This is a genomic window from Streptomyces sp. NPDC102278, assembly GCF_044766345.1.
Classification (GTDB): Bacteria; Actinomycetota; Actinomycetes; order Streptomycetales; family Streptomycetaceae; genus Streptomyces.
In genome coordinates this window covers 1-92,204 of sequence record NZ_JBIWLV010000004.1, presented here as the reverse complement: position 1 = coordinate 92,204, position 92,204 = coordinate 1, and the positions used below count along the sequence as shown (strand labels likewise).

At 72.1% G+C, this 92,204-nt stretch carries 75 protein-coding genes, 2 pseudogenes and 1 riboswitch; of the genes and pseudogenes, 38 read left to right on the top strand and 39 right to left on the bottom strand.

The features are described from left to right. Nucleotides 1-145 precede the first annotated feature (145 nt). The 7 genes from ACIRO3_RS12685 to ACIRO3_RS12655 form a co-directional block, all read right to left on the bottom strand. Nucleotides 146-1,540 (bottom strand): nucleobase:cation symporter-2 family protein, encoded by a 1,395-nt coding sequence (locus ACIRO3_RS12685; protein WP_365997466.1) that lies wholly within the window; start codon nt 1,538-1,540, stop codon nt 146-148. 371 nt (nt 1,541-1,911) lie between these two features. Beyond that, nucleotides 1,912-3,315: an 8-oxoguanine deaminase gene (locus ACIRO3_RS12680; protein ID WP_351919747.1), complete on the bottom strand. Its 1,404-nt coding sequence runs from the start codon at nt 3,313-3,315 to the stop codon at nt 1,912-1,914. 190 nt (nt 3,316-3,505) lie between these two features. Further along, nucleotides 3,506-4,429: a factor-independent urate hydroxylase gene (gene pucL, locus ACIRO3_RS12675; protein ID WP_365997465.1), complete on the bottom strand. Its 924-nt coding sequence runs from the start codon at nt 4,427-4,429 to the stop codon at nt 3,506-3,508. 5 nt (nt 4,430-4,434) lie between these two features. Beyond that, complete coding sequence (uraH, locus tag ACIRO3_RS12670; RefSeq protein WP_366149792.1) at nt 4,435-4,839, bottom strand: hydroxyisourate hydrolase; 405 nt, start codon at nt 4,837-4,839, stop codon at nt 4,435-4,437. Between the two features lie 7 nt (nt 4,840-4,846). Beyond that, nucleotides 4,847-5,353 (bottom strand): 2-oxo-4-hydroxy-4-carboxy-5-ureidoimidazoline decarboxylase, encoded by a 507-nt coding sequence (uraD, locus tag ACIRO3_RS12665; protein ID WP_361781900.1) that lies wholly within the window; start codon nt 5,351-5,353, stop codon nt 4,847-4,849. Nucleotides 5,354-5,506: 153 nt separating this feature from the next. Next, nucleotides 5,507-5,890 (bottom strand): helix-turn-helix domain-containing protein, encoded by a 384-nt coding sequence (locus tag ACIRO3_RS12660; protein ID WP_053676786.1) that lies wholly within the window; start codon nt 5,888-5,890, stop codon nt 5,507-5,509. After that, entirely contained in the window at nt 5,887-6,138 is a 252-nt protein-coding gene (locus ACIRO3_RS12655; RefSeq protein WP_361781904.1) for a hypothetical protein, read from the bottom strand. The genes ACIRO3_RS12660 and ACIRO3_RS12655 overlap by 4 nt, the downstream gene beginning before the upstream one ends. Nucleotides 6,139-6,263: 125 nt before the next feature. Between ACIRO3_RS12655 and ACIRO3_RS12650 the strand changes: the two genes are divergently transcribed. The 3 genes from ACIRO3_RS12650 to ACIRO3_RS12640 all read left to right on the top strand — a co-directional run bounded on the left by ACIRO3_RS12650 (nt 6,264) and on the right by ACIRO3_RS12640 (nt 9,749). After that, nucleotides 6,264-7,097, top strand: a complete 834-nt coding sequence (locus ACIRO3_RS12650; protein WP_404135501.1) for a TIM barrel protein — start codon at nt 6,264-6,266, stop codon at nt 7,095-7,097. A 75-nt stretch (nt 7,098-7,172) separates the two neighbouring features. Beyond that, nucleotides 7,173-8,072, top strand: a complete 900-nt coding sequence (locus ACIRO3_RS12645; protein WP_361781910.1) for a 2-hydroxy-3-oxopropionate reductase — start codon at nt 7,173-7,175, stop codon at nt 8,070-8,072. Nucleotides 8,073-8,291: 219 nt separating this feature from the next. Beyond that, complete coding sequence (locus ACIRO3_RS12640; protein ID WP_361782044.1) at nt 8,292-9,749, top strand: catalase; 1,458 nt, start codon at nt 8,292-8,294, stop codon at nt 9,747-9,749. A 395-nt stretch (nt 9,750-10,144) separates the two neighbouring features. On the opposite strand, the gene ACIRO3_RS12635 is transcribed toward ACIRO3_RS12640, so the two are convergent. From ACIRO3_RS12635 to ACIRO3_RS12605, 7 genes are read right to left on the bottom strand one after another with little or no spacing between them, the layout of a single operon-like run. After that, nucleotides 10,145-10,948, bottom strand: coding sequence for an ABC transporter ATP-binding protein (locus ACIRO3_RS12635; RefSeq protein ID WP_404135498.1), 804 nt, complete (start codon nt 10,946-10,948; stop codon nt 10,145-10,147). Continuing rightward, the gene (locus tag ACIRO3_RS12630) at nt 10,945-11,877 is read right to left on the bottom strand and encodes an ABC transporter ATP-binding protein (RefSeq protein ID WP_404135495.1); all 933 of its coding nucleotides are present in this window, start codon (nt 11,875-11,877) and stop codon (nt 10,945-10,947) included. The genes ACIRO3_RS12635 and ACIRO3_RS12630 overlap by 4 nt, the downstream gene beginning before the upstream one ends. Next, complete coding sequence (locus ACIRO3_RS12625; protein ID WP_404135492.1) at nt 11,874-12,734, bottom strand: ABC transporter permease; 861 nt, start codon at nt 12,732-12,734, stop codon at nt 11,874-11,876. The genes ACIRO3_RS12630 and ACIRO3_RS12625 overlap by 4 nt, the downstream gene beginning before the upstream one ends. Beyond that, entirely contained in the window at nt 12,731-13,696 is a 966-nt protein-coding gene (locus tag ACIRO3_RS12620; RefSeq protein WP_404135490.1) for an ABC transporter permease, read from the bottom strand. Before ACIRO3_RS12620 ends, ACIRO3_RS12625 begins: the two co-directional genes overlap by 4 nt. Beyond that, nucleotides 13,696-15,324 carry an ABC transporter substrate-binding protein gene (locus tag ACIRO3_RS12615; protein WP_404135487.1) on the bottom strand — a complete coding sequence of 543 codons (1,629 nt, stop codon included), beginning with the start codon at nt 15,322-15,324 and terminating at the stop codon, nt 13,696-13,698. Before ACIRO3_RS12615 ends, ACIRO3_RS12620 begins: the two co-directional genes overlap by 1 nt. Nucleotides 15,325-15,366: 42 nt before the next feature. Then, nucleotides 15,367-16,455 carry a nitrilase-related carbon-nitrogen hydrolase gene (locus tag ACIRO3_RS12610; RefSeq protein ID WP_404135484.1) on the bottom strand — a complete coding sequence of 363 codons (1,089 nt, stop codon included), beginning with the start codon at nt 16,453-16,455 and terminating at the stop codon, nt 15,367-15,369. Further along, complete coding sequence (locus tag ACIRO3_RS12605; protein WP_404135481.1) at nt 16,452-17,501, bottom strand: agmatine/peptidylarginine deiminase; 1,050 nt, start codon at nt 17,499-17,501, stop codon at nt 16,452-16,454. The genes ACIRO3_RS12610 and ACIRO3_RS12605 overlap by 4 nt, the downstream gene beginning before the upstream one ends. A gap of 228 nt (nt 17,502-17,729) precedes the next feature. Here ACIRO3_RS12605 and ACIRO3_RS12600 point away from each other — a divergent pair, with 228 nt between their 5' ends. After that, nucleotides 17,730-18,314 carry a TetR/AcrR family transcriptional regulator gene (locus tag ACIRO3_RS12600; protein ID WP_404135478.1) on the top strand — a complete coding sequence of 195 codons (585 nt, stop codon included), beginning with the start codon at nt 17,730-17,732 and terminating at the stop codon, nt 18,312-18,314. A gap of 212 nt (nt 18,315-18,526) precedes the next feature. On the opposite strand, the gene gcl is transcribed toward ACIRO3_RS12600, so the two are convergent. Then, nucleotides 18,527-20,305, bottom strand: a complete 1,779-nt coding sequence (gene gcl / locus ACIRO3_RS12595; protein ID WP_365999701.1) for a glyoxylate carboligase — start codon at nt 20,303-20,305, stop codon at nt 18,527-18,529. Nucleotides 20,306-20,570: 265 nt separating this feature from the next. On the opposite strand from gcl, the gene ACIRO3_RS12590 reads away from it, so the two are divergent. Continuing rightward, on the top strand, nt 20,571-21,470 hold the full coding sequence (locus ACIRO3_RS12590) for a hypothetical protein (protein WP_404135475.1): 900 nt from the start codon (nt 20,571-20,573) through the stop codon (nt 21,468-21,470). A 111-nt stretch (nt 21,471-21,581) separates the two neighbouring features. Next, complete coding sequence (locus tag ACIRO3_RS12585; RefSeq protein ID WP_361782050.1) at nt 21,582-22,070, top strand: glutathione peroxidase; 489 nt, start codon at nt 21,582-21,584, stop codon at nt 22,068-22,070. Between the two features lie 104 nt (nt 22,071-22,174). Here the strand turns inward: ACIRO3_RS12585 and ACIRO3_RS12580 are convergent, their stop codons facing one another. Both ACIRO3_RS12580 and ACIRO3_RS12575 read right to left on the bottom strand, forming a co-directional pair. Then, nucleotides 22,175-23,854, bottom strand: coding sequence for an AMP-binding protein (locus ACIRO3_RS12580; protein WP_404135472.1), 1,680 nt, complete (start codon nt 23,852-23,854; stop codon nt 22,175-22,177). Nucleotides 23,855-23,899: 45 nt separating this feature from the next. Then, a complete protein-coding gene (locus ACIRO3_RS12575) occupies nt 23,900-25,171 on the bottom strand; it encodes a winged helix DNA-binding domain-containing protein (RefSeq protein ID WP_404135470.1) in 1,272 nt (423 codons plus the stop codon). 322 nt (nt 25,172-25,493) lie between these two features. Here ACIRO3_RS12575 and ACIRO3_RS12570 point away from each other — a divergent pair. Then, nucleotides 25,494-26,624: pseudogene (locus ACIRO3_RS12570) on the top strand (magnesium and cobalt transport protein CorA); the annotation flags it as partial. Nucleotides 26,625-26,640: 16 nt separating this feature from the next. Here ACIRO3_RS12570 and ACIRO3_RS12565 read toward each other — a convergent pair. Further along, on the bottom strand, nt 26,641-27,123 hold the full coding sequence (locus ACIRO3_RS12565) for a barstar family protein (RefSeq protein WP_404135467.1): 483 nt from the start codon (nt 27,121-27,123) through the stop codon (nt 26,641-26,643). A 1,216-nt stretch (nt 27,124-28,339) separates the two neighbouring features. Between ACIRO3_RS12565 and ACIRO3_RS12560 the strand changes: the two genes are divergently transcribed. The 7 genes from ACIRO3_RS12560 (at nt 28,340) to ACIRO3_RS12530 (ending at nt 34,989) form a co-directional block, all read left to right on the top strand. Further along, on the top strand, nt 28,340-29,527 hold the full coding sequence (locus ACIRO3_RS12560; RefSeq protein ID WP_404135464.1) for an ATP-binding protein: 1,188 nt from the start codon (nt 28,340-28,342) through the stop codon (nt 29,525-29,527). Then, on the top strand, nt 29,524-30,366 hold the full coding sequence (locus tag ACIRO3_RS12555; protein WP_365999621.1) for a roadblock/LC7 domain-containing protein: 843 nt from the start codon (nt 29,524-29,526) through the stop codon (nt 30,364-30,366). The genes ACIRO3_RS12560 and ACIRO3_RS12555 overlap by 4 nt, the downstream gene beginning before the upstream one ends. Beyond that, entirely contained in the window at nt 30,359-30,751 is a 393-nt protein-coding gene (locus tag ACIRO3_RS12550) for a DUF742 domain-containing protein (RefSeq protein ID WP_404135461.1), read from the top strand. Before ACIRO3_RS12555 ends, ACIRO3_RS12550 begins: the two co-directional genes overlap by 8 nt. A 3-nt stretch (nt 30,752-30,754) precedes the next feature. Beyond that, a complete protein-coding gene (locus tag ACIRO3_RS12545; protein ID WP_330333380.1) occupies nt 30,755-31,315 on the top strand; it encodes an ATP/GTP-binding protein in 561 nt (186 codons plus the stop codon). Between the two features lie 10 nt (nt 31,316-31,325). Then, a complete protein-coding gene (locus ACIRO3_RS12540; protein ID WP_404135458.1) occupies nt 31,326-32,759 on the top strand; it encodes a cytochrome P450 in 1,434 nt (477 codons plus the stop codon). A gap of 104 nt (nt 32,760-32,863) precedes the next feature. Continuing rightward, nucleotides 32,864-34,111 (top strand): cytochrome P450, encoded by a 1,248-nt coding sequence (locus ACIRO3_RS12535; RefSeq protein ID WP_404135454.1) that lies wholly within the window; start codon nt 32,864-32,866, stop codon nt 34,109-34,111. Then, nucleotides 34,108-34,989 (top strand): enoyl-CoA hydratase/isomerase family protein, encoded by an 882-nt coding sequence (locus ACIRO3_RS12530; protein WP_404135452.1) that lies wholly within the window; start codon nt 34,108-34,110, stop codon nt 34,987-34,989. Before ACIRO3_RS12535 ends, ACIRO3_RS12530 begins: the two co-directional genes overlap by 4 nt. Before the next feature lie 165 nt (nt 34,990-35,154). Here the strand turns inward: ACIRO3_RS12530 and ACIRO3_RS12525 are convergent, their stop codons facing one another. The 3 genes from ACIRO3_RS12525 to tsaD all read right to left on the bottom strand — a co-directional run bounded on the left by ACIRO3_RS12525 (nt 35,155) and on the right by tsaD (nt 38,193). After that, entirely contained in the window at nt 35,155-35,724 is a 570-nt protein-coding gene (locus tag ACIRO3_RS12525) for a hypothetical protein (protein ID WP_404135450.1), read from the bottom strand. Nucleotides 35,725-35,923: 199 nt separating this feature from the next. Continuing rightward, a complete protein-coding gene (locus ACIRO3_RS12520) occupies nt 35,924-36,733 on the bottom strand; it encodes a tyrosine-protein phosphatase (protein WP_404135447.1) in 810 nt (269 codons plus the stop codon). Nucleotides 36,734-37,116: 383 nt separating this feature from the next. Next, entirely contained in the window at nt 37,117-38,193 is a 1,077-nt protein-coding gene (tsaD, locus tag ACIRO3_RS12515) for a tRNA (adenosine(37)-N6)-threonylcarbamoyltransferase complex transferase subunit TsaD (protein WP_404135445.1), read from the bottom strand. Nucleotides 38,194-38,366: 173 nt separating this feature from the next. Between tsaD and ACIRO3_RS12510 the strand changes: the two genes are divergently transcribed. After that, on the top strand, nt 38,367-39,347 hold the full coding sequence (locus ACIRO3_RS12510) for a trypsin-like peptidase domain-containing protein (protein ID WP_404135442.1): 981 nt from the start codon (nt 38,367-38,369) through the stop codon (nt 39,345-39,347). 252 nt (nt 39,348-39,599) lie between these two features. Here ACIRO3_RS12510 and ACIRO3_RS12505 read toward each other — a convergent pair whose 3' ends face one another. Beyond that, entirely contained in the window at nt 39,600-40,556 is a 957-nt protein-coding gene (locus ACIRO3_RS12505) for an oxidoreductase (protein WP_404135439.1), read from the bottom strand. Nucleotides 40,557-40,706: 150 nt separating this feature from the next. Between ACIRO3_RS12505 and cbiE the strand changes: the two genes are divergently transcribed. From cbiE to ACIRO3_RS12490, 3 genes are read left to right on the top strand one after another with little or no spacing between them, the layout of a single operon-like run. Then, the gene (cbiE, locus tag ACIRO3_RS12500) at nt 40,707-42,011 is read left to right on the top strand and encodes a precorrin-6y C5,15-methyltransferase (decarboxylating) subunit CbiE (protein ID WP_404135436.1); all 1,305 of its coding nucleotides are present in this window, start codon (nt 40,707-40,709) and stop codon (nt 42,009-42,011) included. Next, on the top strand, nt 42,008-42,757 hold the full coding sequence (gene cobM, locus ACIRO3_RS12495; protein ID WP_361781982.1) for a precorrin-4 C(11)-methyltransferase: 750 nt from the start codon (nt 42,008-42,010) through the stop codon (nt 42,755-42,757). Before cbiE ends, cobM begins: the two co-directional genes overlap by 4 nt. Beyond that, nucleotides 42,747-43,505 carry a cobalt-precorrin-6A reductase gene (locus tag ACIRO3_RS12490; RefSeq protein WP_404135432.1) on the top strand — a complete coding sequence of 253 codons (759 nt, stop codon included), beginning with the start codon at nt 42,747-42,749 and terminating at the stop codon, nt 43,503-43,505. Before cobM ends, ACIRO3_RS12490 begins: the two co-directional genes overlap by 11 nt. A gap of 135 nt (nt 43,506-43,640) precedes the next feature. Here ACIRO3_RS12490 and ACIRO3_RS12485 read toward each other — a convergent pair whose 3' ends face one another. Genes ACIRO3_RS12485 through ACIRO3_RS12475 form a run of 3 tightly spaced genes read right to left on the bottom strand, consistent with a single transcriptional unit; the run spans nt 43,641 to nt 47,106 of the window. Further along, nucleotides 43,641-45,143, bottom strand: coding sequence for a precorrin-2 C(20)-methyltransferase (locus ACIRO3_RS12485; protein ID WP_404135428.1), 1,503 nt, complete (start codon nt 45,141-45,143; stop codon nt 43,641-43,643). Beyond that, nucleotides 45,140-45,787, bottom strand: coding sequence for a precorrin-8X methylmutase (locus ACIRO3_RS12480; protein ID WP_366149806.1), 648 nt, complete (start codon nt 45,785-45,787; stop codon nt 45,140-45,142). The genes ACIRO3_RS12485 and ACIRO3_RS12480 overlap by 4 nt, the downstream gene beginning before the upstream one ends. Beyond that, complete coding sequence (locus ACIRO3_RS12475) at nt 45,784-47,106, bottom strand: cobalamin biosynthesis protein CobG (protein WP_404135424.1); 1,323 nt, start codon at nt 47,104-47,106, stop codon at nt 45,784-45,786. Before ACIRO3_RS12475 ends, ACIRO3_RS12480 begins: the two co-directional genes overlap by 4 nt. A gap of 243 nt (nt 47,107-47,349) precedes the next feature. Further along, a riboswitch (cobalamin riboswitch) is annotated at nt 47,350-47,428 on the top strand. Between the two features lie 52 nt (nt 47,429-47,480). Between ACIRO3_RS12475 and cobN the strand changes: the two genes are divergently transcribed. Together cobN and ACIRO3_RS12465 are read left to right on the top strand one after the other, a co-directional pair. Beyond that, the gene (gene cobN, locus ACIRO3_RS12470) at nt 47,481-51,089 is read left to right on the top strand and encodes a cobaltochelatase subunit CobN (RefSeq protein WP_404135421.1); all 3,609 of its coding nucleotides are present in this window, start codon (nt 47,481-47,483) and stop codon (nt 51,087-51,089) included. Between the two features lie 278 nt (nt 51,090-51,367). Beyond that, nucleotides 51,368-53,584 (top strand): germacradienol/geosmin synthase, encoded by a 2,217-nt coding sequence (locus tag ACIRO3_RS12465; protein ID WP_404135418.1) that lies wholly within the window; start codon nt 51,368-51,370, stop codon nt 53,582-53,584. Nucleotides 53,585-53,670: 86 nt separating this feature from the next. Here ACIRO3_RS12465 and ACIRO3_RS12460 read toward each other — a convergent pair whose 3' ends face one another. The 6 genes from ACIRO3_RS12460 to ACIRO3_RS12435 form a co-directional block, all read right to left on the bottom strand. Further along, nucleotides 53,671-54,909 (bottom strand): GNAT family N-acetyltransferase, encoded by a 1,239-nt coding sequence (locus ACIRO3_RS12460; RefSeq protein ID WP_404135415.1) that lies wholly within the window; start codon nt 54,907-54,909, stop codon nt 53,671-53,673. A 156-nt stretch (nt 54,910-55,065) separates the two neighbouring features. After that, entirely contained in the window at nt 55,066-56,229 is a 1,164-nt protein-coding gene (locus tag ACIRO3_RS12455; RefSeq protein ID WP_404135412.1) for an XdhC family protein, read from the bottom strand. 79 nt (nt 56,230-56,308) lie between these two features. Beyond that, nucleotides 56,309-57,772, bottom strand: coding sequence for an NCS2 family permease (locus ACIRO3_RS12450; RefSeq protein WP_361782008.1), 1,464 nt, complete (start codon nt 57,770-57,772; stop codon nt 56,309-56,311). A 361-nt stretch (nt 57,773-58,133) separates the two neighbouring features. Further along, on the bottom strand, nt 58,134-60,539 hold the full coding sequence (locus ACIRO3_RS12445) for a xanthine dehydrogenase family protein molybdopterin-binding subunit (protein WP_404135407.1): 2,406 nt from the start codon (nt 60,537-60,539) through the stop codon (nt 58,134-58,136). Between the two features lie 2 nt (nt 60,540-60,541). After that, a complete protein-coding gene (locus tag ACIRO3_RS12440; protein ID WP_361782014.1) occupies nt 60,542-61,150 on the bottom strand; it encodes a (2Fe-2S)-binding protein in 609 nt (202 codons plus the stop codon). A 2-nt stretch (nt 61,151-61,152) separates the two neighbouring features. Continuing rightward, on the bottom strand, nt 61,153-62,049 hold the full coding sequence (locus ACIRO3_RS12435; protein ID WP_361782017.1) for a xanthine dehydrogenase family protein subunit M: 897 nt from the start codon (nt 62,047-62,049) through the stop codon (nt 61,153-61,155). A gap of 253 nt (nt 62,050-62,302) precedes the next feature. On the opposite strand from ACIRO3_RS12435, the gene ACIRO3_RS12430 reads away from it, so the two are divergent. Both ACIRO3_RS12430 and ACIRO3_RS12425 read left to right on the top strand, forming a co-directional pair. Next, nucleotides 62,303-63,979: a PucR family transcriptional regulator ligand-binding domain-containing protein gene (locus tag ACIRO3_RS12430; protein WP_361782020.1), complete on the top strand. Its 1,677-nt coding sequence runs from the start codon at nt 62,303-62,305 to the stop codon at nt 63,977-63,979. A gap of 154 nt (nt 63,980-64,133) precedes the next feature. Continuing rightward, entirely contained in the window at nt 64,134-64,910 is a 777-nt protein-coding gene (locus ACIRO3_RS12425; RefSeq protein WP_366149809.1) for a hypothetical protein, read from the top strand. 87 nt (nt 64,911-64,997) lie between these two features. On the opposite strand, the gene ACIRO3_RS12420 is transcribed toward ACIRO3_RS12425, so the two are convergent. Next, a complete protein-coding gene (locus ACIRO3_RS12420; protein WP_404136276.1) occupies nt 64,998-65,687 on the bottom strand; it encodes a GntR family transcriptional regulator in 690 nt (229 codons plus the stop codon). Nucleotides 65,688-65,843: 156 nt separating this feature from the next. Here ACIRO3_RS12420 and ACIRO3_RS12415 point away from each other — a divergent pair, with 156 nt between their 5' ends. Next, nucleotides 65,844-66,710, top strand: coding sequence for a (2Fe-2S)-binding protein (locus ACIRO3_RS12415; protein ID WP_404135402.1), 867 nt, complete (start codon nt 65,844-65,846; stop codon nt 66,708-66,710). Nucleotides 66,711-66,902: 192 nt separating this feature from the next. Beyond that, the gene (locus ACIRO3_RS12410) at nt 66,903-67,964 is read left to right on the top strand and encodes a DUF2637 domain-containing protein (RefSeq protein ID WP_404135400.1); all 1,062 of its coding nucleotides are present in this window, start codon (nt 66,903-66,905) and stop codon (nt 67,962-67,964) included. A gap of 54 nt (nt 67,965-68,018) precedes the next feature. Here ACIRO3_RS12410 and ACIRO3_RS12405 read toward each other — a convergent pair whose 3' ends face one another. The 4 genes from ACIRO3_RS12405 to ACIRO3_RS12390 form a co-directional block, all read right to left on the bottom strand. Continuing rightward, the gene (locus ACIRO3_RS12405) at nt 68,019-68,399 is read right to left on the bottom strand and encodes an ATP-binding protein (RefSeq protein WP_404135398.1); all 381 of its coding nucleotides are present in this window, start codon (nt 68,397-68,399) and stop codon (nt 68,019-68,021) included. Between the two features lie 174 nt (nt 68,400-68,573). Continuing rightward, a complete protein-coding gene (locus ACIRO3_RS12400) occupies nt 68,574-70,316 on the bottom strand; it encodes a pyruvate dehydrogenase (RefSeq protein WP_361782033.1) in 1,743 nt (580 codons plus the stop codon). Between the two features lie 66 nt (nt 70,317-70,382). Next, nucleotides 70,383-71,948, bottom strand: a complete 1,566-nt coding sequence (locus tag ACIRO3_RS12395) for a protein phosphatase 2C domain-containing protein (protein WP_404135395.1) — start codon at nt 71,946-71,948, stop codon at nt 70,383-70,385. A gap of 102 nt (nt 71,949-72,050) precedes the next feature. Next, complete coding sequence (locus ACIRO3_RS12390; RefSeq protein ID WP_404135392.1) at nt 72,051-75,821, bottom strand: S8 family peptidase; 3,771 nt, start codon at nt 75,819-75,821, stop codon at nt 72,051-72,053. Between the two features lie 200 nt (nt 75,822-76,021). On the opposite strand from ACIRO3_RS12390, the gene ACIRO3_RS12385 reads away from it, so the two are divergent. Beyond that, the gene (locus ACIRO3_RS12385) at nt 76,022-76,999 is read left to right on the top strand and encodes a helix-turn-helix domain-containing protein (RefSeq protein ID WP_404136273.1); all 978 of its coding nucleotides are present in this window, start codon (nt 76,022-76,024) and stop codon (nt 76,997-76,999) included. Between the two features lie 24 nt (nt 77,000-77,023). Further along, entirely contained in the window at nt 77,024-77,506 is a 483-nt protein-coding gene (locus ACIRO3_RS12380; protein ID WP_361782041.1) for a DUF456 domain-containing protein, read from the top strand. A 229-nt stretch (nt 77,507-77,735) separates the two neighbouring features. Here ACIRO3_RS12380 and rsgA read toward each other — a convergent pair whose 3' ends face one another. Continuing rightward, nucleotides 77,736-78,842 carry a ribosome small subunit-dependent GTPase A gene (gene rsgA / locus ACIRO3_RS12375; protein ID WP_404135389.1) on the bottom strand — a complete coding sequence of 369 codons (1,107 nt, stop codon included), beginning with the start codon at nt 78,840-78,842 and terminating at the stop codon, nt 77,736-77,738. Between the two features lie 532 nt (nt 78,843-79,374). Here rsgA and ACIRO3_RS12370 point away from each other — a divergent pair. Continuing rightward, on the top strand, nt 79,375-79,788 hold the full coding sequence (locus ACIRO3_RS12370) for a VOC family protein (protein WP_365999652.1): 414 nt from the start codon (nt 79,375-79,377) through the stop codon (nt 79,786-79,788). A 230-nt stretch (nt 79,789-80,018) separates the two neighbouring features. Here the strand turns inward: ACIRO3_RS12370 and ACIRO3_RS12365 are convergent, their stop codons facing one another. Further along, on the bottom strand, nt 80,019-80,732 hold the full coding sequence (locus ACIRO3_RS12365) for a helix-turn-helix domain-containing protein (RefSeq protein WP_404135385.1): 714 nt from the start codon (nt 80,730-80,732) through the stop codon (nt 80,019-80,021). Between the two features lie 102 nt (nt 80,733-80,834). Continuing rightward, on the bottom strand, nt 80,835-81,950 hold the full coding sequence (locus ACIRO3_RS12360) for a YihY/virulence factor BrkB family protein (RefSeq protein WP_365999654.1): 1,116 nt from the start codon (nt 81,948-81,950) through the stop codon (nt 80,835-80,837). A 17-nt stretch (nt 81,951-81,967) separates the two neighbouring features. Here ACIRO3_RS12360 and ACIRO3_RS12355 point away from each other — a divergent pair, with 17 nt between their 5' ends. The 11 genes and pseudogenes from ACIRO3_RS12355 to ACIRO3_RS12305 all read left to right on the top strand — a co-directional run. Next, nucleotides 81,968-83,611: an acyl-CoA dehydrogenase family protein gene (locus ACIRO3_RS12355; RefSeq protein WP_361787053.1), complete on the top strand. Its 1,644-nt coding sequence runs from the start codon at nt 81,968-81,970 to the stop codon at nt 83,609-83,611. A gap of 359 nt (nt 83,612-83,970) precedes the next feature. Next, entirely contained in the window at nt 83,971-85,263 is a 1,293-nt protein-coding gene (locus ACIRO3_RS12350) for a GAF domain-containing protein (RefSeq protein ID WP_404136270.1), read from the top strand. Between the two features lie 5 nt (nt 85,264-85,268). After that, nucleotides 85,269-85,832: a GNAT family N-acetyltransferase gene (locus tag ACIRO3_RS12345; protein WP_404135381.1), complete on the top strand. Its 564-nt coding sequence runs from the start codon at nt 85,269-85,271 to the stop codon at nt 85,830-85,832. A gap of 148 nt (nt 85,833-85,980) precedes the next feature. Continuing rightward, nucleotides 85,981-86,064: a putative leader peptide gene (locus ACIRO3_RS12340; protein ID WP_323178918.1), complete on the top strand. Its 84-nt coding sequence runs from the start codon at nt 85,981-85,983 to the stop codon at nt 86,062-86,064. A gap of 227 nt (nt 86,065-86,291) precedes the next feature. Continuing rightward, nucleotides 86,292-88,004 (top strand): nitrite/sulfite reductase, encoded by a 1,713-nt coding sequence (locus ACIRO3_RS12335; RefSeq protein ID WP_404135378.1) that lies wholly within the window; start codon nt 86,292-86,294, stop codon nt 88,002-88,004. Next, the gene (locus ACIRO3_RS12330; RefSeq protein ID WP_361787062.1) at nt 88,001-88,180 is read left to right on the top strand and encodes a hypothetical protein; all 180 of its coding nucleotides are present in this window, start codon (nt 88,001-88,003) and stop codon (nt 88,178-88,180) included. Before ACIRO3_RS12335 ends, ACIRO3_RS12330 begins: the two co-directional genes overlap by 4 nt. After that, nucleotides 88,177-88,878: a phosphoadenylyl-sulfate reductase gene (locus ACIRO3_RS12325; protein ID WP_361787064.1), complete on the top strand. Its 702-nt coding sequence runs from the start codon at nt 88,177-88,179 to the stop codon at nt 88,876-88,878. Before ACIRO3_RS12330 ends, ACIRO3_RS12325 begins: the two co-directional genes overlap by 4 nt. 44 nt (nt 88,879-88,922) lie before the next feature. Then, nucleotides 88,923-89,468, top strand: a complete 546-nt coding sequence (cysC, locus tag ACIRO3_RS12320; RefSeq protein ID WP_361787067.1) for an adenylyl-sulfate kinase — start codon at nt 88,923-88,925, stop codon at nt 89,466-89,468. After that, nucleotides 89,465-90,403, top strand: a complete 939-nt coding sequence (gene cysD / locus ACIRO3_RS12315) for a sulfate adenylyltransferase subunit CysD (RefSeq protein ID WP_365999657.1) — start codon at nt 89,465-89,467, stop codon at nt 90,401-90,403. The genes cysC and cysD overlap by 4 nt, the downstream gene beginning before the upstream one ends. A 2-nt stretch (nt 90,404-90,405) precedes the next feature. Then, a complete protein-coding gene (locus ACIRO3_RS12310) occupies nt 90,406-91,746 on the top strand; it encodes a sulfate adenylyltransferase subunit 1 (protein WP_404135373.1) in 1,341 nt (446 codons plus the stop codon). A gap of 208 nt (nt 91,747-91,954) precedes the next feature. Further along, nucleotides 91,955-92,204 (top strand): annotated as a pseudogene (locus ACIRO3_RS12305) (sulfate ABC transporter substrate-binding protein); the annotation flags it as partial.

Genomic DNA, 92,204 nt, shown 5'->3' with positions numbered 1-92,204 from the left:
GCGGGCGGGGGGCCCCCCCGGGGCGGGGCGGGGGGGGGGGGGGCGGGGGGGGGCGGGGGGGGGGGGGGCGGGGGGGGGGCCCCCCCCCCCCCCCGGGGGGGGGGGCCCCCCCCCCCCCCCCCCCCCCACGGCCGGTGACCCGGCCTCAGTGCACGAACACCGGTTCCGGCGTGGCCTGTGCGGCCTCGTCCTTCTTCCTCGCGCCGAGGTGGTTGAAGGCCAGGTTGAGCAGGATCGCCACGACGCAGCCGGTGCTGATGCCGGAGTCGAGGACGACCAACAGGTCCTTCGGGAAGGCGTGGTAGAAGCCCGGGGCGGCGATCGGTATCAGGCCGATGCCGATCGAGGCGGCCACGATCAGGGCGTTCTCGCCCTTCTCCATGGCGGCGCCCGCCAGGGTCTGGATGCCGCTGGCGGCGACCGAGCCGAAGAGCACGATGCCGGCGCCGCCGAGCACGGGCAGCGGCACCACGCCGATCACGGAGGCCGCCACCGGACACAGGCCGAGCAGGATCAGGATGCCGCCGCCGGCCGCGACGACGAACCGGCTGCGCACCTTGGTCATGGCGACGAGCCCGATGTTCTGGGCGAAGGCACTGCACATGAAGCCGTTGAACAGCGGACTGATCGCGCTGCCGAGGGTGTCGGCGCGCAGGCCGCCCTCGATGGTCTTCGCGTCCGCCGGTCGACCCACGATCTTGCCGAGAGCCAGGATGTCGGCGGTGGACTCGGTCATGCAGACGAGCATCACGATGCACATCGAGATGATGGCCGCGACCTGGAACTGCGGTGCGCCGAAGTGGAACGGGGTGGGGAAGCCGACGATGTCCGCGTTGCGGATGGCGTCGAAGCTCGTCATGTGCAGCGGGATCGCGATGAGGGTGCCCACGACCAGGCCGAGCAGGATGGATATCTGCTGGAGGAAGCCGCGCAGGAACTTGCGCATGACCAGCACGATCGCCAGGGTGAGCGCGGCCATGCCGATGTTCTGCATCGACCCGTAGTCGGAGGCGGTGCTGTTGCCGCCCTGCGACCAGTTGAACGCCACCGGGAGCAGTGAGACGCCGATCAGGGTGATGACCGTGCCGGTGACGACGGGTGGGAAGAAGCGGACGAGCTTCCCGAAGTAGGGGGCGGCGAGGAAGCCGAGGAGCCCGGCGACGATGATCGCGCCGAAGATGACGGGGATGGCGTCGACCCCCTCCCCCTTGCCGATGGCGATCATCGGGGTCACGCCGGCGAAGGACACGCCGTTGACGAAGGGGAGCTTGGCGCCGATCTTCCAGAACCCGAGGGTCTGGAGGAGGGTGGCGAGGCCGGCGGTGAAGAGCGAGGCGCCCATCAGGAAGGCCGTCTCGGTGGCGGAGAGACCGACGGCGGGGCCGACGATCATGGGCGGGGCCACGACACCCGCGTACATGGCGGCCACGTGTTGGAGACCGCTCGTGAACATTTTCAGCGGAGGCAGGGTCTCGTCGACCGGGTGCGTCTCCTCCGGTACTGCGACTGCATCTTTGCGAAACCTGGGCGTTGCGGCCACGGCTTCCTCCGGTCGGGTAACACGTCGGCAGGGACGTGGGTGTCTGGGAGGTGGTGCGAAAGCTGTGCTAGTCGAGCCGTTGTGAAGTTGTGAGGTGCCGTCCCGAGGGGTGTGGGGGACGCACGGAGTGCGGAAACGATTCGCCCGAGTCGTTCCCACGGGATGCCGCGGTGCCTTGGAGCCCGCGGGGCCGTGGCGTGACGCCGTGGCGCGCCGATGGTGGTGCGCGCCGTGAGAGTGTCACGAGTCACCGCCCCCGGGGGCGCCCTCGGTGTTGACCTCGGGCGCTTCCCGGGAACGGCTGCCGCGGACCCCGCTCGGGTCCGCGGCCGCCGGTCGAGGGCCGTCCCCCTCGACCGGACTCCGGGGGATCAGGCCTGCGCGGAGAGCCGCGCGAGGCGCTGGGCCTCTTCCCGCGTGGACACGGCGATCGCGTCCTCGTCGGCGAAGAGCAGTCGGTTGTTCTCGACGATCTGCTTGCCGTTGACCAGCGAGAGGGTGACCGGGGCCGCCGCGCCGAAGACGAGCGCGGTGACCGGGTCGGCGATGGAGGAGTGGGCCAGCGTGCTGACGTTCCACATCACCAGGTCGGCGAGCTTGCCCACCTCCAGCGAACCGATGTTGTCGGCGCGACCGAGGACCTGGGCGCCACCGTACGTACCGAGGCGCAGGGCCTGGCGCGCGTTCAGGGCGCGCTCGCGGTGGACCGGGTTCAGGCGGTTGATCAGCAGCGCGTTGCGCAGCTCGGTGTGCAGCTCGCCGGACTCGTTGGAGGCGGTGCCGTCCACGCCGAGGCCCACCGGTACGCCGGCGGCCAGCATGTCCGGTACGCGGGCGATGCCCGCGGCCAGCCGGGCGTTGGAGGACGGGCAGTGCGCCACGCCGGTCTTGGTGCGGGCGAACGCGGCGATGTCGGAGTCGTTCATGTGGACGCTGTGCGCCATCCACACGTCCTCGCCGAGCCAGCCGGTCGACTCGAAGTAGTCGGTCGGACCCATCCCGAACAGTTCCTTGCAGAACTGCTCCTCCTCGACGGTCTCCGAGCCGTGCGTGTGCAGGCGCACGTTCAGCCGGCGGGCCAGCTCGGCGCCCTGCTTGAGCAGCTCGGTGGAGACCGAGAAGGGGGAGCACGGGGCGACGGCGACCTGGGTCATCGCGTCGAAGGAGTGGTCGTGGTGCTTCTTGACGGTCGCCTCGGTGTCGGCGAGCGCGCCTTCGAGGGTCTCGACGGCGTGGTCCGGCGGCAGGCCGCCGTCCTTCACGCTGCGGTCCATCGAACCGCGCGCCAGGGTGAAGCGGACACCCATCTCGGACGCGGCGCGGATGATCGAGCCGGAGAGGTCGCCGGAGCCCTTGGGGAAGACGTAGTGGTGGTCCATGGCGGTGGTGACGCCGCCCTTGGCCATCATCGCCAGGGAGCCCTGGGCCGCCGTGTACGTCATCTGCTCGTCGATGCGCGCCCACGTCGGGTACAGCGCGACGAGCCAGTTGAAGAGGTTGTGGTCGGTGGCCAGACCACGGGTGATCCACTGGTAGAAGTGGTGGTGCGTGTTGACCAGACCCGGGGTGACGAGGTGACCCGTGCCGTCGATGCGGCGGACCACGTTGGCGAGGTTCTCGGGGGCTTTGCCCGCACCGATCGACTCGATCTTGTTGCCGGCGACGACCACGTGACCCGAGGCGTACTCGGTGTCGTTCGCGTCAACGGTCGCGATGGCACAGTTCTCGATGACGATGCGCCGGACGGCGCTGTCCTGGGCTGCCGATGCTGCCATGGGACTTCCTCGTGCTTTCAGTGGCGGTACGGGCACGGCAAAACCCAGGGGATTTGAGTGCCGGAGCCGGGGGCCTTGACAGCTGACAGTACTGCCGCCCCGTGTGTTGCGTCCGGGTGCCGATTAAGGAAGTTGAAGAGTGTCGCGCCGATCCCGGGGCCACTGCGGAGCCCCGGGACGCGCGTGCTCGTCAGAGGTTGGTCATGTCCACGGGGATACGGGCGTCAACGCCGTCGCGGAGGACCGTCGCCTCGATCAGACCGTAGGGGCGGTCCGCGGCGAAGTAGACCTCGTTGTCGTTCTTGAGGCCGAAGGGCTCCAGGTCGACGAGGAAGTGGTGCTTGTTCGGGAGCGAGAAGCGGACCTCGTCGATCTCCGAACGGTGGTTGATGATGCGCGAACCCATCTGGTACAGGGTCTGCTGCAGCGACAGGGAGTAGGTCTCCGCGAAGGCCTGCAGCATGTGCTTGCGGGTCTCGGCGTAGGACTTCTCCCAGTTGGGCATCCGCTGCTCGTCGTCCGACCAGTTGAAGCGCCAGCGAGCCGACACCTGGGTGGCCAGGATGCGGTCGTAGGCCTCCTTCAGCGTCGTGTACTTGTCCTTCACGTAACCCCAGAACTCGGAGTTGGTGGAGTTCATGACGACGAGGTCCTTGAGGCCGGAGATGACCTCCCAGTTCTTGCCGTCGTACGTGATCTGGGTGACGCGGGTCTCCATGCCCTCGCGGACGAAGGAGTGGTTCACCTCGTCGGAGCCGATGAACTTGGAGTTGGCGTCCGAGGTGGCGATCCGGGACCAGGAGTACTCCTCGATCCGGATGCGCGCGCGCTGGATCGGCTCCTGGCTGTTGACGAACCAACGCGCCAGGTGGATGCCGAACTGCTCGGCGGACTCGATGCCGTGCTCCTTGGCGAAGGCGTACACCGTGTTCTTGGTGGTGTCCGTCGGCAGGACGTTGGCGTTCGAGCCGGAGTAGTGGACGTCGTCCATGTCGCCGGAGAGGGCGACCGAGACGTTGAGGTCCTTGATGTGGTGGGTGTCGCCGTCCCGCGTGATCTTGACTACGCGGTTCTCTGCTTTCCCGTACTGATTCTGGCCGAGAATCGTGGGCATGTCTGCTAGCTCCCTCGGTAAACGGAGTAGCCGAACGGGTTGAGCAGCAGCGGTACGTGGTAATGCTCGCCCGGGTTCACCGCAAAGGTGATGGTGACCTCCGGGAAGAACGCACCGCTGTCCCTTACGCGGGGGGCGTCCTGCTGCGCCTCGGCTTGCTTCTTCGAACTGTTCTTGTTCAAGAAGTACGTCTCGGTCTCGAAGTCGAGACGTACGTGGGTGGTGCCCTCCGGCAGGGCCGGCAGGTCCTTGCAGCGCCCGTCCGCATCGGTGGCGGAGCCGCCCAGGGCCGCCCACTCGCCGTCGAGCCCCGTACGGGCCGACAGCGAGATCGCGACGCCCTCGGCGGGCTTGCCGATGCTGGTGTCCAGGATGTGCGTGGACACCGACGCGGTGGTCTCGGTGCTCATCGGGGGCTCACTCTCCTTCTACGAGTCGGGTCAGGCGGATCCGGTTGATCTTGACGAGCTCGCCGCGGGCGATTTCCCGCTCCGCTTCGGGCGAGTTGTCGATCCGGACCTTGACCGCGTCCCGCATGAACTCACCGGTCGCACCGGTGGCGCAGATGAGGAAGACGTGGCCGAACTTCTCCTGGTAGGCCAGGTTCAGTTCGAGGAGCTCGTTCTTGAGGTCCTCCGAGGCGCCGGCCATGCCACGCTGCTCGCGGGCGGAGGTCGGGTCTCCCGGCTTCGGCCGGCCGATCGGCGCGTGGCCCCCCATCGCCTCGCCCAGGTCCTCGGCGGTGAGCTCCGCCATGGCGGACTCGTTGGCCGAGAACAGGGCATCGGCGGTGGTGAAGGGGCGCTGGGCGAGCAGCTTGCTCCCCCATGCCGAGCTGGCACAGACCTCGTGCAGTTCGGCCGTGGCCGCGCTGTCGTCCAAGGCGTTGAACCGGGTGAGACCCGGGGTCGGACTCGAAGTCACGGTAGGCCTCCGTGGCCTGTTGTTGCTTGACGGGCTGCGCATAGCTAACGCCCTCGACAACACCGCGTCAACACTTTGTTGAAACTTCGCGTACACAAAAGCCGCCGCCCGGATGAATTGGGCGGCGGCTCGTCACCGTGAGTCAGGCTGCGTTCACTCCTGGCTGTTCTTGTTCGGGTTTTCCCTGTTCAGGTAGTTGTAGACCGTGAAGCGGCTTACCCCCAGGGCCCCCGCGACCGTTTCCACTCCGTGCCGTACGGAGAAGGCGCCACGCGCCTCGAGTATGCGCACCACGTCCTGCTTGGACTTCCGGTCGAGCCGGGCCAGGGGGACGCCGTGGCGCCGCTCCAGCGCCGCCAGGATGTGGTCCAGCGAGTCGGACAGCTGGGGAAGGCGCACGGCCAGCAGGTCCTGCCCCTCCCAGGTGAGCACGACGTCGTCGGGCTGCGCCAGGGAGGGATCCATCAGCTCACCGCCGATGGCGTCGACCAGCGGCTTGACCGCGGTGACGAACGGGTGGTCGCGGGGCTCGGTCACGGGGTCTCCTCCCGGATCACGTTCACCTGGAGCGAGACGCGCGTGGCTCCGGCTTCCAGGGAATCGCGCAGGAGCGCGGAAACGGCGGTGAGCACCTCGTCGGATCCGCCCTCGGCGGTATTGCCGAAGGGGCCGACGTCCACCGCGTCGAGCCGCGCCTTCTGGATGACCTCGCGAGCGGCCACGGCATGGGCGGGGGCCTCTTCGAGATCGAAGGGCTCGGTCGTGAATTCCACTCTCAATCGCACGCGGTCAAGCTACCCCGCGCTCCTGAGGTTTCGGCAGTCCGCACTTGACAGCCACGCGAACCTCGATGCAGTCTTCCATCAAGCAGAAACTAACTTCCGCAATACGGAAGGAGCGCACACCCCTCATGGGATACACGGACCAGCGCTTCGATGTAAACCTTTCGATCCTCTACACGGAACTCCCGCTCCTGGAGCGTCCCGCGGCCGCCGCCGCGGCGGGCTTCACCGCGGTCGAGCTGTGGTGGCCCTGGATCGAGACCCCCACCCCCGCCCAGGCGGAGCTCGACGCCCTCAAGAAGGCTCTTGAGGACGCCGGCACCCAGCTGGTGGGTCTGAACTTCTACGCCGGCCGGTTGCCGGGTCCGGACCGCGGCGCGGTCTCGGTCCCCGGCGAGGAGTCGGAGCGCTTCAACGCCAACATCAACGTGGCCGCCGACTTCGCGGCCTCGGTCGGCTGCAAGGCGCTGAACGCCCTCTACGGCAACCGCGTCGAAGGCGTGGACCCCGCCGTCCAGGACGAGCTCGCCCTGCAGAACCTGGTCGTGGCCGCACGGGCCGCCGACCGCGTGGGCGCGATCCTCCTGATCGAGACCCTCAACAAGCCCGAGTCGCCGCTCTACCCCCTGGTGAGCGCCCCGGCCGGCATCGAGGTGGTGGACAAGGTGAACGAGGCCACCGGCCTCGGCAACGCCAAGTTCCTCCTCGACCTGTACCACCTGGCGATGAACGATGAGGACCTCTCCGAGGTCATCGAAAAGTACGCCGCCAAGACCGGGCACGTCCAGATCGCGGACAAGCCCGGACGCGGTGCCCCCGGCACCGGCGAGCTGCCCCTGGAGGAGCTGCTCGACCAGCTGAGGAAGGCCGGATACGAGGGCTACGTAGGCCTGGAGTACAAGGCCGCCGACGCTGCCGCTTCCTTCGCGTGGCTGCCGGCCGAGGCCCGCGCCGCGCAGTAGGCGGACCAAGTCCGGGCGATCAGCCAGGCACCTCACGAACTTTTCGTACAAAGCATTAAGAGAAGGACCCTCATCATGAGCAACCCCGCTGAGCTCCCGTCGATTGCCTGGGTCGGTCTCGGAATCATGGGCTCCCCCATGGCCGAGAACCTCCTGAAGGCGGGCTACTCCGTCACCGGCTTCACCCTGGAGCAGGACAAGCTGGACCGCCTCGCCGCCGCCGGCGGCACCGCGGCCGCCTCGATCGCCGAGGCCGTCAAGGACGCCGACGTCGTCATCACGATGGTGCCCGCCTCCCCGCAGGTCGAGGCCATCGCCTACGGCGAGAACGGCATCCTGGAGAACGCGAAGTCCGGCGCGCTGATCATCGACATGTCGTCGATCACCCCGCAGACCTCGATCGACCTCGCCAAGAACGCCGCCGAGAAGGGCATCCGCGTCATCGACGCCCCGGTGTCCGGCGGCGAGGCCGGCGCCATCGAGGCCGTACTGTCGATCATGGTGGGTGGCGAGCAGGCCGACTTCGACGAGGCCCTGCCGGTCCTCGAAGCCCTCGGCAAGACCATCGTCCTGTGCGGACCGCACGGCTCCGGCCAGACGGTCAAGGCCGCCAACCAGCTCATCGTCGCGGTGAACATCCAGGCGTGCGCCGAGGCCGTGGTCTTCCTGGAGAAGTCGGGCGTGAACCTCACCGCCGCCCTGGACGTCCTCAACGGCGGTCTGGCCGGCTCCACGGTGCTGACGCGCAAGAAGGACAACTTCCTGAACCGCGACTTCAAGCCCGGCTTCCGGATCGACCTGCACCACAAGGACATGGGCATCGTCACCGACGCCGCCCGCAATGTGGGTGCGGCCCTCCCGGTCGGCGCGGTCGTCGCCCAGCTCGTCGCCTCGCTGCGCGCCCAGGGTGACGGTGGCCTGGACCACTCCGCCCTGCTCCGCGCGGTCGAGCGCCTCTCCGGCGCCCAGATCTGATCACGGGTCTGAACGCCCTTCCCCCCAGGGGGACCTGAGTTTCCGGATGGTGCCGGTGCTGACACCTGTCCTGTCGCGCCCAAGTGCCGGCACCGTCCGGATTTCCTCTCCACACTCTTTCTTTCAACAAACTGTTGACGTCGAGTTCACGCCGAAATTAGGCTGTTCCGCATGACGGAAGATGCATTCCGTCAGCAGTTTCCCGTACGGAAGGTCACCATGTCGAAGCGCACGCTGACGACCGAGTCCGGCGCCCCGGTCGCCGACAACCAGAACTCCGCCACCGCCGGCGTCGGTGGCCCGCTCCTGGTCCAGGACCAGCAGCTCCTTGAGAAGCTTGCCCGCTTCAACCGTGAGCGCATCCCGGAGCGCGTGGTGCACGCCCGCGGCTCGGCCGCGTACGGCCACTTCGAGGTGACCGACGACGTCACCGCCTACACCAGCGCCGCGTTCCTGAACACGGTCGGCAAGAAGACCGAGACCTTCCTGCGGTTCTCCACCGTCGCGGACTCCCTCGGTGGCGCGGACGCCGTCCGCGACCCGCGCGGCTTCGCGCTGAAGTTCTACACCGAAGAGGGCAACTACGACCTCGTCGGCAACAACACCCCGGTGTTCTTCATCAAGGACCCGATCAAGTTCCCCGACTTCATCCACTCGCAGAAGCGCGACCCCTTCACGGGCAAGCAGGAGCCGGACAACGTCTGGGACTTCTGGGCGCACGCCCCCGAGGCCACGCACCAGATCACCTGGCTGATGGGTGACCGCGGCATCCCCGCGTCCTACCGCCACATGAACGGCTACGGCTCCCACACGTACCAGTGGACCAACGCCCGGGGCGAGGCCTTCTTCGTCAAGTACCACTTCAAGACGAACCAGGGCGTCCGCAGCCTCTCCAGCGACCAGGCCGCCGAGCTCGTCGGCAAGGACGCGAACTCGCACCAGACCGACCTGCTCCAGGCGATCGAGCGCGGCGTGAACCCGAGCTGGACCCTCTACGTCCAGGTCATGCCGGCCTCCGAGGCCGCGGACTACCGCTTCAACCCGTTCGACCTCACCAAGGTGTGGCCGCACAGCGACTACCCGCTGCAGCGCGTGGGCCGGCTGGTCCTCGACCGCAACCCGGACAACGTCTTCGCCGAGGTCGAGCAGTCCGCCTTCTCCCCGAACAACTTCGTCCCGGGCATCACCGCCTCGCCGGACAAGATGCTCCAGGGCCGCCTCTTCGCGTACGCCGACGCCCAGCGCTACCGCCTCGGCGTGAACCACACCGTGCTGCCGGTCAACGCCCCGAAGGCGACGAAGGCCGACAACTACGGCCGCGACGGCGTGATGGCGCTGCGCAACGGCTCGCGTCACGACAAGAACTACGAGCCCAACTCGTACCAGGGCCCGGCCGAGACCGGTCTGGCGCTCGGCGCCCCGAAGGCCGTCTCCGGCTACACGGGCACCCACGAGGCCCCGGCCCACACCAAGGACGACGACTTCTTCCAGGCCGGTGAGCTCTACCGCCTGATGTCGGAGGCCGAGAAGCAGCGTCTGGTGGCGAACATCGCCGGCGGCCTGTCCCAGGTCACCATCGAGGACGTCATCGAGAAGAACCTGGCTCACTTCCACGCCGCGGACGCCGACTACGGCAAGCGCGTCGAGGAGGCCGTTCGCGCCCTGCGCGACGCCTGAGCCGCTCAACTGTACCGGGGGCCTGACGGGAGGTCAGGTCCCGGGTGCTGAGCCCGCACCGCGGACCCGGATGAGGGGTGGTACGCGGTGAGGGCAGGACGAGGACCGCGGCGGGCGTGCGAGCCAGTGCGGTGGTAATGGGTTCCGAGGCCCGTCTCTTGACCTGAGGGAGACGGCGCCGGAGTTCTCGTCGCCGCCCGCCGCGGTCCCAGCCTCCTCCTTCCGTACAGGGGCCACGCACAGAGTCCCCTGTACCGGAAACACCCTCCCCCAACACTCCGCCCGGCGGTGCGAACGTCCTGTCGCGCCAGCCTCGCACCGTCGGGCGGTCACACTCGAAGCGCCGCGTCACGGACGGTCCCGTGACGCGGCGCTTCGTCATGCCCGGGCGCCGCTCAGCGGCCGACCGCCGACCGCCGCCGGGCCGCGATGGCGGCCGGGTCCCAGCCGGGCCGGGGCACGGAGTCCAACAGCAACCGGGTGTACGCGTGCTCGGGGGCGGACAGCAGCGTGGCCGTCGCGCCCTGTTCGACGATCCGCCCGGACCGCATGACGACCAGCGAATCGGTCACCACCCGTACGACACCGAGGTCGTGCGTGATGAACAGGTACGCGATGTCCGTGCGGGCGCGGATCTCCGCGAGCAGGTTCAGGATCTGCGCCTGCACGGAGACGTCCAGGGCGGCCACGGCCTCGTCCAGCACCAGCACCGCCGGCTCCACCGCGAGCGCCCGGGCGATCGCGACCCGCTGGCGCTGGCCGCCCGACAGTTCGCGCGGGCGGGCCGCCGCCTCCCGGTCGCCGAGGCCGACCTGTTCCATGAGTTCCGCGACCCGGCGCCCCGGATCGCGGTCGGGGAAGTGCAGCCGCAGCGTCTCGCGCACCGCCTCCCCCGCCGGGACCCTGGGATCCAGCGACAGAAGCGGGTCCTGGAAGACGAGTTGTACCTCGCGGGCCCGGTGCAGCCGGGCCGCCCGGCCGCGCACCGACGGGGCCCGCGGCCGTCCCCGTACGAGGACCTCGCCCGCGTCGGCCCGCTCCAGGCCGGTCACGATCCGGGCCGTGGTGGTCTTGCCCGAACCGGACTCGCCGACGATGCCGAGCGAGCCGCCCGCCGGGACGGAGAAGGAGACGTCGTCGACGGCGCGCACCGCGCCGTAGGAGCGACCCAGGCCCCGGACCTCCAGTACCGGCGTCACGAGAGCACCTCCGCGTGGTGACAGGCCACGCCCGAGCGCGGGGCCGGGACCTCGGCGCCGCACAGGTCGGTGGCGTGGGCGCAGCGCGGGGCGAAGGCGCAGCCGGTGACGGTCGTGCGGAGGTCCGGCGGGCGGCCGGCGATCGCGGCGAGGGGCCCGGGGGACGCGTCGAGGCGGGGGGTCGCCGCGAGGAGCGCCCTCGTGTAGGGGTGCCCGGGGTGTTCGAAGAGGGCGGCGGCGGGACCGGTCTCCACGATGCGGCCCGCGTACATGACGTGGACCCGGTCGCTGATGGCCGCGGCGAGTTCCAGGTCGTGGGTGACGAACAGGAGCCCGCAGCCCTCGCGTTCCCGCAGCCGGGCGAGGAGGGCGATGGTCTCGGCCTGGGTGGTGGTGTCGAGGGCGGTGGTGGGTTCGTCGGCGAGCAGCAGCCGGGGTCCGGGCAGCAGCGCGGCGGCGATCATGACGCGTTGGAGCATGCCGCCGGACAGTTCGTGCGGGTACTGGCGCAGGACGCGGTCGGGCAGGCCCACCGCGTCGAGGAGTTCGGCGAGCCGTCCGTCGGGGACCTTGACGCCCGCGTGCCGCAGCCCCTCGGTGAGGAAGTCGCCGAGGCGGCGCAGCGGGTTCATCGCGGCGCGCGGGTCCTGGAAGATCATCGAGGCGGTGTGGGAGCGGAGTTCGCGGAGCGCGGCGGGGGTCATCGTCAGCACGTCCCGGCCGGCGACCCGGACCGATCCGCGGACATCGGCGCCGGGCGGCAACAGCCCGAGCGCGGAGCGGGAGGTGAGGGACTTCCCGGAGCCGGACTCGCCGACGAGGGCGACGGTCTCGCCGGCCTCGACGGTCAGGTCCACTCCGGCGAGCACGGGGCGCGGGAAGCCGGGAAACGTCAGGCGGAGCCCTTCCACTTCGAGTACGGGGCTCATGCGGCGCGCCCCGAGACCCGGTCGGCGAAGCGCTCGCCGACGACGTTGAAGGCGACGACCGTGAGGATCACCGCGAGGCAGGGGGCGAGCGCGGAGAGCGGCGCCCCGTCGAGGATGGCGGACTGGCCGTCGTTGATCATGGCTCCCCAGTCGGGGGTGAGGGGCGGCACGCCCAGGCCCAGGAAGGACAGGGCGGCCAGGTCGAGGAGTGCGTAGCCGAAGTTGACGGTGGACTGGGCGAGGACGACGGGCGCGATGTTCGGCACGAGGTGGCGTACGCAGATCCACGCCCCGGAGAAGCCCTGCACCCGGTACGCCGCGAGGTAGGGCTTGCCGACCTCGGAGAGGGCGAGGCTGCGGGCGAGCCGGCTGACGAACGGCGTGTACGCCAGGGACAGCGCGACCACCGGGGCGATCAGCCCGCGCCCGTACAGCGAGACGAGCAGCATGGCGAGCAGCAGCCCGGGAAAGGCGAGCAGCAGTTCGCTGGTGCGGGAGAGCAGGGCGTCGACCCAGCCGCCGCGCCAGGCCGCGGTGACGCCGATGACCAGCCCGAGGAGGGTCGACAGGACGACGACGCCGAGCGGGCCGAGGAGCGAGGTGCGGGCGCCGACGATCAGACGGGAGAGGGTGTCCCGGCCGCTGATGTCGCCGCCGAGCGGCAGCGCGGGCGTGGGATTGGCGAGCGAGGCCCCGAAGTCGACGGCGTTCGGGTCGTGCGGGGCCAGCCAGGGGGCGGCGAGCGCGACCAGCACGACGAGGACGGCGAAGCCCAGGCAGATCCGGTGGAGCCGGGCGCCGCCGGCCTTGCGGGTCTTGGTCCGTGCGGTCGCGGGCCGGAGCAGGAGTGTGGTCATTCGCAGCTCCCGGTGCCGAGCCGGACCCGGGGGTCGATGAGCGGGTGGGCGAGATCGACGACGAGGTTGACCAGCACGAACAGCGCGATGGTCAGCAGGGAGATCGCCTGGACCACGGGGAAGTCCTTGACGGTCACGGACTTCGCGAGGAACTCGCCGAGCCCGCCGAGGCCGAAGGCGGACTCCACGAGGATCGTGCAGACCATCAGCCCGGACAGGGCCAGCCCGGCCTGGGTGACGACGGTGCCCAGCGCTCCGCGCAGCACGTGCCGGCGTACGACGGTGCGCTCCGGCACGCCGCGGCTGCGGGCGACGGTGACGTGGTCCTGCGCGAACTGCTCCAGCAGGGAGGCCCTGGTGACGCGGGCGAGCACCCCGACGAAGGGCAGGGCCAGGGCCACGGCCGGCAGGACGAGGTGGTGCAGCGTGTCGAGGAAGCCGTCTCCGCTGCCGAGTACGGGGAACCAGCCGAGCCGGACCGAGAACAGCGACAGCAGCAGGATCGCGGCGATGAAGGAGGGGGTGGCGACGGCGACCGAGGTGGTGATCAGGACGGCCTGGTCGGTGCGGCGCCCGCGCACGGCCCCCAGCAGGCCCAGCAGCAGTCCGCCCGCGATGACGAGGAAGGCCGACATCCCGATCAGGGCGAGGGTGACGGGCATGCGCGAGGCGACCAGGTCGAGGACGTCGGAGCGGTACTGGGCGGACGTGCCCAGGTCTCCGGTGAGGACGCCCCCGAGCCACTTCCCGTACTGGACGAGGAACGGGTCGTCGAGGTGGTAGTGGGTGCGGATCGCCTCCAGCGCCCGGGGACTGGCGCCGCGACCGCCGAGCAGGAAGGCCTCGGGCCTGCCCGGGGCGAGGCGGATGGAGGCGTGGACGAGGAACGAGGCGACGAGGAGGGTGGCGAGGAGTTCACCGGTCCTGCGCAGCAGGAAGCGGACCAGATCCGGTCTCGGCATCACGGGGCCCCCACTTCGGCCGCCCAGGGGGCGTACATGTACGAGATGCCGGTCGGCGCTCCGGTGATCCTCTTGTTGAGGAACAGGGGGCCGGGGTACTCGGCCACCGGCAGGCACAGGGCCGCGTCGGAGGCCATCCTGGCGAGCCTGGCGGTCAGCACCCCGCGGGTGGCGGGGTCGTACTCCGCCGTCGCCCGGTCCACGAGGGCGTCGTACTCCGGTGAGCTGTAGCCGGCGTAGTTCTCGAACTGGCCGGTGCGGAAGTTGCCGTACATGGCCAGCGGGTCGCCGAGCGAGAGGTAGTACGTGTAGGGGAAGAGGTCGAGGCCCTTGCGCGCCTCGGGGTCGGAGAACAGCGCGGTGAAGGCGTCCGGTGCGACGGTGCGGATCTCCATGTCGAGGCCGATGCGGCGACCGGCGTCCTGGACGGCGGTGGCGAGCAGGGCGACGTCCGGGCCGAGCGGGCTGGAGGCGACGGTCACCTTCCTCCCGCGCGCGCCGGCCTCGTCGACGAGACGTTTCGCCTCGGTCAGGTCCCGCTTCACCGGCGGCAGCCCGGCCAGTTCCCGGGCGACGGGTCCTTCGGGTATCCCGCGCCATACGTCCTTGACCACCAGGGAACCGGTGGGGGTGGCGGCACCGCGCATCGCGCCCTTGGCGAAGCCCTCGCGGTCGAGGGCCAGCATCAGGGCGCGGCGCACCCGTACGTCGGAGAGGGTGCCGCCGAGGTCGGACACGGCGAGGTTGACGGTGGTGAGGCTCTGGCCCTGGTGGACGGTGCCGTTGTCGGCCGCGCGCAAGCGGGAGAGCGACTCCGGCGGCACCGCGAACGAGCCGTCCACCTCGCCGGTGAGCAGGGCGTTGGTGCGGGCGGCGGAGTCGGGCAGGAAGACGAAGTCGACGTGGCCGGCCCTGGCCCGTTCGCCCCGGTAGCCGTCGAAGCGGTCCAGGCGCAGCGAGGCGCCCTGTTCCCACTTGCCCAGGGTGAAGGGGCCGGTGCAGTCGAGGCCCCCGTCGGCGGTGCCGAACCGCCGGCCCTGCTCGCGCATGGTGGCGGCGTTGGCGACGGTGCCGGCGGAGTTCGCCATGGCCTGGGGGAAGAGCGCGTCCGGGGTCTTGAGGTGCACGGTGACCTGGAGCGGGCCGGTCTTCTCGATCGAGTCGACGTTCTTGAAGTCCTCGACCCAGTACGAGCCGAGTTCGGGGTCGAGGTGCCGGTTGAGGCTGGCCACGGCGTCGTCGGCGGTCAGGGTGGCGCCGGAGTGGAAGCGCACGTTCGGGCGGAGGTCGTAGACCCAGGTGGTGGGGTCGGGGTTGGACGCCTTCTCGGCGAGCCCGGGTTCCACGGTGAGCTGCGGGGTCCAGCGCATCAGGGACTCGCAGACGTTGGCGAGGACGGTGTTCTGCGGGTAGTCGAAGGCGTAGAGGTAGTCGAGCACGGGCGGCTCGGCGTACAGCGCCCAGGTGAACCCGTCGATGTCGCCGCGCGCTGCGGGAGTGGTGGTGGAGAGGTGTATCGCGGTGGCGCCGGCGTCACCGGCCGGGGCCGCGCAGCCCGCGCCCGTGAGGATCAGGGCGAGGACCGCGGCGGCGGTACCGGCCGGGCGGCGCCGTGAGGGGATCGGCATGCACGCTCCTTGGCGGAGTTTGGCGCTGGGAGGACCTGCTGGTCAGTGGGACTGCGCGTCGAGTGGCTCGGTGAGCCGGCCGTACAGCTCGGGGCGGCGGGTCTGCATCAGTCCGAAGTCGAGCCAGTCGCGGCGCTGGTCGAGGTCCAGGTCGGCGACGAGCACCGCGGGCCGGTCGCGCGGGGCGCGCAGCATGACACGGCCGTAGGGGTCGGAGATGAAGGAGGAGCCGTAGAAGGTGGAGCGGCCCTCGGTGCCGACCCGATTGGGAACGATCATGAAGAGCGCGTTGGCGAGGCCGTTGGCGCTGATCGCGTGCTCCCACATCGGCCGGGTGTCGAAGTCCGGGAGGTCCACCTCGGAGCCGATGGCGGTCGGGTGGACGAGGATCTCGGCCCCGTGCAGGCCGTAGGCGCGCGCGAGTTCCGGGAACCACTCGTCCCAGCAGGTCGGGAAGCCGAAGCGGGCCCCTTCGAGGAAGGCCACCGGGAAGCCGCTGTCGCCCGGACGGAAACAGAGGTCCTCGCGGTAGCCGGGGAAGGCGGGGATGTGGTTCTTGCGGGTACGGGCGAGGAGCTTGCCGCCCTCGTCCACGCACACCGCCGTGTTGTAGCCCAGCCCGCCGTCCTCGGCGCGCTCGTAGAGGGAGGCGTGCACCGTGATGCCGAGCTCGCCGGCGAGTTCGGCGGCCAGGGCGACGGTGGGGCCGCCCTCCAGGTCCTCCAGGTGGCGGGCGGCGCCGTCGCCCATGGGGTCGTCGGTGTTGCAGAAGTAGGGGCTGCGGGTGAGCTCGGGCAGGCAGACCACCTCGGCGCCCTCGGCCGCGGCGATGCGCACGCCCTCGCGCAGGCGCTCGTCGTGCTCGTCCTGGTCGGCGTACCAGCGCATCTGCACCAGGCCGACGCGCAGCGGGACGCGCTCGGCGGGCTCCGTGCGGGCGGGGGACCCGAGCGGGGAACCGTCGCTGACGAGCAGCTCGTACGTGGTGGGGGCGGTGCGCACGAGGGTGCGGGTGGTGCCGGTGGTGCGGGTGGGGGTGGTGTCGGCGGTGCGGGTGGTACCGGTGGGCTCGTGCGCGGGGGTGCCGGGCGAGGGGGTGCCAGGCGCGGTGTGGGTGGTGTCGGTGCTCATGCGTTCAGGTCCTTCGGGAGTTGCTGGGTGATGCAGTGGACACCGCCGCCGCCGAACGCGAGGACGGGCGCGGGGACTCCGACCACCTTGCGGCCGGGCAGGGCCTCGGCGAGGACGGCGAGGGCGGCCTCGTCCTCGGGCGTACCGCCGACGGGCACCACGCAGCCCCCGTTGGCGAGGTAGAAGTTCAGGTAGCAGACCTCGACCGGGTTCCCCTCGACCTCGCCGTGGGTGGTCTGCGGGACGGCGACGACCCGCAGGGCGCGACCGCGGGCGTCGGTGGAGGCCTCCAGGACGGCGAGGTTGGCGCGCATCCGGGCGTGGTCGGGGTGGGCGGGGTCCTCGGGGAGGGAGACGACCACGGTGGCGGGGGCGACGAAGGCGGCGACGCCGTCGACGTGCCCGTCGGTCTCGGTGTCCTCCAGACCGCCGTACGGGAGCCAGATGATCTTCTCCACGCCGAGCCGGCGCTTGATCTCGTCCTCGATCTCCGCGCGACTCATGCGCGGGTTGCGGTTCGGGTGCAACAGGCACTGCTCGGTGGCGATCAGGGTGCCTTCGCCGTCGACGGTGACGGCACCGCCTTCGAGGATCATCGAGGAGTGCGCGCGCGGGATGCCGAGCCGGTCCAGGAGGAGCGAGGCGAGCTTGTCGTCGGCGGTCCAGGGGTAGTGCTTCTCGCCCCAGGCGTTGAAGCGGAAGTCGACGCCCACCCGGTCGCCCTGCTCGTCGTAGGCGAAGATCGGGCCGGAGTCGCGGAGCCAGGAGTCGTCGATCGGCAGCTCGATCACCTCGATGCCGGGATCGTCGCCGAAGACGGCGCGGGCCCCGTCCACCGAGTCGGCCGCGGCGATCATGACGACCGGTTCGAAGTCGGCGATGGCACGGGCCACCGCCGCGTACTCGCGCCGCGCCGCTTCGAAGGCCGGCCCCCACAGGGCGGGCCGGGTGGGCCACGCCATCAGGCAGGCCTCGTGCTCGGCCCACTCGGCGGGCATGCGGGGGTACGTCGGGGTCGGCGGACTCGGCGGACTCAGCGGACTCATGGGAGGTGCTCCTTTGGTGCGGGCTGGGCTGGTGGGGCTGATGGGACGGGTACGAGGAGGGTGATCGCGGCCGGCGTGCACCCCGGCGACCTCGCGAACGCATCCTGACTGAAATTTCAGTCAGGTGAACGGTGACTGAAAATCCGGTCAGTAACCTCGGTGGGAGCTATCGTGGGACCTGACTGAAAGGTCAGTCAAGAGGTAGGGACCCGAAAGGTGCGAACAAGAGTGGCCGATCGCCAATCGTTGATCTTGGAAGCAGCCGTACGCGTGATCGCCCGCAACGGCGTCAGGGGACTGCGCGTCGAGGAGCTGGCGTCCGAGGCCGGGGTGTCCACGGCGCTGATCTATTACCACTTCAAGGACCGGGCCGGCTTGATCCAGCGGACCCTCGCCTTCATCAGCGACCGCGCCACCGGCTACACCGACGAGGCGCTCGACGACTCCGAGGACGCCCGGGGCGTACTGCTCCAGTTGCTGCTGAGCGAGCTCCAGGACACCACCCGGGTCCGCGAGAACAGCATCGCCTGGGGGGAGTTGCGGGCCAGCGCGATCTTCGACACGGACCTGCGCGAGACGCTGGCGGACTCCACCCGCACGTGGAACCGGGACACCGCCGATTCGATCATGGACGCCCAGGTGGCGGGCCTCGCCGACCCCCGGGCGGTCCCGCTGGACGTCGCCGAGCGGCTGACCGCGCTGGTGGAGGGGTTGAGCGAGCGCTGGTTGAGCGGTTCGCTGGCCCTGGACCGCGCCCGCGACCTGATCGCGGGCGCGCTGGACGCGGAACTCGGCACGCATCCCGGAAAGTGACTCCCGCGCCGGGGCGTCCGGGTGGCCCCCCGAACGACCCCGGCGACCCCCGCGGCCCGGTGTCCGCTTGACCCGGCGCCCCCGCGGCCCCCGTGGCGGAACGCGGAACGGCCCCCGCCCCTCCTGCCGGAGGGACGGGGGCCGTCGGGGTCGTGGCGAACACGACCTACCGCTTCACGCCCAGACGCTCAGACGCCCAGACGGTCAGACGGTCAGACGGTCAGCGGGCGGATCGCGGTCGGGGCGTGGCCCGGCTCGGTCGCGAGCTCCTCGAACTCGGTGACGTCGCTCATGTCGACCGTCTTGCTCATCGAGATGTTGGTGACGCGCTCCAGGATCGCCTCGACGACCACCGGGACGCTGTACTCGGCGGCGAGCTTCTTGGCCTCCTCCAGGGCGGCACCCAGCTCGTTCGGGTCGGTGACCCGGATCGCCTTGCAGCCCAGGCCCTCGACGACCTTGACGTGGTCGACGCCGTAGACGCCCAGCTCGGGGGCGTTGATGTTCTCGAATTCGAGGTTGACCTCGAAGTTGATGCCCAGACCACCCTGCGCCTGACGAATCAGACCCAGGTAGGCGTTGTTCACCAGGACGTGGACGTACGGGATCTTGTGCTGCGCACCGACCGCCAGCTCCTCCAGCATGAACTGGAAGTCGTAGTCGCCGGAGAGGGCGACGACGGGGGTCTGCGGGTCGGCGGTGGCGACACCCAGCGCGGCCGGGATCGTCCAGCCGAGCGGGCCGGCCTGGCCGCAGTTGATCCAGTGGCGCGGCTTGAAGACGTGCAGCATCTGCGCGCCGGCGATCTGGGAGAGACCGATCGTGGTGACGTAGCGGGTCTCCGGGCCGAAGGCCTTGTTCATCTCCTCGTAGACGCGCTGCGGCTTCATGGGGATGTTGTCGAAGTGCGTACGGCGCTGGAGCGTGCCCTTGCGCTCCAGGTGCGAGGCGACCCAGCCGCTGAAGTCGGGCAGCTTGCCCTCGGCCTTCAGCTCCTTGGCGACCTCGATGAAGATCTCCAGCGCGGCCTTGGCGTCGGAGGCGATGCCGAGGTCGGGGGCGAAGATCTTGCCGATCTGGGTGGGCTCGATGTCCACGTGGACGAACTTGCGGTCACCGAGGTACGCGTCCAGGTTGTAACCGGTGTGACGGTTGGCCCAGCGGTTGCCGATGCCCAGGACGAAGTCCGACTCCAGGAACGTCGCGTTGCCGTAGCGGTGCGAGGTCTGGACACCGACCATGCCGGCGGCGAGCTCGTGGTCGTCGGGGATGACGCCCCAGCCCATGAGGGTGGAGATGACCGGGACACCGGTCAGCTCGGCGAACTCGACCAGCAGGTCGGAGGCGTCGGCGTTGATGATGCCGCCACCGGCGACGATCAGCGGGCGCTCGGACTCCAGCAGGAACTGGATGGCCTTCTCGGCCTGCTTGCGGGTCGCGGCGGGCTTGTGCACGGCCAGCGGCTCGTAGAGGTCGGGGTCGAACTCGATCTCGGTCAGCTGGACGTCGATCGGCAGGTCGATGAGGACCGGGCCGGGGCGGCCGGAGCGCATCAGGTAGAAGGCCTGCTGGAACACGCCGGGGACCTGCGCGGCCTCCAGGACCGTGGTCGCGGCCTTCGTGACGGGCTTGGCGATCGAGGCGATGTCGACGGCCTGGAAGTCTTCCTTGTGCAGCTTCGCGACCGGGGCCTGACCGGTGATGCACAGGATCGGGATCGAGTCCGCGATGGCCGAGTAGAGGCCGGTGATCATGTCGGTGCCGGCGGGGCCGGACGTACCGATGCAGACACCGATGTTGCCCGGCGTCGTGCGGGTGTACCCCTCGGCCATGTGCGAGGCGCCCTCGACGTGGCGGGCGAGGGTGTGGTTGATGCCACCGACGTTCTTGAGCTCGCGGTAGAACGGGTTGATCGCAGCGCCGGGCACGCCGAACGCTTGCGAAACGCCCTCGCGCTTGAGGATCTCCACTGCAGCGGCGGCGGCTGTCATACGAGGCATCGAGTTCTCCTGCGGGTCTGGCGGTCAGGCTTTTCCGTAATCCGGAAGTTTTGTTCTGCTATACGGAACAAGCTAAGCGGCCACTCCCGGGTGCGTCAAGGCGGTTCGCCACCCCGGAACCCACCAAAAGCCGCTTCTCGCTCGGTGACTTGTACGAATGACCATGGCGCGACGGAAAATCGAGGAGGTGCACGCCCCGACCGTCGCCGGTGGTGGAGCATGGACCCACGCACAGCGACGGAGGGGGTCCGGCCTCATGGCGGAAGCGGTACCGGTGCGCTGCCCGACGTGCCGGCGCGAGAACACGTACAGCGCGCCGGTCTTCCCCTGCGCCTGCGGGAGCCCGGTCACGCCACCGCTGAACCTGGCGGCGCCGACCGCGCCCCTGACCCGCCGCAGTTGGTCGGACAGCTGGGTGGCGGTGCGGTGCGAGGCCTGCGGCCGGGAGAGCGAGTGGCCGCGCCCGGAGGTGGGGTGCGCCGCGTGCGGGACCGTGGCGCTGATACCCGTCCATCCGCCGGGATCCGGTGATCCCGCCCCGCCCGCACCCGGACCCGTCCCCGAGGCGCGGGGAATGTGGGGGATGCGGGGGCCGAGGGGCGACATACGGTCCGAGGAGCCGGGGGCGGCGTCCGGGGCGGGGTGGTCCTCGTTCGGCGCGGATTCCGCGCCCGGGTCCGCGGTACCGGCGGACCCGCCCGCCGCGGGCCCACCCGTTGCCGAGCCTCCCGCCGCGGACCCGCCTGCCGCGGAGCCTCCCGCTGCGGATCGGGCGCCGTTTCGGCCGGTGACCATCCGGACCGGCCGGGACGCGGTGGTCACGGCCGCGTTGTACCTGCGCTGGCTCGGCTTCCGTGACGTACGCCGGCCCGACGGGCCGCCGACCCCCGCCGCGGCGGTGGACCTGCGGGCTCCCGGGGTGGTGGCGCAGGTGGACCCGACGACGGCGCCGGCCGGGCTGCGGGCGGTGGAGTGCGTGTGGCTGAACGGGCTCACGGTCTCGGCCGCGAGCGTCTACTTCTCCCTCGCCGGCTACACGACGGAGGCCCGCGAGCGGGCGGACCACCTGGGGATACCGCTGTTCGTCATGGACCTGACGGGCATGCCGCAGCCGGTCAACGATCCGGCGGACCGATTGATCGCGTCGGGGGCCTGAGCCGCGGGCGGCAGGGGCCGCCGTCGCCGCCGCTCGACCGGGAAGATCGTGATCAACGGCGTGGTACTAGGCTCGGAGGCCTTGACCGCCCTTCCCGCCGAGGAGAGCCCGATGAGCCTGTACGACATTCCGCTGACCACCCTGGACGACGAGCCCACCAGCCTCGCGGCGCACAAGGGCAAGGCGATCCTGCTGGTGAACACCGCCTCGCAGTGCGGACTCACCCCCCAGTACTCGGGCCTCGCCCGCCTGCAGTTCGCGTACGAGAAGAAGGGGTTCACGGTGATCGGCGTGCCGTGCAACCAGTTCGGCGGCCAGGAGCCCGGCACCGCGGACGACATCCAGACCTTCTGCGCGGCCGGTTTCGGGGTCACCTTCCCCATGCTGGAGAAGTCCGAGGTCAACGGCGAGAACCGGCACCCGCTGTACACGGAACTGGTGAAGACCCCGGACGCCGAGGGTGAGGCGGGGGACATCCAGTGGAACTTCGAGAAGTTCCTGATCTCCCCCGCCGGCGAGGTCGTCGGCCGCTTCCGGCCGCGCACCGAGCCCGAGTCCCCCGAGATCGTCGCGGCGATCGAGGCCCAGCTGCCCGCGTAAGGCCGACGCGAGGCCGGTGTCCGGAGTACCCGAAACCGACGCGAGGCCGGTGGCCGGCGCGCCCGACACGGACGCGAGGCCGGTGTGCGGCGCGCCGGCTCGGCTCAGTCCAGGTCGGCCTCGTCGTACTCCGTCCCGGACCCGGCCTCGGTGAGCTCGCGCAGCTCGACCCGGCGGATCTTGCCGGACACGGTCTTCGGCAGCTCCCCGAACTCGATGCGGCGGACCCTCTTGTACGGGGAGAGCACCGCCCGGGAGTGCTCGAACAGCAGCCGGGCCGTCTCCTTCCCCGGCTCCCATCCGGCGGCGAGCGTGATGTACGCCTTCGGCACCGCCAGCCGGAGCGGGTCCGGGGCCGGGACCACGGCGGCCTCGGCCACGGCCTCGTGCTCCAGCAGGGCGCTCTCCAGCTCGAACGGGCTGATCTTGTAGTCCGAGGCCTTGAACACGTCGTCCGCCCGCCCCACGTAGGTGAGGTAGCCGTCCGCGTCGCGCGAGGCGATGTCCCCCGTGCGGTAGAGGCCGTCCGCCATGGCCTCCGCGGTGCGGTCCGGGTCATCGCGGTAGCCGGTCATCACCCCGGCGGGACGGGTCCGCAGGTCCACGCAGACCTCGCCCTCCCGATCGGACTCCTTGCCGGTGACGGAGTCCAGGAGCACGATCTCGTAGCCGGGTGACGGACGGCCCATGGAGCCCGGCTTGACGGGCACCCCCGGGAAGTTGCCCACCTGGAGGGTCGTCTCCGTCTGACCGAATCCGTCGCGGATGGTCACGCCCCAGGCCTCGCGGATCCTCTCGATGACCTCCGGGTTGAGCGGTTCACCCGCGGCGACCGCCTCGCGCGGGGGGTTCCGGAGCCGGGTGAGGTCGGACTGGATCAGCATCCGCCAGACGGTCGGCGGGGCGCAGAAGGTGGTGACGCCGCCCCGGTCCATCTCGGCCATGAGCCGCTCGGCGTCGAAGCGCGCGTAGTTGTGGACGAAGACGGTCGCGCCGGCGTTCCAGGGTGCGAAGAGGTTGGACCAGGCGTGCTTGGCCCACCCGGGCGAGGCGATGTTGAGGTGCACGTCGCCGGGTCGCAGCCCGAGCCAGTACATGGTGGAGAGGTGCCCGATCGGGTACGAGGCGTGGGTGTGCTCGACGAGCTTGGGACGGGCGGTGGTCCCCGAGGTGAAGTACAGCATCAGCGGGTCGCCGGCCAGGGTCTCCGCGTCCGGGCTGAAGCTCCGGTCGGCGGTGTGGAAGTCGGCCAGTCGCAGCCAGCCCGCCGGGACCTCGGCGCCGGCGGCGATCCGGGTATAGGCGCCGGGCACCTCGGCGAACTTGCCCGTGTCCTCGGCGCGCGCGATGACGTGCCGTACCCGGCCCCGTTCGACCCGGTCGCGGAGGTCGGCGGCCCCGAGCAGCGGGGTGGCGGGGATGACCACGGCCCGCATCTTCATCGCGGCGAGCATGACGTCCCACAGTTCGCTCTGGTTGCCGAGCATGACCAGGATCCGGTCGCCCGCCGCGACACCTTGGGCGCGCAGCCAGTTCGCCGCGGCCGCCGAACGCGCGCTCAGCTCCTCGAAGGACACTCCCTCGCTCGTTCCGTCCTCCTCGACGATGCGCAGGGCGTCGGCCGTGTTCCCCCGGGCGAGGTGGTCGAACCAGTCGAGGGCCCAGTTGAACCGCTCGGGGCGGGGCCAGGTGAACCCGGCGTGGGCGGCGTCGTAGTCCCCGCGACGTTCGAGCAGGAAATCCCGCGCGGCCAGGAAGGTGTGGGTGGCGCTGTTCTCCGTCATGGGAGGCATCGTGCCGCGCCGGACACGGACACCACCAGGCCGCCGTCAGCCTCGGATTGACCCGAAGCGCACGGAGACGGTGCCGTTCGCGGGCGCGGCACCGGGCCCGGCCGAGGGCGCCGATCCGGGTTCGACCGAGGGCGGTGCTCCGGGTTCGACCGAGAACGCCGATCCGGGTGCGGCCGAGGGCTCGACCGTTCCACCGGTACCGGCACCGGCACCGGCACCGGCACCGGCCGGCGTGTCGGCACCCGCCGGCGTATCGGCCATGTCCGCGAGCAGCGCCTCCCCCTCGGCGACGATCTCCTCCTTCCGCGCCCGTGACGCCGGGCCGAAGAGTTCCACCGTGAGCACCCCGGCGTCCGCCTTCCACAGCCCGCCGAGGAAACCGTCGAGCAGCAGCACGCGGTGGGCCTGGTTGCCGCTCCAGGTACGGCCCTTCAGCTCCGGGGCGACCACGCGCGACCGGTCGGCGTGGGAGAGCAGCAGGTTGTCGAACTCGGGAAGGAAGCGTGGCGGGGCCGGCGTTCCGGGATCGGGCCGCGGCGCGTCGGGCAGGTCGAACAGCTCGACGCCGTTCTCGTCGCGGAAGGTGAGCAGCCGCGGCCGCAACCGCTCGAACGGCTCCTTCAACCGCGTCAGCCCGGCCCAGGTCTGCATGTCCTTCACCGAGGCGGGGCCGAAGGCGCCCAGGTACCGCAGCACCACGTCGTCGACGCTCTGCGCCTCCCCGACCGGCCGCCGGAGCCAGTTCTCCACGGTGGTGAGCCGTACCTGCCCGCCGCGCCCCCACACCCCGCGCGGGGTCACCTGTACGAGCGGCAACAGGCAGCGCGCGGCGACGGACAGGGACTGCGGGTCGGCGTCGGGCCACGCCTTGAGGAGCTCCTCCCGGATCTCCCCCATGGTGCGCGGTTCGGCCTCCACGAACGCGCGCGCGTCCAGGGCCAGCCGGTCCAGGTCCACCCCGACGAGGCCCTTGCGGAACTGGTTGACCTCACGGTCGCGAGCCGCCTGGACCAGCGGCCGCAGCGTCAGCGCGTCGTCAGCCGTGTGGGTGTGGATGGTGGAACGCAAGGTGACCATCCGGACCACCTGGCGGGCTTCCATCAGCCCGGCCAGCTCGGCGGGCCTGAACCCGGCGAGCCGGGCGTGCAGCTGGAAGTACGGCGGTTTGACGTTCTGCGCCTGGAGCCCGACGAGGTGCGCGACGGCGTCCCGCGCCGACGTCTCGGCGCGGCTCAGCAACAGCTGGCGGGCCAGCGTGGCACGGTTCAGTGCGCGGGTGTCGAGTACGGGATCGGTTCTGGAGGCCATGACAGCACGCTAGCCCGGCATGCGGACAGGAACGGTCCGCAACCTCCCGGCGCATTCCCCCCTATACCCTTCCCCTTGCCCCCAAACACACGTCCGACCGACCACCGGGAGCTGAGCCGCGATGCCGGAGCGCCCACACCGCCGCCCGTCCACGCCGTCGGGATCGCCGGGTTCCCATCCAGACTCGTCAGGCTTGTCGGGCTCGTCGGGTCCCTCGGGCTCGTCAGGCTTGTCGGGCTCCTCGGTCTCGGGCGGCTCGGGCGGCTCGTCGACCTCATCGGGATCATCGAGGTCATCGGGATCGTCAGGGTCATCGTCGCGGCGTACGGGGTGGCTCCGGCCCTCCTCACCGGCCGGCCCCCCGCCCACCACTCCCCCGGCATCGGCGTCCACCCCGGGCCCCGCGTCGCCGGAACCCACGCCCCCGAACCACCGCAGCGTGATCGACTCCGCCGTCTACCGCGACGGCCGGCGCGCCGCGTCCCCCGGCACACTCGCCGATACCTTCCGGCAACTGCGCGAACAGCCCGACGGAATGGCCTGGATCGGCCTGCACCGCCCGACGGAAGCAGAACTCCACTCCCTAGCAACCGAGTTCAACCTCCACCCGCTGTCCATCGAGGACGCACTGGAGGCACACCAACGTCCCAAGCTGGAGCGCTACGGCGACACCCTCTTCGTCGTCCTGCGCGCCGCCCGGTACCTGGACGCCCTGGAGGAGGTCGACTTCGGCGAGCTCCACGTCTTCGTCGGCCCGGACTTCCTCATCACGGTCCGCCACGGCGCGGCCCCCGACCTCTCCGCCGTCCGCCGCCGCATGGAGGAAACCCCCGACCTCCTCTCCCTCGGCCCGGAAGCCGCCCTGTACGCCATCCTCGACGCGGTCGTCGACGGGTACGCCCCGGTGGTCGAAGGCGTCCAGAACGACATGGACGAGATCGAGACCGAGGTCTTCCGCGGCGACCCCGAGGTCTCCCGCCGCATCTACGCGCTCTCCCGCGAGATGGTCGAATTCCAGCGCGCCACCCGCCCACTGGTCGGCATGCTCCACAGCCTGATGGCCGGCTTCGCCAAGTACGGCACGGACGAGGAACTCCAGCGCTACCTCCGCGACGTAGCCGACCACGTGACCCACACCAGCGAACGCGTCGACGGCTTCCGCCAAGCCCTGACCGAAATCCTGACGGTCAACGCCACCCTGGTCTCCCAACAACAGAACGCCGAGATGCGCGCCTTGGCCGAAGCCGGCTTCGAACAGAACGAGGAGATCAAGAAGATCTCCGCCTGGGCCGCCATCCTCTTCGCCCCCACCCTGGTCGGCACCATCTACGGCATGAACTTCGACACCATGCCGGAACTCAAGTGGGCCCTCGGCTACCCCTTCGCGGTCCTGCTGATGGCAGTGGTCTGCGTCAGCCTGTACGTCATCTTCAAGAAGCGCGACTGGCTATGACAGGCAGCCCGGTCGCCTAGGAGCTCGGTGGGGCCTGGAGTGCTCCAAGCCGTCTTGCGAGGCCGGAAGCGGACTCCTTGCCGCATGACAGGACGACGGAGAGTTTGCTGAGCGTGACGCCCTCGGGCCTCTTGACGTAGGACCACCGCTGACCGGCACGCCACAGGGTTCTGAAAAACTCCTCGCGAGCAACACCGTCCTCGGAAAGGACATTCTCAGCGGAGTCGACAACGAGGACATGATGGTCCGATGAAAGCCATTGAAGATCACGAAGGCAGTCATAGAACGCATTCCAGTTCCATCCGAAATACTTGGGAAACTTCAGCAATTCATCGAACTGCCGGAACGTTGATATCTCGTCGGTCATGTCCCGCCCATTCAGTCGGGCCACGTAAACACTACCCGACGTGGGCAGCAGTTCATCAAGACGTACGAAGCCGCCTGTTGTGATGACGTGCATCCACGGGGCGATGCGGATCGTCGGTTCCTCTTCTGTCATCAGTTCACCCATCTGGGACTTTCGCCCACAATGTACGTCTGTTGGCGAGTTGGCGCGTAGTAGGCGCTTTCCTGAAAGTTCGTGGGTGGGAAGCTGGTAGGCGTTGTTTCTGCCGCTGTTGTCAAATGGCTCAGTCCACCACTTCGGCCCGCAGAACCCGGGCCCGCCCTGCGGGATCGACCCACGTGCGGGGATTGGGAACGTAGGCCGCAGGGTTGGGCGCCGGAGTGAAGCCTGGGGGGCGTGGCTGAGGTAGCGGGCGGTTTCGGGGTCGTAGTGGCGGAACTAGTTGTAGTGAAGACCCGATTCTGGGTCGAAGTACTGACCTGGGAAACGAAGTGGTGTGTACGCCCTGTCGGTGGGCGCCCAGGCTGTGGTGCCCCACAGAGTGGTGTGGGTGCGCCAGGCCGGTGCGCCGGGCTCGTCGATCAGCTCTACGAGGGCGCCCACCAAGTCGGTGACGATGATGAAGAAGCGTGAATATACGACCCCTTGGGGAGCGTCCCGGTCCAGGAGGCGTTCTCGCTGGGTCAGGGGCGTCATGCCGTCGGCCGCGAGGCGTTGCGTGGACCTGCGGCGGCCGAGTGCGTCGTACGCGTACTGCCATGCGGCGCCACCGGGGGGGACTCGCGAGGGACCACGGCGCCGACGCTGCCCTTCAGGAAGCGCGACTGGCTGTAGTTGGCACATCAGCGCCGTTGAGTGAAGCCCCGCTCGCGAGCATCGAGTACCAGCCAATCGCGCCGGCTTGATCACGTCGGACCGGCGCTTGTCCCCCGGTGCGGCGGCACCTCAACACACGTATCGGCGTCGACGAACCGGGCGCGATCCGCCCGCCGATGAGGTCTGGTGAGGGTTTGGTCGGCGGTGTAGCGGTGCGATGTGAGGGATTGTCACCTCTCTCGTGAAGAACTGCCGGCGAATCGGCAACGGGAAGGGTGACCGGCGGCGGATGCGAGGTCGAAGGGCCACGACAACCCGCCTTTGCCACAGCCGGGTTGGGCGCGTGGGGTGCCGCGGAGGGCGTCCAGGGTGTCGAAGATCCGGTGATAGCATCCCCGCATCTGTGATCTTGATCCGTTTTGATGCAGATGCTGATGTGATCGGCACCGTGTTCTCCGCGTAACCGCAGGTGAACCGTGCCGATCAGCTGTGTTGCGGGGCCTCGCGAGGTGTATCTGCAGCCGTCCGCATGCCATGCGCCGGGAAGGTTTCCATGAATCGAGACGCACTTGTGTGGTGCTTGGTTGCGGTGGCGGCGATAGCCGTTGTCGCGGTCGTGGCACTCGCCGCCCGCAACAGGGCTTTGGGGGCGAAGAAGAAGCATACCGAGGCCGAACTGAGGGACCGGTTGCTCGCGGCGGACAGCCATCTGCACGCGGCGCGCGCCGAGTTGCAGAGGTTCCGGGGCGAGCAGGACGCCACGCTCCGCGAGGCCAAGGAGGCGGCGGAGGAGAACACCAAGGCCGTCCTCAAGGGCGCCGCCAGCCTCTTGCAGAGCCTCGCGGCCGAGCAGACGACGCTTTTGGACGGCATCCAGCGCAAGTACGGCGGACACGGCGTCCTCAGCGATCTGTTGGACGTCAACCACGCCAACGCCCAGATGGCGCGCAAGGCTCAGGGCATCGCCGTGATGTGCGGTGCGCCGCTCGGCCGGCGCAACAGGCCCGCCGCCGTCTACGACGTGGTGCGCAGCGCCCAGGGCCAGATCCGCAACTTCCACCGGGTCGCCATCATGCAGCAGACCAGTCTCGCCCTGAAGGCGTCCGCGGTCGCGCCCGTCGCCCTCGCCGTTGCGGAGCTGCTCGACAACGCCGCGAGTTTCTCGCAGCAGGACGCGCCGATCGAGGTGACGTTCCAGCGCGTGCAGAACAACCTGTGCATCGTCATCGACGACGCCGGTGTCAGCATGAACGACGAGGAGCGGCAGCGGGCGACCGCGCTGCTCTCCGGGGAAGTCGCCCCCCGACTGTCGCAGCTCGGGACCCAGCCGAAGTTCGGCTTCCCGGTCATCGGCCTGATCGCGCGTCAGCACGGTTTCAGGGTCGACGTCACCGGAGTCTCCCGGTACGGCGGCGTCAGGGCCGTCGTCCTCTTGCCCGAGGAGCTGTGGACCATGGAGGAGATACCGCCCGTCCAGGAGGCTCCGGTCAGCGACATCCGGCGCGTCACCGAGAGCCGGCCGCAGAGCGCGACGTCGCGGACGATGCACGGTCTGCCCAAGCGCGGCGCACGCCAGGCTCCCATCGCGAGCGTCCCCGATCCCGACACCGCCTCGCCGGCGCCTCGGATCCCGGGTGAGACGGGCCGCGCTTCCGGGCGCGGTCTGGGGGCCTTCCAGCGCGGCACGCTGTCCGGCCGCAACCTTGACGCCACCTCGTTCGAAGGGCCCAAAGAGGCATGACCGCAGACCTGTCGTGGATGCTCGAGGACATCGTGCACAACGTGCCCCATGCACGGCACGCCGTCCTGCTGTCCGCGGACGGCCTTCCTCGCGGGGCGACGGAGGGCCTGGCCGAGAAGGACGTGCGCACCATCTCCGCGGCCATGGCCGGGATGCAGTCGCTGAGCCGGGCGACGGCCCACTTCGCCGGGCCGGAGGAGGACCGGCAGTGGAACCAGACCATCATCGAGTTCTCGCACGGCTGGAGCTTCCTGATCGGGGCGGGGCAGGGCTCCTACCTCGCCGCCGCGGCCGCGCCCGATGTGGACATGCAGCAGATCTCCTTCCGCATGCACCGGCTGGTCGCCCGGCTGGGCAACAACCTCACCTCACCGCCGCGGGTGAGCGCCGAGGACGCGGGCGGTCCGCGCGGGAACGCCCACCGGCAGCAGAGTTCCGGTGACGCGGGATTCGCCCTTCGTGAGCTCGACCAGGTGATGTCCGAGGTCAAGGGCGCCCGCCACGCCGTGTTGCTGGGATCGGACGGCCTTCCCCGCGGGGCGACCAGCGGGATGAGTCGCGATCTCGCGGACACGATCTCCGCGGCCATGACGGGCATCCACGCCTACAGCCGGGTCACCTCCCAGTTCGCGGGGGCCGCCGAGGACGCCCAGTGGCGTCAGACGGTCATCGAGTTCCAGCACGGCTGGATCTTCCTGATGACGGCCGGACCCGACGCGTTCCTGGCCGCCGCCGCCGAACACGACTGCGACATAGAACAGTTCACCACGCGTCTGCACGAGGTGGTTCCCAGACTGACGGCGACGGCGATACCGGGGAAGGGGACGGGCCATGTCTGACGGGTTCGAACGGGATGAAGAGCTGGAGCTGACGTCTCCGTTAGTCCCCCTCTTCGTGATCACGAACGGACGAGGGCTGCCCCCGGACCACGAGTACGAGCACACGACGCTCGTGACGGCGGCCGCGGAGACCGGACAGGTCGCGGCGCGCACGCTGTCCCCGGAAGCGGCGCAGGTCATGGATCTGGTCGCGAACGGCTTCCTGTCGGTGGCCGAGGTGGCGGGGCACACGCACCTGCCCCTGGGCATCGTCCGCATCCTGCTGGCGCAGTTGGAGGAGGACGGTCTCATCCTCGCGAGGACACCGATACCGCGCGCCGAACGTGTCGACAGAGAACTGGTCAGCGCCGTCCTCGAGGGCCTGAAGAATCGATTCGGAGCGTAACGCGTGTACCTGGATCCAGATGTCTCCCACGCGGTGAAGATCCTCATAGTGGGGCACTTCGGGGTCGGCAAGACCACCTGCATCGGCAGTCTCTCCGAGATCGAGCCCCTGCGGACCGAGGAAGAGATCACCGAAGCCAGCGTGGGCTTCGATGACCTGTCGGGCACACCCGACAAGAAGACCACCACCGTCGCCATGGACTTCGGCCGGCTCACCCTCAGCGACACCCTGGTCCTCTACCTCTTCGGAACGCCCGGCCAGGAGCGCTTCAAGGAGATGTGGGAGGAGCTCTCCCGGGGCGCCCTGGGCGCGCTGGTCCTCGTCGACCCGGAGCGACTGCACGAGTCCTTCCCCGTCCTGGACCTCGTCGAACGGTTCGGCCTGACGTACGCCATCGCCGTGAACCACTTCGAGGGCACCACGCACTACCCGCTCGACGAGGTGCACGAGGCCCTGAACCTCACCGCCGACACCCCCGTCGTGGAGTGTGACGTACGGGACGAGAACTCCTCCGCGCGGGCCCTCATCACCCTCGTGAAACACCTCATGTCCCAACTCGGCTAGGAGCGCAGGAATGCAACAGCCACGTGAACCGCAGGAGATACCCCCCGGCTGCCCCGCGCACGGGAACGTCCGGATGTACGGCCCCTCGTTCGGAGCCGATCCCGACAGCCACTACGCACAGCTGCGGCCCTACGGTCCCAGTGCGCCCGTGGAGATCGCCCCCGACGTCCAGGCCGAGCTCGTCACGAGCTACGACGCCGCTCTGTACGTCCTGCAGAACCCCGCCTCCTTCGTGCGCGACTCCCGCCGCTGGAACGCCCTCAACGAAGGGCGCGTCCCGGCCGACAGCCCGGCACTGCCCATGATGGGCTACCGCCCCAACGCGCTCTTCAGCGACGGTGCGGCACACGCCCGACTGCGGCGGGCCGTCACCGACAGTCTCGCCACGGTCAACGAGCACCAACTCATCAGGCAGACACAGCAGTCGGCGAACTACCTGATCAGTCAGTTCAGTACCGACATCCGCGGCCAGGCGGAGCTGATGGCCGAGTACGCCCAGCCGCTGCCCCTGCTGGTCTTCAGCGATCTGTTCGGCTGCCCGCCCGAGATCGGCGACCGCGTGATCGCCGGTATCAGTGGCATCTTCGAGGGAACACCCGGGGCCGACGAGATACTCGGCGGGGCGCTCACGGAGCTGATCGCCCTCAAGCGGCGGCGGCCGACGGACGACCTGACGACGCGCCTGATGGAGCACTCGTCCCAGCTGAGCGACGAAGAGGTGCTGCACCAGCTGGTCACCCTGCTCTCCGGCGGCACCGCGCCGCTGGCCGCGGCCATCGGCACCAGCAGCGCCCTGTACCTCGGAGAGGACTGGCAGGTCGGCCTTCCGGTCGAGGACGCGGTCTCCCAGACCCTCTGGAACTACGCGCCGATCGCCAACTACGCGGCCCACTACCCGACTCACGACGTCGAGCTCGGCGGCAGGGTGATCCGGACCAACGACCCGATCCTCATCTCGTTCGCCGCGGCCAACACCGATCCGAAGCTGACCGAGCACCGCGAACAGCTCAGCGCCAAGGCGCACTTGGCATTCGGGGCCGGTCCGCACGCTTGCCCCGCCAAGGACCCGGCGTTCATGATCGCCGTGACCGCGGTCGAGACGCTGCTCAACCAGCTCCTCGACGTGGAGCTGCGCGTCCCGTTCAAGGCGCTCACCTGGGCGCCGAGCCCGTGGAGCCGCACGCTGGTCACCCTCCCGATCCGCTTCACCCCGAGGGCCGTTACCCAGGCGGCCGGCTCGGCCGGTTCAGCCGGTACGAACGGTGTGGCAGGAGCGGCCGGGCCGAACGGTGCGGCCGGATCGAGCGCTGCTCAGGCACCCCGGCAGCAGGCAGCCGCCTCCTCGTCCTCCCGCGCCGGCACCTCGCGGACGAACGCCGGTTTCGCGCCACAGCCCAAGGGCGGCCTGTTCAGCCGCTTTCTGGCCTGGACCAGGGGCGAGTGAGGCAAGTGTGATTCTAGTAACCTCCTGAGTACTCAGTGGTAGGGGATGCGCCAACGATCACCTGGGTATGCATGGCGGCTGGTTCTCAGAAAGGAGCCGCCATCATGGGGGTTGTCACAACTCCGTCGTACGACCGCCGGGCGTCCGCCTCCCTCTTCTCCCGTCTGCGGACGGCCGGAGGGCAGGCCGACCCCTTCCCGATCTACGCCGAGCTCCTCTCGCGGGGCGAAGTGGTGCCCGCCCCCTGGGGCGGCTTCGCCGTGACGGGTTTCGCCGCCTGTGACCAGGTCCTGCGCAGCCGCCAGTGGCTGGAGCCGGACAGGCGGTGGCGGGAGCGCCAGGGGCCCGGGACGCGCTGGAACGCGCCCTCCTCACGCGAGATGAGCAACACGCTCGCCGCGCTCAACCCCCCGGACCACACCAAGGTGCGACGGGCTGCGGGCTCGTTCGACCGAGCCACCGTGGAACGCATCGGCCGCAATGTGAGCCGGACCGCGGATCGGCTCCTCGACGCCTTCACGGAGCGAATACGCACCGGCGAGGCGGACTTCTCGGAACTTGTCTGCGAGGAGCTGCCGGTGGCCACCATAGGTGACTGGCTGGGGTTGCCGCAGGCAGACTGGCCCCGGCTCCGCGAGTTGACACACGATCAGGTCTTCACGCAGGAACTGCTTCCGTCGGCCAGCCAGCTGGCCCTGTCCGACGCGGCCACGGCCGAACTCCGCTGCTATTTCATGGCTTTGGTGCGCGACCGGCGCTCCCACCCCGGTGACGATCCCGTCACCCGGTGGATCCGGACGTGGGACGCGATCGAACCCGACCGGGACAAGGCAGACGAGGCCGTCTACTTCCTGGTGTTGTTCGTCCTGTTGGCCGCCCTGGAAACCACCGCGACCCTGCTGTCGACGATGACGCTCAGGCTCGTCGAAAGCCCGGAACGCTGGGACATGGTCGCCGACAACCCCGGGCTCGTACCCGGGTTCGTGGAGGAGACGCTCCGCTACGACCCACCCACCCACGTGATCAGCAGGGTCGCGTCGCAGGACTCCGTGCTGGGCGGCATCGAGATCCGCCGCGACGAGATGGTCCACCTCATGATCGGAGCGGCGCACCGGGACCCGGCCAGACATGGCGACGCGGACCGGTTCGACCCCGAACGCACCCCCGACCACCTGGCGTTCAGTGGCGGCATCCACTACTGCCTCGGCGCGCCGCTGGCCCGCCTCGAAGCGCAGACCCTTCTGCGCCGGCTGATCCGGCGCCTGCCCCGCCTCACCCTCGTACGCCCCCCGTCGATGGCGCCCCGCGTGGCCTTCCGGCGCCTGCTGAACCTGGACGTGGCACTCGCATGACCGACCTGACCCCCATCCCCACGCCGGGTCGGGCCCCCGCCCCGCCCGCCGCTCCCGCACACGCCCCCGCCCCTGCCCCTGCCCCTGCCCCTGCCCCTGCCCCTGCCCCTGCCCCCGTACGCTCCCGAACCGCCACCAAGGCGATCCGTACCGAACAGGACGGGCCCGTCCTGCACGTCGGCCTCAACCCGTGGGGGCAGGAGGACACGCTGGACTCCGCGGTCCTCGACGACCTCATCACCCTGCTCGACGACCTCCACGAGAGACCCGACGTCCGGATCCTCACGCTGTCCTCGCTGGGTACGGACTTCTGCCTGGGCGCCGACCGCAACGAGTACCAGGAGGCGTTGGCCGCCGACCCGTCCGGGGTGGCCCTGCGGCGCATCGCCGACAAGGCGCACCGCCTGTGCCAGGCCCTGGAGAACACCCACGCGGTCACCATCGCCCGACTGCACGGGCGGGTCATCGGCGCGGGTCTCGCCCTGGCCTCCTTCTGCGATCTGCGCGCCGGCGCCGACACCAGCCGCTTCCGCATGCCGGAGGTCGGCATAGGGCTGCCGCCGGCGTGGGGCGGGGCGATGGGACGCCTGGTCTCCGAGGCCGGCGCGTCCAGGATCCGCGAGCTCATGCTCACCTGCGACGTCTTCGACGCCGCCACGGCTGAGCGGATCGGTCTGCTCCACCGGTCCGCTCCGCTGGACCAGTTGGACAAGGTGATCGATTCCTGGACCAGACCCCTGGTCCGCCGCTCGCCCGAAGCCCTCGTCCTGACCAAACGGATGCTGGCCGGTTACGCGCGGGCGGACAGGACGGCGGACGTCTCCCTGCTGGACTCCCATCTCCTGGCAGCCACCCTCCACCAGCACGCGAGGGGCTGACCCGCCCGGGCCGCCCGGCGGTGCGCCACCCCGGGAGAGGGTGTAGGGGTCCGACTCGCCGGAGCAGGTGCGTGCGATCCCGGCGTCGGGGGGTGGACCTCTTCGCGCAGCCGGCCGTCCATGGCGAGGCGCGCCCCTTCCGGTCGGTCCTCAGCCGGCACGCGGTCAGGCGCAGTTGTCGCAGGTCCCGGTGGTGGGGAGTTGGACGAAGCAGGTGGGGCAGATCGGGGCCGGCGGCTCGGGTTCGCGGGCGCGGCGGCGGGCGAGGGCGGCTTGGAGACGGGGGGCGAGTGCGGGTTCGCCGCCTCCCGGGGGAAGGGTGGCGCCGAAGCGGCGGTAGCACTCCAGCCGTGACTCGGCCGCGTGGTTCTCGCGGTCGGTGGCTTCCGTCGTCACCTGTTCCCCGGAGAGTTCCAGGACTTCCCGGTAGCCCTCCCCGACCATCCCGTCGTCGGTGCGGACGACCAGGGCGGTCAGGGGCGGGTCGCCCCGTCGGTGTACCTCGTGCACCACCCTGCCGAGGACGGCGCCGATCCAGTTGTGGAGCAGCGCGGAGGTGCGGATGCCCGAGGCCCGCTGGACGTCCTCGCCGAGGTCCTTGTAGGTGATGACGGCGTGGTAGCTGCCGGCCACCCCCGACAGGCGCGGATAGGCCTCGCGGGCCCAGGCCTCATGTGCCTCGGTCGCCGCGACGGGGGAACCGTCGGCCTCGCGCCAATAGCCGCGCCGTGCCATACGTCCACCTCGTGAGTCGGTCGGTCCGCCCGGCCGCCGTTTCGGTGGTGGACGGGCCCGGGTCGGGCACCGGCGTTCGCCCGGTGCCCGTGTCCCGTTCATCCTGCTCCCGTGCGGGCCCGGGCTCAACCGCTTCGACGAAGAGACGAGGAGACGTAGAGCGAAGACGCGTGGCCGGCGGCCGGGGCCCGGAGACTCGTCAGGCCGTCGCGGGCGCGGTGGGAGCGGTGGACGCCGCAGGTTCCGTGGACGCCGCAGGTTCCGTGGACGCCGTCACCGGTGTCAGCAGTCGGGCGTGCAGTCGGGCCACGGTAAGCGGGGTGATGCCGACGTGGTTCGTGAGGTAGGCGGTCGGGGAGCCGTGGCGGGCCTTCAGGTCGGCGAGGACGAGCTCCATGACGGTGGCCGGGGCGCGGCCGTAGGCGGGCCAGCGCATGGTGCGGCCGGGGTGGGCGGCGTGCCAGTCGGCCGTGAGGCGTTCGGTGGCCAGTTCGGTGAGGGCGAAGTCGGCGAGGATCTCCTCGTCGGGCACGCCGAGGAGGGTCAGCACGAAGGCCGCGATCAGGCCGGTGCGGTCCTTGCCGGACGTGCAGTGGAAGACGGTCGGTCCCGGTTCGGCTTCGGCGATCAGCTCGATGGCCTGCCGGATCTCCTCGACGCCGTCCTCCGTCACCTCGGCGAAGCGGTCGGCGAGGTAGCGCCAGGGGTCGATGTCGGGGTCGATCTCGGCCTGGTCGTAGGGGCGGTGCTCGATGCTGAGGTTGGCGTACGTGAAGCGGTGCGGTTCGGGTACCCGGCCCTTGGCGTCGGCTTCCCAGGGGTAGCGGAGGTCGATGACGGTACGGATGTCCAGCGCGAGGAAGCGGTCCCAGTCGGCGTCCCGGAGCTTGCCGAGCGAGTCGGACCGGTACAGGACGCCCGGCGTGACGGTGCGGCCGTCGGCGGTGCGGTAGCCGCCCAGGTCACGGAAGTTGTGCAGGCGCTCGAACTCGATGTGGCGGTCGGTCACTTGGTTGCTCCCTCGGCTGCGGTGGTGTTCCGGGTCGCCAGCATGCCTCAGGTGATCGACGCGGGATCGTGCGGGTCCCTGCGGGGCCGCGCGGGGGCAGCTGGCAGGGGCTGCGTGGCGGGTCCCGCACTCAACGGCCCGAGAGGCGTTGGCGGGGCGGGCCGCCGTAGTAGCGCCGGCAGGCGCGCGGCATGCCTTCCGCCGAGAGGGTGAACACGTCGACGAATGCCCACTGTTGGGGTGCCGGACAGCCCATCGCGACCACGCAGTCCCCTTCGGCGACGATCCGCGTGATGTGGTGTCGGGTTCGGAGCGGGCCGGAGCGGCGGGGGAACCCACCGGGGCGGGCGGGGCGGCGTCGGCGCCGGCCGCCGGCGCGGCGCTCACGCCGGCTCGACGGCCGCCCGCGGGTTGAGGGCGGCGTACTCCAGCGGCGCGGACGGGTCGATCGTCAACCCGTACGGCGCCGGCTCCGCGCCGGAGCGGACCAGCAGGTCGCCGACGGCCGCGATCATCGCGCCGTTGTCGGTGCACAGGGTCATCGGCGGGACCCGCAGTTCGATTCCGGCGCCGGCGCAGCGCCGCTCCGCCAGCTCGCGCACCCGGGAGTTGGCGGCGACCCCGCCGACCACCACCAGGGTCCCGACCCCGTACTCCTTGCAGGCCGCGACGGCCTTGCGGGTCAGTACGTCGGCCACCGCCTCCTGGAGCGAGGCCGCGCCGTCGGCGACCGGCGGTTCCTCGCCGCGCAGCCGATGGCCCTCGGCCCAGCGGGCCGCGGCGGTCTTGAGCCCCGAGAAGGAGAAGGAGTAGGCGTACGGGTCGCCCTCGCGGGGGCCGCCGGTGAGCGGGCGGGGGAAGGCGACGGCCTTCGGGTCGCCGGCCCGGGCGGCCCGGTCGATGGCCGGGCCGCCCGGGTAGGGCAGGCCGAGGACCCGGGCTACCTTGTCGAAGCACTCGCCGGCGGCGTCGTCGAGGGTGTCCCCGAGGTGCAGGATCGGCTCGCGCACGAGGTCGCGCACCAGCAGGAGCGAGGTGTGGCCGCCGGAGACGATCAGGACCATGCAGGGCTCGGGCAGCGGCCCGTGCTCCAGGGTGTCGGCCGCGACGTGTCCGGCCAGGTGGTGGACCCCGTACAGCGGCAGGTCCAGGGCGTAGGCGAGGGTCTTGGCGCCGGCGAGCCCGACCTGGAGCGCGCCGGAGAGACCGGGGCCGGTGGTGACGGCGATCGCGTCGAGTTGCGACATCCGCAGTCCGGCCTGGTCGAGGGCCCGGCGGACGACCGGGTTGAAGGCGTGCAGGTGGGCGCGGGCCGCGATCTCGGGGACCACACCGCCGAAGCGGGCGTGTTCGTCCATGCTCGACGCGACGACGTGCGCGAGGAGTCGTCCGTCGCGCACGATCCCCGCGCCTGTCTCGTCGCAGGACGATTCGATGCCGAGCACCACCGGAGATCCCACGACGACACCTTCACCCCTTGTTGCGAACTGTTCGCAACAAGGGTAGCGGCGCCGTCCGCAGGTCCTCGCACGGGCTGTGAGGACGGACACGTCCCCATTCGGGAACCCTCGGCACGTCACACCCGTCGGACGGGACGTCAAAAGATCTTCGGGAGCGGGAGCGGGAGCGCCACATGGTCGGCAAGGCGGGGGGCGGGGCGAGACGCGTCCGCGTCGTGCTGCTCGGGATCGTTCTCGCCCTGGTGGGCGGCGGGTCCTGGATCGTGTGGGAACTGCGGGCCGTCGCCGCGCACCTCGCGGACGGCGACCCGGCCCGGGGCACCTACCTCCAGGATCCGGAACGAGCGGACCGGACGGCCGCGGCGGTCCTGGACGGGCTGGTGGTGGAGGTCGAGGCGCCCCGCGACGACACCCCGGCCCCCACCGGTTCCGAGGCGACGCCCGAGCCCGCCGGGCCCGCGACCCCGGTGCGGTGGCGGCAGGGAGGCGCCTGGCGGCCCTCCTCCCCCCTGGAGGCCCGGAACACGGCGCCCGAGCCCGCGATCGGCGCGCTGTTCTCCCCCGGCGGCGACTGGGACGCCGACCACCACTGCTCCGCCGCCGTGGTGCACTCCCCCGACGGGGACCTCCTGGTCACCGCCGCCCACTGCGTGTACCGGGGCGGCTTCCGCACCAACCTCGCCTTCGTGCCGGGCTACCGGGACGGCACGGCCCCGTACGGCGTCTGGGTGCCCACCCGGATCGACGTGGACCCGCGCTGGACGGAGTCCGCCGATCCCGATCACGACGTGGCCTTCGTCCAGGTGCGCCGCCCCGGGCACCCCGGGGAGCGGCTGGAGGACGTCACCGACGCGCCCGCGATCCGGTTCCGCCCCCGACTGCCCGCGCCCGCGCGGGTGGTGGGCTATCCGAACGACGCCGAACAGCCGGTGGACTGCTACACCACGGCCCGTGCGGACGGGCCCGCGCAGGTGCGGCTGGACTGCGCGGGGGTGCCCGACGGGACCAGCGGCGGCCCGATCCTGACCGACGGGTCCACCCTGATCGGGGTGGTCGGCGGCCGGGACGGCGGCGGCGACGCGATGACCTCGTACAGCAGTTGGTTCGACGACGGCACCCGCGCGCTCTACGCGCGTGCGACCGGCTCTCCCTGAGGCGGTTCCCGGGATCCGTGCCGGGTGCGCCCGCGCCTCGGAGGGAGCCCGGCTTCTGGGTGGTTGTCCGCAGCGTCGTCTTCCATGCCGCCGAGTGTCCGGGGGCGACGGGGTTCGGTTCAGGGCCCGTCCGGGGCGCCCGGAGGCGTCCCGGGGGCGGACGGGCTCACTTCGGGGCGCCCGTGACGGCGGTTCCGGCGCGCGTCAAGGGCCGCACGGGGCGGTCGGCCGTCTCCGCGCGGCCATCGGCGCTCAGCGCGACAGCGGCGGGTACGACACCCCGGTCAGTTTCTCGGAGGCGGCCCAGAGCCGCTCACCGGACGCGTCGTCGAGGGTCCACTTGGCCCGCCAGGACCGGACGGGCGCCCCGCGCCAGCCGAGCCGCGGCCCGATGAACGCGTCGGGCCGGACGCCGGGGGCGGTGGCCGCGTACAGGGTGGGCAGCGCGCCGGCCTCGGCGGACTGCGCGACGACGGCGATGCCGACGGCGTTGACCCCGGCGTTCGCGGCGACGGCGATCCGGGAGGTGAGGGTGCGTCCGGCCCGGGGGGCCGCTGCGACGTGCAGGTTGGTGGAGGCGTAACCGGGGTGGGCGGCGGCCGTGACGATCCCGGAGCCGGCGGCGGCCAGGCGCCGGGAGAGTTCGTGGGTGAAGAGGAGGTTGGCGGTCTTGGAGCGCCCGTAAGCGATCCAACGCCGGTACGCGCGCTCGGCGTTCAGGTCCTCGTGGTCGATGTCCCCGAGGGCGTGGAACGCGCTGGAGAGGTTGACGATCCGGGCCCCGTCGCCGGCGGCGAGGATCCGGGGCATGAGCAGCCCGGTGAGGGCGAAGTGGCCCAGGTGGTTGACCCCGAACTGGCTCTCGAAGCCGTCGGCGGTCCGTCCGTACGGCAGGGCCATCACGCCGGCGTTGTTGACGAGCAGGTCCAGGGTGTCGTGGCGCTGCGACCAGGCCCGGGCGAACTCCCGTACGGAGCCGAGGTCCGCGAGGTCCAGCGGCATGAACTCCACGTCCGCGCCGGGGACCTCGGCCCGCAGCCGCACCGCCGCGGCCCGGCCCCGGGCCGCGCTGCGACAGGCCAGGACGACGCCGGCGCCGGCGCGGGCCAGCTCGCGGGCGGCGACCAGGCCGATGCCGCTGTTGGCCCCGGTCACGACGGCGGTGCGGCCGCTCTGGTCGGGGATGTTCCTGACGTTCCAGCCGGGCATCTCGACTCCCTCACGACGACGTGGTTACTGAGGGTAACACCCCGGGTCCCGGAGGGCCGGCACGTGGGCCCGGTCACCCCGGGGACCGGGCGCGCGCGCAGGCCAGTAGGCTGCGGGTCCATCCGCTTCCCCTCCCCCGAGGTCCACGCAGTGAGCTCCGCACCCCCCGCCCTCCCCGTGACGGTCGTCGGCCTCGGCGCCGACGGCTGGGCCGGGCTCACCGCCGCCGCGCGGACCGCGCTGTCCTCCGCCGAGGTGCTGATCGGCGGGCCCCGCCAACTGGACCTGCTGCCGACCGACGCCTGCCCCGGCGAACGGGTCGCCTGGCCGAGCCCGCTGCGCCCGGCGGTGGCGAAGCTGACGGCCGAGCACGCCGGCCGCGCGATCGCGGTACTGGCCAGCGGCGACCCCATGTTCTACGGGATCGGCCGCGCCCTCTGCGAGGAACTCGGACCGCACGCCCTGCGCGTCCTCCCGCACCCCTCCTCGGTGTCGTACGCCTGCGCACGGCTCGGCTGGCCGGTGGAGGACACCGAGGTCGTCACGGTCGTCGGCCGACCCGTGGCCCGGCTCGCCGCCGCCCTGTACGAGGGCCGGCGGGTGCTCGTGCTCAGCGCGGGCGCCGGCTCGCCGGCCGAGATCGCCGCACTGCTGCGGGACCGGGGCTTCGGCCCGAGCCGGATGCGGGTACTGGAGCAGCTCGGCTCCGCACACGAGGACGCGTACGAGGGTCGGGCCGACGGTTGGGAGCGGGCGCCGGGCGACCCGTTGAACGTGGTGGCCGTGGACTGCCGCCGCGACCCGGCCTCCCCGACGCCGCGGATCGGCACCACTCCCGGCCTGCCCGACACCGCGTACGAACACGACGGCCAGCTCACCAAACGGCACGTGCGGGCCGCGACGCTGTGCGCCCTCGCGCCGGCCCCGGGCGAGCTGCTGTGGGACATCGGCGGCGGTTCCGGTTCCATCGGCATCGAGTGGATGCGCAGCCACCCCTCCTGCCGGGCCGTGGCCGTGGAGCGCGTCCCCGAGCGGGCCGAACGGATCACCCGCAACGCCGCCGCCCTCGGTGTGCCCGGCCTGCGGGTCGTCCTCGGCGCGGCCCCCGACGCGCTGATCGGACTGCCCGCCCCCGACGCGGTGTTCATCGGCGGCGGCCTGACCGCGCCCGGCCTCCTCGACGCGGCCTGGACGGCGCTGGCGCCCGGCGGCCGGCTGGTGGTCAACACGGTCACCCTGGAGTCGGAGGCGGTGCTCGGCGACCACTACCGCCGCCGCGGTGGCGAACTGGTCAAGCTGGCCGTCGCGCACGCGGTGCCGGTCGGCGGCTTCACGGGCTGGCGGCAGGCGATGGCGGTCACCCAGTGGTCGGTCACCAAGCCCCACCCGACGACGGACCGGACCGCGGACCGGACGGCCGAGAACGAGAACGAGAACGAGAAGGACCAGACATGACCGTGTACTTCATCGGAGCGGGCCCCGGCGCCGCCGACCTGATCACCGTGCGCGGTGCCCGGACGCTGGCCGCCGCCCCCGTGTGCCTGTACGCGGGCAGCCTGGTGCCGCGCGAGCTGCTGGCCGAATGCCCGGCCGACGCCCGGCTCGTCGACACCTCCCGGCTCAACCTGGACGAGATCGTCGCGGAGTTCGCGCGGGCGCACGAGGCGGGCCTGGACGTGGCACGGCTGCACTCCGGCGACCCGTCGATCTTCAGCGCGGTCGCCGAGCAGATGCGGCGCCTCGACGCGGCGGGCATCCCCTACGAGGTGGTCCCGGGCGTGCCGGCGTTCGCCGCCGCGGCCGCCGCGCTCAAGCGCGAGTTGACCGTGCCCACCGTCGGGCAGACCGTGATCCTGACCCGGATCGCCCAGCAGGCGACCCCGATGCCGCCCGGGGAGGACCTGGCGACGCTCGGCCGCAGCGGCGCGTTGCTGGTCCTGCACCTGGCCACGCGGTACGTCGACCGAGTCGTCGAGGAACTGCTGCCGCACTACGGGTCCGAGTGCCCCGTCGCGGTGGTCGCGATGGCCAGCCGCCCCGACGAGTTGATCCTGCGCGGCACACTGAGCGACATCGCGGACCAGGTGAAGGCGGCCGGGCTGGTGCGCACCGCGGTGATCGTGGTGGGTCGCACCCTGGGCGCGGAGCAGTTCCGCGACAGTCACCTGTACTCCGCCGAACGCGACCGGCATGCCTGCTGAGGGGGACTGCGGTCACCTGCTGATCCTGGGCGGCACCACGGAGGCCCGCCGGCTCGCGGAGGCGCTGGAGCGGTCCCCGCTGCGGGTGACGACCTCCCTGGCCGGCCGGGTCGGCGCGCCGGTGCTGCCGCCGGGCGGGACCCGGATCGGCGGGTTCGGCGGCGTCGAGGGCCTGGCGGCCTGGATGACCGCGCATCGGGTCACGCACCTGGTCGACGCCACCCACCCGTTCGCGGAGCGGATGAGTTTCCACGCGGCGCGGGCGGCGCGGCTCACCGGCGTGCCGCTGCTCGCGTTGCGCCGGCCCGGCTGGACCCCGGGGCCCGGCGACGACTGGACGTTCGTCGACTCCCTCGACGATGCCGCCGCCCTGCTCCCGGAGCGGGGCCGCCGGGTGTTCCTGACCACCGGCCGGATGGGCCTGCACCGCTTCGCGCACCTCACCGAGCCCTGGTTCCTGGTGCGTTCGGTGGACCCGCCGGCCGGGGAGCGGCCGCCGCGTCTCGACGTGCTGCTCGCGCGGGGGCCGTTCGGCCTCGCCGACGAGCGGGAGCTGTTGGCCCGGCACCGGATCGACCTCCTGGTGACCAAGGACAGCGGGGGCGACGCCACCGCGCCCAAGCTCGTCGCCGCCCGCGAGGCGGGGATCGCGGTGCTGGTCGTACGGCGGCCGGCGGTGCCCGGGGGCGTGCCGGAGACGGACTCCGTCGAGGCGGCGCTGGCCCGGTTGCCCGGCTCACGGACCTGACGGCCCGACGGCCCGGCCGCGTGACGGCCCGACGGCCCGGCGGCGTGACAACCCCGCTTCCGGGCCCGAATCCGCCGGCCGGCCGGGGCCCGGGGGGCGGTGACCGCCCCGGGCCTCAGCCGTCGCGTCGGCCGGTCAGGCGTAGCGGCGCGGGGTCCACGTCACCCGTGACCCGTCGGCCCGCTCGGTGACCTGGGTCTGCGAGGAACCGATCAGCAGGATCGTGCGCATGTCCACCTCGGCCGGTTCCAGTTCGGCGAGGGTCACGATCCGCACCGACTGCTCCGGACCGCCCACGTCCCGTGCGACGACCACCGGGGTCTGCGGGGAGCGCAGTTCCAGCAGGAGTTCCCTGGCCTGAGCGACCTGCCAGGTGCGGCTGCGCGAACCCGGGTTGTACAGGGCGAGCACCAGATCGGCCGCGGCGGCGGCGCGCAGCCGCTCGGCGATGACCTCCCACGGCTTGAGCCGGTCGGAGAGCGAGACCGTGGCGTAGTCGTGGCCGAGCGGCGCCCCGGCCGCCGCGGCCGCGGCGTTGGCGGCGGTCACGCCCGGCAGGACCCGTACCGGCACGTCCTTGTAGGCGTCCTGACCGGCGACCTCCAGGACGGCCGTGGCCATCGCGAAGACGCCGGGGTCGCCGCCCGAGACGACGACGACCCGCTTGCCGCGGCGGGCGAGGTCCAGGGCGAACTCGGCGCGCTCCGACTCCACCTTGTTGTCGGAGCCGTGCCGGACCTGACCCGGCTTCACCGGGACCCGGTCCAGGTAGGTGGTGTACCCGACCAGCACCTCGGCGTCGGCCAGTGCCCGCCGGGTCTCGGCGGTCAGCCACAGCGGGCCGGCCGGTCCGGTGCCGACCACGACGACCTCACCGGGCCCGGACGGGACGCTGCCCGGGTTGCCGATCCGGCTGGGCACCACGGCGACGGCGAAGTACGGGACGCTGTCGGGGTCGGTGTCGGCGAGCCATCCCGTGCGTTCGCCCGCCATGGTGGCGCGCTCGACGTAGCGGGCCTCGGCGAGCCGGCCGCTGTTCTCCATGGCCCGGCGCACCGCGGGGAAGGTGCGGCCGAGCTTCATCACGACCGCCGAGTCGGTGGCGGCGAGCCGGGCGGTGAGTTCCTCCTCGGGCAGGGTGCCGGGCAGGATGGTCAGCACCTCCTCGCCCTCCACCAGCGGGGTGCCCAGGCGCGCGGCGGCGGCGCTCACCGAGGTCACGCCGGGGATCACCTCGGCCGGGTAGCGGTCCGCGAGCCGCTTGTGCATGTGCATGTACGACCCGTAGAAGAGCGGGTCGCCCTCCGCGAGCACGGCGACGGTCCGGCCGGCGTCGAGGTGTGCGGCCAGGCGGGCGGCGGAGGCCTCGTAGAACTCCTCCATCGCGCCCTGGTAGCCGCCGGGATGGTCGGTGGTCTCGGTGGTGACCGGGTAGACCAGCGGCTCCTCGACGTGGTCGGCGCGCAGGTGCTTCGCGGCGATCGAGCGGGCGATGGAACGGCCGTGGCGGGCGGAGTGGTAGGCGACGACGTCCGCCTCCGCGATCACCTCGACGGCGCGCAGGGTCATCAGGGAGGGGTCGCCGGGGCCGAGCCCGACGCCGTAGAGCTTCCCGGGGGTCACGTCGGCGGCGCTCATTCGGCCACGCTCGCGATCGCGTTGACGGCCGCGGCGGCGATGGCGCTGCCGCCCCGCCGACCCCGGACGATCAGGTGGTCGAGGCCCGAGGGGTGGGCGGCGAGCGCGTCCTTGGACTCGGCCGCGCCGATGAAGCCGACGGGGACGCCGATGACGGCGGCGGGACGCGGCGCGCCCTCCTCGATCATCTCCAGCAGGCGGAAGAGGGCGGTCGGGGCGTTGCCGACGGCGATCACCGATCCCTCCAACAGGCCCTTGTCGCGCCAGACTTCGAGGGCCGCGGCGCTGCGCGTGGTGCCCATCCGCGCGGCGAGTTCGGGCACGGCCGGGTCGGAGAGGGTGCAGATCACCTCGTTGTCGGCGGGCAGCCGCTTGCGGGTGACCCCGCTCGCGACCATCTGTACGTCGCACAGGATCGGCGCGCCGGCCTCCAGGGCGGCGCGCGCCCGCAGGACGACGTCCGGGGTGTACCCGAGGTCCTGGGGCAGGTCGGTCATCCCGCAGGCGTGAATCATGCGCACCGCGACCTGGGCGACCGAGGCGGGCAGCCCGGAGAGGTCCGCCTCGGCGCGGATCGTGGCAAAGGACTGGCGGTAGATCGCCGCGCCGTCCTTCTCGTACTCAAACACGGGGCACTCGCTCATTTCTTCACTGCGGGTTCGGTGGTCGGTGGGGTACTGCGGGCGTCCGCGAGGGCCGCGGCGAGTTCGTCGGGGGTGTCCGGCACGGATTGCCGTACGGGCCGGCCCGGCGCGGCGAGCCGGTAGCCGGTCGGGCCGGCGACCAGGTCCACCCAGGCGGTGCCGCGCGGGTGCCCGCAGCGTCGTTCGCAGCCCGACCAGTGCACGGGCAGCGGGCCGCGCGCGCGGTCCACGACGGCCCGCGCGTCGGCGCGCACGTCCGCGAGGGATTTCGCGCAACCCGGCCGTCCCGTGCACGCGGTGACGGACCGCCAGGGACCGTCGGGGACGAGCACCAGTCCGGCGTCCTCGACTCGGGCCGTGACGGAGGCGGGCCACGGGGTGTCGGCCGGGGGCAGCACGACGCCGCGCCAGGGGGTGACGCGCAGCTCTGCGCGCCCCTGTTGCGCGATCTCGACGAGGACCCGCCACTGCGCGGTGCTCGCCCGGCCCAGCGGGGGCAGCACGCACAGGGCGCCGCGGCCGTCGCCGTCCGGGCCGGCGGGTGGCGGCGGGGGCGCGTACGGCCAGGTCGGCTCGGCCACGCGCATCGCCTCGATGTCGGCGGCCGCGAGGCGTCGGACCAACTCGGCGGCGTTCAGCGGGTGTTCGGGCGGCAGTTCGCCGACGCGCCAGGCGCGGGTACCGGCCGCCGCGGCGGTGTCGAGGAAGTACTCGGCGGCCAGCAGCGCCGCCCGGGGGGCGTCCGGCGCGGCCACGTCCACGGCGTCGGCGCCCCCGCCGAGCCGGACCAGCGCCCGCCCGTCGGGCCGGCCGAGCACGGTCACGTCGGGGTCGAGGGCCGCGACGTCCCCGCGTCCGTCGTCGAAGGCGAACAGGAAGCGTCCGGACAGGGAGGTGGCGCCGGCGTTCGCGCACAGCAGCCGGTCGAAGGCCAGGGCCCAGGCGAGCGCGTCGGGCCGCTGGGTGCCCTCCAGCCCCGACATCGGGGTCGCCACGATGTTCCGTACCCGCTCGTGGCTCGGCGCCGGCAGCAGCCCGGCGGCGTCCAGCAGCCGCGCCGGGCCCGCGCCGCAGTCCTCGGCCAGTCCGCGGAGCTGGACGTTCCCGCGCGAGGTGATCTCCAGGTGCCCGTCGCCGAAGCGGTCCGCGGCGAGCGCCAGGGCCTCGGCGCGCGCCACCGTGAGCAGCCCCGCCGGGATCCGCACCCGGGCCAGGAACCCGTCGTCCGCCGCGTGCAGCCGCAGCGCGCCGGGGCAGGCGTCGCCGCGGTCCCGTATGACGGGATTCTCCCGCGACGGGGCGGAGGGGGGCGTGGGCATGGCCGCGAGCATACCCACGATTGCCGCGCCCCGACCTGTGTCCGTCACCACCCCCGGGCCCCGGGGCGCCTTACCCCGCGCCCACCGCCCTCTCCGTCCCCACCAGCCACTTTCCGGGCCGCCGGGGTTTGGGGCACCCGGACCGTGGGGCAGGGCCCCCGGCAATGGAGCCGCGCACGGCGCCCCCCTAAGATGACCACCGGCGGGCCGCACGGCCCGCCGTCGCCGAGGACGGCGACATGGGAGGAAGCCCGGTGAGATTCCGGCGCGGTCCCGCCACTGTGAACCCCGCGGAGCGATCCGGGGGGTGAGTCAGGAACTCCCGCTGTCCTCACTGCCCGGGGCGCGGAAACCCCGAGGAAGGCTGCCGCCGCATGATCCTGCTGCTGTCGACGTCCGACACCGATCTGCTCAGCGCCCGCGCCGCGGACGGCCCCGTCCCGTACCGGTTCGCGAACCCCTCCCGCCTTCCCCTGGCCGACCTGCCGGGCCTCCTCGACGGAGCCGACCTGGTCGTCGTACGCCTCCTGGGCGGTCTGCGGGCCTGGCAGGACGGTCTCGACCTGCTGTTGGCCCCGGACCAGACCCGTCCCGTCGTCGTGCTGACCGGTGAACAGGCCCCGGACGCCCAGCTGATGGAGGCCTCCACGGTCCCGATCGGCATCGCGGCCGAGGCGCACGGCTACCTCGCGCACGGCGGCCCCGCCAACCTGGACCAGCTCGCCCGTTTCCTCTCCGACACCGTGCTGCTGACCGGTCACGGCTTCGAGCCCCCGGCCGCGGCCCCCACCTGGGGCCCGCTGGAGCGCACCCCGCAGCGCACCGAGGGGCCCCGGATCGCGGTGCTCTACTACCGCGCCCACCAGATGAGCGGCAACACCTCCTTCGTGCACGCCCTGTGCGAGGCCGTCGAGGCGCAGGGCGCGCAGGCGCTCCCGCTGTACGTGTCCTCCCTGCGCACGCCCGAACCGGGTCTGATCGCCGAGCTGGAGTCCGTCGACGCGGTCGTCACCACCGTCCTCGCGGCGGGCGGCACCAAGCCCGCCACCGCCTCGGCGGGCGGTGACGACGAGTCCTGGGACGCGGGCGCGCTGGCCGGGCTCGGCGTGCCGATCCTCCAGGCCCTGTGCCTGACCGGATCCCGCAGCGCCTGGGAGGAGAACGACGAGGGACTGTCCCCGCTCGACGCCGCGACCCAGGTCGCGGTGCCGGAGTTCGACGGCCGTCTGATCACCGTCCCGTTCTCCTTCAAGGAGCTCGACGAGGACGGGCTGCCCGCCTACGTGGCCGACCCCGAGCGGGCCGCCCGGGTCGCGGGGATCGCCGTGCGCCACGCCCGGCTGCGGCACATCGAGCGCCGTGACAAGAGGATCGCGCTGGTGCTGTCGGCGTACCCGACGAAGCACTCCCGGATCGGCAACGCGGTCGGCCTGGACACCCCGGCGAGCGCCGTGGAGCTGCTGCGCACGCTGATCGCCGGCGGCTACGACTTCGGTCCCGTCGAGGACGTCCCGGGCCTGGTCTCGGGTGACGGCGACGAGCTGATCCGCGCCCTGATCGAGGCCGGCGGCCACGACCAGGACTGGCTCACCGAGGAGCAGTTGGCCCGCAACCCCGTCCGCATTCCGGCCGCCGACTACAAGCGGTGGTACGGGCAGCTCCCGGCCGACCTGCGCGCGAGCGTCGAGGAGCACTGGGGCGAGGCGCCCGGCAACATGTTCGTGGACCGCTCCGCCAACCCCGAGGGCGACATCGTCCTCGCGGCCCTGCGCCGCGGCAACCTGCTGATCCTGATCCAGCCGCCGCGCGGCTTCGGCGAGAACCCGATCGCGATCTACCACGACCCGGACCTGCCGCCCTCGCACCACTACCTGGCCGCGTACCGCTGGATCCAGGCGCGCGCCGAGGACGGCGGATTCGGCGCCGACGCCATGATCCACCTGGGCAAGCACGGCAACCTGGAGTGGCTGCCCGGCAAGAACGCGGGCCTGTCCGCGTCCTGCGCCCCGGACGCCGCCCTCGGCGACCTGCCGCTGATCTACCCGTTCCTGGTCAACGACCCGGGCGAGGGCACCCAGGCCAAGCGTCGGGTGCACGCCACGCTGGTCGACCACCTGGTGCCGCCGATGGCCCGCGCGGAGTCGTACGGCGACATCGCGCGCCTGGAACAGCACTTGGACGAGTACGCGCAGATCTCGGCGATGGACCCGGCGAAGCTGCCGGCGATCCGCGCGCAGATCTGGACCCTGATCCAGGCCGCGAAGCTGGACCACGACCTGGGGCTGGAGGCACGCCCCGACGACGACGGCTTCGACGACTTCCTGCTGCACGTCGACGGCTGGCTGTGCGAGGTCAAGGACGCCCAGATCCGCGACGGTCTGCACGTCCTGGGCGGCGCCCCGACCGGTCCGGCCCGGGTCAACCTGGTGCTGGCCATCCTGCGCGCCCGTCAGATCTGGGGCGGTACGACGGCCCTGCCGGGCCTGCGCGAGGCGCTCGGTCTGGACGAGTCCGCGGCCACCCGCACCTCCGCCGACGAGGCGGAGGAGGCGGCCCGCGCCCTGGTCCAGGCGATGGAGGACGCCGGCTGGGCCCCGGAGGCGGTGGCCTCCGTGGCGGCCGGGCACTGCGCCGACGTGGCCGCGGTGCTGGACTTCGCGGCCCGCGAGGTCGTCCCGCGCCTGGCCGGCACCACCGACGAGATCGCCCACGTGGTCAGCGCCCTGGACGGCTCGTTCGTCCCGGCGGGCCCCTCCGGCTCGCCGCTGCGCGGACTGGTCAACGTGCTGCCGACCGGCCGGAACTTCTACTCCGTCGACCCGAAGGCCGTCCCGTCGCGGCTGGCGTGGGAGACGGGTCAGGCGCTCGCCGATTCCCTCCTGGACCGCTACCGCACGGACAACGGCGAGTGGCCCCCGTCCGTCGGCCTGTCCCTGTGGGGCACGAGCGCGATGCGCACCTCCGGCGACGACGTGGCGGAGGCCATGGCGCTGCTGGGCGTGCGTCCGGTCTGGGACGAGGCCTCGCGCCGGGTCACCGGTCTGGAGCCGATCCCGCTCGACGAGCTGGGCCGGCCGCGCATCGACGTGACCTTGCGCATCTCGGGCTTCTTCCGGGACGCTTTCCCGCACGTGATCGGCCTGTTGGACGACGCGGTGCGGCTCGCGGCCTCGCTGGACGAGCCGGCCGACCGGAACTTCGTCCGGGCCCACGCCCAGGCGGACCTGGCCGAGCACGGCGACGAGCGGCGCGCGACGACCCGTATCTTCGGCTCGCGCCCGGGCACGTACGGTGCCGGCATCCTCCAGCTGATCGACTCGCGGGACTGGCGCACGGACGCCGACCTCGCCGAGGTCTACACGGTGTGGGGCGGGTACGCGTACGGTCGCGGCCTGGAGGGCCGTCCGGCGCGCGCCGAGATGGAGACGGCGTACAAGCGGATCACCGTCGCCGCGAAGAACACCGACACCCGCGAGCACGACATCGCGGACTCGGACGACTACTTCCAGTACCACGGCGGCATGGTCGCCACCGTGCGCGCCCTGCGGGGCACGGCGCCCGAGGCGTACATCGGGGACTCCACCCGCCCGGAGACGGTCAAGACCCGCACGCTGGTGGAGGAGACCTCCCGGGTCTTCCGTGCCCGGGTGGTCAACCCGAAGTGGATCGAGGCGATGCGTCGCCACGGCTACAAGGGCGCCTTCGAGCTCGCGGCGACCGTCGACTACCTCTTCGGGTACGACGCCACGACGGGCGTCGTCGCGGACTGGATGTACGACAAGCTGACCGAGACGTACGTCCTGGACCCGGAGAACCGCGCCTTCCTGGAGGAGGCCAACCCCTGGGCCCTGCACGGCATCGCCGAGCGGCTCCTGGAGGCGGAGTCGCGCGGCATGTGGGAGAAGCCGGACGCGGGGATCCTCGAGGCACTGCGCCAGGTGTACCTGGACACCGAGGGCAATCTGGAGGGCGAGGCCGAGTAGCGCCGGGGGCGGCCGGACGGTCCCGGGCCGCCCTCGTGCCACCGGAGCGACGAACGTCCTCCCCGCCCGTCGTCGGGCGGGGAGGACGCGTTCCTTTCCGGCCCGCCCGGCGCCCTATCCCCCGCCGGCGCCCCGCGCCGGGGAACGGCGCTCACGTCACCTGAAGCGGTGAACTCCCCCTTGTCCCTCCCACGACCGGGGTAGGGGCCTGCTGATCTCGTGCGGGGGGCCGCAGCCACGGGCCCTTCGCACCCTCGGACCGAAAGGCCTACCCCGCCGTGACACAGCCGTTTCAACTGCCGGATTTCTACGTGCCTTATCCGGCGCGACTGAACCCCCATCTGGAAGCCGCGCGCACCCACACCAGGCAGTGGGCCCGCGACTTCGAGATGTTGGAGGGGTCCGGCGTCTGGGAGGAGAGCGACCTCGAATCGCACGACTACGCCCTGCTGTGCTCGTACACGCACCCCGACTGCGACGTCGACGCGCTGAACCTGGTCACCGACTGGTACGTGTGGGTCTTCTTCTTCGACGACCACTTCCTGGAGATGTACAAGCGCTCCCAGGACCGGGACGGCGCCAAGGCGTACCTGGACCGGCTCGCCGCCTTCATGCCGATGGACCTCTCCCACGGGTTCCCCGAGCCGACCAACCCGGTGGAGGCGGGCCTGAAGGACCTGTGGTTGCGGACCGTCCCCGCGATGTCGACGGACTGGCGGGAACGGTTCTGCGAATCGACCCGCAACCTCCTCAACGAGTCGATGTGGGAACTCGCCAACATCAACATCGGGCGGGTGGCCAACCCCCTCGAATACATCGAGATGCGCCGCAAGGTGGGTGGCGCCCCCTGGTCGGCCGGCCTCATCGAGTACGTCAGCGCCGAGGTCCCGGCGCGCGTCGCGCACGCGCGGCCGCTCGCGGTGCTGCGCGACGCCTTCTCCGACGCCGTGCACATCAGGAACGACATCTTCTCCTACCAGCGCGAGGTCGCCGACGAGGGCGAACTCTCCAACGCCATCCTCGTGTTGGAGACCTTCCTCGGGTGCTCCACCCAGGAGGCCGCCGAGGCCTCCAACGACCTCCTCACCTCCCGCCTCCACCAGTTCGAGCAGACCGCCCTCGCCGAGCTGCCCCAGCTCTTCGTCGACCACGCGATGAACCCGGCAGAGGTCGCCGCCGTCCTCGCCTACGCCAAGGGCCTCCAGGACTGGCAGTCCGGCGGCCACGAGTGGCACATGGTCTCCAGCCGCTACATGAACAAGGAGGCCCGGGCCACCGCCCCGCTCAGCCTGCCCTTCATGCCCGAGGGACTCGGCACCACCGCCCTCGACGTCCGCTCCCTGTTCACACCGCGCTCGATGGACCTGCGCCGCCGTTCCTTCACCCACGTGCCGTTCGAGAAGACCGGACCCTCGGTCATCCCCGACATCTACATGCCCCACCGGCTCTCACTGAGCCCGCACCTCGCGCACGCCCGCGAGGAGTCGGTCGCCTGGTGCAAGGCGATGGGCATGCTCGACCCGCAGCCCGGCGACCCCGGTTCGGCGATCTGGTCCGAACGCAAGCTGCGCGGCTACGACTTCGCCGTCTGCTCGGCCGGGATCGACCCCGACGCCACCCCGCAGGCCCTGGCCCTCAACGCGTGCTGGCTGAGCTGGGGCACGTACGGGGACGACTACTACCCCGTGGTCTTCGCCCAGGCCAAGAACCTCACCGCGGCCAAGGCCACCACCGCCCGGCTGATCGCCATGATCCCCGTCGACCACGCCGAGCAGGCGCAGCCGTCGACGGCGATGGAGCGCGGGCTCGGCGACCTGTGGGTGCGCACCAGCGCGGGCATGTCCCCCGGGCAGCGCACGGAGTTCCGGGCGACGCTGGTGAGCATGTTGAACAGCTGGCTGTGGGAGGTGGAGAACCAGGTGCTGAACCGCATCCCCGACCCGGTGGACTACGCCGAGATGCGCCGACACACCTTCGGCTCCCACCTCACGATGTACCTGTGCCGGCTCGGCCACCAGGACCGCGGCATCCCCGACGAGATCTACGCCTCCGGCACCATCCGGTCGCTGGAGAACGCCGTCGCCGACGCCGCCTGCATGATCAACGACATCTACTCCTACCAGAAGGAGGTGGAGGTCGAGGGCGAGGTGCACAACTACATCCTCGTCACCCGGAACTTCTTCGACATCGACTATCCGGAGGCCCTGCACATCTGCCACGCGCTGATGACGCAACGGACCGAGGAGTTCGAGCACATCGTCGCGACCCAGATGCCGCTGCTCTACGACGACTGGAAGTTGGGCGCGCAGGCCCGGACCGCCCTCGACGCGTACGTCGCCGAGCTCAAGGACTGGCACGTGGGCATCCTCAACTGGCACGAGAAGATCGCCCGTTACCGGCCGGAGGACCTGTACGAGCTGCCGGTGGGCCTGGGTCCGGGCGCCTGGAGCGACGGCTTCGGGATGTCCGCCGCCCGGATCTCACTGCCCCGCTGACCCGGCGGGCGGGGGCGGTCCGCTCGCCCGCCCCCGCCCGCCGCTCCCTCCCGCCGCCCGTCGCGCGGCTGCGCCGGCGCGCCCGCTCAGAACTCGTCCGCGGTGTGCGGGAGCAGTTCGGTCCGCAGCGCCGCGTCCAGCGCGACCGCCGCGCCCGGGACCCGTTCCTCCACCAGCCCGGCGGCGACCAGCTCCCCGATCCGGGTGCCGCCCAGGTAGCAGGCGGCCAGTTCGCGCACGTCCAGTACCAGGTCGGGGGCGGCCCTGGCGGGCTCGCAGGCGGCCCCGTCCGGGCCCGCCTTGAGCCGGTACCGCCCGGCGTTCGCGGGCAGTCGCGCGTCGGAAAGTTCCAGCACCAGTTCCACCGGCGCGGCCCACGCCCGGGCGGTCAGCGCCGCCGGTACGTCGACCAGGCGCAGCCACAGCGCCGGGAACCGGGCGGTGACGCGGACCTGGTCCCGGTCGGCGGCGAAGTGCAACAGCGGGTCGTCGAGCGGGCGGCCCCACGCGCAGACCCTGCCGGTCAGGTCGAGGGAGGAGACGCATTCCCACAGGGCCGCGGCGACCGCCGGGGTGTCGGCCTCCAGTTCGTCCACGCGCACCAGGCCCCGGCCGTGGGGCCGGCCGTCGCCCGCCGCGGGGGCGGACTTGGTGCGGTAGAGCACGTACCCCGCGATCGGCTCGCCCGGCTCGCCCAGGACGACGGTCCGGGGCGGGCTCAACTCCTCGTCCTCCTCGTCCCGTTCGCCGAGCCATTCGTCGGCCCAGCGCTCCGCGCTGCGGCTCGGACGCCCGGCCCGGGTGGCCCGGGTGGCCTCGTGGTACGGGCCGACCAGGTCGGGGACGTCGGCGGGGTCGATCAGCCGCAGCGGGCGCCGGTCCGGGGCGAGGCGCAGGGCCAGCGGTCGGGTGGAGTCGATCTCGATGGTGACGCCCTCGGTGGCGGCGCCGTAGCCGAAGCGGCCGTAGATGGCGGCCTCGGAGGCCCACAGTGCGGCGATCGGGTGGCCGGCGGCCGCGGACGCGCGCAGTCGGGCGTCCATCAGCGCGGTGAGGACGCCGCGGCGGCGGTGTGTGGGGGCGACGCAGACGAAGGTGAGTCCGGGGCAGGCGAGGTCCGCGCCGGGCACCGAGAGCCGGAAGTCGTGCGCGGCCATGAATCCGACCAGCGCGTCCCCGTCGTAGGCGCCGACGCGGGCGCACCGGGTCAGCAGGGCGTGGTGGAGTGCGCGGCGGTCGCGCTCGGGGCGGTCGTGGAAGACCAGGTAGGCGAGCTCCAGAGCGCGGTCGATCTCGGCCTCGGGTACCTCACGGATGTCCACCATGATCCGGAGACTAATCGGTCATCGCGGACCGGTCACCCCATAGTGGCCGGATCCGAACGTCCCGCCCGGGGCCCCTTTCGCGCGGGGCGCGGAGCCGTCGGATCGCGCGGGGCCGGCGGAGGGACCGGCGGCCGGGCCGGCCAGGGGACCGGCTCTTCAAGCGACGGAGCCTATCCGCCCCACCACGGTCCTCGATCCGTCGTGGTGGATCGGGATGTGCGCACCGGTCAGCGCGGCGCCGGTTCCGCCGCGGCGATTGGCGACGATCTCGGCGGCGATGGACAGCGCGGTCTCCTCCGGGGAGCGGGCGCCGAGGTCCAGGCCGATCGGGGAGCGCAACCGGGCGAGTTCGATCTCGCTCACGCCGACCTCGCGGAGCCGCTCGTTGCGGTCCTCGTGGGTGCGGCGGGAGCCCATGGCGCCGACGTAGGCGACGGGAAGCCTGAGGGCCAGTTCGAGGAGGGGGACGTCGAACTTGGCGTCGTGGGTGAGCACGCACAGGACGGTCCGGGCGTCCACGGCGCCCGCGTCGGCCTGGGCCTCCAGGTAGCGGTGCGGCCAGTCGACCACGATGTCGTCCGCCTCGGGGAAACGGTTCTTCGTGGCGAACACGGGCCGGGCGTCACACAGGGTGACGTGGTAGCCGAGGAACTTGCCGATCCGCACGAGGGCGGAGGCGAAGTCGATGGCACCGAAGACGATCATCCGCGGGGGAGGCACGCTGGACTCGACCAGCACCTTGAGCGGCTCCCCGCACAGCCGGCCGTCCGCGCCGACCTCCAGCACGCCGGTCCGGCCGGCGTCGAGCATGGCGCGGGCCTCCTCGGCGAGCGTGCGGTCGAGCTCGGGGTGTCCCCCGAAGCCGCCCTCGAAGGCGCCGTCGCCGCGGACGACCACGGCGCGACCCATCAGCTCGGCCGGGCCCTCGGCGATCCGGGCCACCGCCGCCGCCTCCCCGCGGGCGGCGGCGGCCAGCGCGGCCGCGAACACCTCCCGGACGGGAGAGTCCACGGCGACCGGGGTGACGAGGATGTCGATGATCCCGCCGCAGGTCAGACCCACGGCGAAGGCATCGTCGTCGCTGTAGCCGAAGCGCTCAAGGACGGGCTCCCCGTCCTGGAGCGCCTGCCGGCACAGTTCGTACACCGCACCCTCCACGCATCCACCGGAGACCGAGCCGATGGCCGTCCCCTCGCCGTCGACGGCGAGGGCGGCTCCGGGCTGCCGGGGCGCGCTCCCGCCGACCGCCACGACCGTGGCGACGGCGAAGTCACGTCCCTGCTCGACCCACCGGTTCAGTTCCTCGGCGATGTCCAGCATGCGGGCCTCCTCGGAGAGGTTCGGTTTCCAGTATCGGATACGTGGAGAATGCGGCTTGGTACGGAGGGGTCCGGGTCGGCTAGCCGACGCCGAGCCAGCCCTCGATCGGGTGGAGCGCGAAGTAGACCAGGAAGATGCCGGTCAGCGCCCACATGAAGGCACCGATCTCGCGGGCCTTGCCCTGCGCGACCTTGATGGCCACGTAGGAGATGACACCGGCGGCGACGCCGGCGGTGATCTGGTAGGTGAACGGCATGATCACGACGGTCAGGAAGACCGGGATCGCGGTGGCCGTGTCGGCCCAGTCCACGTGGCGGGCGTTCTGCATCATCATGGCGCCGATGACGACCAGGGCGGCGGAGGCGACCTCGCCGGGCACGATCTGCGTGATCGGGGTGAAGAAGAGGCAGGCGGCGAAGAAGAGGCCGGTGACGACGGAGGCGAGGCCCGTACGGGCACCCTCACCGACACCGGTGGCGGACTCGACGAAGACGGTCTGGCCGGAGCCACCCGCGACGCCACCGATGGCGCCACCGGCGCCGTCGATGAACAGCGCCTTGGACAGGCCCGGCATGCGGCCCTGGTCGTCGGCGAGCTTGGCCTCGGTGCCGACGCCGATGATGGTGGCCATCGCGTCGAAGAAGCCGGCGAGCACGAGCGTGAAGACGATCATGCCGATCGTCATGACGCCGACGTCGCCCCAGCCGCCGAACTCGACCTTGCCGAACAGCGAGAAGTCGGGCATCGAGACCGCGGAGCCGGAGAGCTCCGGGGGACCGTTCTTCCAGGCCTTCGGGTCGATGTCGACGATGGCGTTCAGGATCGCGGCGAGGACGGTGCCGCCCACGATGCCGATCAGGATGGCGCCGGGGACCTTGCGGGCCTGGAGCATGAAGATGGCGAGCAGGGTGACGCAGAAGAGCAGGACGGGCCAGCCGGCGAGCTCACCGACGGCGCCGAGCTGCACCGGGGGGCCGAACTCGGGACCCGCGCCGACGAAGCCGGCCTTCACGAGTCCGATGAGGGCGACGAACAGGCCGATGCCCATGGTGATGGCGTGCTTGAGCGCGAGGGGGATCGCGTTCATGATCATCTCGCGGAGGCCGGTGACGACCAGGAGACAGATCACCACGCCGTACATCACGCACATGCCCATGGCCTGCGGCCAGGTCATCTGCGGCGCCACCTGCGAGGCGAGGACACCGGAGACCGAGAGCCCCGCCGCGAGGGCGAGCGGCACCTTGCCGACGAAGCCCATGAGCAGCGTGGTCAGGGCCGCCGCGAAGGCGGTGGCCGTGATCAGGGCCGCGGGGGCCATGGTGTTTCCGGCGACGTCCTTGCCGGAGAGGATCAGCGGGTTGAGCAGCAGGATGTACGCCATGGCCATGAAGGTCGTGATACCGCCACGAACCTCGTTGCCGACGTTGGATCCTCTGTGCGTTATGTGGAAGTACCGATCGAGCCAAGACCGCCCGGCGGGGGGACGAGAGCCGTCGCCGGCCTCTTCCGCGGTGGTCTTGGGCTCCACAGACGATTGGGTCATGGTGCCTAACTCCCAAGGTTCAAAGGGGCACCCGCTTGGAGATTGGAGATGCGGGATTTGGGATGGTGCGTTTGGCTGCACGACCCGGGGTGACGGCCCGAGGCGACGCGAAGGTGCACTGCGTGAACTGCGGGTACAGCGGGGTTTCGCGGTACTGCCGGAGGCTCCGGGGTGGTGGTGCCTTACGGCGGTGGGTGGTGCGTGGGGGTACTGCCGGTGGAACGGACCGCGAGCGGAGCGGCTTTTCGTATTCCGGACTTTCCAACTCCGGGCGGTGCGGTCGGCAAGTGTGACGTTCCCGTGTCACACCGCCCGGAGAGCTGGGGGTCCGGGGGCCTCGCGGCCCCCGGAGCACGCCGTCCTAGAGGGTGCCGGTGAGGGCTTCCGGACGGATCGGCGTCTTGTTGAGCTCCAGGCCGGTCGCCGCCCGGATCGCCGCGAGGACGGCCGGGGTGGACGACAGGGTGGGGGCCTCGCCCATGCCGCGCAGGCCGTACGGCGCGTTGGGGTCGGCGAGTTCCAGGACGTCGACCGGGATGGTCGGGGTGTCGAGGATGGTCGGGATCAGGTAGTCCGTGAAGGAGGGGTTGCGCACCTTCGCGGTCTTCGGGTCCACGATGATCTCTTCCATGATCGCCACGCCGAGGCCCTGGGTGGTGCCACCCTGGATCTGGCCGACGACGGAGAGCATGTTCAGCGCCTTGCCGACGTCCTGGGCGGTGGCGAGCTCGACGACCTTGACGAGGCCCAGCTCGGTGTCCACCTCGACCACCGCGCGGTGCGCGGCGAACGTGTACTGGACGTGGCCGTCGCCCTGGCCGGTCTTCAGGTCGAAGGCGACGGTCGGCCTGTGCCGGAACTCCAGCTCCAGGTCGATCGCGTCCTCGCCCTCCAGGATGTCCGCCAGCTCGGCGAGCACCTCCCCGCCGTCGGTGACGACCTTGCCGCCCTCCAGGAGCAGTTCGGCGGTCGCCCACGCGGGGTGGTACGAGCCGTTCTTGCGGCGGCCGATCTCCAGAACGGCCTCGCGGACGGCCTCACAGGTGTTCTTCACGGCGCCACCGGTCATGTACGTCTGCCGCGAGGCGGACGTGGAACCGGCGGAGCCGACCTGCGTGTCGGCCGGGTGGATGGTCACCTGCGTGACACCCAGCTCCGTGCGGGCGATCTGGGCGTGCACGGTGACGCCGCCCTGGCCGACCTCCGCCATGGCCGTGTGGACCATCGCGACGGGCTCGCCGTTGATGACCTCCAGGCGCACGCGGGCGGTGGAGTAGTCGTCGAAGCCCTCGGAGAAGCCGACGTTCTTGATGCCGACCGCGTAGCCGACGCCGCGGACGACGCCCTCGCCGTGGGTGGTGTTGGACAGGCCGCCGGGCAGCGCGCGGACGTCCGCGCCCTCGCCGGCGCTCTCCCACTGGCGCTCCGGCGGCAGCGGGCGGGCCTTGACCCGGCGCAGCAGCTCGGCGACGGGCGCCGGGGAGTCCACGACCTGGCCGGTGGGCATGATCGTGCCCATCTCCATGGCGTTCAGCTGACGGAACTCGACCGGGTCCATGCCCAGCTTCGCCGCGAGCTTGTCCATCTGGGCCTCGTACGCGAAGCAGGCCTGGACGGCGCCGAAGCCGCGCATCGCGCCGCAGGGCGGGTTGTTCGAGTAGAGGGCGATGGCCTCGATGTCGACGTCGTCGATCACGTACGGGCCGACGGACAGCGAGGAGGCGTTGCCCACGACCGCCGGCGAGGCCGACGCGTACGCGCCGCCGTCCAGGACGATCTTGCACTTCATGTGCGTGAGCTTGCCGTCCTTGGTCGCGCCGTGCTCGTAGTACAGCTTCGCCGGGTGACGGTGCACGTGGCCGAAGAACGACTCGAACCGGTTGTAGACGATCTTGACCGGCTTGTTCGTGGCCAGGGCCAGGAGGCAGGCGTGGATCTGCATCGAGATGTCCTCGCGGCCACCGAAGGCACCGCCGACGCCGGAGAGCGTCATGCGGACCTTCTCCGGCGGCAGGCCCAGGACCGGGGCGATCTGCTGGAGGTCCGAGTGCAGCCACTGGGTGGCCACGTACAGGTCCACGCCGCCGTCCTCGGACGGCACGGCCAGACCGGACTCCGGGCCGAGGAAGGCCTGGTCCTGCATGCCGAAGGTGTACTCACCCTTGACGATGACGTCGGCGCGCTTGGCGGCCTCGTCCGCGTTGCCGCGGATGATCGGCTGGCGGTGCACGATGTTCGGGTGCGGGACGTGACCGGAGTGGTGGTCGTCGCGGCCCTGGTGGATCAGCGGCGCGTCGGGGGCGATGGCCGAGGCCTCGTCCGTGACGAGCGGAAGCTCCTTGTAGTCGATCTTGATCTTGGCCGCCGCGCGGCGGGCGGTCTCCGGGTGGTCGGCGGCCACGAGGGCCACCGGCTCGCCGTGGTGACGTACCCGACCGTTGGCGAGGACCGGGGTGTCCTGGATCTCCAGGCCGTAGTTCTTCATCTCGGCCGGCAGGTCGTCGTACGTGAGCACGGAGTAGACGCCGGGCAGGGCCAGGGCCTCGGAGATGTCGATCGAGATGATCTCGGCGTGGGCCACGGTGCTGCGGAGCGTCTGGCCCCACAGCATGTCCTCGTGCCACATGTCGGAGGAGTACGCGAACTCACCGGTCACCTTGAGGGTGCCGTCGGGGCGCAGCGTGGACTCGCCGATGCCGCCCTTGGTGTGGTTCTGCGTGACGTTGGTCGGCGTGCCCGCCGGAACCGTGCGCGTGTTCTGAGCCATGGTCAGACCGCCTCTGACTGACGGGCGGCCGCGAGGCGGACCGCGTCGAGGATCTTCTCGTAGCCCGTGCAGCGGCAGAGGTTGCCGGACAGGGCCTCACGGATGTCCTGGTCGGACGGGGAGGAGTTCTCCTCCAGCAGCGCGTCGGCCTGGACCAGCAGGCCCGGGGTGCAGAAACCGCACTGGACGGCGCCGGCGTCGATGAACGCCTGCTGGATGTTGGAGAGCTCCACGCCCTCGCCGGTCTGCGAGTCGCCGGGCTTGGCCTGCCACTGCTTGGCCGCGTCCAGGGTGACGCCGCCCTTGGAGCCGCAGCCGCCGCCGGTGCCGCAGGCACCGCCGTGGCCGTGCTCCTCGCGCTGCTTGGCGAACTCCGCCAGGCCCTCGACGGTCACGACGTCGCGACCCTCGACCTGGCCCGCGGCGACGAGGCAGGAACACACCGGCACGCCGTCGAGACGGACGGTGCAGGAACCGCACTCGCCCTGCTCGCAGGCGTTCTTCGAACCGGGCAGGCCCAGGCGCTCGCGCAGGACGTAGAGGAGGGACTCGCCCTCCCAGACGTCGTCGGCTTCCTGCTGACGGCCGTTGACAGTGAAATTGACGCGCATGATTACGCAGCCCCTTCAAGCGAGCGGCCGTTTTCGGTGCCGCGGTACTGCTCCCAGGTCCAGACGAGCTGGCGGCGAGCCATGATGCCGACCGCGTGACGGCGGTACTTCGCCGTGCCGCGGACGTCGTCGATCGGGTTGGCCGCGCCGGAGGCGAGGTCACCGAACTGCTTGGCGATCGACGGGGTGATGACCTTGCCGGACTCCCAGAAGCCGCCCTCTTCGAGCGCGGCGTTCAGGAACTCCTCGGCGGCCTTCGCGCGGATCGGGGTCGGCGCGGCCGATCCGATGCCGGTGCGGACCGTCCGGGTCTGCGGGTGCAGCGCCAGGCCGAACGCGCAGACGGCGATGACCATCGCGTTGCGCGAGCCGACCTTGGAGTACTGCTGGGGGCCGTCCGCCTTCTTGACGTGGACGGTCTTGATGAGCTCGTCGGCGGCCAGCGCGTTGCGCTTCACGCCGGTGTAGAACTCGTCGATCGGGATGAGGCGGGTGCCGCGTACGGACTCCACCTCGACCTCGGCGCCCGCCGCGAGCAGCGCGGGGTGGGCGTCACCGGCCGGCGAGGCGCAACCGAGGTTGCCGCCGACACCGCCGCGGTTGCGGATCTGCGGGGACGCGACCGTGTGCGAGGCGAGCGCGAGACCGGGCAGCTCCGTGCGGAGGTTTTCCATGATCTGCGTGTACGGGACGGAAGCGCCGAGCCGGACAACATCCTCGCCGACCTCCCACTCCCGCAGCAGACCGATGCGGTTCAGGTCCAGGAGGTACTCCGGCCGACGGTGGTCGAAGTTGATCTCGACCATCACATCGGTGCCACCCGCAATCGGCACAGCTGTGGGGAACTCGGCCTTAGCGGCGAGCGCCTCCTCCCAGCTGGCGGGGCGAAGGAAGTCCATGTGCGGCTCTCTTCTTCTTCATCGTGTCGTTCACTTCAAGCCAGGAGGCCCAATGGCCCTCGACTGGTCGTTCACGTGCTGTTAACGCGGTGTGGAGTCAGTACACAAGCCGCGCGTCCCCCGGGTGCAGTCACCGAAACCATGAAGGAGTTGGCTGGGGACCTCCCTCGTCTTGTAGATTCGTATGAAAGGCAGGATGCGACGACCTGCCCGATTTCCAACGGCAACATCGAGACAGATCGGCGGCGACATCATGCGGCTGCGCGCACTGCTGGAAACCGAGGCGCTGGGGCTGCGGCTGCTGGGCGGTGAGGAGGAGCTGGACCGGACGGTCCGCGGGGTCATGACGACCGACCTGCGCGATCCCAGCCGGTACCTCTCCGGAGGCGAACTCGTCCTCACTGGCCTGGCATGGCGAAGGAATTCGGCCGACTCCGAGCCGTTCGTACGAATCCTCGCGAGCGCGGGGGTCGCCGGGCTGGCGGCGGGCGAGGCGGAGCTGGGCGACATCCCCGATGATCTGGTCTCGGCCTGTCTGCGCAACCGGCTGCCCCTGTTCGCCGTGAACGAGGACGTTGCATTCGCCACCATCACGGAGTACGTGGTGCGGCAGGTCTCCGGCGAGCGTGCGGGCGACCTCGCGGCCGTCGTGGACCGCCACCGCCGGCTCATGACCTCCGGTCCTGCCGGTGGCGGTCCCGACGTGGTGCTGGATCTGCTCACCACCGACCTCGATCTCCGGGCCTGGGTGCTCTCGCCCACGGGCCGGCAGATCGCCGGCGCGGGCGAGCCGCTGGCACCGGGCGTCTGCGCGGCACTGGCGGGCGAGCACCTCGCGGCGGTCCGGACGGGCCGCAGGGGACCGCACCGGATCTCGATTCAGGGTATTACGTACTCCCTCTTCCCGATCAGGGGACACGGCCGCGGAACCGGCCCCGCGGCCCGCGACGTGCGCGAGAGCGTGCTGTCCGACTGGCTGCTGGCCGTCGAGGCCGACGCGGGCGACTGGCCCGCCGAGCGGCTGGACCTGCTCCAGGGCGTCACCCAACTGATCGCGGTCGAGCGGGACCGCCGTGACGCGGCCCGCACGGTGCGCCGCCGTCTGGCCCAGGAGGTGCTGGAGCTGGTGCAGACGGGCGCCCCGCCCGCGGAGATCGCCGCCCGCCTGCGGGTGGCCGCCCCGGTGCTGCTGCCCGGGCTGGGCGCGGCCCCGCACTGGCAGGTCGTGGTGGCCCGGGTGGACTGGGAGGGCGTCGACATCGCCGGCGGACCGGTGGCCCAGTCGCTGCTGGAGGAGATCCTGGTCGACCCGTCCCTGTCGGGACCGGAACCCTCCGACCGGATCGCGGTCGCCCACGCGGGTGACGAGGCGATCGCCCTCGTGCCGCTGCCCGCGCTCTCCGGGGACTCCGGCGAGGACAAGGGCCCCGATCCGGCCCTGCACGCCGACGTGCTCCTGACGACCGTACGGGAGCCCCTGGCGGCCGGCCTGGCCGACGACGGCCGGCTCACGCTGGGCGTCAGCGCCGCCGTGCACTCCGCCGAGGGCCTGCGCGGCGCCCTGGAGGAGGCCCGGCACGCCCGCCGGGTCGCCGCCGCCCGCCCGGGCCGGGTGTGCGCCGCCGGACACCACGAGCTGGCCTCGCACGTCCTGCTGCTGCCGTTCGTGCCGGACGACGTGCGCCGCGCCTTCACGGCCCGGCTGCTCGATCCGCTGCGGGACTACGACCGGCGCCACCGGGCGGAGCTGATTCCGACCCTGGAGGCGTTCTTGGACTGCGACGGGTCGTGGACCCGCTGCGCGACGCGGCTGCACCTGCACGTCAACACGCTGCGGTACCGGGTCGGGCGAATCGAGCAGTTGACGGGCCGGGACCTGTCGCGCTTGGAGGACAAGCTCGATTTCTTCCTCGCACTGCGCATGAGCTGAGGAATCACGCCAAGGGGTCGTCGCAGGCCACTGACGAGCCGTCCGGACTTTGTGAAAGAGTTCACCCGACCCCTTGGCCGGAGCCGCCGATCCGTGCTCTCATTTCGCCCCAGGGCTCGAAGACGTGCTGCTTGGTTGCTTTGGGGAGGGCAATGTGGCGGATACCGCCATGTCCGGTGCCGGTTCTACAGGGGGGGACGACCCTCTCCAGCGGGCGATATGGCGGCTGCGCTCGCGCGGCTGTTGGACCGACGCGGCGGCCCTGCTGACACCACACGTACACGACGCGGGCGCCGCCGTTCAGCGCACCGCGCTGCTCGTCGAGCGCTGCCTGTTCACCGGCCAGGGCTGGGCGGAGGCCGAGGACGCCCTGCGGATCGCGGAGGCCGTGGCCCACGACGACGGCGAACGCGGCGCCGCCGCCTGCGAGCGGGGCCATCTGGCCTACGCCGCGACGGTGTTGGGTGTGCGCGACCGCGCCGACGAGGCCCGCTCCGCCCTGGGGCGCGCGGCGGCCCTGCTCTCGCCGGGGTCCCGCACCCGGCCGCTCCTGGACTTTCGCCGGGGTCTGGTCGCGGAGCACCTCGCGGACGCCCCGCAGGCGGCCCTGCCGGCGTACCGGCGGGCCCACGCGGGCGCCGTGGCCCACAACGACACCCTGCTGCTGTCGTTCACGTGGCGCCACCTGGCCGCGCTGGCCCTGCGCGACGGCGAGGTCGCCGAGGCGCGCAAGGGGTTCGCGGAGTCCCTGCGGATCCGGGAGGACCTGGGCTTCCTGATCGGTACCGCCCCCGCGCTGGCCGCCCTGGCGGAGGCGGAGCCCGAACCGGAGGCGGCGCGGCTGAGGGCGGAGGCCCGGCGCCTGTTCCACCTGTTGGGCGGCATCCCCACCTGGTTGGCGGACCAGCTCCAGCCGAGTCCGGCCGTCTGATCCGGCCCGGCCCCGCCCGCCCCGTCCCCGGACCGGCGGCGGGGCCTCGCCGGCTCCGCCGGCCCCGGGGCGCGCGCGGCCGGTTCGTCAGCCGGCGGCGCCCGCGAAGTGCTCGCGTACGAGGGACTCCACCACGGTCGGGTCCCCCGCGATCAGGGCGTCCAGGAGCGCCACGTGCTGCGCCGCGTCGGCGACCAGGTCCGCGCGGCGCATGCGGGGGGCGCCGGGCAGGGGCCACTGGGCGCGACGGTGGAGGTCCTCCGCCACCTGGAGCAACTGCTCGTTGCCGGCGAGGGAGAGCACCGCCCGGTGGAAGGCCCGGTCCGCGTCCGCGTAGCCGGGGAGGTCGCCGGCCGCCGCCGCCTCCGCGGTGGCCGCCGCGGCCGGTCGCAGGGAGTCCCAGACCGAGGCCGACAGGGTCCCGGCCAGCCTCAGCATCACCGGGACCTCCAGCAGGGCGCGCACCTCGGCCAGCTCCGCCAGGGCCCGCGGGGTCCGGGTGAGCACGCGGAAGCCCCGGTTCGGGAGGCATTCCACCGCCCCCTCCAGCGCCAACTGCTGCATCGCCTCGCGCACCGGGGTCGCCGAGACCCCGAACCGTTCGCCGAGTGCCGGGCCCGAGTGGATCTCCCCCGGCGCCAGTTCCCCGTCGATCAGCGCGGCGCGCAACGCGTCCAGGATCTGTCCGCGCACCGAATGGCGCAGCACCTTCCGCGGCGCGACGACGGCCTGCTGCGACGCCTGCCCCGCCGTCTGTCCCGACGCCTTTTCCGACACCCCGGTGTGGGCCGCTTCCTGCACTCGGTCCCTCCTGGGGGTCTCGACCTGTTCCGAGAATAGGCGACCCGGCGGGAACGTCGGTGATACGGATCGCGCGATGATCGGATAAGGTAAGGCTAACCTTCTAACGATCGCTCGATTCGGTGGTCCACGATGCCCGTCCAGACCTTGGCACCCGCCCCGGCCGGCTCTCCGGTGGCGGACGCCTATCAACGCCTGGCCGAGGTGTACGACGGCCTGCGGATCACGGAGCTCTCGGCGCACGAACCCCGACCTCGCGGTGTGGGATGGGTCGGCGCCGACGAGCTCGCGGCGGGCGGGGCGCCTCTCGACGCCTACCTCGCCTGGGACGACGCCCAGGTGCTCCGGGACTACGGCCACCAGGCCCGGCCCGACGTCGTCGCGGGCTTCGGCCTGCACCGGTACGCCTGGCCGGCCTGTCTGCTGATCACCGTTCCGTGGCTGCTGCACCGGCGGGTGCCCCGGCCGGCCCCCGACCAGGTGGCCTTCCACCGGACCACGGGCCGGATGGCGGTACGCGTCGACGGATTCGCCTGCCTGCCGGACGATCCGGCGGCCGCTCTCCCCGGGGCCCGGGTCGTGCCCGACGAGGAGGCGCTGCGCGCGGAGGTGCGGTCCGCGGTGGCCCGACACCTCGAACCGGTGCTGGAAGGTTTCGGCCCGCGCATGCGGCGCGGCCGGCGCGCCCTGTGGGGCATCGTGACGGACGACGTGGTCGAGGGCCTCTCGTACGTCGGGGAGCTGCTCGGCGAGGAGTCGCGGGTCAGGGCGGAGCTGGAGGCACTGCTGCCCGGTTCCACGGCCCCGTACACGGGCGGCGCGGGCTTCCGCACCCTGACGGGCCCCGCCGGCGAGCAGCTCACCACCCGGGACCGGGCCGGCTGCTGCTTCTTCTACACGATCCGGCCGGACGACGCCTGCGTGACCTGTCCCCGCACCTGCGACACCGAACGCGTGGCCAGGATGACGGCGACGGTCGAGGCGCCCCCGACCGACTGAACCCACCCGCGCGGGTGAACACGATTCGAACCCGACCCAGGGCGTGCGCGCGGGCGTTCGAACCACAACACCCTATCCGACGGGCCCGGCACCCCGTTGGCGTCCACTTGCCCCGAAACCCGCGTGTGCGGCCGACCGACTGCGCCACTATGGCGCCCGGAAAGCCGCATACGCGAGGCAAGGGACATCCGCATGAGACTGACCGACATATCGCTGGACTGGCTGCTGCCCGGCAGCCTCCTGATCCTGGGCGTACTTGCGGCAGTGGCGGTACTGGCCCGGGGCAAGCGGGAGAGCGAGAAGGCGGCGGCCGAGGACAGTTGGGAGCGCAGCGAGGAGCGGCGCCGGCGCAAGGAAGCCGTGTACGGGACCGCCTCGTACGTCCTGCTCTTCTGCTGCGCGGCGGTGGCGGCCGCCCTCTCCTTCCACGGGCTGGTCGGCTTCGGCCGACAGAACCTGAACCTCTCCGGCGGCTGGGAGTACCTGGTCCCCTTCGGTCTCGACGGCGCCGCGATGTTCTGTTCGGTGCTGGCCGTCCGCGAGGCCAGCCACGGCGACGCCGCCCTCGGCTCCCGCATGCTGGTCTGGCTGTTCGCGGGCGCGGCCGCCTGGTTCAACTGGGTGCACGCGCCGCGCGGCATGGGTCACGACGGCGCCCCGCAGTTCTTCTCCGGGATGTCGCTCTCCGCGGCGGTGCTCTTCGACCGGGCCCTGAAGCAGACCCGCCGGGCGGCGCTGCGCGAACAGGGCCTGATCCCGCGGCCGTTGCCGCAGATCCGGATGGTCCGCTGGCTGCGGGCCCCCCGCGAGACGTTCGGCGCCTGGTCGCTGATGCTGCTGGAGGGCGTGCGCACCCTCGACGAGGCCGTGGACGAGGTGCGCGAGGACAAGAAGGAGAAGGAGCAGGACCGGCACCGCAGGCGGGAGCAGCACCGTCTGGACCGCGCCCACATCAAGGCGTTGGGCCGGCAGAACCGGGCGTTCGGACGGGCCCGCGCCCGTCAGGTCGACGTTCCGGGGCCGGCCCCCGCAACGGGCTCCGCGCCGGTCGGCGCGGAGCCGCCGGCCATACCGGAAGCAGGACAGCTGCCGCTGCGCCGCCGACCCTCCCTGCAGGCCGTGAACGCAAGCGACCCCCTTGAGGTGACCGGCCCCCGGACGGTGGACCTGACCGCCGAGGACGACACCCAGACCATCCCCCGACTCGATTCCCTGGAGCGCAAACTCAAGGATCTGGAGCAGCAGTTCGGCTGATCCACCGCATCGTCCGAGGGCCGCCCCGGGCGCCGTGCGCGCCCGGGGCGGCCCTCACGCCTCCAGCTCGAACCAGACCACCTTGCCGGCGCCGCGCGCCAGGGTGTCCACACCCCATTCGTCGGCGAGTTCCTGCACCAGCACCAGCCCCCTGCCGTGCGTACCGTCGTCGGCGGACGGTACGTACGGTCGGGGCCGGCGGGAGGCGTAGTCGCGGACCTCGACCCGCAAGCGGGTGGCGGCCAGGCTCGCGGACACCTCCGCGCCCTGCTCGGTGTGGACCAGGGCGTTGGTCACCAGCTCGGTGATGAGCAGCTCCGCCACGTCGGCGGCGTCGGATCGGCACCGGTGCCGCATCAACTCCCGTAACGCCCGGCGTACTTCGCTCACTGCCTTGAGGTCGGCCCGGCGCACGCTGCGGGTGATCCCCGACATGTCCACCGCGCCGCCGTCCCCGGTGGACGGTTCACGCGGCTCCGGCCGCCCTCTCTTCCATGGCTTTCCGATCTTCGCCCCCACCCGCACGGCGATGTACCTCCCCCGTGTCCATGTCTCTCGAACAGGCCTACGGGATGCATGCCCCCCAGGGAAATCCGCACTCCTTCGGACTCAGGGGCGCGGAACGTTGCGGAGGTTGGATCGAGCCATTTGGAGCATGCGACCCACTCCGCCGTCCAGCACGATCTTGCCGGCGGAAAGTGCGAAACCGGTCACCATGTCGGCGCTGATCTTCGGCGGGATCGACAGGGCGTTGGGGTCGGTCACCACGTCCACCAAAGCGGGTCCCTTGTGCCGGAACGCGTCCTTCAAAGCACTCGTGAGCTGCTTGGGCTTCTCCACCCGCACCCCGAAGGCACCGGCCGCGCGGGCGATGGCCGCGAAGTCGGGGTTGCGGTTCGTGGTTCCGTACGAGGGCAGGCCGGAAACCATCATCTCCAACTCGACCATTCCGAGAGCCGAGTTGTTGAAGAGGACCACTTTGACGGGTAGGTCGTACTGCACGAGGGTGAGGAAATCTCCCATCAGCATCGAGAAACCGCCATCACCCGACATGGAGACCACTTGACGGTTGCGATCGGTGAACTGTGCGCCGATGGCCTGGGGCAGTGCGTTGGCCATGGAGCCGTGGCTGAAGGAGCCGATGATGCGCCGCTTGCCGTTCGGGGAAAGATAGCGCGCCGCCCACACATTGCACATGCCCGTATCGACGGTGAACACGGCGTCCTCGTCGGCGAGTTCGTCGAGCACCGCGGCGACGTACTCGGGGTGGATGGGGGTGTGCTTCTCCACCTTCCGGGTGTACGCCTTGACGACGCCCTCCAGCGCGTCCGCGTGCTTCTTGAGCATCCGGTCGAGGAAGCGCCGGTCGGTCTTGACCTTCACCCGGCTGTTCAGGGCCCGCAGGGTCTCCCGCGCGTCTCCCCAGACGGCGAGGTCCAGCTTGGAGCGCCTGCCGAGGTGTTCGGGGCGGATGTCCACCTGGACGATCTTCACGTCGTCGGGGAGGAAGGCGTTGTAGGGGAAGTCCGTGCCGAGCAGGATCAGCAGGTCGCACTCGTGGGTGGCCTCGTAGGCCGCGCCGTAGCCGAGCAGTCCGCTCATCCCGACGTCGTACGGATTGTCGTACTGGATCCATTCCTTGCCGCGCAGCGCGTGGCCGACGGGGGCCTTGACCCGGCCGGCGAACTCCATGACCTCGGCGTGCGCGCCGGCCGTGCCGCTCCCGCAGAAGAGCGTCACCTTGTCGGACTCGTCGATCAGCCGGACCAGCTTCTCGATCTCCCCGTCGCCGGGCCGCACGGTCGGCCGCGCGGTCATCAGGGCGTGCTCGACGCTCTTCTCGGGGGCGGGGAGCGAGGCGATGTCGCCGGGGAGCGCGATCACCCCGACGCCGCTGCGGCCGATGGCGTGCTGGATGGCGCTCTGGAGCACCCGGGGCATCTGCTGCGGGTTGGAGATCAGCTCGCTGTAGTGGCTGCACTCGGTGAACAGCCGGTCGGGGTGGGTCTCCTGGAAGAAACCGAGTCCGATCTCGCCCGAGGGGATGTGCGAGGCGAGTGCGAGCACCGGGGCCATCGAACGGTGGGCGTCGTAGAGCCCGTTGATCAGGTGGAGGTTGCCGGGGCCGCAGGAGCCGGCGCAGGCGGCCAGCCTGCCGGTGATCTGGGCCTCGGCTCCGGCCGCGAAGGCGGCCGTCTCCTCGTGTCGTACCTGGATCCACTCGATGCCGTCGGTACGGCGGATGGCGTCGACGACGGGGTTCAGACTGTCCCCGACGACTCCGTACATCCGCTGTACGCCGGCGCGCACGAGGATGTCGACGAACTGCTCCGCCACGTTCTGCTTGGCCATGGAAGGGGCGCCCTTTCCGGTTCGGCACTGCCCGGTGCGCCTTCCATCCACGCACGTTCCGCGCCGTTACGCCTCCCAGACCGCGGCGGCCGTCCGGTCGTCGGCGTACCCCTTGAGGCGGAGCTGGGCGTCCGCGAGGAAGGCGGCCAGGCCGGGCGGCTCCCCCTCGGACCAGCGGGCGGCGAGTTCGGCCGAAAGGAGGCCCTCCTCCCGCATCGGGTCCGCGAGCCCACCGGAGCAGAGCAGCAGGGTGTCCCCCGGCCGGGCCACGGACGCGCGGAACAGGAACCCGTTGCTCCCGCCGGCTTCGGGGGACCCCTCGCCGGGCTCGGTCCGCCCCGGGCCGGCGGCCCGGCCCGGCTCCAGGTCCTGCCACCGGCCGGTCCGGAGCCGGAAGACCCCGCCCGCGCCCGCGCCGAAGCACACCCGGTTGCGGCACTGCGGGTCCACCGGCAGCAGAACCCCGCGCAGCCCCGCCGTGTAGGACTCCTCGGGGTGACCCAGTTCCGCGGCCCGGGCTCGCAGGCGGCCGTATCCCCGGTCGGTCAGCCGCTGGAGACCGGAGCGCAGGGCCTCGCGCCGCCCGGCCCGGACGTCGTCGGACAGCCGCTCGTGGCTGCGTCCGACGGCCGCCGCGACCGCGTGGCACAGTTCGGCGGCGGCCTCCTTCGCGCCGGGGGCGGCCCGGTCCCCGCCGGCGAGCACCACCAGCACCAGGGCGGCGTCGCCGCTGCCGAAGCGCGCCGTGAGCAGGGAGTCCCGCCGGGCCTCGCCCCGGAACCGGGCGGAGTCCCCGCGCAGGGACGCGGCGCGCAGGGTGTACGTGCCGTGGCGGGCGCCCTCCAGCACGGTGTCGGGCGTCAGCGTGTCGAGGGCGGCGGGGTCGGCCGGGGGCAGCGCTCCCGGTTCGGCGTTGTAGGTGGGGGCCCGGTCCCCGAGGTGGCGCACCTCGGGCCGGTCGGCGGGGGCGCCTTGGAGCGGGCGCGGCTCCCGGGGCGGCTGCGGCGCGGGTTCACCTGCGGGCGCGGGCCCGGGCGCCGACGACGCCTCCCGGACGGGTTCCGCCGCCGGGGCGGGCGCGGCGGAGGGCGGCTCCTCGCGGAGTCCGGCCCCCCGGCCGCGGACGGGCAGCTCGGGCGGGCGCGCCGGGGGTGCCGGTTCGGGGGTCCACGCCGGTTCGGGCTCGGCGGGCGGGACGACCACGTCGCCCAGGGCGTAGCCGGTGGCGCCGGCCGTCCGCGGGTCCCGCATCGCGGGCGGGGGCGGGGGCGGGTACGCCGGGGGCGGTGGGGGCGGCGGCAGTGGGGGTGGGGGCGCAGGCGCCGGGGGTGGCGGGGGCGGGGGTAGCGGGGTGTCCGCTCCCCGGGGTCCGGCTCCCGCCGGCTCCCGCTCCGGTTCGGCCTCCCGCCGCTGGGCGGGCAGTACCGCGCCGGCCCGGTCGGACGGTGCGGCCGTGTCCACCGGCCCCGGACCGGGCGCCGCGCCGTGCCCCGCGCCCGCCTCCGGCTCCTTGACCAGGACCACCGCCGAGCGGTACCGCTGGTCCAGCGTGTCCCCCGGATCGGGTTCGGGTACCGCGTCCGGGTCCTCGTAGAGCTTCTGCCACCAGTCGTCCGCACCCCGCTGACTCATGCCCCCATTGTCGGCCGTCGGAGGCGGCGAAAAACGCGGAACGCGCGAAAAGGGCCCACCGGGCCGCCGCCCGATGGACCCCCTCCGCTTCAGTCGTACGGGCTAACGAACGTCGTAGGCCCGCACGACCGTCTGGGTGACGGACGCGCCGTTCGCGTCCGTCAGTTCGACCTTCAGCGACACCGGCTTGCCGGCGGCGCCCGCGTGGTCGACGACCGCGGTCCAGGTGCCTCGGCGCTCGCTCACCTCGGCCGGCGTCCAGTTCTCGCCGTCGTACGAGTAGGACAGCGCGGCGGACTTCAGCGCGCCCGGCGTGTAGCCCGCGTGCCCGGTGACGCCCAGGCGGATCGTCTGGCCGTCGGTCGCGGCGAGGGTCTTCATCCCGTCCTCCGGGATCGAGATCGCCGGGAAGAGGATCGGCAGGCTCTGCGAGTACTGCGCGGCGTCCTCCTTCGAACGGAAGGTCCAGGAGGTCTGGATCTCCTGCGAGCGCTGCCAGGCACGGGCCGGCTGCCCGAACTTCTGCACCTGCTGGGTGAGTTCGTACGTGGCCTCCCCGGCCGGGACCTCGAAGACCCCGGACGGGTACCAGCTGTCCCCGATCTGCTCGCCGTCGCGTTTGAGCACCAGGCCGCCGGCGTCACCGAAGGAACCCGGCTGCGCGTAGTGCCCGCTGTCGCCCCACATGGCGGAGGCGAAGCCGATCAGGTTGCCCTGACGCTCGGCGGCGAGCAGCGGCCGGCCCGCGGTGTCCCGCGGGGCGACCGGACCGATCACCGCGTCGTACCAACTCTCCGAGCGCTTGCCGCCCTTGCTGTAGGTGCGCTGTTGGTCGGTCATGAACTCCCCCCAGGGGAAGCTGCTGGAGAGCAGGTGGTCCCAGGCGGTGTCGCCGGCGCTGTAGTACTCGGTGCGCTTGCCGGGCACGGCCACGGTCTCCAGGCTGCCGAAGAAGACGGCGTTGCCCAACGGCCGGTGGGCGCCGACCAGATCGACGAAGTCCGCGCCGACGCCCATGGCGTGGTAGGTGGACTCCACGGCGCCGAGGTCACGGTCGCGCACCCGGTAGGCGCGGTCGCCGCGCACCTCGCCCTTCTCGATCTGGGCCAGGTTGTAGACGTACGGGCTCTTCGCGGTGGCCTTCCAGTTCAACGTGACCTTGCCCGCGCCGAGCCTGGCCAGCAGGGCCTTGGCCTCGCCCGACTCGATGGACAGGGCCGGCAGGGCGCCGCCCGCGTAGCCGGTGAAGCCGATCCAGCGGCCGGGGGCGTCGCGGTGGGCGAGCACGGCCTTGGCGCCGGCGGCCCTGGCGCGTTCCGCGACCTCGTAGAGCGCCCCGTCCACGGTCTTGACCAGCACGATCGCGCCCTTGGCGGGGACCGCCGCCAGTTCCTCGGGGGTGCCGTTGCCGGCGTTCACCAGGGGCGCGGAGCCGACTCCGTCGAGGTTGTCGCTGCCGAGGGAGGCGGTGGTCGGGTGCAGCGTCGGACCGCCGGCCACCTTCAGCTCGGAGACCAGGGGCGCGGCGGCCCGCCAGTAGCTGCCGAACTCGAACTCCCCTTCCTCGGCCTTCCCTTCGACCGAGGCGTAGTAGCCGCGTATGGACCGGCCGCCCTGCGCGGTGCCCGCGTGCAGCCAGGACTCGTCCCAGGAGCGGGAGAAGGCGAGGGTGGTGGAACGGCCCTCGGTGGGCTTGTCGGCGGCGATGGAGAGCCTGGCCGCCTTGCGGGCGTCCAGCACGATCACGGTGTCCTTCACGATCTCGACCTGCGGGCGACCGAGGTAGGTGAGGGAGTCGACGAGCGGATCCTCCGTGCCGCCGGCGTCGGGCGTGCCGACGAAGGCGGACAGGAAGTACGAGCCCGGTCGCACCCGGTAGACCTGGTCGGCGGCGCCCTCGTTGAAGCGGCGCTCGCCACTGGCGTCGTCGGTGCCGATGACGTCCAGGGAGGACGGCCCGCCGGCCGGCTTCCCGGCGCGGTCGATCAGCTTGACGCGCAGGGTGACGGTCTGCGGCTGCACGTACAGGGAGAAGGGGGTGGCGACGCGCACGCCGTTCGCCGTGGCGACCACGCGGCCGGTGACGTCCCCGTACTGGGAACGCTCCAGCTTCGCGTCGGGCTCCAGCGCCAACGGCACCTTGACGGTGGCCCCGGCGGGGACGGTCACGGTGCGCCGGTCGAGGCGGGCGATCCGGGAGCGGACGGCCGAGCCGTCGTTGCCGGTGACCTTCTCCACGGCCAGGTCCAGGGTGACCGCCCTCTTGCCCGTGTTGGTGTACGGGACGTCCACGCTCGTACGGTCGGCCCGGTCCTGCGGCCAGTTGTACGCGCCGCCCTGCACGGCCGGCGCGGAGGTCACGGTGGTGTCGACGGCAGCCTTCACGTCGAGCCGACCGCCGCCGGTCTGGCGGACGTCACCGGGGACCTTGGTGTTCGCGGATCCGACGAGGGCCGCCTTCACCTGCTGCGGCGTCCAGTCCGGGTGGCGCTGCTTGACGATGGCGGCGGCGCCCGCGACGTGCGGGGTGGCCATCGAGGTCCCGGACATCGACTGGTACGCGTACACCCCGCGGCCGCCCATCGCGGCGGCGGAGATCCCGACGCCGGGGGCGGCGATCTCCGGCTTCAGGGTGTGCTGGAGGCCGGCGGGGCCGCGGCTGGAGAAGGCGGCGGTGGTGTCGTCGCGGTCGACGGCGCCGACGGTCAGCACGCCGGCGGCACAACCGGGAGAGGACACCGTGTTGTTGCCGGGGCCGGAGTTCCCGGCGGCGATCACGAAGAGGGTGCCGGAGGTCCGTGCGAGCTGCTCTGCGGCGGCGCTCATCGGGTCGTCGCAGGTGGTCCGCGAGGGGTCGCCGAGGCTCATGGAGACCACGTCGGCCTTGCTCTCGACGGCCCACTCCATGCCGGCGATGATCCACGAGTCGAGGCCGTAACCCTGATCGTCGAGCACCTTGCCGCTGAGCAGTTCGGCGCCGGGGGCGACGCCCCTCTTGGCTCCGCCGCTCGCCGCGCCGGAGCCGCCGACGGTGGAGAGGGTGTGGGTGCCGTGGCCCTGCCGGTCGGCGTCGGTGTCGGAGTCGGTGAAGTTCTTAGACGCGCCGACGCGGCCCTTGAGGTCGGGGTGGTCCAGGTCGGTGCCGGTGTCCAGGACGGCCACCCTGGTGCCCTTGCCGTCCTGGCCGGCGGCCCAGGCGGCGGGGGCGTTCACCTGTTTGGTGGACCGCTCCAGGTTCGTCCGGACCTGGCCGTCCAGCCACAGCTTCTTCAGGCCGCCGGCCGCGCGGGAGCGGTCGCCGGCGGGGCGGATGACGTCCGTCCAGAAGGCCGCGGCCTGCTGCTTGTCGGCGGCGAGGGCGACCCCGCCGATGGAGGGGAGGACCAGGGAGCGCTCGGCGCCGCGCGGTGCGGGCGGAGCGGATCGCGCCACGTTCACGGAGCCGTCGTAGACCGCGATGAGCGGGAGCCTCTTGGCGTGCGCGTCGTCGTGGCCCTGCCGGATCAGGCCGGTGACGTTGAAGAGTTCCTCGTCGACCGTGCCCGCCGCGAGCGCCGCGATCGCGCCCTGGGGGTAGACGTACAGGTCCTCGCCGCTCTGGCGGGTCTGGACCACGGGCTGCGAGCCGTCCTCACGGGGCATCGCGGTGGCGGCGGTGCGGCCGGTGGCGTCGGTGGACACCAGGATCCGGTCGCCCGTGACGAGGGTGACGGTGAGGGGCGCCGAGGGGTGTCGGCCGGCCGCCTCGCTCCCCACGATCGGCCTCTTGTCCGTCACCGCGTCGCTCGGCTGTGCCGTGGACGGGCCGACGGCGGTGGCGGCCAGGACGGCCGCGACGGCCGCTCCCAGCGCCGTGCGCGATATCGGGCGCATCGCTCTCCCCAGGTGAATTCCGACCAACTGCCCCATCGCACGGCAAAGTTGCCGTGCGGGTGGCTGTCGACCGGCGGATGGTGGTGCTGCGGTGGCGTCACCTTTACAGAGAGCCGGGTGGTACGGCGATGATGTCGGCGGCGGGTTTGCGCCGTGGCCGCTTCCCGCCAGGAACGGTGCCGAGAGGATGGGTGAACGGGTTGCTGGGTGCGATAGGCCTGGACGAGGGCCAGGAGTCGGCGTACCGCGCGCTGGTGGCGTTGGGGGCCGCGGAGGTGCCCGACCTGGCCCATCGGCTGACGCTGCCCGTGCCACAGACCGAACGGGCGCTGCGGCACCTGGAGCGGCAGGGCCTCGCGGCCCAGTCCTCGGCCCGGCCCGGCCGTTGGGTGGCGGCCCCGCCCGGGGTGGCGCTGGGGGCGCTGCTCACGCAGCAGCGGCACGAGTTGGAGCAGGCGGAGCTGGCGGCGGCGCTGCTGGCGCAGGAGTACCGGGCGGAGGCCGCCGAGCCGGCGGTCCACGACCTGGTGGAGGTGGTGACGGGGGCCAGCGCGGTCGCGCACCGCTTCGTACAGCTCCAGCTAGGCGCGGCGGAGGAGGTGTGTGCGCTGGTCAGTGGCCGGCCGCAGGTGATGACGGGGATGGACAACGAGGCGGAGGAGCGGGCGTCCGTGCGCGGCGTCGAGTACCGGGTGGTCATCGAGCGGGAGGTGCTGACCCTGCCGAGCGGTATCCGCGAGGCGTCGACGGCCCTGGCGCGCGGCGAACGGATCCGGGTGGCGGGGCAGGTCCCGACGAAGCTCGTGATCGCGGACCGCAGTCTGGCGATGGTGCCGCTGACGGCGCGGGGCGCGGAACCGGCGGCACTGGTGGTGCACGCGTCGGGCCTGCTGGAATCCCTGATGGGCCTCTTCGAGGCGGTGTGGCGGGAGGCGTTGCCGCTGCGGCTGGGCTCCACCGGTTCCCCGGAGGAGTCGGGGGGCGGACCGGACACCGTCGATCTGGAGATCCTCTCCCTGCTGCTGGCCGGCATGACGGACGCGAGCGTGGCGAAGCACCTGGAGCTGGGACTGCGGACGGTGCAGCGGCGGGTCAAGGGGCTGATGGAGCTGTCCGGGGTCACCACGCGGCTCCAGCTGGGTTGGCACGCGTACGAGCGGGGCTGGGTGGCTCGATAGCCCCTGGTCGGTCAGGCTGGGCAGATGGATCTGCCTCAGCTGCTCCTGGTGGGGCTGGTGCTGCTGCTCGGGGTGCTGGGGGTACTGGTCCCCGGCGTCCCGGGAACCTGGCTGGTCTGGGCGGGGGTGCTGTGGTGGGCGCTGCACATGCGGTCCTCGCTCGCCTGGGCCCTGCTCGTCGCCACGACGGCCCTGCTGTTGGTGGTGCAGGTGGTGAAGTGGCAGTTGCCGCCCCGGCGGCTGCGGGGCGTGGGGGTCACCCGCCGGATGGCGGTGTACGCGGGCGTGGGCGCGCTGCTGGGCTTCGTCCTGCTGCCGGTGGTGGGCGCCGTCCCCGGTTTCGTGGGCGGGATCTACCTGTGCGAGCGGCTGCGGCTGGGCACGCGCGGGGAGGCCTGGACCTCGGTCCGGGCGGTGATGCGGGCCGTGGGGACGAGCGTGTTGGTGGAGCTGTTCGCGTGCCTGCTGGTGGTGGCGGCCTGGCTGGCCGCGGTCCTCGCGTCGTAGGGACGGCCCGGGGTCGACGGCTGAAATCGGGGCCCGGCGGATCGGGATCCGGCGGAATCGGGGCCCGGCCGGAGCGGGGCCCGGCGGAGCGGGGCCCGGCGGATCGGGGCCCGGCGGAGCGGGGCCCGGCGGAGCGGGGCCCGGCGAGGGGGGGCCGGGGGGGGGGTCCGGAGGGGGGCCCCCGCGGGGGGGGGCCCCACTTCGGGCCGGAGGTCGTCCGCCGGACGGGTCAGACGCGGCCGCCCCGCTTGGCCGCGTGGTTGGCCCGGCCCTCCGCCGACTTCATCCGCCAGTCCCGACGGATCTCGGACCGCAGGCGCGCGTCCGTCTTGGCGACGATCCGCTGGTTCTCCCGCAGCAGCTTGCGGTAGCTGTCGAGCCGCCGCTCCGCCAGCGCGCCCGACTCCAGCGCCGCCAGCACCGCGCACCCCGGTTCGGCCTCGTGCGCGCAGTCGTGGAAGCGGCAGTTTCGCGCGTACTCCTCGATCTCCGAGAAGACCTGCCCGACGCCCGCCTCGGCGTCCCACAACCCCACGCCGCGCAGCCCGGGGGTGTCGATCAGGACGCCGCCCCCGGGGAGGGCGAGGAGGTTGCGGGTGGTCGTGGTGTGCCGGCCCTTGCCGTCGACGTCACGGGCTGCCCGCACCTCCATCACGTCGATGCCGAGCAGGGTGTTGGCCAGGGTGGACTTGCCGGCGCCGGAGGTGCCGAGGAGCACGCTCGTACCGTCCGCGACGACCGCGGCGAGGACGTCGGTACCCTCGCCCGTCACGGAGGAGACGGTCAGCACCTGCACGCCCGGCGCGGCGGTCTCGACGTCCTCCACCAGGTAGGACAGCGCGATCGGGTCCGGGACCAGGTCCGCCTTGGTCAAGGCGACCAGCGGCTGCGCCCCCGACTCCCAGGTCAGGGCCAGGAAGCGTTCGATGCGTCCGAGGTCGAGCTCGACGGCGAGCGAGACCGCGATGACGGCGTGGTCCACATTGGCGGCGAGGATCTGTCCCTCGGAGCGCTGCGAGGAGGTGGACCGCACGAAGGCGGTCCGGCGCGGCAGGCAGACCTTCACGTACCGCGGGTTTCCGGCCGCCTCGACGGCGGCCCAGTCACCGGTGCAGATGACCCGGAGCGGGTCGTGCGGGGTGACGAAGGCGGTGTCGGCGCGGACGATCCCGTCCGCGGTCATGACGTCGCACTGGCCCCGGTCGACCCGTACGACCCGGCCGGGCACCAGGCCCTGCGCGACGTACGGGGCGAACTCGGCCGCCCACGCGTCGTCCCAACCGAAGGGGGCGAGGGCGTGCGCGAGCGGGGCCTGCGGGAAAGAGGAGAAAGACAAGGGGAACCCTTCACAGGGTGGCCCCGGCAGCGCGCGCTCGGCGGCGCGCGAAGAGGTGTGAGGTCAGCCGGAGACCACGGAGGTGACATTGATGGTCTTCTGAGTGCGGGCAGCGCCCTGCGCGACGACAGTCATCAACGAGCTCACCTCCGGGTCCTTCACGAGCCGATGGTCCGCGCCGATCGGCGGAACGGCCTCACCGTAACAAGCCTCCTCGGGGCCGCGCCATCTCTTTTTCCGGCCGGTTCGCCGAGGCCCTGCTCGCGCACGGAGGGCGCCTTGAGCGCGGTCCGGCGCCGCGCCCGATCCGGCATCAGCAGGCCCCGCGGTGCGATGGGTTGGAGCAGGCCGGCCCTGGACATCGGCGCCGCCGCCGTGCGCGCGCCCGGCGGCGCCGCGCAGATCCTGGTGAGCAGCCGGTTCCGGCGGTCTCCACGTCTTCTTGACGGCGGGCGGCGGGCGACGGGCGAACGTTCGGCACGTGTCCGATTCGTTCAAGACCCGCGATCGGCGCGCGCCCCACACTGGGCGCATGACTCCCCGACTCGACATGATCGGCCTCGTCGTCTCCGACATGGCCGCCTCGCTCGCCTTCTACCGACGCCTGGGCCTGGACCTGCCGCCCGAGGCGGACGGCCTGCCGCACGTGGAGGCCGTCCTGCCGGGCGGCACGCGGATCGGCTGGGACACCGAGGAGGTCATCCGCTCTTTCGACCCGTCCTGGACCCGGCCCGCCGGTGAGGGCCGCGTCGGCCTGGCCTTCCTGTGCGACTCCCCCGACGAGGTGGACGCCCTCTACGCCGAACTGACCGCCGCGGGACACCCGGGCCACCTGAAGCCCTGGGACGCGTTCTGGGGGCAGCGCTACGCCGTCGTGCTGGACCCGGACGGTTCCGGGGTCTCCCTGTTCGCGGCGGCCGACGCCCCGGCGGGGCCCGGCGCCTGACCCGCACCGCCCGGCCCCGCACCGCCCGGCCCCGCACCGCCTGACGCGCACCCGCCCGGACGCGCACCGCCCGGCGCCTGACCCGCACCGCCCGGCCCCGCACCGCCCGGCCCCGCACCGCCTGACGCGCACCCGCCCGGACGCGCACCGTCCGGACCGGCCCCGGCCCCGCCCCGGACCCGCACGCACCCGCACCCGCACCCGCACCCGCACCCGCCAGGGTCCGCCGGTCAGGCCCCGGCCGCCGGGCCCGGGGGCGGCGCGTGGGCCCCGGGCGTGCGCCCGGTCAGGGCTCGGACCTCCCGGCCCAGGTGGGCCTGGTCGGCGTACCCGACCGCGTACGCCACCTCCGCCGGCGGCGTACCCCGGCGGATCAGGGCCAGGGCCCGCTGGAGGCGCAGGACCCGCCCCAGGGTGCGGGGGCCGTACCCGAAGGCGTCGAGGGAGCGTCGGTGCAGCTGCCGTTCCCCGAGCCCGACGTCCCCGGCGATGGTCGCCACCGACCGGCCGCCGCGCAGTCCGGCCCGTACCGCGGCCGCGACGGGGTCGGGCGGCCCGCTGTCGGCGGCGCGGGCCCGGGCCAGCTCCTCCAGGCCGTCGCGGGGGTCCTCGTACGCGCCCGTGCGCTCAGCGAGGCGCCGGACCTCTGCGCCGGGCCACAGCCCGGCCAGGTCGACCCGCCGGTCGCGCAGCTCGTGCGCCGGTACGCCGAGGAGCGCGGGCGCCGTCCCGGGCGCGAGCCGCAGCCCCCAGAAAGGTCCCCCGGGGGCGGCTCCCGGGACCTCGCCGGCGGGGTGCGGGCCGGTGTCCGGGCCGGCCACCAGCAGCCGCCCGCCGGCCCACAGCAGGTCCATGCAACCGTCGGGCAGCACCGTGCCGCCGGGCCCGTCGGAGCGCCACAGCACGGCGCCCGGGACCAGCGGGGAAGGTCGTTCCTCGTACACGAGTCCAGGCTACGACCGCGCCCGGCGCCAGCGCGGCCGGCGCCCTCCCGGCCGGGAGCCCGGCCCACCCGGCCGGAGCTCGGTGCCTGCGCGGCGGGAAGCTCAGTGCTTGCGCAGCCGGGAGTGGTAGTCCTCGGGGGGCAGGAACCGCGACCAGCGCTCGGGGAACTCCGAGGGCATCCCCGCGTCCTCGTCGTCCTCGGACTCCCCCTCGGCCAGCGCCCGCCAGGCGGCGGCGCGGGCGATCAGCTGGGCGGCCTCCGCCTCCCGTACCCGCTCGTTGGCCTCGCGGGCCGCGGCGGTGGCCACCGACGGCCAGACCCGGTCGATGGCGGCGTTGACGGCGGCCCCGACGAGCACGGCGAAGGCCGAGATGCCGATCCACAGCAGGATCGCGACGGGCGCGGCCAGCGAACCGTAGATCGTCGGCCCCTCCACGGTGTTGGTGAGGTAGATCCGCAGCAGGAACGAGCCGAGCACCCACATCGCCAGGGCCACCAACGCGCCCGGCACGTCCTCGATCCACGGCGAGCGCACGGGCACGGAGACGTGGTAGAGCGTCGTCAGGAAGGCGATGGAGAGGAGGGTGACCGTCGGCCAGTAGAGCACCGCGATCACCTCGGTGCTCCAGGGCAGCAGGCGCACCACCGCGTCCGGGCCGGCGACCATCAGCGGCAGCACGATCGCGCCGATCAACAGCGCGACCACGTACAGCAGGAAGGCCAGCAGCCGGGTCTTGACGATGCCGCGCTGACCGTCGAGGCCGTACATGACGGTGATGGTGTCGATGAAGACGTTGACCGCCCGGGAACCGGACCACAGGGCGAAGGCGAATCCGAGGGAGATCAGGTCCGGTCGGCCGCGGCTGGTCACGTCGTCCAGCATCGGTTTGGCGATGTCGTTGACGCCCCGGTCGGAGAGGACCGTGCCGACCGCGCGCAGGATGTTCTCCTCGATGCTGGCGACGAACGTGCCGCCCGTCCAGCCGTCCACGTACCCGAGCAGGCCCAGCAGGCCCAGGAAGAGCGGCGGGAGCGAGAGGAGGGTGAAGAAGGCCGCCTCGGCCGCGAGACCCAGGATCCGGTACTCGATGCACGAGTTGACGGTGTCCTTGAGCAGCAGCCAGCCCATTTTGCGCTTGGAGACGTTGCGGTAGAGGGCGCGGGCCCGGTGGAGCCGCCCTGGGATCCGCTGGGGTGTTTCTTTTGCTGGCTGCACGTCCTTACGGTATCCGCATGGCAGCCACCACCCACACAGTCAGCAACCAGGTCCCGCCCCTTGTGGGCTACGAGGCCTTCACCGGCGACCGGGCCCTCACCGAGGGGGTGGATCGCCACCTCGCCGAGGCCTCCCCCGAACTGCGCGACGAGGTACGGGAGGAGCTCACCACCCTCGGGCGGGCGGCGGGCTCGGGACAGGCCCAGGAATGGGGTGCGCAGGCGAACGAGAATCCGCCGAGGTTGCGCACGCACGACCGGTACGGGCACCGCCTCGACGAGGTGGAGTTCCATCCGGCCTGGCACCGGCTGCTGGGGCACGCGGTGACCTCCGGGCTGACCGACGCGTGGGGGCGCCCGGCCGGGCACCTGCGCCGCGCGGCCGGGTTCTTCCTGTGGTCGCAGGCCGAGGCGGGGCACGGTTGCCCGGTGTCGATGACGCACGCCGCGGTGCCGGCGCTGCGCACCGATCCGGAGCTGGCCGCCGAGTGGGAGCCGCGGCTGACCTCGCACGTGTACGAGGAGGGCCTGCGGCCGGCCGCGGAGAAGGGCGGGGTGCTCTTCGGGATGGGGATGACGGAGAAGCAGGGGGGCAGCGACGTACGGGCCAACACGACGGCGGCGGTGCCCCTGGACGCCTCCGGCGAGTACCTGCTGACCGGGCACAAGTGGTTCTGTTCCGCTCCGATGTGCGACGGGTTCCTGGTGCTGGCGCAGGCTCCGGGCGGACTGACCTGCTTCCTGGTGCCGCGGGTCCTGCCGGACGGGACCCGCAACGTGTTCGCGATCCAGCGGCTGAAGGACAAGCTGGGGAACAGGTCGAACGCGTCGAGCGAGGTCGAGTTCGACGGCACCTGGGCCCGCCGGGTGGGCGAGGAGGGCCGGGGGGTGCGGACCATCATCGAGATGGTCGCGGCGACCCGGCTGGACTGCGTGATCGGCTCGGCCTCGCTGATGCGTCAGGCGTTGACCCAGGCCGTCCACCATGCGGAGCACCGCTCTGCTTTCGGAGCGCCGCTCATCAAGCAGCCGTTGATGCGCAACGTGCTGGCCGACCTGGCCCTGGAGTCCGAGGCCGCGACCGTGCTCACCCTGCGGCTCGCCGCCGCGTACGACGCCGGCACCGACGAGGAGAAGGCCTTCCTGCGGCTCGCGGTGCCCGCGGCGAAGTACTGGGTGACCAAGCGGTGTACGCCGATGGTCGCCGAGGCGCTCGAATGTCTGGGGGGCAACGGCTACGTCGAGGAGTCCGGACTGCCGCGACTGTTGCGGGAATCCCCGCTGAACTCCATCTGGGAGGGCTCGGGCAACGTCCAGGCCCTGGACGTACTGCGGGCGCTCCAGCGCGAACCGCGGGCACTGAACGCCTTCCTGCGGGAGGTCGGACTGGCCCGGGGCGCCGATCACCGGCTGGACGGCGCCGTCAAGGACCTGCTGACCGACCTCGCGGACCTGGAGGGCATCGAGGCCCGGGCCCGCCGGGTCGTCGAACGCATGGCACTGGTGTTGCAGGGGTCACTGTTGGTGCGGTGGGCCCCGCCGGAGGTGGCGGACGCGTTCTGCGCCTCGCGGCTCGGCGGCGACTGGGGCACGGCGTTCGGCACGCTCCCGCACAGCCTGGACCTGGGTTCGATCGTGGCACGGGCACGGATCGCGACCTAGGAGTGGTCCCCAAACCGCTCACTGCCGTGATCCGGGCCCGCCGGCCGGAAGACCGGGAGTGGCGCCGCGCCGACTCGGCACCACCCCGGATCCGAGTAGCCCCGAGGAAGGAGCTGTCACGCCGCTCGGCGACGTCCCGATAGTTTCGGTCGGGCGACCGGGACTTGGCGAGAGTTGCATACCGTTGCAACCCTGCACCTCAGTCGTCCCATCGAGTCGGGGATCGCCCGCCGCGCGCGCCACGGGGAATTCGGCGGCGCGGACACCCGGGCGGCTTCCCCCGCACGTCCGTTCCGCACGGGGAGGTTCCGGTGACCCACACCGCAGGCAACGCGGTCGACGCGGCACGCATCACGGCCATGGACGCGCGGCAGGCCGCGCGTCTGCTCAAGGGGGTACGGGCGGCCGCGCTGGCCGGTGACCGGCCCCCGGCCGCCCCCCGGCCGGAGATCGCCGAGTCCTGGCGCCGGATGCTGGCCCGCGGGGTGCACCCGGACCGGGACACGCGCTCGCGGCTGCTGTCGGCCGCCGAGACCGAGGAACGACGGCAGGTCTCGCCCCTGCGGGAGGTCCTGCCGGTGCTCCGTGAGGGCCTGCTGCCCGCCCTGGACGAGGCCCTGCACATCATGGTCGTCGCGGACGCGGACGGGCGGCTGCTGTGGCGGGAGGGGCACGCCTCGATCCTGCGCAAGGCGGACCGGTTGGGCTTCGCGGTGGGCGCCGACTGGGCGGAGGCCGTGGTCGGCACGAACGGCGTCGGCACGGCCCTGGTGGCCCGCCGGCCGATCCAGGTGTTCTCGGCGGAGCACTTCGTGTCCACCCACCACGACTGGACCTGCGCCGGGGCGCCCGTGCACGACCCCCGGGACGGGCGGCTGCTGGGCGTGGTCGACGTCAGCGGGCCGCTGGCCACGATGCACCCGGCCACGCTGGCGTGGGTCGGGGCGGTGGCCCGGCTCGCCGAGCGCGAGCTGCGGGTCCGACACCTGGAGTCCCTGGAGCGGCTGCGGGCGGTGGCGGCCCCGCTGCTGGCCCGTCTGACCGGGCGGGCGGTGGCCGTCGACCCGCACGGCTGGACCGCCGCCGTGACGGGACTGGCGCCCGCCGACCGGATCCCGCTGCCCAAGGGCTTCGGTCCGGGCCACGTGTGGCTGCCGCAGCTGGGCGACTGCGTGGCGGAGCCGCTGCCCGGCGGCTGGCTGCTGCGGATCGCCGCGTCCGGGCCCTCCTCGACGGCCGCGAGCCGGGTGGTCCTCGACCTGAGTCGGGCCGGCGCGTGGACGGCGACCGTGTACGGGGCGGCGGGCAGTTGGTCGCAGGAGCTCAGCCCGCGCCACGCGGAGCTGCTGTTCCTGCTGGCGGAGTCCCCGCGGGGGCGCTCGGCGGCGGAACTGTCCGCCGCGCTGTTCGGGGACCCGACCCGTACGGTCACCGTCCGCGCCGAGCTCTCCCGGGTGCGGCGGCGGCTCGCGGGGGTCCTGGCCCACCGCCCGTACCGCTTCGCGCAGGACGTGGAGGTGGAGCTGATCCGCCCGGAGCGCCCGGCGGAGCTGCTCCCGCACTCCACGGCCCCCGGGGTGATCAGGGCCCGCCTGGACGGCGCGGGGCCCTGGGGGCCGCCCCGGGGCCGGTCGGACGATGTGATTCCCTGACGTCCATGAGCACCATCACACTCACCACCTGGTCCCTGGAAATGACCTCGCCCGAGGAACTGGTCGCCGCGGCCGTCCCCGGCCCCGAGATCACCGTCTCGCGGGCGGAGGTGCCGTCTCCCGAGTTCAGCCGGTTCCTCTACGCCTCGGTGGGCGGGGACATCCACTGGACGGACCGGCTCGCGCTGACCCGCGCGCAGTGGGTGGAGCAGCTGGGCCGGCCGGGCGTGGAGACGTGGGTCGCGTACGACCGCGGCACCCCGGCGGGGTACTGCGAACTGGACCCGCAGGGCGACGGTGTCGTGGAGATCATGTACTTCGGGTTGCTGCCGGACTTCCGCGGGCGGCGCATCGGCGGTCACCTGTTGTCGGTGGGCGTGGCCGCCGCCTGGTCGCTGGGCGACCGCTGGCCGGGCCGGGAGGGGACCAGGCGCGTCTGGGTCCACACGTGCAGCCAGGACGGACCCACGGCGATGGGCAACTACGAGCGGCGCGGCTTCAAGGTCTTCAAGACGGAGACGGAGCCCAAGGAGGAGGCCCCGACGCCCGGCCCCTGGCCGGGCGCCTGACCCCTACCCCGGATCACCCCGGTCCCCTGGCCTCCCCGGTGGCCGGACGGGGGTGATCCGGATCACGCGATCCCATGATCCGAGACGAGTTCGTCCGAATGATGGACAGTAGTGGACTCCTCCAATCGGCCCGTGCCACGCTTCCGCCATGGATGCAGCTGGAATTGCCTTGGTGAGTCGGCGGCACGTCGACCTCGGCCGCATGTCCAGCGCCATCTGTCCGGCGCGCTGACGGAACCAGCCACCGCCGCACGTCGACGCCGTCCCCGCCGCCGCGGACCCGTCGACCACCCGTAGCACCGCCCGCCCCCCTGAAGGCCGAACACCGCTCCGACCACCGGCAATCCCGGTGAGGAGCGGCACTGTGCCGCACCCGCTCACCGGCGGGCGCATCGTCGGGGCGCACCCCTGCCGCGCCCCCTGCCCCTGCCCCGAGCCGCCCGAGAAGGACGTACCGCCATGGCCGCCACCCCCGAAACGCCCGCAGCCGCAGCCCCCGCGGCCGCAGCCGCGCGCCGCAAGACCGGCCGTCACCGCGGCGAGGGTCAGTGGGCCGTCGGACACCACACGCCCCTCAACGGCAACGAGCAGTTCAAGAAGGACGACGACGGTCTCAACGTGCGGACACGCATCGAGACGATCTACTCCAAGGCGGGCTTCGACTCGATCGACCCCAACGACCTGCGCGGCCGCATGCGCTGGTGGGGCCTCTACACCCAGCGCAAGCCCGGGATCGACGGCGGCAAGACCGCGATCCTGGAGCCGGAGGAGCTTGACGACAAGTACTTCATGCTGCGCGTCCGCATCGACGGCGGCCGGCTGACCACCGAGCAGCTGCGCGTCATCGGCGAGATCTCCGAGGAGTTCGCCCGCGGCACCGCCGACCTCACGGACCGGCAGAACGTGCAGTACCACTGGATCCGGATCGAGGACGTCCCGGAGATCTGGCGCCGGCTGGAGGCCGTCGGCCTCTCGACCACCGAGGCCTGCGGTGACACGCCCCGCGTGATCCTCGGTTCGCCCGTCGCCGGCATCGCCCGGGACGAGATCATCGACGGCAGCCCCGCCATCGACGAGATCTACCGCCGGATCGTCGGCAACCCCGACTTCTCCAACCTGCCCCGCAAGTTCAAGTCCGCGATCTCCGGCTCGCCGCTGCTCGACGTGGCGCACGAGATCAACGACATCGCCTTCGTCGGCGTGAACCACCCCGAGCACGGCCCCGGCTTCGACGTCTGGGTCGGCGGCGGCCTCTCCACCAACCCCAAGCTGGGTGTGCGCCTGGGCACCTGGGTCTCGCTCGACGAGGTCCCGGACGTCTACGAGGGCGTCATCTCGATCTTCCGCGACTACGGCTACCGCCGGCTGCGCAACCGCGCCCGCCTGAAGTTCCTCGTCGCCGACTGGGGCCCGGCCAGGTTCCGCCAGGTCCTGGAGGACGAGTACCTGAAGCGGAAGCTCACGGACGGGCCCGCGCCCGAGCAGCCCTCGGGCGAGTGGCGCGACCACGTCGGCGTGCACGAGCAGAACGACGGCCGCTTCTACGTCGGCTTCGCGCCCCGCGTGGGCCGCGTGGACGGGGCCACCCTCACCAAGATCGCGGACGTGGCCCGGCAGCACGGCTCCGACCGGCTGCGCACCACCGCCGAGCAGAAGATGATCGTCCTCGACGTCGAGGCCGACCAGGTGGACTCGATCGTGGCCGCCCTGGAGGCGCTGGACCTGCGCGTCAAGCCCTCCCCGTTCCGGCGGGGCACCATGGCCTGCACCGGCATCGAGTTCTGCAAGCTGGCCATCGTCGAGACCAAGGCGCGCGGCGCCTCGCTGATCGACGAGCTGGAGCGCCGCCTGCCGGACTTCGCCGAACCGCTGACCATCAACATCAACGGCTGCCCGAACGCCTGCGCCCGTATCCAGGTGGCGGACATCGGTCTCAAGGGCCAGCTGGTCCTGGACGACGACGGCAACCAGGTCGAGGGCTACCAGGTCCACCTCGGTGGCGCGCTCGGCCTGGAGGCCGGCTTCGGCCGCAAGGTCCGCGGCCTGAAGGTCACCGCGGCCGGTCTGCCCGACTACGTCGAGCGGGTCGTCACGCGCTTCGAGGAGCAGCGCGAGGACGGCGAGCGCTTCGCCGCCTGGGTGACCCGCGCGAGTGACGAGGCTCTGTCGTGAGCGAGCGAGCGGCCCCCTTCTACTGCCCGTACTGCGGCGACGAGGACCTGTTCCCCAACGAGACGGGTCACGGCGCCTGGGAATGCAGGGCCTGCAACCGAGCCTTCCAGCTGAAGTACCTCGGGCTGCTGTCCCGAGGCGTTCAGTCCAACACCGTTGGAGGCGAAGAGACATGACGACCGTTCAGGATGCGCGCGACCTCAAGGCGCTGGCCGAGCAGGCGGGTCGGGACCTGGAGGAGGCCTCCGCCCTGGAGATCCTGCGCTGGGCGAGCGAGACCTTCGGCGAGAAGTTCGCGGTGACCTCCTCCATGGAGGACGCCGTCGTGGCCCACCTCGCCTCCCGGGTCTCCCCCGGCTTGGACGTGGTCTTCCTCGACACGGGCTACCACTTCGAGGAGACCATCGGCACCCGCGACGCGGTCGAGGCCGTGATGGACGTCAACGTCATCACCCTCACCCCGCGGCGGACGGTGGCCGAGCAGGACGCCGAGCACGGCCCCCGGCTGCACGACCGCGACCCGGACCTGTGCTGCGCGCTGCGCAAGGTCAAGCCCCTCGAAGAGGGCTTGGTCGCGTACGAGGCCTGGGCGACGGGCCTGCGCCGCGACGAGTCCCCGACCCGGGCGAACACCCCGGTCGTCGGCTGGGACGAGAAGCGCCGCAAGGTGAAGGTCTCGCCGATCGCCCGCTGGACGCAGGACGACGTGGACGCGTACGTCGCCGAGCACGGCGTGCTCACCAACCCGCTGCTGACGGACGGTTACGCCTCCGTCGGCTGCGCCCCCTGCACCCGCCGGGTGGTCGAGGGCGAGGACGCCAGGGCCGGCCGGTGGGCCGGGCGCGCCAAGACCGAGTGCGGGCTGCACGGCTGATGGCCGACCGCCAAGCGAACGAAGAACCGACGGAGACGAGAACGATGAGCGTGAGCGACCAGGGCGCCACCGTGTGGCTGACCGGGCTGCCGAGCGCGGGCAAGACCACGATCGCCCACGCGCTGGCCGAGCGGCTGCGCGCCGAGGGCCACCGGGTGGAGGTCCTCGACGGGGACGAGATCCGCGAGTTCCTCTCCGCCGGCCTCGGCTTCGGCCGCGAGGACCGGCACACCAACGTGCAGCGCATCGGGTTCGTCGCCGAACTCCTCGCGAGCAACGGCGTCAAGGCCCTCGTGCCGGTGATCGCGCCGTTCGCGGACAGCCGGGAGGCCGTCCGCAAGCGCCACGCCGCCGAGGGCACCACGTACCTGGAGGTCCACGTGGCCACCCCGGTCGAGGTCTGCTCCGAGCGCGACGTGAAGGGCCTGTACGCCAAGCAGGCGGCGGGCGAGATATCCGGTCTGACCGGCGTCGACGACCCGTACGAGGCGCCGGAGTCCCCGGACCTCCGCATCGAGTCGCACACGCAGTCCGTGCACGAGTCGGCTTCGGCCCTGCACGCGCTGCTCACCGAGAGGGGTCTGGCATGACGGCCACCGTCGCACACGTCCACGAAGGGACGGACGCGCCCTACGCGCTGTCGCACCTCGACGCCCTCGAATCGGAGGCCGTGCACATCTTCCGCGAGGTGGCGGGCGAGTTCGAGAAGCCGGTGGTGCTGTTCTCCGGCGGCAAGGACTCCATCGTCATGCTGCACCTGGCGCTGAAGGCCTTCGCCCCGGCGCCGGTCCCCTTCACGCTGCTGCACGTGGACACCGGCCACAACTTCCCCGAGGTCCTCGCGTACCGCGACCGGGCCGTGGAGAAGCACAACCTGCGCCTGCACGTGGCCTCCGTCCAGGAGTACATCGACGCCGGCAAGCTCCGCGAACGCCCGGACGGCGTCCGCAACCCGCTGCAGACCGTCCCCCTCACGGAGGCGATCCAGCGGCTGAAGTTCGACGCGGTCTTCGGCGGCGGTCGCCGCGACGAGGAGAAGGCCCGCGCCAAGGAGCGGGTGTTCTCCCTGCGTGACGAGTTCTCCCAGTGGGACCCGCGCCGCCAGCGCCCCGAGCTGTGGCAGCTCTACAACGGCCGCCACGCCCCCGGCGAGCACGTGCGCGTCTTCCCGCTCTCCAACTGGACCGAGCTGGACGTGTGGCAGTACATCGCCCGCGAGGGCATCGAGCTCCCGGAGATCTACTTCGCCCACGAGCGCGAGGTGTTCCAGCGCAACGGCATGTGGTTGACGGCCGGCGAGTGGGGTGGTCCGAAGCGGGACGAGTCCACCGAGACGCGTCTCATCCGCTACCGGACCGTCGGTGACATGTCCTGCACGGGCGCCGTCGACTCCGACGCCACCACGCTGGACGCCGTGATCACCGAGATCGCCGCCTCCCGGCTCACCGAGCGGGGCGCGACCCGCGCCGACGACAAGATGTCCGAGGCCGCGATGGAAGACCGCAAGCGCGAAGGGTACTTCTAGACATGACCGCCACCACCGAGCAGTTCGCCGATCTCTCGGCGACCACGCTGCTGCGCTTCGCGACCGCCGGTTCCGTCGACGACGGCAAGTCCACCCTGGTCGGGCGGCTGCTGCACGACTCAAAGTCGATCCTGACCGACCAGCTGGAGGCCGTCGAGGCCGTCTCCGCCCAGCGCGGCCAGGACACCCCCGACCTGGCGTTGCTGACCGACGGCCTGCGGGCCGAGCGGGAGCAGGGCATCACGATCGACGTGGCCTACCGCTACTTCGCGACGACCCGGCGCCGGTTCATCCTCGCGGACACCCCCGGGCACGTGCAGTACACCCGGAACATGGTCACCGGCGCCTCCACCGCCGACCTGGCGGTCGTCCTGGTCGACGCCCGCAACGGCGTGATCGAGCAGACCCGGCGGCACGCGGCCGTCGCGGCCCTGCTGCGGGTCCCGCACGTGGTCCTGGCCGTCAACAAGATGGACCTGGTGGGCTACGAGGAGAAGGCCTTCGCGAAGATCGCCGAGGAGTTCACCGCGTACGCCTCCGACCTGGGCGTCCCGGAGATCACCGCCATCCCGATCTCGGCGCTGGCCGGGGACAACGTGGTGGAGCCCTCCGCGAACATGGACTGGTACGGCGGCCCGACGGTGCTGGAGCACCTGGAGACGGTCCCGGTCAGCCACGACCTGACCGCCTGCCCGGCCCGCTTCCCGGTGCAGTACGTGATCCGCCCCCAGTCGGCGCAGCACCCCGACTACCGCGGCTACGCGGGCCAGATCGCCTCCGGCGTGCTGCGCGTCGGCGAGCCGGTCACCGTCCTGCCGTCGGGCCGCACCTCGGTGATCGAGGGGATCGACGCGCTCGGCGAGAGCGTGGACATCGCCTGGGCGCCGCAGTCGGTGACGCTGCGTCTGAAGGACGACATCGACATCTCGCGGGGCGACCTGATCGCGCCGTCCGCGAGCGCGCCGGCCACCACCCAGGACGTCGAGGCGACGGTCTGCCACGTGGCCGACCAGCCGCTGGCCGTGGGCGCCCGGGTGCTGCTCAAGCACACGACGCGCACGGTGAAGGCCATCGTCAAGGAGATCCCCTCGCGGCTCACCCTGGACGACCTGTCCCAGCACCCGAACCCCGGGCAGCTCGTCGCGAACGACATCGGCCGCGTGGTCGTGCGCACCGCCGAGCCGCTCGCGCTCGACGCGTACGCGGCCTCGCGCCGTACCGGATCGTTCCTGCTGATCGACCCGGCCGACGGCGCCACCCTGGCCGCGGGCATGGCGGGCGAGTCCTTCGCCTCCCAGGCCCACACCACCGTGCAGGCGGACGAGGAAGGGTGGGACTTCTAATCGTGCTCGACATCTACGCGACCTTCGCGAAGGAGGGCGGCCGCGTCGGCAGCGGCTCCCTCGGCAGCGGCCAGGGAGGGGTGGCGCGATGTGCGTGATGACGTACGCGCACCGCTCGCGCGCCCTCACCCCCCACGCGTCGCCCCCGCCCCGTAGACGAAGACGAAGACGTGCGTCGTGAATCGACGCCTCGAGAGGAACCTCTCCCGTGCCTGCCACCGGTACCGCCCGTAAGACCCTGCGCCGCGGCGTTGTCGCCGCCGCCGCCCTGCCGCTGCTGATCGGCGCGCTCGCCTCCTGCGGTTACGGCTCCGATGCCGCAAAGGACAAGCCGGCCGACAAGGCCGCGCCCGCCGGCGCCGCGGGCAAGAAGCTCTCCGCGTCCGAGGTCCGCATCGGATACTTCCCGAACCTGACCCACGCCACCGCCCTGGTCGGCATCCAGGAAGGCCTCATCG

Bases quoted from the DNA above. Each gene is read 5' to 3' on its own strand.
- ACIRO3_RS12680 (WP_351919747.1), bottom strand. From the start codon at position 3,315: ATGGCAGCATCGGCAGCCCAGGACAGCGCCGTCCGGCGCATCGTCATC.
- pucL (WP_365997465.1), bottom strand. From the start codon at position 4,429: ATGCCCACGATTCTCGGCCAGAATCAGTACGGGAAAGCAGAGAACCGC.
- uraH (WP_366149792.1), bottom strand. From the start codon at position 4,839: ATGAGCACCGAGACCACCGCGTCGGTGTCCACGCACATCCTGGACACC.
- ACIRO3_RS12650 (WP_404135501.1), top strand. From the start codon at position 6,264: ATGGGATACACGGACCAGCGCTTCGATGTAAACCTTTCGATCCTCTAC.
- ACIRO3_RS12645 (WP_361781910.1), top strand. From the start codon at position 7,173: ATGAGCAACCCCGCTGAGCTCCCGTCGATTGCCTGGGTCGGTCTCGGA.
- ACIRO3_RS12640 (WP_361782044.1), top strand. From the start codon at position 8,292: ATGTCGAAGCGCACGCTGACGACCGAGTCCGGCGCCCCGGTCGCCGAC.
- ACIRO3_RS12630 (WP_404135495.1), bottom strand. From the start codon at position 11,877: ATGAGCCCCGTACTCGAAGTGGAAGGGCTCCGCCTGACGTTTCCCGGC.
- ACIRO3_RS12625 (WP_404135492.1), bottom strand. From the start codon at position 12,734: ATGACCACACTCCTGCTCCGGCCCGCGACCGCACGGACCAAGACCCGC.
- ACIRO3_RS12620 (WP_404135490.1), bottom strand. From the start codon at position 13,696: ATGCCGAGACCGGATCTGGTCCGCTTCCTGCTGCGCAGGACCGGTGAA.
- ACIRO3_RS12615 (WP_404135487.1), bottom strand. From the start codon at position 15,324: ATGCCGATCCCCTCACGGCGCCGCCCGGCCGGTACCGCCGCCGCGGTC.
- ACIRO3_RS12610 (WP_404135484.1), bottom strand. From the start codon at position 16,455: ATGAGCACCGACACCACCCACACCGCGCCTGGCACCCCCTCGCCCGGC.
- ACIRO3_RS12605 (WP_404135481.1), bottom strand. From the start codon at position 17,501: ATGAGTCCGCTGAGTCCGCCGAGTCCGCCGACCCCGACGTACCCCCGC.
- gcl (WP_365999701.1), bottom strand. From the start codon at position 20,305: ATGACAGCCGCCGCCGCTGCAGTGGAGATCCTCAAGCGCGAGGGCGTT.
- ACIRO3_RS12590 (WP_404135475.1), top strand. From the start codon at position 20,571: ATGGCGGAAGCGGTACCGGTGCGCTGCCCGACGTGCCGGCGCGAGAAC.
- ACIRO3_RS12585 (WP_361782050.1), top strand. From the start codon at position 21,582: ATGAGCCTGTACGACATTCCGCTGACCACCCTGGACGACGAGCCCACC.
- ACIRO3_RS12580 (WP_404135472.1), bottom strand. From the start codon at position 23,854: ATGACGGAGAACAGCGCCACCCACACCTTCCTGGCCGCGCGGGATTTC.
- ACIRO3_RS12575 (WP_404135470.1), bottom strand. From the start codon at position 25,171: ATGGCCTCCAGAACCGATCCCGTACTCGACACCCGCGCACTGAACCGT.
- ACIRO3_RS12565 (WP_404135467.1), bottom strand. From the start codon at position 27,123: ATGACAGAAGAGGAACCGACGATCCGCATCGCCCCGTGGATGCACGTC.
- ACIRO3_RS12560 (WP_404135464.1), top strand. From the start codon at position 28,340: ATGAATCGAGACGCACTTGTGTGGTGCTTGGTTGCGGTGGCGGCGATA.
- ACIRO3_RS12555 (WP_365999621.1), top strand. From the start codon at position 29,524: ATGACCGCAGACCTGTCGTGGATGCTCGAGGACATCGTGCACAACGTG.
- ACIRO3_RS12550 (WP_404135461.1), top strand. From the start codon at position 30,359: ATGTCTGACGGGTTCGAACGGGATGAAGAGCTGGAGCTGACGTCTCCG.
- ACIRO3_RS12540 (WP_404135458.1), top strand. From the start codon at position 31,326: ATGCAACAGCCACGTGAACCGCAGGAGATACCCCCCGGCTGCCCCGCG.
- ACIRO3_RS12535 (WP_404135454.1), top strand. From the start codon at position 32,864: ATGGGGGTTGTCACAACTCCGTCGTACGACCGCCGGGCGTCCGCCTCC.
- ACIRO3_RS12530 (WP_404135452.1), top strand. From the start codon at position 34,108: ATGACCGACCTGACCCCCATCCCCACGCCGGGTCGGGCCCCCGCCCCG.
- ACIRO3_RS12525 (WP_404135450.1), bottom strand. From the start codon at position 35,724: ATGGCACGGCGCGGCTATTGGCGCGAGGCCGACGGTTCCCCCGTCGCG.
- ACIRO3_RS12510 (WP_404135442.1), top strand. From the start codon at position 38,367: ATGGTCGGCAAGGCGGGGGGCGGGGCGAGACGCGTCCGCGTCGTGCTG.
- ACIRO3_RS12505 (WP_404135439.1), bottom strand. From the start codon at position 40,556: ATGCCCGGCTGGAACGTCAGGAACATCCCCGACCAGAGCGGCCGCACC.
- cobM (WP_361781982.1), top strand. From the start codon at position 42,008: ATGACCGTGTACTTCATCGGAGCGGGCCCCGGCGCCGCCGACCTGATC.
- ACIRO3_RS12490 (WP_404135432.1), top strand. From the start codon at position 42,747: ATGCCTGCTGAGGGGGACTGCGGTCACCTGCTGATCCTGGGCGGCACC.
- ACIRO3_RS12485 (WP_404135428.1), bottom strand. From the start codon at position 45,143: ATGAGCGCCGCCGACGTGACCCCCGGGAAGCTCTACGGCGTCGGGCTC.
- ACIRO3_RS12480 (WP_366149806.1), bottom strand. From the start codon at position 45,787: ATGAGCGAGTGCCCCGTGTTTGAGTACGAGAAGGACGGCGCGGCGATC.
- ACIRO3_RS12475 (WP_404135424.1), bottom strand. From the start codon at position 47,106: ATGCCCACGCCCCCCTCCGCCCCGTCGCGGGAGAATCCCGTCATACGG.
- cobN (WP_404135421.1), top strand. From the start codon at position 47,481: ATGATCCTGCTGCTGTCGACGTCCGACACCGATCTGCTCAGCGCCCGC.
- ACIRO3_RS12460 (WP_404135415.1), bottom strand. From the start codon at position 54,909: ATGGTGGACATCCGTGAGGTACCCGAGGCCGAGATCGACCGCGCTCTG.
- ACIRO3_RS12455 (WP_404135412.1), bottom strand. From the start codon at position 56,229: ATGCTGGACATCGCCGAGGAACTGAACCGGTGGGTCGAGCAGGGACGT.
- ACIRO3_RS12450 (WP_361782008.1), bottom strand. From the start codon at position 57,772: ATGACCCAATCGTCTGTGGAGCCCAAGACCACCGCGGAAGAGGCCGGC.
- ACIRO3_RS12445 (WP_404135407.1), bottom strand. From the start codon at position 60,539: ATGGCTCAGAACACGCGCACGGTTCCGGCGGGCACGCCGACCAACGTC.
- ACIRO3_RS12440 (WP_361782014.1), bottom strand. From the start codon at position 61,150: ATGCGCGTCAATTTCACTGTCAACGGCCGTCAGCAGGAAGCCGACGAC.
- ACIRO3_RS12435 (WP_361782017.1), bottom strand. From the start codon at position 62,049: ATGGACTTCCTTCGCCCCGCCAGCTGGGAGGAGGCGCTCGCCGCTAAG.
- ACIRO3_RS12430 (WP_361782020.1), top strand. From the start codon at position 62,303: ATGCGGCTGCGCGCACTGCTGGAAACCGAGGCGCTGGGGCTGCGGCTG.
- ACIRO3_RS12415 (WP_404135402.1), top strand. From the start codon at position 65,844: ATGCCCGTCCAGACCTTGGCACCCGCCCCGGCCGGCTCTCCGGTGGCG.
- ACIRO3_RS12410 (WP_404135400.1), top strand. From the start codon at position 66,903: ATGAGACTGACCGACATATCGCTGGACTGGCTGCTGCCCGGCAGCCTC.
- ACIRO3_RS12405 (WP_404135398.1), bottom strand. From the start codon at position 68,399: ATGTCGGGGATCACCCGCAGCGTGCGCCGGGCCGACCTCAAGGCAGTG.
- ACIRO3_RS12400 (WP_361782033.1), bottom strand. From the start codon at position 70,316: ATGGCCAAGCAGAACGTGGCGGAGCAGTTCGTCGACATCCTCGTGCGC.
- ACIRO3_RS12395 (WP_404135395.1), bottom strand. From the start codon at position 71,948: ATGAGTCAGCGGGGTGCGGACGACTGGTGGCAGAAGCTCTACGAGGAC.
- ACIRO3_RS12390 (WP_404135392.1), bottom strand. From the start codon at position 75,821: ATGCGCCCGATATCGCGCACGGCGCTGGGAGCGGCCGTCGCGGCCGTC.
- ACIRO3_RS12380 (WP_361782041.1), top strand. From the start codon at position 77,024: ATGGATCTGCCTCAGCTGCTCCTGGTGGGGCTGGTGCTGCTGCTCGGG.
- ACIRO3_RS12370 (WP_365999652.1), top strand. From the start codon at position 79,375: ATGACTCCCCGACTCGACATGATCGGCCTCGTCGTCTCCGACATGGCC.
- ACIRO3_RS12355 (WP_361787053.1), top strand. From the start codon at position 81,968: ATGGCAGCCACCACCCACACAGTCAGCAACCAGGTCCCGCCCCTTGTG.
- ACIRO3_RS12350 (WP_404136270.1), top strand. From the start codon at position 83,971: ATGGACGCGCGGCAGGCCGCGCGTCTGCTCAAGGGGGTACGGGCGGCC.
- ACIRO3_RS12345 (WP_404135381.1), top strand. From the start codon at position 85,269: ATGAGCACCATCACACTCACCACCTGGTCCCTGGAAATGACCTCGCCC.
- ACIRO3_RS12340 (WP_323178918.1), top strand. From the start codon at position 85,981: ATGGATGCAGCTGGAATTGCCTTGGTGAGTCGGCGGCACGTCGACCTC.
- ACIRO3_RS12335 (WP_404135378.1), top strand. From the start codon at position 86,292: ATGGCCGCCACCCCCGAAACGCCCGCAGCCGCAGCCCCCGCGGCCGCA.
- ACIRO3_RS12325 (WP_361787064.1), top strand. From the start codon at position 88,177: ATGACGACCGTTCAGGATGCGCGCGACCTCAAGGCGCTGGCCGAGCAG.
- cysC (WP_361787067.1), top strand. From the start codon at position 88,923: ATGAGCGTGAGCGACCAGGGCGCCACCGTGTGGCTGACCGGGCTGCCG.
- cysD (WP_365999657.1), top strand. From the start codon at position 89,465: ATGACGGCCACCGTCGCACACGTCCACGAAGGGACGGACGCGCCCTAC.
- ACIRO3_RS12310 (WP_404135373.1), top strand. From the start codon at position 90,406: ATGACCGCCACCACCGAGCAGTTCGCCGATCTCTCGGCGACCACGCTG.